General features: G+C 43.1%; 96 protein-coding genes, 10 tRNA genes, 1 other RNA gene and 1 other annotated feature. Of the genes, 48 read left to right on the top strand and 59 right to left on the bottom strand.

What is annotated here, in order from left to right:
- The coding region (locus CARFE_RS16285; RefSeq protein ID WP_028051892.1) for a hypothetical protein at positions 1–251 on the top strand (251 nt) is incomplete at its 5' end.
- Between the two features lie 44 nt (positions 252–295).
- Here CARFE_RS16285 and CARFE_RS0104480 read toward each other — a convergent pair.
- The 11 genes from CARFE_RS0104480 to dnaX all read right to left on the bottom strand — a co-directional run bounded on the left by CARFE_RS0104480 (position 296) and on the right by dnaX (position 7,454).
- A tRNA-Gly gene (locus CARFE_RS0104480) sits at positions 296–370 on the bottom strand.
- Positions 371–374: 4 nt separating this feature from the next.
- Positions 375–449: transfer RNA gene (locus CARFE_RS0104475), tRNA-Glu, on the bottom strand.
- Positions 450–458: 9 nt separating this feature from the next.
- Positions 459–534, bottom strand: a tRNA-Lys gene (locus tag CARFE_RS0104470).
- A gap of 76 nt (positions 535–610) precedes the next feature.
- The gene (locus CARFE_RS0104465) at positions 611–1,081 is read right to left on the bottom strand and encodes an HAD family hydrolase (protein WP_028051891.1); all 471 of its coding nucleotides are present in this window, start codon (positions 1,079–1,081) and stop codon (positions 611–613) included.
- Positions 1,081–1,938 (bottom strand): aminotransferase class IV, encoded by an 858-nt coding sequence (locus CARFE_RS0104460; protein WP_028051890.1) that lies wholly within the window; start codon positions 1,936–1,938, stop codon positions 1,081–1,083. The genes CARFE_RS0104465 and CARFE_RS0104460 overlap by 1 nt, the downstream gene beginning before the upstream one ends.
- Positions 1,939–1,940: 2 nt before the next feature.
- Positions 1,941–3,224 carry an adenylosuccinate synthase gene (locus CARFE_RS0104455; RefSeq protein ID WP_028051889.1) on the bottom strand — a complete coding sequence of 428 codons (1,284 nt, stop codon included), beginning with the start codon at positions 3,222–3,224 and terminating at the stop codon, positions 1,941–1,943.
- 14 nt (positions 3,225–3,238) lie between these two features.
- On the bottom strand, positions 3,239–4,624 hold the full coding sequence (locus tag CARFE_RS0104450) for an NAD(P)/FAD-dependent oxidoreductase (RefSeq protein WP_034541608.1): 1,386 nt from the start codon (positions 4,622–4,624) through the stop codon (positions 3,239–3,241).
- 102 nt (positions 4,625–4,726) lie between these two features.
- On the bottom strand, positions 4,727–4,930 hold the full coding sequence (locus tag CARFE_RS14260) for a pro-sigmaK processing inhibitor BofA family protein (protein WP_011345532.1): 204 nt from the start codon (positions 4,928–4,930) through the stop codon (positions 4,727–4,729).
- Between the two features lie 41 nt (positions 4,931–4,971).
- Positions 4,972–5,571, bottom strand: a complete 600-nt coding sequence (gene recR / locus CARFE_RS0104440) for a recombination mediator RecR (RefSeq protein WP_028051887.1) — start codon at positions 5,569–5,571, stop codon at positions 4,972–4,974.
- Between the two features lie 15 nt (positions 5,572–5,586).
- The gene (locus CARFE_RS0104435) at positions 5,587–5,916 is read right to left on the bottom strand and encodes a YbaB/EbfC family nucleoid-associated protein (RefSeq protein ID WP_028051886.1); all 330 of its coding nucleotides are present in this window, start codon (positions 5,914–5,916) and stop codon (positions 5,587–5,589) included.
- Between the two features lie 2 nt (positions 5,917–5,918).
- Complete coding sequence (dnaX, locus tag CARFE_RS14255; protein WP_051250150.1) at positions 5,919–7,454, bottom strand: DNA polymerase III subunit gamma/tau; 1,536 nt, start codon at positions 7,452–7,454, stop codon at positions 5,919–5,921.
- A 94-nt stretch (positions 7,455–7,548) separates the two neighbouring features.
- Between dnaX and CARFE_RS0104425 the strand changes: the two genes are divergently transcribed.
- Positions 7,549–7,830 (top strand): DUF503 domain-containing protein, encoded by a 282-nt coding sequence (locus tag CARFE_RS0104425; RefSeq protein WP_028051885.1) that lies wholly within the window; start codon positions 7,549–7,551, stop codon positions 7,828–7,830.
- Here CARFE_RS0104425 and CARFE_RS0104420 read toward each other — a convergent pair.
- The 4 genes from CARFE_RS0104420 to CARFE_RS0104410 form a co-directional block, all read right to left on the bottom strand.
- On the bottom strand, positions 7,823–8,020 hold the full coding sequence (locus CARFE_RS0104420; protein ID WP_028051884.1) for a hypothetical protein: 198 nt from the start codon (positions 8,018–8,020) through the stop codon (positions 7,823–7,825). The genes CARFE_RS0104425 and CARFE_RS0104420 overlap by 8 nt on opposite strands.
- Before the next feature lie 18 nt (positions 8,021–8,038).
- Positions 8,039–8,581 carry a gamma carbonic anhydrase family protein gene (locus CARFE_RS0104415; RefSeq protein ID WP_028051883.1) on the bottom strand — a complete coding sequence of 181 codons (543 nt, stop codon included), beginning with the start codon at positions 8,579–8,581 and terminating at the stop codon, positions 8,039–8,041.
- A gap of 118 nt (positions 8,582–8,699) precedes the next feature.
- An RNA gene (gene ffs / locus CARFE_RS15890) (signal recognition particle sRNA large type) lies at positions 8,700–8,963 on the bottom strand.
- A gap of 28 nt (positions 8,964–8,991) precedes the next feature.
- A tRNA-Ser gene (locus CARFE_RS0104410) sits at positions 8,992–9,085 on the bottom strand.
- Between the two features lie 71 nt (positions 9,086–9,156).
- Here CARFE_RS0104410 and CARFE_RS16160 point away from each other — a divergent pair.
- Positions 9,157–9,258, top strand: a tRNA-Gln gene (locus CARFE_RS16160).
- Here CARFE_RS16160 and CARFE_RS0104405 read toward each other — a convergent pair.
- From CARFE_RS0104405 to dnaA, 30 genes are all read right to left on the bottom strand, one after another.
- A tRNA-Ser gene (locus CARFE_RS0104405) sits at positions 9,172–9,265 on the bottom strand. The genes CARFE_RS16160 and CARFE_RS0104405 overlap by 87 nt on opposite strands.
- A gap of 51 nt (positions 9,266–9,316) precedes the next feature.
- Positions 9,317–9,778: a tRNA adenosine(34) deaminase TadA gene (gene tadA / locus CARFE_RS0104400; RefSeq protein ID WP_028051882.1), complete on the bottom strand. Its 462-nt coding sequence runs from the start codon at positions 9,776–9,778 to the stop codon at positions 9,317–9,319.
- A gap of 22 nt (positions 9,779–9,800) precedes the next feature.
- Positions 9,801–9,877, bottom strand: a tRNA-Arg gene (locus CARFE_RS0104395).
- 42 nt (positions 9,878–9,919) lie between these two features.
- Entirely contained in the window at positions 9,920–11,122 is a 1,203-nt protein-coding gene (locus CARFE_RS14250; RefSeq protein WP_034541606.1) for an aminotransferase class I/II-fold pyridoxal phosphate-dependent enzyme, read from the bottom strand.
- A 12-nt stretch (positions 11,123–11,134) separates the two neighbouring features.
- Positions 11,135–11,365, bottom strand: a complete 231-nt coding sequence (locus CARFE_RS14245; protein WP_034541605.1) for a sulfurtransferase TusA family protein — start codon at positions 11,363–11,365, stop codon at positions 11,135–11,137.
- The gene (locus tag CARFE_RS0104380; protein WP_084138766.1) at positions 11,352–12,626 is read right to left on the bottom strand and encodes a Mov34/MPN/PAD-1 family protein; all 1,275 of its coding nucleotides are present in this window, start codon (positions 12,624–12,626) and stop codon (positions 11,352–11,354) included. The genes CARFE_RS14245 and CARFE_RS0104380 overlap by 14 nt, the downstream gene beginning before the upstream one ends.
- Position 12,627: 1 nt before the next feature.
- Positions 12,628–13,434, bottom strand: coding sequence for a HesA/MoeB/ThiF family protein (locus CARFE_RS0104375; protein WP_028051880.1), 807 nt, complete (start codon positions 13,432–13,434; stop codon positions 12,628–12,630).
- Positions 13,421–13,639, bottom strand: coding sequence for a sulfur carrier protein ThiS (thiS, locus tag CARFE_RS0104370; protein WP_028051879.1), 219 nt, complete (start codon positions 13,637–13,639; stop codon positions 13,421–13,423). The genes CARFE_RS0104375 and thiS overlap by 14 nt, the downstream gene beginning before the upstream one ends.
- 19 nt (positions 13,640–13,658) lie before the next feature.
- A complete protein-coding gene (gene sat, locus CARFE_RS0104365; RefSeq protein ID WP_028051878.1) occupies positions 13,659–14,804 on the bottom strand; it encodes a sulfate adenylyltransferase in 1,146 nt (381 codons plus the stop codon).
- A gap of 2 nt (positions 14,805–14,806) precedes the next feature.
- The gene (locus CARFE_RS14240) at positions 14,807–15,076 is read right to left on the bottom strand and encodes a 4Fe-4S dicluster domain-containing protein (protein WP_051250149.1); all 270 of its coding nucleotides are present in this window, start codon (positions 15,074–15,076) and stop codon (positions 14,807–14,809) included.
- Positions 15,045–16,643, bottom strand: coding sequence for an adenylyl-sulfate reductase subunit alpha (locus CARFE_RS14235; protein ID WP_051250148.1), 1,599 nt, complete (start codon positions 16,641–16,643; stop codon positions 15,045–15,047). Before CARFE_RS14235 ends, CARFE_RS14240 begins: the two co-directional genes overlap by 32 nt.
- A 15-nt stretch (positions 16,644–16,658) precedes the next feature.
- Positions 16,659–17,405: a sulfite exporter TauE/SafE family protein gene (locus CARFE_RS0104350; RefSeq protein ID WP_028051877.1), complete on the bottom strand. Its 747-nt coding sequence runs from the start codon at positions 17,403–17,405 to the stop codon at positions 16,659–16,661.
- A 49-nt stretch (positions 17,406–17,454) separates the two neighbouring features.
- Positions 17,455–18,057, bottom strand: a complete 603-nt coding sequence (cysC, locus tag CARFE_RS0104345) for an adenylyl-sulfate kinase (protein ID WP_281170177.1) — start codon at positions 18,055–18,057, stop codon at positions 17,455–17,457.
- 169 nt (positions 18,058–18,226) lie between these two features.
- Positions 18,227–18,303: transfer RNA gene (locus tag CARFE_RS0104335), tRNA-Arg, on the bottom strand.
- 15 nt (positions 18,304–18,318) lie between these two features.
- Positions 18,319–18,414 (bottom strand) — tRNA-Ser (locus CARFE_RS0104330).
- A 15-nt stretch (positions 18,415–18,429) separates the two neighbouring features.
- A tRNA-Ser gene (locus CARFE_RS0104325) sits at positions 18,430–18,519 on the bottom strand.
- 79 nt (positions 18,520–18,598) lie between these two features.
- A complete protein-coding gene (hepT, locus tag CARFE_RS0104320; protein ID WP_028051875.1) occupies positions 18,599–19,027 on the bottom strand; it encodes a type VII toxin-antitoxin system HepT family RNase toxin in 429 nt (142 codons plus the stop codon).
- Positions 19,017–19,454 carry a nucleotidyltransferase domain-containing protein gene (locus tag CARFE_RS0104315; RefSeq protein ID WP_034541604.1) on the bottom strand — a complete coding sequence of 146 codons (438 nt, stop codon included), beginning with the start codon at positions 19,452–19,454 and terminating at the stop codon, positions 19,017–19,019. The genes hepT and CARFE_RS0104315 overlap by 11 nt, the downstream gene beginning before the upstream one ends.
- Before the next feature lie 12 nt (positions 19,455–19,466).
- Positions 19,467–20,741, bottom strand: coding sequence for a serine--tRNA ligase (gene serS / locus CARFE_RS0104310; RefSeq protein WP_028051873.1), 1,275 nt, complete (start codon positions 20,739–20,741; stop codon positions 19,467–19,469).
- A gap of 89 nt (positions 20,742–20,830) precedes the next feature.
- Complete coding sequence (gene serA / locus CARFE_RS0104305; protein WP_028051872.1) at positions 20,831–22,408, bottom strand: phosphoglycerate dehydrogenase; 1,578 nt, start codon at positions 22,406–22,408, stop codon at positions 20,831–20,833.
- Entirely contained in the window at positions 22,408–23,556 is a 1,149-nt protein-coding gene (locus CARFE_RS0104300) for a pyridoxal-phosphate-dependent aminotransferase family protein (protein WP_011345552.1), read from the bottom strand. The genes serA and CARFE_RS0104300 overlap by 1 nt, the downstream gene beginning before the upstream one ends.
- A gap of 141 nt (positions 23,557–23,697) precedes the next feature.
- Positions 23,698–23,910, bottom strand: a binding site (T-box leader).
- Between the two features lie 134 nt (positions 23,911–24,044).
- Positions 24,045–24,620, bottom strand: a complete 576-nt coding sequence (gene pdxT, locus CARFE_RS0104290; protein WP_028051871.1) for a pyridoxal 5'-phosphate synthase glutaminase subunit PdxT — start codon at positions 24,618–24,620, stop codon at positions 24,045–24,047.
- A 51-nt stretch (positions 24,621–24,671) separates the two neighbouring features.
- A complete protein-coding gene (gene pdxS, locus CARFE_RS0104285; protein ID WP_011345556.1) occupies positions 24,672–25,556 on the bottom strand; it encodes a pyridoxal 5'-phosphate synthase lyase subunit PdxS in 885 nt (294 codons plus the stop codon).
- Between the two features lie 74 nt (positions 25,557–25,630).
- On the bottom strand, positions 25,631–28,069 hold the full coding sequence (gene gyrA / locus CARFE_RS0104280) for a DNA gyrase subunit A (RefSeq protein WP_028051870.1): 2,439 nt from the start codon (positions 28,067–28,069) through the stop codon (positions 25,631–25,633).
- A 24-nt stretch (positions 28,070–28,093) separates the two neighbouring features.
- The gene (gyrB, locus tag CARFE_RS0104275) at positions 28,094–30,001 is read right to left on the bottom strand and encodes a DNA topoisomerase (ATP-hydrolyzing) subunit B (RefSeq protein WP_028051869.1); all 1,908 of its coding nucleotides are present in this window, start codon (positions 29,999–30,001) and stop codon (positions 28,094–28,096) included.
- A 90-nt stretch (positions 30,002–30,091) separates the two neighbouring features.
- On the bottom strand, positions 30,092–30,358 hold the full coding sequence (remB, locus tag CARFE_RS0104270; RefSeq protein ID WP_028051868.1) for an extracellular matrix regulator RemB: 267 nt from the start codon (positions 30,356–30,358) through the stop codon (positions 30,092–30,094).
- A 10-nt stretch (positions 30,359–30,368) separates the two neighbouring features.
- Entirely contained in the window at positions 30,369–31,430 is a 1,062-nt protein-coding gene (recF, locus tag CARFE_RS0104265) for a DNA replication/repair protein RecF (protein ID WP_028051867.1), read from the bottom strand.
- Position 31,431: 1 nt separating this feature from the next.
- Positions 31,432–31,653, bottom strand: coding sequence for a S4 domain-containing protein YaaA (gene yaaA / locus CARFE_RS0104260; protein ID WP_011345561.1), 222 nt, complete (start codon positions 31,651–31,653; stop codon positions 31,432–31,434).
- Positions 31,654–31,661: 8 nt separating this feature from the next.
- Positions 31,662–32,777, bottom strand: coding sequence for a DNA polymerase III subunit beta (gene dnaN / locus CARFE_RS0104255; protein ID WP_028051866.1), 1,116 nt, complete (start codon positions 32,775–32,777; stop codon positions 31,662–31,664).
- Positions 32,778–32,980: 203 nt separating this feature from the next.
- The gene (gene dnaA, locus CARFE_RS0104250) at positions 32,981–34,342 is read right to left on the bottom strand and encodes a chromosomal replication initiator protein DnaA (protein ID WP_028051865.1); all 1,362 of its coding nucleotides are present in this window, start codon (positions 34,340–34,342) and stop codon (positions 32,981–32,983) included.
- A gap of 446 nt (positions 34,343–34,788) precedes the next feature.
- Here dnaA and rpmH point away from each other — a divergent pair, with 446 nt between their 5' ends.
- The 13 genes from rpmH (at position 34,789) to CARFE_RS0104190 (ending at position 46,008) form a co-directional block, all read left to right on the top strand.
- Entirely contained in the window at positions 34,789–34,923 is a 135-nt protein-coding gene (rpmH, locus tag CARFE_RS0104245) for a 50S ribosomal protein L34 (RefSeq protein ID WP_011342949.1), read from the top strand.
- 66 nt (positions 34,924–34,989) lie between these two features.
- The gene (gene rnpA / locus CARFE_RS0104240; protein WP_028051864.1) at positions 34,990–35,340 is read left to right on the top strand and encodes a ribonuclease P protein component; all 351 of its coding nucleotides are present in this window, start codon (positions 34,990–34,992) and stop codon (positions 35,338–35,340) included.
- Positions 35,333–35,560: a membrane protein insertion efficiency factor YidD gene (yidD, locus tag CARFE_RS15885; RefSeq protein WP_084138759.1), complete on the top strand. Its 228-nt coding sequence runs from the start codon at positions 35,333–35,335 to the stop codon at positions 35,558–35,560. The genes rnpA and yidD overlap by 8 nt, the downstream gene beginning before the upstream one ends.
- A 7-nt stretch (positions 35,561–35,567) precedes the next feature.
- Positions 35,568–36,239 (top strand): YidC/Oxa1 family membrane protein insertase, encoded by a 672-nt coding sequence (locus CARFE_RS0104235; protein WP_011342952.1) that lies wholly within the window; start codon positions 35,568–35,570, stop codon positions 36,237–36,239.
- Positions 36,226–36,846, top strand: coding sequence for an RNA-binding cell elongation regulator Jag/EloR (gene jag, locus CARFE_RS0104230; RefSeq protein ID WP_028051863.1), 621 nt, complete (start codon positions 36,226–36,228; stop codon positions 36,844–36,846). Before CARFE_RS0104235 ends, jag begins: the two co-directional genes overlap by 14 nt.
- Before the next feature lie 76 nt (positions 36,847–36,922).
- A complete protein-coding gene (mnmE, locus tag CARFE_RS0104225; protein WP_028051862.1) occupies positions 36,923–38,308 on the top strand; it encodes a tRNA uridine-5-carboxymethylaminomethyl(34) synthesis GTPase MnmE in 1,386 nt (461 codons plus the stop codon).
- Positions 38,309–38,317: 9 nt separating this feature from the next.
- Complete coding sequence (mnmG, locus tag CARFE_RS0104220; protein WP_028051861.1) at positions 38,318–40,213, top strand: tRNA uridine-5-carboxymethylaminomethyl(34) synthesis enzyme MnmG; 1,896 nt, start codon at positions 38,318–38,320, stop codon at positions 40,211–40,213.
- Positions 40,197–40,904, top strand: coding sequence for a 16S rRNA (guanine(527)-N(7))-methyltransferase RsmG (rsmG, locus tag CARFE_RS0104215; protein WP_028051860.1), 708 nt, complete (start codon positions 40,197–40,199; stop codon positions 40,902–40,904). Before mnmG ends, rsmG begins: the two co-directional genes overlap by 17 nt.
- Positions 40,905–41,059: 155 nt before the next feature.
- Positions 41,060–41,824 carry a ParA family protein gene (locus CARFE_RS0104210; RefSeq protein WP_028051859.1) on the top strand — a complete coding sequence of 255 codons (765 nt, stop codon included), beginning with the start codon at positions 41,060–41,062 and terminating at the stop codon, positions 41,822–41,824.
- On the top strand, positions 41,814–42,674 hold the full coding sequence (locus CARFE_RS0104205; protein WP_028051858.1) for a ParB/RepB/Spo0J family partition protein: 861 nt from the start codon (positions 41,814–41,816) through the stop codon (positions 42,672–42,674). The genes CARFE_RS0104210 and CARFE_RS0104205 overlap by 11 nt, the downstream gene beginning before the upstream one ends.
- Positions 42,675–42,703: 29 nt before the next feature.
- Entirely contained in the window at positions 42,704–43,855 is a 1,152-nt protein-coding gene (locus CARFE_RS0104200; protein WP_011342959.1) for an aminotransferase class V-fold PLP-dependent enzyme, read from the top strand.
- 193 nt (positions 43,856–44,048) lie between these two features.
- Positions 44,049–45,080 carry a YeiH family protein gene (locus tag CARFE_RS0104195; protein ID WP_028051857.1) on the top strand — a complete coding sequence of 344 codons (1,032 nt, stop codon included), beginning with the start codon at positions 44,049–44,051 and terminating at the stop codon, positions 45,078–45,080.
- Positions 45,081–45,114: 34 nt separating this feature from the next.
- Positions 45,115–46,008 carry a selenium metabolism-associated LysR family transcriptional regulator gene (locus CARFE_RS0104190; protein ID WP_028051856.1) on the top strand — a complete coding sequence of 298 codons (894 nt, stop codon included), beginning with the start codon at positions 45,115–45,117 and terminating at the stop codon, positions 46,006–46,008.
- Positions 46,009–46,055: 47 nt separating this feature from the next.
- On the opposite strand, the gene larC is transcribed toward CARFE_RS0104190, so the two are convergent.
- The 3 genes from larC to larE are packed head-to-tail and all read right to left on the bottom strand — an operon-like array spanning position 46,056 to position 48,774.
- On the bottom strand, positions 46,056–47,222 hold the full coding sequence (larC, locus tag CARFE_RS0104185) for a nickel pincer cofactor biosynthesis protein LarC (protein ID WP_028051855.1): 1,167 nt from the start codon (positions 47,220–47,222) through the stop codon (positions 46,056–46,058).
- A 1-nt stretch (position 47,223) separates the two neighbouring features.
- On the bottom strand, positions 47,224–47,970 hold the full coding sequence (larB, locus tag CARFE_RS0104180) for a nickel pincer cofactor biosynthesis protein LarB (protein WP_028051854.1): 747 nt from the start codon (positions 47,968–47,970) through the stop codon (positions 47,224–47,226).
- Complete coding sequence (gene larE, locus CARFE_RS0104175) at positions 47,971–48,774, bottom strand: ATP-dependent sacrificial sulfur transferase LarE (RefSeq protein ID WP_028051853.1); 804 nt, start codon at positions 48,772–48,774, stop codon at positions 47,971–47,973. It abuts the gene before it with no gap.
- An 80-nt stretch (positions 48,775–48,854) separates the two neighbouring features.
- On the opposite strand from larE, the gene CARFE_RS0104170 reads away from it, so the two are divergent.
- Genes CARFE_RS0104170 through CARFE_RS15880 form a run of 3 tightly spaced genes read left to right on the top strand, consistent with a single transcriptional unit; the run spans position 48,855 to position 50,272 of the window.
- A complete protein-coding gene (locus CARFE_RS0104170) occupies positions 48,855–49,349 on the top strand; it encodes a DUF4446 family protein (RefSeq protein WP_034541600.1) in 495 nt (164 codons plus the stop codon).
- 1 nt (position 49,350) lies between these two features.
- On the top strand, positions 49,351–49,989 hold the full coding sequence (locus CARFE_RS0104165) for a phosphoribosyltransferase (RefSeq protein WP_028051851.1): 639 nt from the start codon (positions 49,351–49,353) through the stop codon (positions 49,987–49,989).
- 46 nt (positions 49,990–50,035) lie between these two features.
- Positions 50,036–50,272, top strand: a complete 237-nt coding sequence (locus CARFE_RS15880) for a YkuS family protein (protein WP_084138757.1) — start codon at positions 50,036–50,038, stop codon at positions 50,270–50,272.
- Here the strand turns inward: CARFE_RS15880 and yyaC are convergent.
- The gene (gene yyaC, locus CARFE_RS0104160; RefSeq protein ID WP_028051850.1) at positions 50,193–50,783 is read right to left on the bottom strand and encodes a spore protease YyaC; all 591 of its coding nucleotides are present in this window, start codon (positions 50,781–50,783) and stop codon (positions 50,193–50,195) included. The two genes, CARFE_RS15880 and yyaC, sit on opposite strands and share 80 nt — an antisense overlap.
- A 95-nt stretch (positions 50,784–50,878) precedes the next feature.
- Between yyaC and CARFE_RS0104155 the strand changes: the two genes are divergently transcribed.
- From CARFE_RS0104155 to CARFE_RS0104140, 4 genes are read left to right on the top strand one after another with little or no spacing between them, the layout of a single operon-like run.
- Complete coding sequence (locus tag CARFE_RS0104155) at positions 50,879–51,880, top strand: YkvI family membrane protein (RefSeq protein ID WP_028051849.1); 1,002 nt, start codon at positions 50,879–50,881, stop codon at positions 51,878–51,880.
- Positions 51,881–51,889: 9 nt separating this feature from the next.
- Positions 51,890–52,441: a CvpA family protein gene (locus CARFE_RS0104150; RefSeq protein ID WP_028051848.1), complete on the top strand. Its 552-nt coding sequence runs from the start codon at positions 51,890–51,892 to the stop codon at positions 52,439–52,441.
- Positions 52,432–53,823: an aminopeptidase gene (locus CARFE_RS0104145; protein ID WP_028051847.1), complete on the top strand. Its 1,392-nt coding sequence runs from the start codon at positions 52,432–52,434 to the stop codon at positions 53,821–53,823. Before CARFE_RS0104150 ends, CARFE_RS0104145 begins: the two co-directional genes overlap by 10 nt.
- A gap of 52 nt (positions 53,824–53,875) precedes the next feature.
- Positions 53,876–54,292 (top strand): secondary thiamine-phosphate synthase enzyme YjbQ, encoded by a 417-nt coding sequence (locus CARFE_RS0104140; protein ID WP_011342972.1) that lies wholly within the window; start codon positions 53,876–53,878, stop codon positions 54,290–54,292.
- A 2-nt stretch (positions 54,293–54,294) separates the two neighbouring features.
- On the opposite strand, the gene ligD is transcribed toward CARFE_RS0104140, so the two are convergent.
- Genes ligD through ku form a run of 3 tightly spaced genes read right to left on the bottom strand, consistent with a single transcriptional unit; the run spans position 54,295 to position 56,776 of the window.
- Positions 54,295–55,176, bottom strand: a complete 882-nt coding sequence (gene ligD / locus CARFE_RS0104135; RefSeq protein WP_034541598.1) for a non-homologous end-joining DNA ligase — start codon at positions 55,174–55,176, stop codon at positions 54,295–54,297.
- Positions 55,163–55,987: an ATP-dependent DNA ligase gene (locus CARFE_RS0104130; RefSeq protein WP_028051845.1), complete on the bottom strand. Its 825-nt coding sequence runs from the start codon at positions 55,985–55,987 to the stop codon at positions 55,163–55,165. The genes ligD and CARFE_RS0104130 overlap by 14 nt, the downstream gene beginning before the upstream one ends.
- A gap of 3 nt (positions 55,988–55,990) precedes the next feature.
- Positions 55,991–56,776: a non-homologous end joining protein Ku gene (gene ku / locus CARFE_RS0104125; RefSeq protein WP_028051844.1), complete on the bottom strand. Its 786-nt coding sequence runs from the start codon at positions 56,774–56,776 to the stop codon at positions 55,991–55,993.
- A gap of 157 nt (positions 56,777–56,933) precedes the next feature.
- Between ku and yedE the strand changes: the two genes are divergently transcribed.
- Positions 56,934–58,145, top strand: coding sequence for a selenium metabolism membrane protein YedE/FdhT (yedE, locus tag CARFE_RS0104120; protein ID WP_028051843.1), 1,212 nt, complete (start codon positions 56,934–56,936; stop codon positions 58,143–58,145).
- 1 nt (position 58,146) lies between these two features.
- Positions 58,147–58,380, top strand: a complete 234-nt coding sequence (gene yedF / locus CARFE_RS0104115; RefSeq protein ID WP_028051842.1) for a sulfurtransferase-like selenium metabolism protein YedF — start codon at positions 58,147–58,149, stop codon at positions 58,378–58,380.
- Between the two features lie 47 nt (positions 58,381–58,427).
- Here yedF and ychF read toward each other — a convergent pair whose 3' ends face one another.
- From ychF to cooS, 4 genes are all read right to left on the bottom strand, one after another.
- Positions 58,428–59,516: a redox-regulated ATPase YchF gene (ychF, locus tag CARFE_RS0104110; RefSeq protein WP_011342979.1), complete on the bottom strand. Its 1,089-nt coding sequence runs from the start codon at positions 59,514–59,516 to the stop codon at positions 58,428–58,430.
- Between the two features lie 69 nt (positions 59,517–59,585).
- Positions 59,586–59,786, bottom strand: coding sequence for a DUF951 domain-containing protein (locus CARFE_RS0104105; RefSeq protein WP_011342980.1), 201 nt, complete (start codon positions 59,784–59,786; stop codon positions 59,586–59,588).
- The gene (locus CARFE_RS0104100; protein ID WP_011342981.1) at positions 59,779–60,633 is read right to left on the bottom strand and encodes a mechanosensitive ion channel family protein; all 855 of its coding nucleotides are present in this window, start codon (positions 60,631–60,633) and stop codon (positions 59,779–59,781) included. The genes CARFE_RS0104105 and CARFE_RS0104100 overlap by 8 nt, the downstream gene beginning before the upstream one ends.
- Before the next feature lie 154 nt (positions 60,634–60,787).
- Positions 60,788–62,677 carry an anaerobic carbon-monoxide dehydrogenase catalytic subunit gene (gene cooS / locus CARFE_RS0104095; RefSeq protein ID WP_051250147.1) on the bottom strand — a complete coding sequence of 630 codons (1,890 nt, stop codon included), beginning with the start codon at positions 62,675–62,677 and terminating at the stop codon, positions 60,788–60,790.
- A gap of 171 nt (positions 62,678–62,848) precedes the next feature.
- Between cooS and rpsF the strand changes: the two genes are divergently transcribed.
- The 12 genes from rpsF (at position 62,849) to CARFE_RS0104035 (ending at position 72,139) form a co-directional block, all read left to right on the top strand.
- Positions 62,849–63,139: a 30S ribosomal protein S6 gene (rpsF, locus tag CARFE_RS0104090; protein ID WP_011342983.1), complete on the top strand. Its 291-nt coding sequence runs from the start codon at positions 62,849–62,851 to the stop codon at positions 63,137–63,139.
- A gap of 18 nt (positions 63,140–63,157) precedes the next feature.
- Entirely contained in the window at positions 63,158–63,589 is a 432-nt protein-coding gene (locus tag CARFE_RS0104085) for a single-stranded DNA-binding protein (protein ID WP_011342984.1), read from the top strand.
- 18 nt (positions 63,590–63,607) lie between these two features.
- Positions 63,608–63,838 (top strand): 30S ribosomal protein S18, encoded by a 231-nt coding sequence (gene rpsR, locus CARFE_RS0104080; protein WP_011342985.1) that lies wholly within the window; start codon positions 63,608–63,610, stop codon positions 63,836–63,838.
- A gap of 123 nt (positions 63,839–63,961) precedes the next feature.
- Positions 63,962–64,951, top strand: coding sequence for a YybS family protein (locus tag CARFE_RS0104075; RefSeq protein WP_028051839.1), 990 nt, complete (start codon positions 63,962–63,964; stop codon positions 64,949–64,951).
- Positions 64,923–65,378: a 50S ribosomal protein L9 gene (gene rplI, locus CARFE_RS0104070; RefSeq protein WP_028051838.1), complete on the top strand. Its 456-nt coding sequence runs from the start codon at positions 64,923–64,925 to the stop codon at positions 65,376–65,378. The genes CARFE_RS0104075 and rplI overlap by 29 nt, the downstream gene beginning before the upstream one ends.
- 2 nt (positions 65,379–65,380) lie before the next feature.
- On the top strand, positions 65,381–67,279 hold the full coding sequence (gene lonC, locus CARFE_RS0104065; RefSeq protein ID WP_011342988.1) for a Lon family ATP-dependent protease: 1,899 nt from the start codon (positions 65,381–65,383) through the stop codon (positions 67,277–67,279).
- Between the two features lie 12 nt (positions 67,280–67,291).
- Entirely contained in the window at positions 67,292–68,623 is a 1,332-nt protein-coding gene (gene dnaB / locus CARFE_RS0104060) for a replicative DNA helicase (protein WP_011342989.1), read from the top strand.
- A 168-nt stretch (positions 68,624–68,791) separates the two neighbouring features.
- Positions 68,792–69,454, top strand: a complete 663-nt coding sequence (locus CARFE_RS0104055) for a hypothetical protein (protein ID WP_028051837.1) — start codon at positions 68,792–68,794, stop codon at positions 69,452–69,454.
- 21 nt (positions 69,455–69,475) lie between these two features.
- A complete protein-coding gene (locus tag CARFE_RS0104050; RefSeq protein WP_028051836.1) occupies positions 69,476–70,564 on the top strand; it encodes a ferredoxin oxidoreductase in 1,089 nt (362 codons plus the stop codon).
- A 13-nt stretch (positions 70,565–70,577) separates the two neighbouring features.
- Positions 70,578–71,321 carry a thiamine pyrophosphate-dependent enzyme gene (locus tag CARFE_RS0104045; protein WP_154652717.1) on the top strand — a complete coding sequence of 248 codons (744 nt, stop codon included), beginning with the start codon at positions 70,578–70,580 and terminating at the stop codon, positions 71,319–71,321.
- Between the two features lie 2 nt (positions 71,322–71,323).
- Positions 71,324–71,887: a 2-oxoacid:acceptor oxidoreductase family protein gene (locus CARFE_RS0104040; RefSeq protein WP_028051834.1), complete on the top strand. Its 564-nt coding sequence runs from the start codon at positions 71,324–71,326 to the stop codon at positions 71,885–71,887.
- Between the two features lie 15 nt (positions 71,888–71,902).
- A complete protein-coding gene (locus CARFE_RS0104035; protein WP_011342994.1) occupies positions 71,903–72,139 on the top strand; it encodes a 4Fe-4S dicluster domain-containing protein in 237 nt (78 codons plus the stop codon).
- A gap of 81 nt (positions 72,140–72,220) precedes the next feature.
- On the opposite strand, the gene CARFE_RS0104030 is transcribed toward CARFE_RS0104035, so the two are convergent.
- Complete coding sequence (locus CARFE_RS0104030) at positions 72,221–73,735, bottom strand: S8 family peptidase (protein ID WP_028051833.1); 1,515 nt, start codon at positions 73,733–73,735, stop codon at positions 72,221–72,223.
- Positions 73,736–73,840: 105 nt separating this feature from the next.
- Between CARFE_RS0104030 and CARFE_RS15875 the strand changes: the two genes are divergently transcribed.
- The 11 genes from CARFE_RS15875 (at position 73,841) to rlmH (ending at position 82,309) form a co-directional block, all read left to right on the top strand.
- Positions 73,841–74,014, top strand: a complete 174-nt coding sequence (locus CARFE_RS15875; protein WP_083757213.1) for a sigma factor G inhibitor Gin — start codon at positions 73,841–73,843, stop codon at positions 74,012–74,014.
- Between the two features lie 35 nt (positions 74,015–74,049).
- The gene (locus CARFE_RS0104020) at positions 74,050–75,378 is read left to right on the top strand and encodes an aminotransferase class I/II-fold pyridoxal phosphate-dependent enzyme (RefSeq protein ID WP_028051832.1); all 1,329 of its coding nucleotides are present in this window, start codon (positions 74,050–74,052) and stop codon (positions 75,376–75,378) included.
- Positions 75,378–75,989 (top strand): dTMP kinase, encoded by a 612-nt coding sequence (tmk, locus tag CARFE_RS0104015; RefSeq protein WP_028051831.1) that lies wholly within the window; start codon positions 75,378–75,380, stop codon positions 75,987–75,989. The genes CARFE_RS0104020 and tmk overlap by 1 nt, the downstream gene beginning before the upstream one ends.
- Positions 75,982–76,785 (top strand): hypothetical protein, encoded by an 804-nt coding sequence (locus CARFE_RS15495; protein WP_028051830.1) that lies wholly within the window; start codon positions 75,982–75,984, stop codon positions 76,783–76,785. Before tmk ends, CARFE_RS15495 begins: the two co-directional genes overlap by 8 nt.
- A 54-nt stretch (positions 76,786–76,839) precedes the next feature.
- Positions 76,840–77,688 (top strand): PSP1 domain-containing protein, encoded by an 849-nt coding sequence (locus CARFE_RS0104005; protein WP_028051829.1) that lies wholly within the window; start codon positions 76,840–76,842, stop codon positions 77,686–77,688.
- Positions 77,663–78,019 carry an initiation-control protein YabA gene (locus CARFE_RS14225; RefSeq protein ID WP_051250146.1) on the top strand — a complete coding sequence of 119 codons (357 nt, stop codon included), beginning with the start codon at positions 77,663–77,665 and terminating at the stop codon, positions 78,017–78,019. Before CARFE_RS0104005 ends, CARFE_RS14225 begins: the two co-directional genes overlap by 26 nt.
- The gene (locus CARFE_RS0103995) at positions 77,988–78,737 is read left to right on the top strand and encodes a tRNA1(Val) (adenine(37)-N6)-methyltransferase (protein WP_028051828.1); all 750 of its coding nucleotides are present in this window, start codon (positions 77,988–77,990) and stop codon (positions 78,735–78,737) included. Before CARFE_RS14225 ends, CARFE_RS0103995 begins: the two co-directional genes overlap by 32 nt.
- The gene (rsmI, locus tag CARFE_RS0103990) at positions 78,737–79,546 is read left to right on the top strand and encodes a 16S rRNA (cytidine(1402)-2'-O)-methyltransferase (protein WP_028051827.1); all 810 of its coding nucleotides are present in this window, start codon (positions 78,737–78,739) and stop codon (positions 79,544–79,546) included. Before CARFE_RS0103995 ends, rsmI begins: the two co-directional genes overlap by 1 nt.
- A gap of 118 nt (positions 79,547–79,664) precedes the next feature.
- Positions 79,665–80,540 (top strand): BON domain-containing protein, encoded by an 876-nt coding sequence (locus CARFE_RS0103985; RefSeq protein WP_028051826.1) that lies wholly within the window; start codon positions 79,665–79,667, stop codon positions 80,538–80,540.
- 116 nt (positions 80,541–80,656) lie between these two features.
- Positions 80,657–81,769: a S1C family serine protease gene (locus CARFE_RS0103980; protein ID WP_051250145.1), complete on the top strand. Its 1,113-nt coding sequence runs from the start codon at positions 80,657–80,659 to the stop codon at positions 81,767–81,769.
- A 60-nt stretch (positions 81,770–81,829) separates the two neighbouring features.
- A complete protein-coding gene (rlmH, locus tag CARFE_RS0103975; RefSeq protein WP_028051824.1) occupies positions 81,830–82,309 on the top strand; it encodes a 23S rRNA (pseudouridine(1915)-N(3))-methyltransferase RlmH in 480 nt (159 codons plus the stop codon).
- 464 nt (positions 82,310–82,773) lie between these two features.
- Here the strand turns inward: rlmH and CARFE_RS14220 are convergent, their stop codons facing one another.
- The gene (locus tag CARFE_RS14220; RefSeq protein ID WP_210432929.1) at positions 82,774–83,385 is read right to left on the bottom strand and encodes a LysR family transcriptional regulator substrate-binding protein; all 612 of its coding nucleotides are present in this window, start codon (positions 83,383–83,385) and stop codon (positions 82,774–82,776) included.
- Positions 83,382–83,681 (bottom strand): LysR family transcriptional regulator, encoded by a 300-nt coding sequence (locus CARFE_RS16425; RefSeq protein ID WP_210432928.1) that lies wholly within the window; start codon positions 83,679–83,681, stop codon positions 83,382–83,384. The genes CARFE_RS14220 and CARFE_RS16425 overlap by 4 nt, the downstream gene beginning before the upstream one ends.
- Between the last annotated feature and the right edge of the window lie 269 nt (positions 83,682–83,950).

Here is an 83,950-nt window from a genome sequence, read left to right as displayed (position 1 = left end):
TGGAAGAAGGACAGGCCCAGCTCTTCTCGAAAGTTTCTTCCCTGGAAGAAGGACAGTCACAAATTACCTCTCGTCTTGATAAACTTGAAACTCGTTTAGAAAATGAAGTTATTGATAAAATCCGTATCTTGTTTGATGCCCGCGAAGTCCAGAATGACATCAATGAGAAAATTTTAGCAACATTAAATCGCATTGAAGCAAAAGTGGATGTCCTCCAGCTGGAAACGGCAAACATCAGGAGAATAAAATAAGGGTTCCGGCACCAACTAAAAGCTCCGGAACCCTTTCCTTCTTCTGGAGCGGGAAACGGGATTCGAACCCGCGACCCTCGGCTTGGGAAGCCGATGCTCTACCCCTGAGCTACTCCCGCAGGATGGTGACCCCACCGGGATTCGAACCCGGGTTACCGCCTTGAAAGGGCGGTGTCTTAACCACTTGACCATGGGGCCAAAATAAAATGGTGAGCCATGGAGGACTCGAACCTCCGACACCCTGATTAAAAGTCAGGTGCTCTACCAACTGAGCTAATGGCTCATCCATGCAAAAATTATATTACAATAAATCATTCACACTGTCAACAACTTTTATCAAGAATTTATACTGTTAATTATTAACAACGAAGAGTAGCCACCATTCGGCCTTTATTGGTTAATAATTTGAGTGCATCCAAAGGTGATTTTACGACAATATCAGCGTTTAGTAAGGCTTCAATACTGGCCCCTTCTTCTTCGATAACTAAAATCCCTAAAGCCGCTTCCTTTAACATTAGTCGGTCATTGTAACCATTACCAATAGCCACCGTCTTTTCCGCCCCAAGTTTTTTTATAAACTCAAGTTTTTCTGGGGCACCGGGATCCCCCACTATCACCACTTCCACATAAGGAAGAAGAGATAGCTCTTCCTTTACCTTACCAAAGGTATCGCGGGTTAAAACGTAAATTTTTAAATTCTTACTTAGCTCTTCCAAAAGTTCTTTCACCCCGGGCAATAGCTTTCCGTCAACGGCAACTGTACCATTATAGTCCATTACCAAATACGATAAATTTAAAGTAAATCTTCCCGGAATCTCGATGGTTAACATTATCCTTCTCTCCTGTTTTCCAGTATATATTTTTCTAAATAAGATTCATAAAGAGTCCATAATCGATTGGTTACCGAATAGTCATGGAATTCCCGCTGGTCGAGCTGACCTACGGGAATAATCCCCCGCACCGAATTGGTAAAAAATATTTCCGTTGCCCCTAATATTTCTTCGGCGGGATATTTACCTTCCGATACCGGAATACCGGCTACTCGGGCCAGTTCTAAAATAAGCTCCCGGGCAATTCCGGGTAAAACCAGATTTTTCTCCGGGGTTTTCAATACCCCATTTTTAACCCAGAAAAGATTCGCCATACTGCCTTCAGCCAAATAACCTTCCAAAGTAAGCCGGATACCTTCCATAATACCTTTTTTCTGACATTCTTTAGCCGCTAACACCTGGGGAAGCTGGTTTAAAGTTTTAATCTGTCCTATAACCAGTTTAGGCGGTAATACCGGAACCGAAAGAAAAGAGGTTTTTATTGGCTTAAATTCCCTTGAAGGCAGGGAAGACAAACTCATTAAAACCGTTGGCTCTAAATCCTTAGCGGGCAAAAGCCCCCGCTCTCCTACTCCGCGGCTTACGATAATTTTTAAAACCCCGTTAACCACATTATTTTCTTTAAGATACTCCCTTATCTTCGCTATCAATTGTTCCTTACTATAAGGTAACTTTATTTCTAATAATTGCAACCCCAAAAATAGCCTTTGGAGATGCTTTTCCAGTAAAAACGGTACTCCGGAAAAAACGCCAATTGTCTCAAAAACTCCATCACCATAGGAAAATCCCCGGTCAAAAGGGGATATTGCCGCCTTTTCCCGGGGAAGAATTTTGCCGCAAATAAACACCTTATCCATTTTTAAAAAACCTGATCTAAAATAATAGTTTGATCCCGGCGGGTTCCCACCGAAATAATTTTAATGGGAACACCGGTAATCTCCTCAATTTTTCTTAAGTAGTTTCTGGCGTTTTCCGGAAGATCGGTAAGCTTCCTGGCTCCGGTAATATCTTCACTCCACCCCGGAAGCTCCTCATAAACCGGTTCACACTGGGACAACTCTTTTAAACTGGCAGGAAATTCATTTATTATCTTTCCATTGAACCGGTACCCTACCGCTATTTTTATGGTTTTTAGCCCGGTTAAAACATCAAGCTTGGTAACCGCAAGTCCGGATAAACCGTTTACCCTGGCGGCATAGCGTGCAATTACCCCGTCAAACCAGCCGCAGCGGCGGGGTCGTCCGGTGGTAGTGCCAAATTCGTACCCCTGTTTTCTTAAAAACTCGCCGGTTTCATCTAACAGCTCGGTAGGAAAGGGACCACTTCCTACCCGCGTGGTGTAGGCCTTTACCACACCAATTACTTCATGAATTTTTGTTGGTCCAATACCTGCACCAATACACGCAGCCCCCGCCACCGGATGGCTGGAAGTAACATAGGGATAGGTTCCATGGTCTAAATCTAAAAGGGTCCCCTGAGCTCCTTCAAAGAGAACTTTTTGACCGCTTTCAATAGCATCGTTAATCAACCGGGAAGTATCGGTAGCGTAAGGCCTAATAATTTCCGCATATTCTAAATACTCGTGGTAGAGTTCATCATAGGAAAACCCTTCTACCCCATAAATTTTTTCCAAAAGATTATTTTTTTCTTTTAAATTTAAAGCCAGTTTCTCCGCAAATAGTTCCTTATCTAAAAGGTCACATACCCTGATCCCTGTCCTTGCCGCTTTATCCCGGTAAGCGGGACCAATACCCCGTTTGGTTGTACCTATTTTGTTTTCCCCTTTATCTTCCTCTTCCAGCTCATCGAGTTTCTTGTGGTAGGGCATAATAAGATGAGCCCGCAAGCTTATCTTTAAGTTAGCGGTTGTAACCCCCCGCTGTCTAAGGTATTCCAATTCTTCTTTTAAAACTTTAGGATCAATTACCACTCCGTTACCGATAACACAAATTTTTTCAGGGTATAAAATCCCCGAGGGAATGAGATGAAGCTTAAAGGAATTTTCCCCTACCACAACGGTATGTCCGGCATTATTTCCTCCCTGGTAACGAACCACCAGGTCAGCTTTTTCTGCCAGAAAGTCAGTAATCTTTCCTTTCCCTTCGTCCCCCCACTGGGTTCCAATTAAAACTACAGTTGTCAACTATAAACTCCCCCTTAAAGGCGTCTTGCCAGCTCACGGCCAATAAGTACTCCCGAAGCAGAAGCCTGAATAAGTCCCCGGGTTACCCCTGCACCGTCGCCGGCAGCAAAAAGATTTTGAATTTTAGTTTCCAAAACTGGACTCAATTCTAAGCGTGAAGAGTAAAACTTTACTTCTACTCCGTAAAGCAAGGTATTTCTATTAAATACTCCAGGAGCAATTTTGTCCAAAGCTTGAAGCATTTCTACCAAAGCCATTAAATGGCGGTAGGGAAAGACCAAACTTAAGTCTCCCGGAGTAGCATCTTCCAGGGTCGGCCGCACCAAACCTTTTTTGAGCCGTTCCTCGGTAGTCCGGCGACCGTCCATTAAATCCCCCAGCCGCTGTACTAATACCCCACCTCCTAATAGGTTAGCAAGCCGGGCAATGTACTTGCCGTAGGCAATAGGTTCTTTAAAGGGATGGGTGAAAGTTTTGCTGACAAGCAGGGCAAAGTTGGTGTTTTCCGTTTTCTTGTGGGCATGAGAATGACCGTTAACGGTAATAATCCCATCGTTGTTTTCCTGTACTACTTCGCCGTAGGGATTCATGCAAAAGGTTCTTACTTTATCTTCAAAAGTTTTCGAGTAGTAAATAAACTTTGATTCATACACCACTTTGGTAATTGGCTCCAGTACTACCGCGGGCAGCTCAACCCGCACCCCGATATCTACGGGGTTAACGGCCGTTTTAAGCCCAAGCTTTAAAGACTCTTTTAAAAGCCATTCAGCCCCTTCCCGGCCAGGAGCAACAATCACAGCCTCACCTTCATAATATTCGCCGGAAGTGGTCTGAACTCCTTTTACTTTCCCGTGATCAGCTATAATTTCTGCTACCGGAGTATTGGTAGCAATATCCACCCCCCGCCGCAAAAGCTCTTCTTTCATTGCGGCAACTATTTCTAAAGCACGACCGGTTCCCAGGTGGCGAATAGGCGCCGGAACCAACCTTAAATCGGCTAAGATCGCTCTCTTTTGGATTTCCCGTATTTCCTCTTCCCGGTCTATACCATAAACCTCGTTCGGAGCGCCAAATTTAAGATATATATTATCAACGTATTTTATGAGCTTGTTTAATTCCTTTTCGCCAATGTACTCACCCAGATGTCCCCCCACTTCGGTGGACAGGGTAAGCTTTCCATCGGAAACCGCTCCAGCCCCGCCCCAACCGGTTACAATCGCGCAGGGCTTGCAATTAATACACGGTATGCCCCTTTCTTTTGAGGGACAAATCCTTTTATTAACGTCAGGGCCTTTTTCCAAAATAAGCACTTTCGCTTCGGGTTTCAGCGAGGTAATCTCCAGGGCGGCAAAAATTCCCGCCGGACCTGCCCCGACAATTATCACATCATACTTTTTCATCAAAATTACACCTCCTTCAAAACCCAATTTATGATAGCAGTTAGGTATCAATGTGTCAAGAAAAAAGGGGCTTATAAAGCCCCTTTTTACATGTATACTTTATTAAAAAACAGCTACAAGATACTTAAGTGCTGTTAATAATATTATTCCTGGTAAATCCAAAACACCTGCAATCACCACAGTTACCGGATTTATCGGTAAATGCCAGCCAATTTTATCACCGATTAAATTAAATACCCCAAGTAAAATAAAGCCAATAACAAGCCAAAAAAAGATTTTTTTAAGCACCAAACCCAAAAGCTCCACCGGATATCCCCCCGGTAATACTTATGAAGCTTTTGGACAACTTATTCCAAAACTCTTCGACCTTCTAAGGCTTTTCGGATAGTTAATTCATCGGCATACTCAATATCGCTTCCCACCGGTAAACCGTGGGCAATTCTCGTTACTTTAAAATTTAAGGGTTTTAAAAGGGATGCTAAATACATGGCCGTTGCTTCCCCTTCAACGGTGGGATTAGTGGCAATTATTATTTCCTCCACCGGCTCCCGGGAAAGCCTCAATAACAACTCCCTTACCTTTAAATCTTCCGGCCCTATCCCTTTAATTGGCGATAAAACTCCGTGAAGAACATGATATATCCCATTAAAGCTCCCGGTTCGCTCCATAGCTGCCACATCTTTGGCTTCTTCTACAACCATTAAAAGCCGGTTATTGCGACCGGGATTCCGGCAAATGGCACAGGGATCAGTATCGGTCAGGTTAAAACAGATGGAGCAGTATCTGGTATTTTTCCGGGCAGTTATTATTGCTTCTGCTAAAGCCCGTGCTTCTTCTTCAGGAATTTCTAAAAGATAGAGGGCTAATTTTTGCGCCGTTTTTGGACCAATCCCCGGAAGTTTGGCAAGATGTTCGATAAGTTTTGCTACCGGTTCTGCAAAATACAATTTCCCGCTTCCCCCTTAAAACAATCCGGGAAGGTTTAAATTAAGGCCGCCGGTAATCTTATTCATCTCTTCCGCTACCATATCTTTTGATTTTCTCAAAGCTTCGTTCACGGCAGCGGTAATCATATCCGCCAGCATTTCCACATCTTCCGGGTCTACCGCTTGGGGATTGATGGTTAAGGATACCAATTCCTGCTTGCCGTTCACCACGGCCTTAACCATCCCCCCACCGGAGGTAGCTTCAACGGTTTTTTCATTTAGTTCTTCCTGAAGCTTAGCCATATCCTGCTGCATTTTCTGTACCTGCTTTAACATTTTTTGCATATTACCCATGTTGCCAAACATCTTTATTCCTCCTCTTTATTGATAATGACAACTTTATCATCACCAAAAAGCTCTTTTGCTTTTTTTAGAGCTTTTGGTTCATCTGTTTTTTCTTCTAAAGAATGTTTTTTTACGTTAAAAGTAATTTTTAAACCTTCCCCCAGAGCTTCGGTAAAAACTTCCTTAATTATCGCTTTGACCTGAGAGCCTTTTTTGTAGTGAATAATCCAGTTTAGAGGCTCTTCATCGGTAAAAACTATTTTTATGCTATCGGCAGTTTTAAAGGGAATACCTTTACTTAAGTGAATCGCAAGAGGGGGAGAAATTTCCCGGGTTTTCTGTAAAACTTCCTGCCATTCGGGAGTTTTTAAAAGATTTATGGCACCTAAAGATTTTTCTTCATTTAACTTCTGCTTTTCCTTTTTACTTTCCTCTTTGCTATCCTCTACTGGTTTTAAAATGGTCGCTGGCTTTAACAATTTCCCCTCTAAATTCCTCGCCACTTTTAAAAGACCTACTTCCGCCCAGATCCGGGGAAAACTTGCATAACGGATTTCCCGCTCAAGACGAGCAACATCATCCCACAAAAGAAAAAGTTTATCTTCCTCCCAAAGGGCCGCTTCACTCCTTAATTTTTCCAGTACTTCAGGCATTAGTTCTTCAACTTCTATACCGTTTTTTATTAAATTTAAATAACGAACATACTGTAAAATTTGCTGAACAAAAAGCTTGACATCAAGCCCCCGCTCCACCACTTCCGCTATTTCGTTGATTATTTTTACTTGGTTATTTTCCCGGATAGCAGAAATAAGTTCTAATATTTTCCTCCAGCTGACAAACCCCAGGACTTTTAAGGTATCTTCTACCGTAATTTTGGGATTAAACACCAGTACCTGATCCATTAAACTTAAAGCATCTCTAAGTCCGCCTTCAGAAGCCTCGGCAATTAAATGTAGGGCTTCCGCTTCATACTGAAGCTTCTCTTTTTCCGCAATATTTTTTAAATGCTCCCAGATTGTTTTGGTGCTGATTCTTTTAAAATCAAAGCGCTGGCAACGGGAAACTATAGTAACCGGCACTTTGTTAAACTCGGTGGTTGCTAAAATAAAAATTACATGTTCCGGCGGCTCTTCCAGAGTTTTTAAGAGGGCGTTAAACGCTTCATTAGTCAGCATATGCACTTCGTCAATGATGTATACTTTGTATTTACCCTGGGCCGGAACCAGTTTGATAGATTCCCGCAATTCCCGGATTTCATCTATCCCCCGGTTGGATGCGGCATCTATTTCAAACACATTTAAAAGACTCTGGTTGTTAATCCCTATGCACGAAAGGCATTGGTTGCACGGCTCTCCATCTACAGGGTGTTCGCAGTTTACCGCTTTGGCCAGAACCTTGGCGGTAGTAGTTTTCCCCGTCCCCCGGGGGCCCGAAAAAAGGTAAGCATGGGCCACCTGCATTGTGGCCACCGCATTTTTTAAGATTTTCACAATGGTTTCCTGTCCGACAATCTCCGAAAAGGTTTTTGGCCGCCATTTGCGGTATAACGCCAGATACATAACTTTCACCCGAAAAATTTAATCTATAGCTAAAACCCTAATTCTTCAATATAATAATTATAAAGACTTTGGCCCTAACGCAAAGGAGACTACCATGATTATAGGCGTCCTTACTTTAGAGCTTTATATCCCTCAATCCCAATCGTTAAAAGAAAAGCGGATGGTCTTAAAAAGTATCACCGAAAAAATAAAACACAGTTACAACGTTTCCATCGCCGAAGTAGGAAATCAAAACCTCTGGCAAAGGTCTACCCTGGCTTTAGCAGCGGTATCTTTAAAAAAAGACGATATAGAAAAGGTTTTTGCCAAGATCGAAAACATCATCGAACAGAATGGTAACGTCTTAATTACCGAAAGGTTCAAAGAATTTATTTAAGTTTGGGCCGAACAAAAATAAGATAAACTATTATTCCCAGTGGAAAGGTAACAAATAAAAGAACAGTGGCAATTAATCCTAAAAGAAAGCCTTTTTTATTGCGTATCCCTAAACCAATGTAGAGAGCGGTAAAAAAGTTTAGCAGAATAATCCAGGGATTAGACCACAGAATAAGGTATTTCGTTAACATTTTTCCACCTTTACTCTCTTAGCGTGTTAAAGTTAAATACCCACTAGCCAAAAGGACGTTCATTTGCTGAACTTTTTTAATAAAGTCCTTTTGTTCTTCTGTTAATTCAGGTAAGGATAATTCTTTAGTTACAACCAAGCCAGCAGGAATAAATTTTTCCGCTTTAATTTCCATATCCTGAACAATCGCTCTATGGCCTACAAAAACCCATTCATTTAGTACCGCTTTAAATACCACCGCCCCAAAACCAATAAAGCAGTTTTCCCTGATATCTACCGGACCATGAATAATTGCACCGTGGGCTATTGATACGTTGCTGCTAATTTTTACTTCTGTTCCCGCCAAAGCATGGATTATTACCCCATCCTGAACATTTACATTATTACCAATCGTAATCGGGCTTACCTCTCCGTTTTCGGGCTCATCGGCCCGGATAACCGCGTTGGGACCGATAAAACAATTGTCCCCTATTATCACCTTACCAATTATTTGAGCCGAGGGATGAATATAAGTATTTTGCCCAATCACCGGAAAATCGCCAAATGGGTTAGGAGATAACATTTAACCCCTCCGTACCATTTTTATATATATTTTAATATTTTTCAGTGAAAAAAAATAGCCTTTAAGCTTAAAATTAAAAGGAGGTACCGCTATCCGATACCTCCTTTTAATCTTAATGCCGTGCAACTGCCGTCGAGTTTATCGTACGAGCGTTACCCCGGTAGTTGGCTCGATTCAGGCACCCTTGCGGCACCCGGAGGGATTTCCCTTAGTGCTGCTTCCTTCCGGACCTGACACGGTTCGGGAGTCTCCGCTGCGCAAGACCCAAATCTCATTGCTACTTGCCGGGGCCGGTCCTCACAAGGTAAACCCTCGGGCAGCCTTCAGCCCCGCTATAGCGGATTGCGGGTACAGGGCACCGCTACCTCCCCGCCTAGCACGGCAAATTTTAGCATCTTTAATTAAATTAATGGCGGAGAGGGCGGGATTTGAACCCGCGAGACAGGGATTGACCCGTCTACTCGCTCTCCAGGCGAGCGCCTTCAACCACTCAGCCACCTCTCCGCGTGCTTGAACACCAAATTAAATATTTAATTCCATGCAGATGATATTATACAACTATTTTAATGCTCAGGCAAGAGGAATTAAACTGGCGGAGAGAGTGGGATTTGAACCCACGAGGCGGGTTTTGGCCCGCCTACTCGATTTCGAGTCGAGCGCCTTCGACCACTCGGCCATCTCTCCGCACTTTTTATGCTTAATTATTTTAGCATAATTTTACCTGGTGGACAATAATTAAAATTTTCCTCTGTTCCTTTTTTTCCTGAAAAAATCTGTTATTATTTTACTCGCCTCAGCGGCAAGTACCCCGGATATCACCTCTACCCGGTGGTTTAGGCGGGGATTTCGCACTAAATCAAATAAGGTATCCACCGCTCCCGCTTTAAGGTCAGGAGCTCCGTATACCAGGGTTTTAATTCTGGCCTGATAAATCGCTCCAGCACACATGGGACACGGTTCTACGGTAACATAAAGGGTACAGTCCTTTAACTGCCAGTTTTTAAGTTTACTGGCAGCTTCTCTTAAAGCTACTATTTCCGCATGGGCCGTAGGGTCAGAAAGGGTCTCCCGGAGATTGTGCCCCCGCCCAATGATTTCTCCGTTATATACCACAACGGCGCCCACCGGGACTTCCCCTTGGAGCGCCGCTTTCTCTGCTTCCTTTAAAGCTTCAACCATAAACTTTTCATGGTCCATGGAATCACCTGAAGAAATAAAATGGTGCGCCCGGGAGGACTCGAACCACCGACTCGCGGTTTAGGAAACCGCTGCTCTATCCACCTGAGCTACGGGCGCACTTTTTTGCAACAAATATTTTATGCCAAAGATAAATACCTGTCAAGATAGTAATTTTTGTAAGGCTTTAACAAAATCTTCCTTTAAATCTTCAATATTCTCAATCCCCACGCTAACCCGTACCTGATTATCTGTTATGTTAAGAATTTTCTTTTCATCCGGCGGTATCTTTTGGTAAATGGTAGAATCCAGATGACAGACCAAGGTCCTGACATCGCCGATGTTGGTGGCAAGCCGCGCTATGTTAAGATTTTTTATAAAATTAAAAGCCGTCTCTTTATCTTTAAAACTTAATACAATTAAATTTCCGCCCTTGCCGCCAAGATATTTAACACAATTTTGCCACTCCACGCTATCCCCAAGACCCGGGTAATTAACTCTTATTTCCTGAAAGCACTGCAAGAACTCGGAAAGCTCCCGGGCATTTTCCACCATACGTTCCATTCTTAAAGCCAAAGTTTCACTTCCAATTAATACCTGCCAGGCAGCGAAAGGAGATAAACACATACCCATATCGGTTGCTAATTCCTTTTTTACATAAGCCGAAAAGGCAAGGGGTCCCGCTTCCCGCACTAAAGGATAAAGATTCTGGAAGCGTTCGTCCCATTCAAAGTTTCCGCCATCGACAATACACCCGCCAATAACCGTTCCCTGACCGGATATATATTTCGATAAGGAATGAATAACAATATTGGCCCCCAAAGAAAGGGGTTTCACCAAAAGAGGGGCTACAGTATTGTCCACCACCAGAGGTATTTTGTGCGCCTTTAAAAGAGAAACCAATCCCGCAAAGTCAGGTATTTTCAGTGAAGGATTGCCTATTGATTCCACCAATACCAGGCGAGTATTGGGGGTTAAATGCTTTTCTACTAATTCGGGGGCAGGGGACGGCAACAGTTTATAGGTTATCCCACAGGTTTTAGCTAAGCTTTTTAATAAATTTAATGTCCCGCCAAATAAACCAGCACACACCAAAAATTCAGCACCGGGCTGGGCAAAAGCCATAAAGGTTAAGTTAATAGCCGCCATCCCGGATGAAGTAGCCGTCGCCATTACTCCCCCCTCAAGCTGTGCAACTTTCTCCTCTAAAGCTGCCACGGTAGGATTGGCTACCCGGCTATAAAAATAGCCGGGAGCTTTTCCTTTAAATATTTGCTCAAGCTTTTCCGGCTCTTTGTAAAAATAAGCGGTCTGTAAGCTTGGACCTTCTACCGCCCGGCTTACCAAAAAAGTTTCAACGCGCACCCCCACACCCCCTTATTTCAATGCTATAACGATTTTATAAATTTCTTCCCCTTCTTCCTCAATCTTCTCTACCCTATGGCCATCCATTTTAAGGCTTTTCGTAACATCCGCTAAGGTATTTTTTCCTGCTAAAATTGCGGCAATTTTATCCCCTGAATTTAAGTTAACAATTTCCGCCTGAAGAATTACGTAAGTCATCGGGCAAACATATTCCCTTAAATCAATAGTTTTAATTACCTCCATTTTCCCCTTCCCCTTCGTTCAAATATTGTTCTAATTTAGCAAAACCTACCCTCTCCAAAGTTTTATAAAACCGTTCGCCTGTTTTTCCTTCCTTCCGGTAAAACTCCAGAGTTTTATCAAAAATAGCAAACATTTTTTCTTTTGAACTTATAAAAGGAATTAATTTTTTCCCAATATTAATTTTCCGGCCAAAGCTTCCGCCAAAGCTTAAACTGTAACCGTATTCTCCTTTATAAGCTTCAAAGGGACAGGCTTTAACGCAATCGCCACAACCGATACACACCTCATAATCAACAATTATTTCCTGCTGGTTTAAGGTAATGGCATTAACCGGGCAAATTTTAGTACACAACCCGCAAGCGGTACAATTTTCTTTTATCCAGTTTGGGCGGCATACTCCTTTTATCCCCAGGTCGTTTTCCTCGGCCTTTAAACAGTTGTTGGCACAGCCGGTAATGCCAAATTTAAATTTATGGGGAAGAGTTTGGCCGTAATAGCGGGCAGCAATTTCCCGGGCCAATTCCTGGGTTTCAATGCAGCCGTTGGGGCAAATACTCCGTCCCTGGCAGGCGGTAACCGTCCTGACCCTTGGCCCGCAGGCCCCTAAGTCTAAGCCGCAGCTTTTAAGTTTCTCAATCACTTCGTCTAAATCGGCAATATGGATATACGGTATCTCAACCCCCTGCCGGGCGGTTAAATGGAGAGTACCGTTTCCGTACCGGGAAGCCACTTCCTCTAAACCCCTTAGCTGCTCTAAGGTTAAACTACCGCCGGTCACTTTTAGGCGCACGGCAAAATACCCATCTTCCGTCTGCCGCATGATGCCGCCGCTTTTTAACGCTTTATAATCGACTTTTTTTACCGTAATCTCTTCTTCGCAGACCTCTCCGTGCAAAACTTTAAACCCTTTGAAAGTTGGGGGATTGTCTTTCAAAGAAAAAATTACATAAACCAAATTAGGGTCTAACATCAACTCCCGGTCTTCGGTAGAAGGTCTTGCCGGAGTCTTAGGATGACTGTGAAAATTCCCTAAAAGCACCTCGTTTTTCGCCCGCATTTTTTTGATAATTTCGTACTGTTCTTTGGCCTCAATGTCAAAACGGCTTTCCGATTGGGCAATATTTCTGGCAAAATAAACCGACTTTACAATCTTAACTCCGTTTTCAATCTTTCCCCCAAGTAAACCGCAGGCTTCAATGGGATACTGTTCCCGGCAGTATTTTAAAATATTTTCGATTTGATATTCAAAAAATACCAGCACTTTAATTTTCCCCCTTTAAATCACAAACCGGCTGACTGTAATCTACTAAAATAATCTGTTCGGGGTCTTTAGAACAAAGACAGCTTTGTCTTTTCTTTAACGGAATTTTGTTAAATTCCATTAATTTTAAATCAACAAACAATAAATTGCCGGCCAAGGTATCCATTCCCAAAAGATACTTGATACACTCCGTTACCTGCAGCGAGCCTATAACTCCAGCTACCGCGCCAATAACCCCCGCTTCTTTACAGCTGGGAACGCTTCCGGGCGGTGGTGGTTCTTTAAAAGCACAGCGGTAGCAGGGTGTTTCCCCATCGGGCCGATAGGTCAAAGTCTGGCCCCAGAACCGCAAAATTCCGCCGTGGGAAAAAGGTTTTCTGGCTTTAACACAGGCATCGTTAATTAAAAACTTGGCGGGAAAATTATCGGTGCCGTCGATAATAAAATCATACTGCTCGATAATATTTAAAATATTTACGGAAGTTATCGGTTCATTATAGGTAATCACCTGCACCTCCGGGTTTAGGGCTTCAATTTTACTTTTTGCCGATAAAACTTTTTCGGTCCCCACATCCCGGGTAAAGTGAATTATCTGGCGCTGCAGATTGGTTAAATCCACCACGTCATAGTCGGCAATACCGATGGTCCCTATCCCGGCCGCTGCCAGATACAGGGCCACCGGTGCCCCGAGTCCTCCGGCACCTATCACCAGAACCTTGGAATTTAAAAGCTTCTCCTGGCCTTTCACCCCTACTTCCGGCAAAAGAATATTGCGGGAATAGCGGAACAGCTGTTCACGCGAAAGCATACCCGCCACCTCCCATGAAATACATCCATTCTATTTCGTCTCCTTCGGAAACTTTTACGTTATTAAACTCTTCACGCCTTACAAACTCTCCATTTAACACTACCGAAACATAATTGGGCATCTCCACCTGAAAATACTCTAAAAGTTCCGCAATTGTAAGGCTTCGGGGAATCTCTTTTTCCGCTCCATTTACCACTATCCTCACAGCTTACCTCTCCTTTCCTTTAAAGACTTTGATAATAACGGCTTAAAACTTCCGCTACCTCCGGACGGGTAAACTCTTCGGGCAACGGTTTTCCTTCCCTAAGCATTTCCCGGACTTTAGTACCGCTTAAGTTTAAATGATGTTCCGGACCGTGAGGGCAGGTTTTTTTCGTAGCCATTTGTCCGCATTTATAGCAGTAAAAAGCGTTATCAAATTTTACAATCTTAATTTCCAAAGCATTTTCTGGTAAAGTGTTAAAAATCTCCTGTGCTTCAAAGGGACCGTAAAAATTCCCCACCCCGGCATGGTCCCGGCCGACAATAAAATGGGTGCAGCCGTAATTTTGCCGGATAATCGCGTGGTGAACCGCTTCCCTGGGTCCCGCATAACGCATAGGTGCAGGTAACGTAGCAAAGACAAACCGGTCTTTAGGATAATAGTTGTTCAGTAAAGCTTCATAACACTTAAGCCGAACATCGGCAGGAATATCATCCCCCTTGGTTTCACCAACGAGAGGATTAACAAAAAGCCCGTCAAAAATCTCCAGAGCGATTTTTTGCAAATATTCATGTGCCCGGTGGATGGGGTTTCTTGTTTGAAAGCCAACTACCGTCTTGTAATTTCTGCTTTTAAATATTTCCCGGGTTTTCTGGGGGAAAAGAGAGAGATTTAAATCAATTTCCCTGAAAGCCGGCGGATAAATTTTAACCTTGCCGGCAACTGCCCATTCGTCCTCTCCGAGAATTTTTTGCACCCCCGGATGCTCAGGGGAAGATGTTTTAAATACTTTTTCCACTTCTAAAATTTTATTTAACTTAAACGCCCGGGGGCTTTCCAAAAGACCTAAAAGCTCACCGTTTGCAGCCGTTAGTAAAACTTTTTCTTTGCCGTCGTAAAGCCGGGCTTCTTCTTCACTGACCCTTAAGACTATGGGAATCGACCATAAAACCCCGGAGCTTAAGGTAAACTGTTCTAAAGTTGAATAATAATCGTCTTCATCCATAAACCCTTCTAAGGGAGCGTAAAGCCCAACTCCCAAAAGAAATAAATCAAAATATTCGGTTTTTGAAACCGATAGCTTTAAAAAGTTTTGCCCTTTTAGCTCCTCATATTCTTCTGACGTTAAAATATTACTAACTTCTTTTCGCCCGTGATAATTAACCATAGTTACTCCTCCTCCAGATCTTTAAATTTAAACCCGTTATCGTAAATTAACTCTCCCTTAACCAGGGCTACCGAAGGATGCAAAGCAAGGGATATAGCTTTTTGAGGGCACTTTTTGACGCAAGCCGCACAGTCGTAGCAATAAGCTTCATGGTAAATAAATACTTCACCCCTATCCCGATAAAGTAAGTTTAAAGGACAAATCGCTTCGCAGGGAGCAACTCTTGCTTTAGGACAACCGTTACACCGCTCCTTCGAAAAGCGCGGAGGCATTTAACTTCCTCCTTTCCACAACAGGCCTGCCCTCTTTTAATTGGGAGATAAGAAGGTAGTCTTCCGGCGCTTTACCGGGGTAGTCCACCCGCTCCTGATAACAGGGCAAACGGCTTTCGGTCCGTAAAGCCATATGTTTAATAAGAAAAGTCGCCAGCAATATTTGATTTTTTACCTCAAAAAATTGCAGTACATCAAAAGGATTAGTAATTTTTGCAAGTCCTAATTTTTCCTTTAACGAATAAAGCTTTTCTTCGCCAATTTCTAAACTTCGAGCGGTATACCGGTAATTAGTTTTCTTACCGCCGGCATACTCTTCCATGATTACGTTTAAGCCGTACTTTAAAGATAACGGAGAAACCAAACCTTTAAGGTTACTGGTAAGGTTAAAGACAATTTCCTGAATTTCAAGTCGACCTCCACCTTCTTTCCCCGCTACGTCCTCCGCCGCAATTAACCCTTCAGCCATAGCCCCGTTAACGTATTTCTTGGGTGAACCGGCGGCAATATCCCCGCAAGCCCAGAGGTTTTCCACCGCGGTTTTCCGGTTTTTATCTACCATGACTCCTGACAGCCCATGTCCACCGTTAATCAGGGGTTCAAAACCATCTACTTCCAGGTAAATTTTTTCTCCTTTATCTTCCCGTAAAAGTAAAGCTGCACCGGGACGCATATCAAAATAAGCCCTTATGAGTTCATCCCGATAAACACCCTCAACCACAAAAGCCGGAACTTCCCCGGCCCGCCTTTCCTCTATAACAGCTTTAAGCCGTTCGGCGGTATTGGCCGGTTGATATTTTGTTTTTAACTCTTCACCTTTTTGATTAACAAGCTTGCCTTTAACATTCATAGCCAAAGTTCCGGTTGGAGCGGCCACTCCTTTAACCCTTAGAGGAATAAAACGAATTTCTAATGATTTTAAATAAGCACCGGCCTTTACCGCCAGTACATGCCCAACTCCGCTGTTAGATAGGGGATACCAGGTACTCCCGGGATGATAGGGATTTGCCCCCTGGTAAAGTCCAGCAGCGCCCCCGGTTGCCAGGATGTATTTATCTCCGGCTATTCTTAAAAACTTCCGGGAAGTTAAGTCATAGGCCAGTACTGCAACTATTTGATTTTGCTCCGTTTCGACATCAAAAACAAACGTGCGGTTAAAAATCTTTATTCCGGTTTTTAGAGCTTTTTGGGCAATGACTTCTTTTAAGTTTTCCCCGTAAACGATAATGCTCCGTTTTCCCCGGCGTAAAAATTTCCCATTGTCTTTGGGAATATTTGCCCCCCAGCTTTCTAAAAGCTCCACCGTTTCGTTTAACCTTTTGGCTAAACTTAACGGTAGTTCATCCTCAATTAAACCGGGAAATTCCTTTTTTAAAAAATCTACATAACTTTCCGGAGTGTCATCGAGTAAAACGTTGTTTAAAGCATTAACCCCGGCAGCTAAGCAACCGCTTCTCAGCACATGAGCACGCTCCACTACTATCACTTCTTCCAGGGGTAAAAGCTCTTTTAGTCTTATCGCAGCGGTTAACCCTGCAACGCCACCACCTATTATTACCGTTGCCACCTCACCCACCCCCGATCAGATAAGAATTTTCAACGAAAGAGCCGTTGTCAGGGAAAGAAAAATTACCCGTACCACTTTCGGGGAGAGGTAAAAATTTAATTTTCCGCCAAGTAAAGCACCAGGAATAGACCCTAAAATTAGGTAAATTAGAATTTTCGGATTAAGATTACCGAATTTAAAATGGAGAAAACCAAGAACCAGAGCCAGTATTAGGCCGTGAAAAATATCGGTACCCACTAATTCCCGGCTATCAAACTTTCCGGTCATATAAAGGTATAAACCCACCAAAATACCAGCACCTATGGAAGTTAGGCCAACAATTATGCCGGTAACAAATCCCGTTAAAATAACTCCCCAGTCTTCCTGCGGTAAACTAAGTAAACTCCCTTTAAAATTCAAAAACTCTTTTAACAAAGAAATAATACTTACGGCAATTATTAACCCTGCTAAAACATGGGTAAGCAAAGCGGAACTACCAGCGGTTTTTTTTAAGTGTTCTAATATTAAAACCCCAGTAATTCCTCCGGGAATGCTCCCACATAAAAGTTTTTTAGCGGTAGAAAAATTGATTTTATTTTCTTTTTTATAAGGATAAAGGGCCATACCCTTGGTGATCGAGGCAAAAACCAGATCATTTCCCACCACTTGCCCCGGGGCCACTCCTAATAGCAATAAAAGCGGTGCTAAGATAGACCCTCCCCCTACTCCCGTCAGCCCAATAGATAAACCGGTAATAAATCCGGCTAAAATAAATCCGACCATGAAAAATTCCCCCAGAGATATTTATTAATTCTTATCGGAATACTTATATTTAAAGGTATAAATTTTTGCGTAAATAAGTAAGAATTATATCTACACACTCTTCTAAGGATTGCTCGGCGGTTTTCAGCGTAATTTCCGGTTTTACCGGCGGCTCATAAGGAGAGGTGATCCCGGTAAATTCGGGTATCTTCCCTTCCCGGGCTTTTTGGTAAAGACCTTTAACATCCCTTGCTTCACACACTTCCAGTGGACAGTCTACAAACACTTCAATAAATTTCCCCTCCGGTAATAAAGACCGGACCTTATCCCTGTCAGCCCGGAAAGGTGAGATAAAAGCAGTGATGACAATAATCCCAGCGTCTACAAAAAGTTTGGCTACTTCCCCGATCCGGCGAATATTTTCCTGGCGATCTTTTTCGGAAAAGCCCAGGTCTTTATTTAAGCCCATGCGGATATTATCGCCATCTAAAACGTAAGCAAGCTTACCTTCCCGGTACAATACCGCTTCCAGTTCCCGGGCTATCGTTGATTTTCCCGAACCCGAAAGCCCGGTAAGCCAAATAACCACTCCTTTTTGCCCCAGTAATTTTTCGCGATCTTCCGCCGTTATTTTACCTTCGTGCCAGAAGAGATTATTTGCCAAATCAATCACCCCTATTTCCGATATATTTATATGTATTTACTTTCATTTTATTACTTTTTGTAGTATTGTCAAGTATTTTTACCGGTTTTTATGGAATTAAAAAAATAAAAGCGGGTTGTAAACCCGTTCCGAAAAAAATAAAAAACCGGGGATTTTTACCCCGGCTTTATTTACCACATGGCGCGCCCGGCAGGACTCGAACCTGCAACCTCCAGATTCGTAGTCTGTTACTCTATCCAGTTGAGCTACGGGCGCCTTTATAAAATTAAATGGCGGAGAGAGCGGGATTCGAACCCGCGGTACAGGTTTTTAGCCTGTACAATCGCTTAGCAGGCGACCGCCTTCGACCAACTCGGCCATCTCTCCGCAACCAAATCGCCATGGCGGAGGGGGTGGGATTCGAACCCACGGCTCGCAGGGCGAGTCACCGGTTTTCAAGACCGGCTCCTTAAACCACTCGGACACCCCTCCCTGCCCGCCACTTTCTGCGATAGCATAAATAATATATCACAGCTCAAACAAAAGTGTCAAGTAAAGGATTTTTGTTAATTTATTGTAATTTAGCAAGATATTCCTTTATTGAATTAACAAAATTTAGAAAATCCTTTAAATCATTTTGGATTATTTCATAAAGTTCCTCATCAGTAACCAATGAATAAAGATGTACCATACGATTGCGATAACCTGCCATTTGCATTAATTTCTGGCCAAGATTTTCATCAACAATACCAAGTTCCCTTAAACCCCGGGCTATCCCCTTGTATTCTAAGCTTAAATCCCTGCCTCGACTTTTCGCCAATATATGCCTACCAATATCAAATACCGCCTCCAGGGCTCTTCTAAGATAACTTTCTGCAGTTGCCGGGTTTCGGTAATCTTCTAAAAATTCTTTTAGCGGCAGAGATTTTAGCTCCTTTAAACGGTTTACATATTCGATTATTAAGTTTAACTTTCCTTCAATTAATACTTTATTTACCACCCTGAATTTCCTCCAGCATTTCTTCGTAAAATTTATCAAGATGGTATTTAAAATCAAAGGCCCGGGCTAAGATTCGTTCTTCATATTCTTCTTTTTCTTTTTCATCGGCAAAATAAATAACTTCCCCCTGTAAAATGGCCTGGCTTTGAAAAACCGAATGGTTTTCTTCCAAAAACACCAGGTCCAAGGTGAAGGGTAAGAAAATATCTTCTAATTCATTATAAATATCCGCATATAAAATAGTCCTATTTCGTCCCTCAGGAAGGTCTCGCAAAAAAACTGCCCCGATATCAAGGTCGCTACTATTATAAATTACCGTTTCTCCCTGTAATATTTTTTTGGCCTTATCGCAATTAGAACCAAAGGAATATAAAATTTTTATGCCGAAATTCTCACAAACCTCTTTTAAGCGTAAAAATTTTTCCATAAAACCCACGCCTTATTTTTTATAAATCCGGTCCACTCCCATATAAGGCCGTAAAACTTCCGGTACCGTAACCGAACCATCTTCATTCTGATAATTTTCTAAAATAGCCGCCACCGTCCGGCCCACCGCCAGGCCCGAGCCGTTTAGTGTATGGACAAACTCCGGCTTGGCCTTGGGATGCTCTTTGTAGCGGATCTTAGCCCGCCGGGCCTGGAAATCTTCAAAATTACTGCAGGAAGATATTTCTTTATAATCATTGTAACTGGGAAGCCATACTTCTATGTCGTAAGTTTTGGCAGCACTAAAGCCCAGGTCCCCGGTGCAAAGCACCACCACCCGGTAAGGTAGTCCCAAAAGTTGCAGGACCCTTTCCGCATCCCGGGTGAGTTTTTCCAGCTCCTCATACGAGTTTTCCGGTTTAACGAACTTAACTAATTCTACTTTATTAAACTGGTGCTGGCGGATTAAGCCCCGGGTATCCCGTCCGGCCGCTCCCGCTTCCGCTCTAAAGCATGCGCTGTAAGCACAGTGGTATATGGGAAGCTTATCCCCGTCTAAAATTTCTTCCCGGTAAAGGTTAGTTACCGGTACTTCCGCCGTGGGAATAAGGTAATAATTTAACCCTTCAAGTTTAAACATATCTTCAGCAAACTTTGGCAGCTGCCCGGTACCCACCATCGAATCGGCATTGACGATAAACGGTGGAAATACCTCGACGTAGCCGTGTTCCCGGGTGTGGAGGTCAAGCATAAAGTTAATAACCGCCCGCTCCAACATCGCCCCTAAACCTTTGTAGAAAGTAAAGCGGGCCCCCGTTACCTTACTCCCCCGGGCAAAATCCAGGATATCTAACTCTTCCCCTATTTCCCAGTGGGCCTTGGGAGTAAAGGTAAACTTTCGCGGTTCACCCCACCGCCGCACTTCTACATTTTCGCTGCTGTCTTTACCAACCGGCACCGACTCGTGGGGGATATTGGGAATAGTAAGAAGGATGGCATGTAACTTTTCTTCAATTTGAGCCACTTCATCATCAAGTTTCTTAATTTCATCGGATAACGCCCGCATTTCTAAGATTAAATCATCCGCCGGGAGCCCCTGTTTTTTAAGCCTGCCAATTTCTTCGGAAACGGTGTTTCTCTTATATTTTTTTTGTTCCACATCAACTAAAAGCTTTCTTCGCTCTTCATCCAAGCGCAAAAACTCATCGAGGTTTAAGTTTGCCCCCCGCTTTTTTAATGCTTCCACTACCAGTTCCGGGTTTTGCCGTACTTTTTTAATATCGAGCATTTACAAATCCCCCTATTACTTCCGTTTTGGTAAATTTTTCACGTTCATTATAACATTTTTTACGGCATTTGAAAATTTTAAAGGTAAGCTTATAAACTCACCGCCTTTACTTCATAAATTCCCGGAATTGCCGCAATCGCTTTAATGCTGTCACCATCCGCCGGATGATCCAGCGATAAAACCATGACCGCATCTCCGCCGGGAGTTATTCGGCCAAGCTGCATTCCGGCAATATTTATTCCCTTTTCCCCCAAGATTATGCCAACTTTCCCAATCATTAAAGGCTGGTCTTTATGCGGAACAAAAAGTTTATACCCTTCGGGTACCACATCAACCCTGTACTGGTCTATTTGGACAATTCGCGGCTCATTATTTCTAAACAAAGTTCCGGCAATAATTCGTTCACCCTTTTCGGTAGTTACTTTTAAGGTAATGAGGTTGGTGTAATCCGCACCGTTTTCCATTACCGTTTCCCTGACTTTAATTCCTCTTTCTTTGGCAACTACCGGCGCATTAACATAATTTACCCTTTCCATCAAAAGCGGATCTAATAATCCTTTTAAGGCTGCTAAGGTTAAAGGACGGGTTTCTTCTTTAAAAGCCGAACCATTGTAAACTATTTCCGCGGCCAGAAGCCCTCCCGATAAAATCTGGGCCAGGAAGTTTCCGAGTTTTTCTGCAAGGTTGATGTAAGGCTTTAGCCGTTGATAGCTTTCTTTGTCCATCGCCGGGAAGTTAACGGCATTCTGGGCAAGCCCGCCCTTTAATACGCTGGCAATTTCCCGGGCCACATCGATAGCGACGTTAATCTGTGCTTCTTTAGTAGAAGCCCCCAGGTGAGGAGTTACAATCACGTTTGGGAGCTCAAATAAAGGAGACTCGGTAAGCGGCTCCTTGCTAAAAACATCCAGTGCCGCTCCGGCAATTTCTCCGGCTTTTAACGCTTCGTACAGCGCTTCTTCATCAATAATTCCTCCCCGGGCACAATTGATGATAAACGCTGATTTTTTCATGAGCTTTAACCGCTCCCGGTTGATTAAATTCCGGGTTTCGTTATTTAAAGGAAGATGCATGGTAACAATATCGGAATTTTGTAAAAGTTCTTCTAATGACATTAACGTAATACCAAGCATCTGAGCCCGTTCTTCAGATATAAAGGGGTCATAACCGATTACCCGGGTTTCAAAGGCTTTAACTCTTTTGGCTACCGCCGTTCCTATCCGGCCAAGGCCGATAATCCCCACCGTCTTGCCCCGGAGCTCATAGCCGGTAAACTCTTTTCTCATCCATTTTCCTTCTTTTAAGGCAGCGTGGGCCTGGGGAATATTTCTTAGTAAGGCCATCATCAGGGCAAAGGTATGCTCCGCCGCCGCAATTGTATTACCTTCCGGAGAATTAACCACAATAATTCCTTTTTTGGAAGCAGCAGCCAAGTCAATGTTATCTACCCCTACCCCGGCCCGTCCAATTATCTTTAAGTTTTCTGCGGCTTCAATAATTCTTGCGGTAACCTTTGTTTCGCTCCGAACAATTAACGCATCGTACTGGGGAATAATTTTAATTAATTCTTCTTCCGAAAGCTTTGTTTTTTCGTCAACTATAAATCCTTCTTCCCGTAAAATATTTAAACCTTTTTCCGCTATCGGGTCGGAAGCCAGAATTCGCACTACGCCTCACCTCCGGTAATTACTTCCATTGCCTTTTTAACACCAGCACCCAGCTCCACCGGATAGCCAATTTCTTTTAAAGCCATTTCTAATGCTCCTATTGCCACAATAATATCGAGCTTATCAACATAACCCATATGACCAATTCTAAAAATCTTACCTTTCAGGTCTTTTTGACCACCGGCAAAGGTAACACCGTATTTGGTTCTTAACACTTTTCTTAACTGTTCCGGATCATAACGGTCATCCCCGGCTACTGCCGTTACCGTATCGGAAGCATTTTCCTCCGCCGGGAAAAGCTTTAAACCTAAAGCTTTTACTCCTTCCCGGCAGGCTTTTGCCAGTAATTTATGCCTCTTAATTACCTTGTCCAATCCTTCCTCTAAGATTAAATCAAGAGCCGCTTCCAGCCCGAAAAACAGCGATACTGCCGGAGTATAAGCGGTATTCCATTCAGCCAAAGCTTTCTTAGCCGCCGGTAAGCTAAAATAAAATTTCGGGTTTTTGTTATCCTGGGCTGCCTCTAATGCTTTTTGACTGAAGGAAATAAACGCCAAGCCCGGAGGCAGCATAAGCGCTTTTTGGGAGCCAGTAACTACCACATCCACTCCCCAGCCATCGGTATCAAACTCCATGCCTCCTAAACTTGAAACCGCATCAACTATAAGTACCGCCCGGTGGTTTTTGGTTAATGCCGCAATCCCGGCGATATCGTTTTTAACCCCGGTTGATGTTTCATTGTGGGTAGCCAAAACCGCCTTGTAATTGGGATTCTGCCTTAACTTTTCCTCGACCACCGCTAAATCCACCGCATTACCCCAGCCAAAATCTACCATATCGACTTTGGCACCGTATTCCTTGGCAATCTTGGCAAATCGTTCACCAAAATTACCGGTGGATAAAGCCAAGACCTCATCTCCCGGATTTACAACGTTGGCTACGGCCATTTCCATGCCTCCGGTACCGGAGTTGGTGAGAATAAAAATGTCATTTTGGGTTTTAAAAACCTGTTTTAACTTTGCTACCACCCGCTCATGCAGCTTGGCAAAATCACCGCTCCGGTGGCCAATCATCGGCCGGCTCATGGCCAAGGTAACCTCCGGCGGAATAGGTGTAGGTCCGGGAATCATAAGATATTTTTTTTGCACGAAAAACCCTCCCTTTAAAATGTAAAATTTTTAAAATTTATGCTTTAATGAAAAATATTTACTTTTGATGTTTAAAAATTTTCCTTTTCTAATCTCCTGCCCCAAACCCCAAACCACTAAACAAAAAACTCCTTTCATCCCTTAAGGGACGAAAGGAGTCCTTTCGCGGTGCCACCCTTCTTGGCAGAATAACTCTGCCCACCTCGTTTGGTTAACGGCTCGGCCGTTACCGGCTACTTTACTTTCGCCGGTACCTCTTGGGGGCGGATTCGCAAAGCATTCCCACCGGTTTCCACCAGCCACCGGCTCTCTTCAGGGAAGAGGCTTGCTACTACTCCCCGGCATTGAGTTTACAATTTATTTTGCTTATTAATCTAAAAGATTGCAAACAGTTTTGTCAAGGGGGTAATTGTGTATACATTTTATTTTTTTTAAAGATTGGTCTTTGGAAAAAATTAAGCGCACCAAATTGTGCGCTTTACCATTAACTATAAGCCTTTACAAACTTTTTCAATGAAATAACGGTGAATCCGCAAGTCATCGGTTAACTCCGGATGGAATGCCGAAACCAACATGTTATCCTGCCGGGCCATAACTATTTTATCATCTACTTTAGCCAGTACCTGAACGTTGGGCTTCACCTCTAATATATACGGCGCCCGGATGAAGACCGCCCGCACCGGCTCCTGACCCACTTCAGGTATTTCCAGATCTACCTCAAAACTATCCACCTGCCGGCCAAAAGCGTTTCTGGCAACTTTTATATCCATCGTTCCTATTCTCGGCTGGTTGCTGTTTTCTATTTCCTTGGCCAAAAGGATCATTCCGGCACAGGTTCCAAACACCGGAAGACCACTTAAAATTCTTTCCCGAAGGGGTTCCATTAAATTAAAGTCCCCTAAAAGCTTGCCAATGGTGGTGCTTTCGCCCCCGGGAATAATTATCCCATCAATCTGAGATAGCTGTTCGGGGCGTCTAATTCTTAACGTTTCAACCCCCAACCGGGCCAGGGTTTGTTCATGTTCACGAAAAGCCCCCTGCATTGCTACTACTCCGATTTTCATCCGCCTATCCTCCTTCTACTGCTTAGCATGCTGACGGAACCGTAAATGCGGTTACCAGCCCCGTTCGCTCATTCTTTCGGTTTGGGAAATGGTCTTAATATCGATACCGGGCATAGCTTCCCCTAAACCTTTAGAAACTTCAGCCAATACTTTGGGGTCGTCATAATAAGTAGTAGCAGCTACGATGGCTTTTGCTCTGCCCACCGGATCTTTGGATTTAAAAATTCCCGAACCCACAAAAATACCGTCAGCACCAAGCTGCATCATTAATGCCGCATCGGCAGGAGTTGCAATACCGCCGGCAGCAAAATTTACCACCGGTAGCCGACCGTGTTCATGGACGTATAACACCAAATCATACGGAGCGCCCATTTCTTTGGCAGCAGTCATTAGCTCTTCCCTGGGCATGTTCTGAATCCGCCGGATTTCTCCCATTACCTGCCGCATATGGCGAACCGCCTCCACTACGTTGCCCGTTCCCGGTTCACCTTTGGTCCGGATCATCGCAGCCCCTTCGCCAATCCGCCGCAAAGCTTCACCTAAGTTCCGGGCTCCGCAAACAAAAGGCACTTTAAAGGCATGCTTATCGATATGGAAAAGTTCATCGGCAGGAGTTAAAACCTCACTTTCGTCAATGTAATCAACCCCGAGAGCTTCCAAAATCTGCGCTTCGACAAAATGCCCAATACGCACCTTGGCCATTACCGGTATGGTTACTGCATCCATGATTCGCAAAATCACGTTAGGATCAGCCATCCGAGCAACTCCTCCCGCCGCCCGGATATCCGCCGGTACCCTTTCTAAAGCCATAACCGCACAGGCCCCGGCTTCTTCGGCAATTTTAGCCTGTTCGGGAGTGGTGACATCCATTATGACGCCGCCTTTTAACATTTCCGCAAGGCCCTTTTTAACCACCCATGTCCCTTTTTCACCCATTTTGTGACTCCTCCTAAACACGGTATTAATTTTTATCTTAACTTAATTTTGGTTTTTTCTGCAAGCCTCAAACTTTAATCATTTTCTTCGTCTTCCTGGGCAGCAATCTTAGCTACGGCCGTCAATTGATCATCTTTATTGAGTTTCATTAAAGTAACCCCCTGAGTTGCCCTGCCCTGGGTCGATATTTCCGCAGCTTTTACCCGAATCATTATCCCTTCCCCGGAAATAGCCATTACCTCATCTTCCGGACGTACGGCAACAATACCAACTACTTCCCCATTTTTCTGGGTTACTTTCATATTAATAATACCCTTACCACCCCGGCCCTGGACCCGGTACTCGCTAAAAGGAGTCTTTTTTCCAAAGCCCTTAGAAGTTACCGTTAGAAGTTCCGCCTGCTCGTCCACCACTTCAAGACCAATTACCTCATCCCCGGGGCTTAAAGATATTCCTTTTACTCCGCGGGCAGTACGGCCCATAGGACGAACATCGGTTTCCGAAAATCTTATGGCTATACCCTTTTTGGTACCTATAATAACTTCTTCCTGGCCAGTAGAAAGTTTAACATCAATTAACTTATCCCCTTCTTCTAACGATAAAGCAATAATTCCGTCTCTTCTGGAACTATCGTATTCGGATAAAACGGTCTTTTTCACAATACCGTTTTTCGTCACCATAAAGAGATAATGGTCATCGGTAAACTCTTTTACCGGAATAATGGCGGTAATCCTTTCGTCCTGGTCAACATAAAGTAAATTTACGATAGGAGTTCCCTTGGCCTGTCTTCCGGCTTCGGGTATCTCATGGACCTTTAAACGATACACCTTCCCTTTATTGGTAAAGAACAGTAAGTAATTATGGGTAGAAGTTACAAACAAATGCCGCACAAAGTCTTCTTCTTTGGTAGCCATGGCGGTAACCCCGCGGCCACCCCGGCGCTGGTTTTTATAGGTATCCACCGGAAGTCTCTTGATGTAACCCTGGTGGGTAATGGTAATTACCATGTCCTCTTCGGCAATTAAATCTTCCTCATCAAAGATAGATTCTTCATTGGTGATTTGCGTCCGCCGGGCATCACCGTATTTTTCCTTAATTTCTAAAAGTTCCTGACGGATTACCCCTAAAAGTACCCTCTCATCGGCTAAAATTGAGTTAAAATATTCTATCTTCTTAATTAATTCCCGGTACTCTTCATTAATTTTTTCCCGCTCTAAGGCAGTTAGTCTTTGAAGCCGCATATCGAGGATGGCCTGAGCCTGTTTTTCGGTAAGTCCAAAACGGCTCATTAATCCATCCCGAGCGGTATCCACATCTTTGGAGCCGCGGATGATTTTTATAACCTCATCCAAGTTAGCAAGGGCAATTTTCAACCCTTCCAAAATGTGTGCCCGCTCTTCGGCTTTATTTAAGTCATACCGGGTTCGTCGCGTTACAACATCTTTTTGATGCTCCAAGTAATAAAAAAGAATTTCCTTTAAATTTAAAATCCTGGGCTGATTGTCTACCAGCGCTAACATGATAATACCAAAGGTATCCTGAAGCTGAGTATGTTTAAAGAGCTGATTTAAAACAACCTGGGGGTTAGCATCCCGCTTTAATTCAATAACAATGCGCATACCCTTTCTGTCCGATTCATCCCGTAAATCCGCAATTCCATCGATTTTCTTATCCCGGACCAGTTCGGCAATCTTTTCAATAAGCTTGGCTTTATTAACCTGGTAAGGAAGCTCGGTAACAATGATCGCTGTTTTTCCCCCGCTTAATTTTTCAAAAGTGGTTACCGCCCGAACTTTAATCGTTCCCCTACCGGTAGTATAAGCCTGCCGAATCCCCTGCCGGCCCATAATCTTACCGCCCGTAGGAAAATCGGGACCTTTGATGATTTTCATAAGCTCCCCGATTTCCACTTCCGGGTCATCAATCATTTTCACAACCCCGTCGATTACTTCCCTTAAATTATGGGGTGGGATGTTGGTGGCCATACCCACTGCAATTCCGGAAGAACCATTGACCAAAAGATTGGGAATCCTGGACGGCAGTACTACCGGTTCCTTGGTCGAATTATCGTAGTTCGGCATAAAGTCAACGGTTTCCTTGTCAATATCCCGCAGCATCTCCACCGTTATTTTTGCCATGCGGGCCTCGGTGTAACGCATTGCCGCAGCACTATCACCGTCTACCGAACCAAAGTTACCGTGTCCATCAATTAAGGGATAGCGGGTGGAAAAATCCTGGGCCATTCGTACCATGGCATCGTAAACCGCGACGTCACCGTGAGGGTGGAATTTTCCCAAAACCTCCCCCACGATGTGCGCCGATTTACGGTGGGGTTTGTCGGGAGTCATCCCCAAAATATGCATGGCATATAAAATACGCCGGTGAACGGGCTTTAACCCATCGCGGACATCGGGTAAAGCCCGACCGACAATTACACTCATGGCATAATCCAAATAACTTGACTTCATTTCCTCTTCCAATTTAACCGGCAAGACCTTCCCAATACTAAACAAAATAAATCACCTCAAAGTTAAGAATTAAATATCCAGATTCCGGACAAGTTTGGCGTTCTTTTCAATAAATTCCCGCCGCGGTTCAACTTTATCGCCCATTAAAATGGTGAAAATCTCATCAGCTTTTGCTGCATCTTCCAGGGTAACTTTTAAAATAGTCCTTGTCTCGGGATTCATCGTAGTTTCCCAGAGCTGTTCCGGGTCCATTTCTCCAAGACCTTTGTATCTTTGAATGGTAACGCCTTCCCGGCCTATCTCGTTTAAATATCTTTCCAGTTCATCGTCACTGTACAGGTACTTTTCTAACTTTCCTTTTTTTACCTTATAAAGGGGAGGTTGGGCAATATAAACGTAACCGTTTTCTATTAACGGTCTTAAGTACCGGTAAAAAAAGGTTAAAAGAAGGGTTCTAATATGCGCCCCGTCGACATCGGCATCGGTCATGATAATTAACCGGTGGTAACGGGCTTTTTCAATATCAAAATCTTTATCAACCCCAGTACCTAAAGCGGTAATCATCGCCCTTATTTCTTCATTGGCCAAAATTTTATCAAGCCTCGATTTTTCCACATTTAAAATCTTACCTCTAAGCGGCAAGATTGCCTGAAATCTTCGGTCCCTTCCCTGCTTGGCCGAACCTCCCGCTGAATCCCCCTCTACCAAATAAAGCTCGCAGAGGGAAGGATCCTTTTCCGAGCAGTCGGCGAGTTTCCCGGGAAGGGTGTTGGATTCTAAAGCAGTTTTCCTGCGGGCAAGCTCCCGGGCTTTTCTTGCCGCTTCCCGGGCCCGGGCTGCCCGGACTGCATTTTCAATTAACTTCCTTCCTACAGCAGGATTTTCTTCCAGGTAGGTGGAAAGGTAATCGGAAACAATACTATCGACAATGCTGCGAACTTCCGTATTTACCAGCTTTGTTTTTGTCTGACCTTCAAATTGCGGATCCGGTACTTTTACGCTGATAATCGCCGTTAATCCTTCCCTGATGTCTTCCCCCTGGAGGGAGAGGTTGTTTTCTTTAATTAAGTTGTATTTTTTCGCATAATCGTTTATCACCCGGGTAAGGGCTGTTTTAAAGCCAATTTCGTGGGTTCCACCTTCGGTAGTGTTGATGTTGTTGGTAAAGGACAGGATATTTTCCGAAAAAGAGTTGCAGTATTGCAGGGCCACTTCCACAACTACTTCGTCTTTTTCTTTTTCAAAATAGATAATTTTGTGAAGAGGCTCTTTATTTTTATTTAAATATTTTAAGTAATCCTTTATACCGCCCGAATGCTCAAAAATTTCTTCTTTATTAATCCTCTCATCTTTTAAAATTATTTTGACGTTTTTATTTAAATAAGAAAGTTCCAAAAGCCTTTTCGCTAACGTATCGTAGTTAAATTCCACCGTTTCAAAGATTTCGGCATCGGGTTTAAAAGTAATAATTGTTCCGGTAGACTTACTTTTGCCAATAATTTTCAATTCCGTAATCGGCTCGCCTCTGGAAAATTTTTGGTAATAGAGGTTACCATCTCTCTTTATCCTAACTTCAAGCCATTCGGAAAGGGCGTTTACTACCGATACCCCAACGCCGTGCAATCCTCCGGATACTTTGTATCCTCCACCACCAAATTTTCCGCCAGCGTGAAGCATGGTTAAGACAACTTCTACCGCCGGTCTCCCCACTTCCGGATGGATATCAACGGGGATGCCTCTACCGTTATCAGCTACGGTAATACTCCCGTCTTTATGAATAATAACTTCTATACGATTGCAAAACCCGGCCAAAGCTTCATCGATTGAGTTATCTACTACTTCATAAACCAAGTGGTGTAAGCCCTTTTCGTTGGTGCTACCGATATACATCGCCGGTCTTTTTCTTACACCTTCTAAACCCTTTAAAACCTGAATTTCCTCGGCACCGTATTTAATTCCGTTTTTTTCTAATTCCATATAAAACCTCCATTTTTAAATATCCTCATCTTATTTATTATAACATAAAAATTAAAACTGCAGCAAAGCTGCAGTCCGGACGAAATAATGTTAACGGCAATCTTCTTCTTCGTAAAACAATTCCAGGTTTTCCCACCGTTTTTTTAAGGTAAGGGAGGAAATTTGCGTAAGAAAAATTTTACCGTTGGTTAAAACCAACGACTTAAATGGTTCTTCACCAATTTTTTCTACCGGAAGTTTAAACGAAAAATGGCTTAAAAGTCTACCATAATCCTTGGCGGAAAAGGTTTCAATATCGAAAATTCCAATAACCTCTTTTCCCGGTACCACAACATCGCTTCCCAAGTGTAAAAACATCTTATTCCTCCTAAGATACTTTTCCATTTTCGATAAAAACTACCTGATGGTAATTTTTTAAATCAATGGGTTCGGTAGCAGTTATAAATACCTGATCACTGTACTTTAAGAAAAAACCTTCAAGGGCCTCTCTTTTTTCTTTATCAAATTCACTATAAAGGTCATCTAAAAGTACTACCGGTTTTTCTCCCGAAACCTTTGCCATATATACCGCCTGAGAAAGTTTAAATAACAAAAGTGCGCCTTTTTTTTGGCCTTGAGAGCCAAATATTTTTAAATCTCTTCCGTTTACGTAAAAATTTAAATCATCCCGATGGGGTCCAAACAAAGCCTGCTTTTTGTCTTTTTCTTCGGTATATTTTTGCTTTAAAAGCTCAAAAATTTTTTCTTTATCATCTGCCCCGGAGGTTTTATAAGAAGCCTCGATTTTCCCGGGTAAAAACCTTAATTGAGCGTTTAGTTCATTTATTATATCATTTAAAATCTTTAAACACTTTTCCCTTTCCTTGATAATTTCTGCACCAAACTCCGCTAACTTATAATTCCAAGCCTCAATTAAATTATCCACATTCCATACCTGTTTTAAAAGAGCATTTTTATTGGTTAAAACTTTTTGGTAATAAATTAAATTTAAAAGATAAGTTTTACTGGTTTGCGCTAAAAATAAATCTAAAGCTTTTCTTCGATTTGCCGGAAAACCAAAAAAAATCACCGGCTCATCCGGGGTAAATAACACTCCCTTAAGATTTCCCAAAATACTGCTAAAGCTTTTTTGTTTTTGGCCGTTTTTTAAAAAAAACTTACCTTTTACCGAATATTCCACCCCTAAAGTTGTTTTTTGGTCGTTTTTACTGATTTTTGCTCCTATTTGAAAGCTTTCCGCTCCAAAACGGATCAAAGAATTATCTTTTCCGCGAAAAGACTTACCGATTACCAAATAATAAATCGCTTCAATCAAGTTTGTCTTACCCTGACCGTTGGCCCCATAAATTAATATCTTCCCCGGAGAAAAATCTATTAAAAGTTCCTCGTAATTGCGAAAATTTAAAAGCTGGAGTCGGTCGACAAACACGTTACCGCTCCTCTGCTTCCACAATCAATACAGGGCCTCCGGCTATTTCCACCCGGTCACCGGGATATATTTTTTTCTTTCGCCGGGTTTCAACCACGCCATTTACCAAAACCATGCCACTTTTTATCATTTGTTTGGCTTGGCCACCGGTCATGGCGATATTTGCCCATTTTAATAAAGAGTCTAACTCAATATATTCCGTGTGGATGTAAACTTTTTCCATAACACCACCTATGAAGGTCTAACCGGGAGTACCAAACAGAGATAGTTCTCATCGTTAACCGGTTTTACCACTCCTGGATTTAGTGGCCCGGTGAGACTTAAATAAATTTCCTCCGTTTCTAAAACTTTTAAAACATCAATTAAGTACCGCGTATTAAAAGCTACGGTAAACTCTTCCCCCTCTAACGATATCGGTAATTCTTCCCGGATAGAACCGGACTCGGACTGGCTTGTAATAATCATGTTTTCCCTTTCCAAATAAAACTTGGCAACGGGAGTTTTGTCTTTATCCCGCGGAAGTAACGCTGCCCTTTCCAGCGAGTCCAAAAAATATTTTTTATTTACGAGAATGTTAGATTTAAAAGCGGTGGGTATTACCTGTTGATAATTGGGAAACTGTCCTTCAATTAAGCGTGATGTAAGTTTAACACCGTTTCCAGAAAATTCTACCTGCCCTTCGCTTATTTTTATTAACAATTCGTCAACGGTACCAAAGATTCTTACTGCCTCGTGTAAGGTTTTACTGGGAATAATTACATTAATATTTTTGCCGGTGTCTTCTCTTTTAATAAACGTTTTTCTAAAGGCAAGCCGGTGAGTATCACTGGCTACCAACCTAAGTTCCTGACCGACTATTTCAAATAAAACTCCGGTAAATACCGGTCTTGATTCGTCGGTTCCCGTGGCAAACAGAACTTGTTTAATAAAGGTGGAAAATTCTTCCCCGCTTATATAAAAGCTTTCACCATCAATAACTTCTTCGTTTTTAGGAAACTCCTCCGGCCGGTAAGTGGCAACCGATACTTCCGATGCACCGTATTTTATTACACATTTTCCTTCATTTGGCAGGTATTCAAACATTAACTCCGTTTCCGGAAGTTTTTTAATTATATCTCCAAGGAACTTTGAAGCAAGGACCACACTGCCTCCCTCAATTATCTTTGCCGGGAAGGAAGTCTCAACGGACATTTGCAAATCGGTAGCCGTCAGGGTAATGGTACTGTTTTGTTCGTTGGCTTCAAAAAGAATACCGGTTAAAACAGGAAATGGGCTTTTGGTGGAAACTGCTTTTTGCGCTAAAGAGATATTTTCGGAAAGAATGGAAGTTGGGCAGGTAAACTTCATTCCTTATCCTCCTTTTAAAACTGATTGTAAAGTCGTAGTAATAATCAGGTTTGTGGATATTGTGGAAAACTTAAAAAAACATCTTTAAAAATTAAACTATCCACTTGTGAATAAGCTGTTTAAAAACAAAAATTTTATACACAAAATTAAAAAAGAGAAGACGTTTTGGGCTAAAGTTTAAATTTTATGTTAAAAATTATTCATCAGGCTTTGTGGATTTGTTCGGTAAGCTGCCTTATTACGGTTTTTAAGTTTGGATCTGATTGGAGGTCTTGTTGAATTTTTTCGTGCGCATGAATGACGGTGGTGTGGTCACGGCCGCCGAATTCCTCACCGATCTTTGGCAGGGAGGCGTCCGTAAGCTCCCGGCATAAGTACATAGCAACCTGACGGGGAAATGCCACCGACTTGGTTCGTTTTTTGGCTTTTAAGTCGTCTACGGTCAAGCCATAAAAGTTGGCTACCACCTGTTGAATTAAGGGAATAGTTATGGGTTTAACGTGATTTGATGGAAGTAAGTCTTTTAATGCTTTTGCTGCCAAATCGACGGTAATTGGCTCGCCGTGCAGGCCGGCATAGGCCACAACCCGAATTAAGGCTCCTTCTAATTCCCGAATATTAGAAACAATCTCATTGGCGATGAAATTTAAAACCGCATCATCTACATGAAGATTATCCAGCTGGGCTTTTTTTCGAAGAATAGCAATTCTCGTTTCCAAATCCGGAGGTTGAATATCGGTAATAAGACCCCACTCAAACCTTGATCTTAAACGATCCTCTAATGTTGAAAGTTCTTTGGGAGTACGGTCACTGGATATGACGATTTGTTTATTAGCTTCGTATAAAGCGTTGAAGGTATGGAAAAACTCTTCCTGAGTTCGTTCTTTTTTCTCTAAAAACTGTATATCATCTATTAGTAAAACGTCTATGCTCCGATATTTGTTTCTGAATTCTTCGGTTGTGTCATCCTTGATTGAGTTTATCAAATCATTGGTGAACTTTTCGGTGGTGACGTACGCTACTTTCATTTCCGGCTTATTTTTCAAAATGTAATGGCCGATAGCATGCATGAGGTGGGTTTTACCCAGGCCAACGCCACCGTAGATAAAAAGTGGATTATACGCTTCAGCGGGAGACTCGGCTACTGCAAGACAGGCGGCGTGGGCAAAACGGTTGGAGTTACCCACCACAAACGTTTCAAAGGTATACTTGGGATTTAAGGTAAAAAAGATTCCTTCCTCCAGAAATTTGCTTGGTTTTTTGGGTGAATTTTTCTTGCTTTTTGTTTTTCCTTCGCTATCCTCTATTGCCGATTCATTGGGGACGACCAGTTTAAAGTTAATGTCTTCATTGGTAATTAAGTTTAAAATATGTTTAATTAAACTGGCGTAGTGCTCTTCTAACCAATCTTTGGCAAATTTATTGGGAACCTCTACTAAAATGGTGTTTTCTAAGAATCCAAGGGGCCTGATACTTTTAATCCACATGTCCCAGCTTGGTTTGTTGACGTGATTTTTAAGTACTTCCATTACCTGTTCCCAAAGCTCTTCAACCGGATTTTTCAACATCATTACCCTCCCGAAATAAAAACGTCTATAAGGCATTAAAAACCAGGAAGGAAAAAATCCTACCTGGTTGATGTAAACATTATCCTAACAGTTTTTCCACAACTTATTCACAATTTGTGCATATCTTATTACAAAAAGTTATCCACAGGATGATTAATTCATTAAAATAATAGCATAACTAACGATAAACCTGCAATAATTATTTAAAAAGTTATTCACAACCTGAAAAAAGTGTGAAAAAAATTTTGTGGATTTGTGGATAAAACAAGGTTTTTGCTAATTTTTGCTAATAAAAAAAATTTATAAAGAGATTCGTGAAAGCAAAGATTGTGGATAACGAAAAACTCAAGAAAAATTTCTTGACGGGTCTTATCCCATCTTCTATAATTTAGGTGTATCTATAGGGGATATAGGCTTTTTTAGATAGATTAGGAGGTGTGAAAATGAAAAGAACCTACCAACCAAAAAACCGGCGGCGTAAAAGAGTACACGGTTTCTTAAAGCGGATGCGGACCCCAGGCGGGCGAAATGTAATTAAAAGACGGCGGCTTAAAGGTAGAAAAAGACTTACTGCATAAAGGCCCAACGGGCCTTTATTCTGTATAAGCTTCTCGAATTTGGGAAATCCTTTTAAAAGATGTGCTATGAATAAATGCCGGTTTCTTTCTAAAAACGAAGAATACCGTAAAATTTATCAAAATGGCCGTTCCATCGCATCCCGCTACTTTGTTGTTTATTACCTAAAAAATGAGGATGAGAAAAAACTGCCCTCTTTTGGTATTTCGGTAAGTAAAAAAATTGGTAAAGCAGTTGTTCGAAACCGTTTGCGGAGAAGATTAAAAGAAGCTTTAAAAAGACTTTGCTTTGAATTTTTGCCCGGCTATGATTATGTAATTATACCTCGGTTGTCCTTTAAAAATGATGAATTTTCTGTGATTTTAGAACAGCTGTTATATATAATTAAATTAATGAAGCGGTCGATCGATAATGCGTAAAATTATCTTACTTCTTATTCGCTTTTATCAGAAATTTGTATCTCCTATATTAGGCAGAAATTGTCGTTTTTACCCTTCTTGTTCCCAGTATACATATGAAGCTATCGAGCGGTATGGAGTTATCTACGGAAGTTACCTGGGAATTAAAAGAATCCTACGCTGTCATCCTTTTACTCCCGGAGGCTACGATCCGGTACCCGAGAAAAAGCTAAGGAGGTAAAAATGTTTTGCAGCCATTAATTGATGCTATAACCTGGATTTTAAATAACCTTTATTTGTTTACCAAAAGCATAGGAATACCGAGTTATGCCCTGGCTATTATCATGCTTACTATTTTGATAAAAATTATCTTATATCCTTTAAATCATGCTCAGATGAAGTCAATGAAAGTCATGCAGGAACTGCAGCCCAAAATGCAGGAAATTCAAAAAAAATATAAAAATGATCCGCAAAAACAGCAGCAGGCTTTAATGGAACTTTATAAAGAATACGGGGTTAACCCGATGTCCGGTTGTTTACCGATGTTAATTCAATTACCTATTTTAATTGCATTATACCGTGCTCTTTACAATTTTAAGTATTTAAATCCGGCTCATGCTAAATTTTTCTGGATTGCCAATATAAGTCACAAAGACCCATATTTTATTTTGCCGATACTGGCTGCTCTTACCACTTACATCCAGAGTAGAATGACTATGACATCGGGCAATGACCCCAACCAAAAAGTTATGCTTTATGTTATGCCGCTAATGATTGGCTGGATTGCTATGTCGTTGCCGGCGGGATTGGGTATTTACTGGGTGGTATTAAATATCATGGGCATTATTCAGCAGTATTTCGTCAATCAAAGCACCCACAAGATTGTTGAAAGGGGTACCAAAGAAAATGCGGGAGATTGAGGTTACCGGCAAGACTGTTGAGGAAGCGGTAAGTTTGGGTTTAGAGCAGCTCGGGGTAGATCGATCGCTTGTTGAGATTGAAATTTTGGAGCAACCTTCCAAAGGTATTCTGGGTCTTTTTGGACAGAAACCGGCTAAGGTAAAGCTTACTATTAAAAGTAGGGTTATGGAAAAGGCCAGAAAATTTTTGGATGATGTTATTTCGGCCATGGGTGTTAACGTTAGTTACGAAATATTAGAGAGGGACGATCATCTTTTAATTAACCTCTATGGCAGTGATGTTGGTATATTAATTGGGTACCGGGGAGAAACTTTGGATGCGTTGCAATATATAACTAATTTAGCTGCCAATAAAAATGAAATAACTCCCCGGCGGATTATTTTAGATGCCCAGGGTTATCGCGAACGACGGGAAAAAACTTTAATCCGCCTTGCTGAAAAAGTGGCGGAAAAGGTTCGGCAAAAAGGACGTCCTTTTGCTTTAGAACCTATGACCCCGCAGGAGAGACGAATCATCCACACCGCTTTGCAAAATTTTGAAGGGGTTTATACCTACAGTGAAGGCGAAGACCCAAATCGTAAAGTAATAATAGCACCTAAAAGATAGGCAGGTTTAACACCTGCCTTTTTTCATCGATTAAATATTGTTATAATTTTTTAAAAAGCTTTTAGGAGTGAAAGTAATGATGGAAGATACCATCGCTGCCATTTCCACCCCTTTGGGGGAAGGAGGCATTGGAATCGTAAGGGTTAGCGGTCCGGGCGCGATTGAAGCTGTAAAAAATGTTTTTGTACCTCGACAAAGCAAAGATTTGGCTAAAGTTCCAAGCTTTACTCTCCATTATGGAAAAATCGTTGACCCTGCTGACGGCAAAATCGTTGATGAGGTTTTGGTATCGGTTATGCGGGCCCCTAAAAGCTATACCGGTGAAGACGTGGTAGAAATTAACTGTCACGGCGGTATTGTGGCGGTGGAAAAAGTTTTAGAACTTATTTTAAAACAAGGGATACGTTTAGCCGAACCCGGTGAATTTACCAAAAGGGCTTTTTTAAATGGACGTATCGATTTATCCCAGGCCGAAGCGGTTATAGATATTATCCGGGCCAAGACTGAAGCAAGTTTGAAGCTTGCGGGACGACAACTTTCTGGCGAACTTCGGGAAAAAATAAATGCTGTACGGCAAAAAATAATCAACATCTTGGCTTTCGTTGAAGTAAGCATTGACTATCCGGAATACGAATTTGATGAAGTTACTCCCGAAACCGCCCTTAAAAACATCGATGAAATAATAAATGATGTCCGAAGACTTCTTTCCTCCTATGAACGGGGACGGATTTTAAGAGAAGGTATTACCGCCGTTATAGCCGGAAAACCCAATGTGGGTAAATCGTCTTTATTAAATGCTTTATTACGGAAAAAAAGGGCAATAGTTACCGATATACCCGGCACTACCCGGGACGTGATTGAAGATTATTTAAATTTAAAAGGCATTCCGGTTAAAATCGTCGATACCGCGGGTATCCGGGAGACTGAAGATTTAGTGGAAAAACTTGGAGTAGAAAAGACCAGGGAGTATTTAAATCAAGCGGATGTGACGTTATTTGTTGTCGACGTTAGTATGGGGATTGATGAAGATGATGAGAAGATTTTAAGTTTAATAAATAAAGATAAAAGCTTGTTGGTCATCAATAAAATTGACTTGCTGCAGGGTAAGGTAAATTTTGAGCAATATGCAGTAAAAACAGGTATTAAAAATTTCGTTCCTTTTTCAGCCAGGAACTTTGATGGTCTGGAAATTTTGGAAAATAAGCTTTACGAACTTCTCCTTCCCGAGCAGGAAGGAGGCGGTGAGTCCGCCTTAATTTCCAACCATCGCCACAAAAATTACCTGGAAAAAGCTTTAAATTCGTTATTAAGTGCCAAGGAAAGTATAGCTTCTGGCGAGCCGGTAGATCTTGTGGCCATTGATTTAAACGAAGCCTTAAGGGAATTAGGGGCAATTACCGGCGATGCTCTCGGTGATGAGATCATAAACGAAATATTTTCCCAATTTTGTGTTGGAAAGTAGGGGTGTGAAATGGAATATCATGCTGGCGATTATGATGTTATTGTAGTGGGAGCCGGTCATGCTGGGGTGGAAGCGGCACTGGCCTCTGCACGTATGGGACTTAAAACATTGCTTTTAACTTTATCCCTGGATAACGTGGCTTTAATGCCCTGCAATCCTGCCGTTGGTGGTCCCGCAAAAGGTGTGGTGGTTCGGGAAGTGGATGCTTTAGGCGGAGAAATGGGAATTAACACCGACAAAACTTATATTCAAATTCGGATGCTTAATACCGGAAAAGGACCGGCGGTTCGTACTTTGCGGGCGCAAGCGGATAAAAGACGTTACCAGGAGGAAATGAAAAAAACCATTGAACGTCAGGAAAACCTTTACTTAAAACAGGCAGAAACCATCAAAATCTTGGTCGAAGGGGAAAAAGTTCGGGGCGTCCTCACTCGAACCGGGGCTGTTTTTACTTCGCGAGCGGTTGTCGTTACCTCCGGGACTTATTTAAATTCCCGGATTATTATTGGAGATATCCACTATCCTTCCGGACCGGCGGGATTTCCTTACGCAAGTCTCCTGTCAAAGAGTCTCGCCGACTTAGGATTTAAACTTGGGCGTTTTAAAACCGGAACTCCTGCCCGGGTTGATAAAAGAACCGTTGATTTTTCAAAAATGATTGAACAACCGGGAGATGACCGGCCTCTTTATTTTTCTTATATGAGCGAAGGAATAAAGCGGCCCAATGTATCCTGCTGGCTTACCTACACCAATTTAGAAACTCATACGATTATCTTAGAAAATTTGCACCGGTCCCCTCTTTATTCGGGGGAAATTAAAGGAGTTGGCCCCCGGTATTGTCCTTCAATTGAAGATAAGGTTGTACGTTTTTCCGATAAACCAAGACATCAGGTGTTTTTAGAGCCGGAAGGCCTTGATACCTATGAAATGTATGTCCAGGGCATGTCTACAAGCCTCCCCGAAGACTTGCAGATAAAAATGCTGAGAACCCTTCCCGGCCTTGAACGGGTGGAAATAATGCGCCCTGCTTATGCGATCGAGTATGACTATATTGATCCGACTCAGTTAAAGCTAACCTTAGAAGCAAAACACATTCAGGGACTTTTCTTTGCCGGGCAAATTAACGGGACTTCTGGTTACGAAGAAGCAGCCGGTCAGGGGATAATCGCCGGAATTAATGCTGCTTTATACGTTAAAGAAAAAGAACCGTTTATTTTAAAAAGATCTGAAGCTTACATCGGGGTCATGATTGATGATCTTGTAACCAAGGGTGTTACCGATCCCTACCGGCTTTTAACTTCCCGGGCGGAATATCGGCTACTTTTGCGCCATGATAATGCTGATCTCCGCCTCACCGAAAAAGGTTATAAAATTGGCCTTGTTACCGAAGAGCGGTGGCGAAAGTTCAACGAGCGGGTCGAGAAAATCAATAAATTGATGGAGTTTTTGGAAGAGAACCAGGTAACTCCTACAAAAAGAAATCTTGAAATCATGGAGGAATACGGTACCTCTCCGCCCAAACACGGGATTTCCGGTAAAGAGTTTTTGAGGCGTCCGGAAATTAACATAGAAGCAATCGAAAAAATTTTTGCCATCGAAGGGCAGTTTCCCGATGATGTAAAGGAACAGGTAGAAATCTTAGTAAAATATGAAGGTTACATCGAAAAACAACTGAAGGAAATCGAGCGCTTTAATAAATACGAAGGTAAAAAATTACCTCCCGATTTTGATTACAGCAAGGTAAAAGGTTTATCTGCGGAGGCGGTCCAAAAACTTAATGCTATAAAACCGGAAAATATTGGGCAGGCTTCGCGGGTTTCCGGGGTAACTCCTGCCGATATTTCGGTGCTATTAATTTATTTAGAGAGTAGAAAAAGTGAGGATAGCAATGGAAGCGAGGCTTAAAACTTTTTTTGCCGAGTTTGGACTGTCAATTGAAAGGGAAAAAATCCAGCTCTTCGAGCGGTATTATCGCTTATTGATATCTGAAAATGAAAAATACAACTTAACAGCGGTAACCGGTGAAGATGAGGTTATTGTAAAGCATTTTCTTGATAGTACTGCTGTTCTACTTTACCGTGATCTAACGGATTTAAACGCGGTGGATATTGGAACCGGTGCCGGTTTTCCCGGAATTCCCTTAAAAATTATGGTTCCGGGTTTAAAACTACTGCTTTTGGATTCTTTAAAAAAACGGTGTCAGTTCCTTGAAAGGGTTGTGCGGGAATTAAACTTTAAGAACGTAACGGTTGTAAACGAGCGCGCGGAAAACATTGGACGGCAAAAACCGTATCGGGAAATTTTTGATGTAACCTTTTCCCGGGCTGTTGCTGAGGTTAGAGTCTTACTGGAATTTCATGCTCCCCTTTTACGCCTGGGGGGAGAAACTATACTGTTCAAAGGTCCCGGGGTCGATGATGAATTAAAAAAGGCAGAAAAGGCAGCAAAACAACTGGGCATGGAGTTAAAAGATGTATATTACTACCGCCTTCCGGGTAACTTTGGAGAGCGCTCCCTGGTGGTTTATAAAAAATTGCAAACTACTCCGGAAAATTATCCCCGGCGTCCGGGTATTCCGGAAAAGAGACCTTTATAATTCTAAATGTTTCACGTGAAACTTCCGATTGGTCTCAAGATGTAAACGAAACCGTATTTTTTAAGAAAAATTTAATGTTTCACGTGAAACATCAAGAAACATTCCCAAAATTATGTTAAAATATGTTTAGTTAAGTTTTACAGCGGGAGGATAATATGGGAAAGATTATTGCCGTTGCCAACCAAAAAGGTGGCGTTGCTAAAACTACTACAGCAATAAATTTAGGGGCAGCCCTGGCATTAGCAGGGAAAAAAGTCCTTCTGGTGGATACCGACCCCCAGGCAAACATGACCAGTGGTCTGGGTTTTCCCAAGGAAGGATTGCCGGTAACAATTTATGACATGCTGGTGGATGGCTTTAAGGAAGAAGGGGTATTAGAAACGGAAATTTCCGGGCTATATCTTATTCCGTCTACGGTGGAATTGGCCGGTGCTGAAATTGAACTGGTTATGCTTGAAGAAAGGGAGCTTCGCCTAAAAAAAGTGTTGCATCCCTTAAAAGATAAATACGATTACATTTTAATTGATAGCCCGCCATCTTTAGGCCTTATTACCTTAAACGGTCTGGCAGCGGCAGATACCATCCTCATTCCTATTCAGTGCGAGTATTATGCTTTAGAGGGAGTAACCCAGTTAATAAATACAATTGACCTCGTAAAAAAACGGTTAAACCCTGATTTAAAAATTGAAGGGGTATTACTTACAATGTTTGACGGTCGGACCAACCTGTCGATTCAGGTAGTAGAAGAGGTAAAGGGATTTTTCAAGGGTTTGGTTTACGGTACGGTAATCCCGCGCAATGTCCGTTTATCGGAGGCGCCGAGCTACGGCAAGCCCATTTTCTTATATGATCCAAAGTGCCGCGGAGCGGAAGTATATCATGAACTTGCCAAGGAAGTGATGGAAAGAAATGAAAAATAAAAAAGGTTTGGGCCGGGGGTTAAATGCATTGATTCCCGAGGGAAAAATAAATTTAGAGCGGGAAAATGGTCTTGTGGAAATTAATGTTGAAAAAATAGTACCCAATCCCAAGCAGCCCCGCACGATTTTTAGCGAGGAAGCGTTAAAGGAGCTGGCCGAGTCAATTCAAAAGCACGGGGTTTTACAGCCAATCGTTGTCCGAAAAATCGCCGAAGATAAATATGAATTGGTGGCGGGGGAACGTCGCTGGCGGGCAGCGCAGTTAGCCGGCTTAAAACAAATTCCAGCGGTGGTAAAAGATTTTAGCGATGAAGAAGCAACGGTGGTTGCCCTGATGGAAAATCTCCAAAGGGAAGATTTAAATCCTCTGGAACAGGCCAGAGCATTAAAGCGTCTTATCGAGGAGTTTGGTTTAACCCAGGAAGAGGTCGCTGAAAACCTGGCTAAATCCCGCACGTACGTTACGAATCTTTTGCGCCTGTTAAATCTCCCCCCGGTAATTCAGGAAATGGTGGAGAAAGGGGAATTGACATACGGCCATGCCCGCACGTTATTGGCTTTAGACGATCCCCTTAAAATGAGTGAAGTTGCCCGGAAAATTATCAAGGAGGGACTTTCGGTACGGGCAACGGAAGAATTGGTGAAAAAAATAAAAAATAGTCCTGAGGTAAAAGTAAGAACCAAACGACAGGTAGCTCCTGAAATCCAGGAAATTGAGGACAAATTGCGAGCCTTTTTTGCAACCAAGGTTGAAATAAAAAGTACAGCTAAAGGGCGGGGAAAAATCACCATAGAATACTATTCGCCGGAGGAGTTGCAGCGGATTCTTGATTTATTGTATATCGAATAAACTCCAGTAAGTTAAAAGAGGTGGAAGAAGTGCCCACGATTTATTTTGACAACAGTGCCACAACCTACCCCAAACCCCCGGAAGTACTGGAAGCAATGATTTATTTTGCCGAAAAAGTAGGGGCAAATCCCGGAAGAGGAAGTCACCAAAGGGCTTTAAAAGCCTCCCAAATAATCCTCGAAGCCCGAGAAGCGGTAAAAAAACTAATCAATGGAGTTTCGGCGGACCGGGTAATTTTTACCGCCAATGCTACGGAAAGCTTAAACCTAGCCTTAAAAGGCCTTCTTCAAGCGGGAGATCATGTCATAGCGTCGCCCTTTGAGCATAATGCGGTTCAGCGACCTTTAAACCGCTTACGCCGGGAAGGCGTTGAGGTGAGTTACTTATCATCGTCACCTGCAGGAGAAATCGACCCGGACGAAATAAAAAAGCTTTTAAAGCCCAATACCCGGGCTGTGGTCGTAACCCATGCCTCAAATGTTTTGGGGTGCATCACACCGGTGGCGGAAGTGGGAAAGATCTGCAGGGAAGCGGGAGTTGCGTTAATTGTGGATGCGGCGCAATCCCTGGGTACGATTCCGGTGGATGTCCAGAGCTATAACATTTCCCTGCTGGCTTTTACCGGTCATAAAGGATTATACGGTCCTCAGGGGACCGGCGGGCTTTACATTGCTCCGGAATGGGAAAAAGTTTTAAAAACCTTGAAGGAAGGCGGAACCGGCGGGCATTCGGAGGAAGAGCTACCGCCGGAAATTTTGCCTGATAAATACGAAAGTGGTACCCTCAATACGATTGGTATTGCAGGACTAAAAGCCGGGGTGGAGTTTGTTTTAAAGATAGGTGTGGAGAAAATTTTTCAACATGAAAAGAAACTTACCCGGAAACTTTATCAGGGGTTAAAGGAGCTGGGAGCGGAAATTTTGGGTCCGGATCCGGAAAACGACCGGGCACCGCTTGTATCTTTTAATTTTCCCGGGGCCGATGCGGCAACGGTAAGCTTTATGTTAGATAAGCTTTACGATATAGCTACCCGGCCCGGACTTCATTGTGCTCCAAAAGCCCATGAAGTTGCCGGCACTTTAGACCGGGGGGCAGTGCGGGCAAGCTTTTCGTATTTTAATACCGAAGAAGAAGTAGAGGAATTTTTAGAGGCAATAAAGGAGATAAAAGATGAATTATAAATTGAGCCAAATTTTTTGGCTCTTTTTTTTATTTGCCCCTTAATTTAATGCACAGAAAATCGAAAACGGGATACTTATAAGTTTTACTTATAAAATTCATTGTTACTTAATATTTCTGCTGGCGCCATTAATATGATATTCTAATGGCTGTAAACTCAATTCCCCGGGGAAAAATTTTAAGAGGGGGTAGCGTATGTCTCAGGAAGCCATAGTATTGACAAATAAAAAAAATAAATCTTTTAATATGGTACGTGGCTTAACATTAACCCTAACTTTAACCCTACTGGCCCGGCAGTTAAGCAGCCTTCCCCTTTTTTCCGTTATGGGAACCATGGTAATCGCCATCCTTTTAGGCATTTCCTGGCGTGCCGTGTTGGGGGTGCCCCGAATAGCCAACGAAGGTATCGATTTTGCGGCCAAAAAGTTGTTAAGACTTGGTGTGATTCTAATGGGCATCCGCCTGGATTTCAATATGATAATTGCCTCCGGACCTCGAATTATTTTAATTGATGCATTGGTCATAGTTTTTACGATTACCCTGTTCTGGTGGCTTGGTAAACGTTTTTCCCTTACCAAACGCTTGACCGCTCTTCTCGGGGTAGGTACCGCTGTATGCGGGGCAGCGGCTATTGCTGCGGTAGCGCCCCTGGTGCATGCCGATGATAATGAGACAGCTATATCGGTAGGTATTGTTGCTTTGCTTGGTACCCTGGGTGCCTTGGTTTATACCCTGCTCCAACCCTTTTTACCCTTAAGCCCCTATGCGTACGGGGTGCTTACCGGTTCCACCTTGCATGAAGTAGCTCATGTGGTAGCGGCTTCTATGGCGGGAGGAAAGGAAAGTTCCGAAATTGCAATCCTGGTAAAATTAGGTCGGGTAGCACTGCTAATTCCCGTGGCCATGGTTATGGGTTATCTTTTTAACAAAAAACACCGAGGCTCTACACAGCAACATTCCAGGCAATTACCCATTCCCTGGTTTGTCTTCGGTTTCTTCGGTTTTAGTTTGGTAAATACCTTTAACCTCCTGACACCTGCGATGGAACAGTTTATCCTGCAGGTAAGCATTTTTCTCCTGACGATGGCTATGGCTGGACTTGGCCTGCACGTGAGGCTACAAACTTTCAGGCGGGTAGGGGGTGGCTCGCTGCTGGTAGGTGTGATCGGATCTCTGGCATTAGCCCTGTTTGGCTGGGGATTGCTGATATTATTTTCAATTACTTAAGCCTTAAAAAATAATGCAAAAAGGAGGTTCCTTTTTGAACCGAAATCAGCTGGAAATTTTCCGGGTGGTGGCGGAAAAGAAAAGTTTTTCTGAAGCTGCTCGCCTACTGCATATTTCTCAGCCTGCCATTAGTATGCATATCCAAGCTTTAGAAGAATATTATGGGACAAAGCTTCTTGACAGGACCACTAAGCGGGTTACCCTCACCCCGGCAGGAGAAATTCTCTATAAGTACACCCTGCACCTGTTATCCCTAATGGACAAAGCTCAACGGGATATTAGCCAGGCAGCTGGTATCATTAAAGGCAAGCTGGTTTTGGGGGCGAGTTTAACCATCGGGGGTCATGTTTTACCCCCGCTGCTTAGCTCCTTTTACCGAAAATACCCGGATGTAAATATTACCATGGAAATAATGAATACCGAAAAGGTGCTGGAACGGGTAAGCGATCTTACCTTAGATCTGGGTTTTGTAGAGGGAGAGGTAACCGCCGGAGAACTTCACGTGGAAGCCTTAGCCCGGGATGAACTGGTAGTCGTGGTAGCGGCCAACCATCCTCTTGCCGGACGCGGGCGGATTTCCTGGGAGGAATTAGCAGCATTACCTCTGGTAATGCGGGAACCCGGTTCCGGTACCCGGAAGGTAATAGAAGAGCGACTGCAGGCAGCTGGTTTTAAACTGCCGGAACTAAAAATAGTAATGGAACTGGGCAGCACCGAGGCAATAAAGGGAGCAGTCGAAGCGGGATTAGGAGCGGCTATCCTTTCAAAGTGGACGGTAAGGCGGGAGATTAAGTGGGGGATATTTAAGCAGCTGATTATAGAAAATTTACCGATTTACCGTGAATTTTATGTAGTTTTAAACAATAATAAGTTTCACTCGCCGGCTACCCAGGCCCTGATTCAATTCTGCCGGGAGCATCTATCGTAAGTTTAAAGCTACCAAAAAGGAGCCGGAATACGGCTCCTTTTTAGCAATTAACTTTTAAACTGCTTCTGCCAAACGGCCAGAGCTTCCTCATAAACTTCCCGAAAGGAAACTTTAAAATCCTTAGCAGCTTTTTGGCATACCTCAAATTCCGGATGAACGGAAATAACCCTGCCTTGATAGCGACCAATTTTTACCGGAATCAAACCGTAGCGGGTATTTAGCTGAATTATTTCTCTTTCGGCTTCATAGCGTTCTATCGTTTGTCTTCTTATCCCCAGACTTCCCGTTTCGGAAAAGATAATTTCGGCAAATTTTTCTTCGTCAGCTTCCGAACAAAGTACCGAAAGGATTACCCCCGGGCGGTTTTTCTTCATTTGAATTGGAGTAATAAAAACATCCAAAGCGCCTTCGCGCAAGAGCCGGTTAAAAATAAATCCTAAAGCTTCGGGGGAGAGATGGTCAATATTGGTTTCCAAAAGGACTACTGTTTTTGCTTTTACCGGACTTCCGGCGAATAAAATTCCACGCAGTAAATTAGGATAAAGGAAATCCCTGCTTCCGGCACCATAGCCGGTTTTTAAAATACTTCCCGAAGGCGGAACCTGTTCCGTTTTTTGTACCAGGGCCCGGTAAAGGGCAGCTCCGGTAGGGGTTACCAGCTCCCCTTCTACCGGTGCGGGAGTTACCGGAATACCGGTCAAAAGTTCCAAGGTGGCCGGCGCCGGCAGGGGGATGGGACCGTGAGCGGAGTTTACAAACCCCCGGGAAAGGGGTAACGGTGAGGCGATGACCGTATCTACCCCTAAAAGATAAACTCCAAGAATACTACCACAAATATCAACAATGGCATCGACCGCCCCTACTTCATGAAAATGAACTTTATCAATTGTGGTACCGTGAATTTTTGCTTCTGCTTCTGCTAAAAGTTTAAAAGCGTACTTGCTTTTATCCTTTACCTCAGAAGGAAGGGAACTTTTTTCAATAATTTCGTATATATCGTTTAAATGACGGTGTTGATGGGGCTCTGGATATAACACCGAAACTTTTTTTCCGGAAATACCGTTTTTTTGAACGGTTTTAACGTCTATAGAAAACTCCAGGGGCAATGTATTTAAAAGATTGAAAAACTTTTCCACATTAACTCCCAGGTCCAAAAGAAGGCCCAACATCATATCTCCGGAAATTCCCATAAAACAATCGAGATACAGCAACATTTTACTTCTCCTTTAAGCCCAAAATTGAAATTGCTAAAGCGGCTGCTCCAAAGCCGTTATCGATGTTAACTACTCCGATTCCCGGAGCACAACTGTTTAACATCGTTAAAAGAGCGGAAAGCCCCTGAAAGTTGGCACCGTAGCCAACCGAAGTAGGGACGGCAATAACCGGACAGGAGACAAGCCCGGCAACTACCGAAGGCAACGCTCCTTCCATACCTGCTACCGCTATAATAACCTCGGCCTTTCGTATTAAGTCAATACTGGCAAATAAGCGGTGAATGCCAGCTACGCCTGCATCAAAAAGAGTTAGCGGTTTAAATCCGGCAAACTTAAGGGTTTCCTCTGCTTCCAAAGCTACCGGAAGATCCGAAGTACCGGCGGTGATGATAAGTGGATTACCGGGCCGAGGCTTTCCCTCCTGGTAGTAGGCAGCGGTTTTAGCCCGTTCATTGTAAGTAGCCGCGGGAATAAGTTTTTTAATTGCTTCATAATGGTCTTTACTTACCCTCGTGGCTAAAAAGCGACCGTGACGCTCATAAAGTTTTTGGGCAATGAGGGCCGTTTCCTCCGGCGTTTTATTTTGAGCAAAAATTACTTCGGCAAACTCCGTCCGCTTTTCCCGGTGAAAATCAACCCGGGCAAAACCCAGGTCTTCAAAAAACTCGTTCCGCAAAATTTCTAAAGCTTTAGCGGCAGTAATTTTTCCCGTTTCGACCTCTTTTAAAACATTATAAAGATCTTGCATTTACCGCGCCTCCAAAACTTCATTCATACTGCCGGTACGGTATCCCTGGAGATCAAGGCAAACATATTTAAAGCCCAGCTCGTGAAAATGATTAAGAATTTCCGTACGCTTTTCGACAGCCAAAGACAGCTCTTCAGGGGCCAACTCGATTCGGGCAACGGGGTCGTGAAAGCGAACCCTGACGATATTAAAGCCCAGATCCTTTAAATGTTTTTCCCCTGAATAAATTTTTCGCAAACTTTCCTTCGTAATTTTCGTATGGTAAGGAAAACGGGAGGCAAGGCAGGCTTCTGCCGGCTTATTCCAGTTGGGAAGCCCCATTTCCCGGGCAAAACGGCGGATTTCTTCTTTGGTAAACCCGGCTTCCCGTAAAGGGGAACGGACCCCAAGTTCGGCAATTGCCCGGTGCCCGGGGCGATAGTCGTTGTTATCGTCTAAATTGGCGCCATCAACGACATAGTTAAAATTTAATTGTTCTTTTAACTCAATTAGTTTGGTAAAAAGGCTTTTCTTGCAGTAATAACACCGGTCCGGGGGATTATTGACAAAGTTGGGATCCGAAAATTCATCGGTATAAACTTTTATTAACTTAACTCCAAGCATCTTTGCTATATTTTCCGCTTCTAAAAGTTCGTCGGGCTTATAAGTATCGGAAATGCCCACAGCGGCTACCACTTTATCTCCCAGGACATCTCTGGCAACTTTTAAAAGAAAACTGCTGTCAACTCCTCCGGAAAACGCTACCACAACCGACTCCATTTCGGTTAAAATAGAAGTAAGTTTTGTGAGCTTCTGCTGCGCCATACCGCACCTCCGGTTTGTTATTAATTAATTGTAGCAAATTTTCAAGACAAAAAAAACCAAGAATTACGGAGGGATTTAAAATGCTAAATTTTACAGCTGTAATGCGGCCGGAAGTAATTTTAGGCGCATTTGGTTTAAATTTAATATTTTTTCTTTTGCTGCTTAACTTATATATAAAAACGGTTAAACTAAGACGGGAACTAAAGGATTTACTTAAAGGAAACTCCGGACAAAATCTGGAAAATATTTTACTGGATTTAGCGCGGGATAATGAGGTACTAAAAGGGGAAGTTACAAACTTAAAAAAGTACACCGAAGACTTAAACCAAAGGCTTTTATTGGCAGTGCAAAAAGTAGGAATGGTACGTTATAAAGCTTTACCGGACCTGGGCTCAGAGTTAAGCTTTTCGGTGGCGTTTTTAGATGCCAACAATAATGGGGTTGTAATTACCAGTCTTTACGGGCGGGAGCAGTGTCTGGTGTATGGAAAACCGGTGGAACGGGGTATTTCTACCTATCCGTTAACGGAAGAGGAACAAAAGGCAATTCGCAAAGCGATGGAAGAAGGGAGATAATATGTATTTTAAAAACCGGGAGGATGCAGGTCGGGTTTGCGCTGCAAAATTATGGCAGGAAGGTATTAACGGAGATGTTATTGCCGCAATACCCCGGGGGGGAGTGGTAGTAGCTGCACCAATAGCTGAAAAATTAAAGATCCCCTTAAAACTTATCTTACCCAAAAAGATTGGGGCTCCGCATAATGAAGAGGTAGCAATTGGGGCAGTTACTGCGGATGGTTCGCTGGCTTTAAATGAAGAATACATAAGCTTACTGGGTCTTTCACCGGAAGTTGTCGGGAAACAAATAAAAAAGGCCCAGCAAAAAATCAAAGAAATGCAAAATATATACAATATAGATAATATAAACTACGACTATACAAATAAAAGTGTCCTTTTGGTGGATGATGGTTTAGCTACTGGTTTTACCGTCTTAGCGGCGGGCTTGTCTTTAAAAAAGAAAGGTGCAAAATCAATTACTGTGGTGGTACCGGTGGCAAGTGCTGAAGCGATTTCGTTACTGAGAAATCACGGCTTTATGGTATTTTCCTTAATAGTACCGGAAGATTTTTACGCTGTGGGGCAGTTTTACGAAGATTTCCGGCCGGTGGAAACCGAGGAAGTTTTAGCGCTTCTTGCTAAGAATTATTCAGGATAAGCAGAGAAAAAATTGAAAAAAATAAACTCACCGGGAGGTGAGTTTAATGAAAAAGGTTGCGGTGGAGCAAGGACTCAGTAACTTACATGAAATACTCAGAGAATCAGGTTATCAAGTGGTGGACCCAAAGCAGGAGCAACGGGTGGATGCCTTTGTGGTTTCGGGAGTTAAAAATAACCTTATGGGTATGCAAGATACCGACACTAAAGCTCCGGTAATAAACGCCAGCGGCCGTTCCCCTGAAGAAATTGTAAATGTTCTGCGGGAGAAAATTGGTGACTGAGCTCGATTAAGACCTCGCTTAAAAAGCGAGCCATGGCCATTACCGTTGAGAGACGGGTGTTTTGCAGCACCATGAATTCCATAAAACCACCAACATTAACCACCCCGGTGAGACTTAAATCTCCTACCGGGGGTAATTTTTTATTTAAGGCAGCTCCTGGGTTTAGAGGACCGTCTTTTAAAACTATTTGTCCAACGCTGTTTAATGACCCCAAGGAAGCGTCCACAGCAATGAGAAAGGGATTTTTATATTGAAGATAAATATTTTTTAAAGTTTCTTCTAAGTTTACCGCATGAACCGGTTCTTCTAAACAACCGTAAACATGAAAAAAATTTATCCGGGCGTTTTTTAAAAAGCTGCCCACTAAAGGGCCAAAAGCGTCGCCGGTGGAACGGTCGGTACCTATACACAAAATTACCACCGGTCGATTTAAAGCTTTTCGCAGAATTGCCCGACTTATTGCTGTTTTTAAAAGTTTTTTATCTTCCGGGTTTTGAAAATAAAACTTCAACTTCCTGCCCTCCCTCCGTCTTGTTACTATAATATCCAGATAAAGGAAAAATTATACTGTTTTTGCATAAAATTTAGTAGTACACGGGGAGGGTGATGGTTATTTGGTTAAAACTTGGAATGATTATTATAGGTAGTTTGGTAGGGGCAGGTTTTGCATCAGGTCAGGAGATCATGTTATTTTTTAATCGTTACGGAGAAAAAGGTTTTTTGGGAATAGTTTTAACCGGGGGGTTATTGAGTTTTTTTTCCTGGGGAACATTAAAGGTGAGCCATAATTTAAAACTAAAAAATTACCGGGAATTAATTGAGTTAAGCTTAAGTTCCCGTTATCAGTTTTTAGCGGATTTCGCTTTTACCGCGGTATTATTTGGAGGTTTAGGAGTAATGCTTTCCGCCAGCGGGGCAATTTTTCACGAATATTTTAACCTTCCGGGTCTCTTTGGTATTGGCTTTTTGCTTTTAATTGTTCTCTTAACGGGTCAAAAACAACTGCTTGGTTTATATTATATAAACATAATCTTAACTCCCCTCTTGGTGATTTTTTTGATAGTAATTTCCTGTAAAGAATTAAGTGCGTTTAAGTATGTTGCGGCAGAAAACCATTGGCTGCAAAACTGGCTATCGGCAGCAATTATCTATGCTTCGTATAATATTTTGCTTTTGGGGTCGGTTTTGGTGCCGCTGGGGCGGGAAATGAAAGCTGCTGATATTATCGGAGGAGTAATTTTTGGTACAATACTTTTTTGGTTGTTAGCGGGGTTAATCTATTTTGCCTTGGCCGCTAACTATCCCGAGGTCCTTAAATATCAGGTACCATTGTTGTATTTAGCTGGTAAAAAGCATTTTGTTTCTTATTGGCTCTTTGGAATTTGTATTTGGCTTGCAGTGGCCACCACCGCAGTTTCCGATGGAGTGGCTTTGGCCCTTCGACTACCCAAAAGCCGAAGATTACTTTTTTTTGTATATTTTTTGAGTTTTTTAGTTGCCTTAATACCCTTTCAGTACCTGGTGAAATATCTTTATCCCCTTTTTGGCTATGCCGGTTTTTTATTTTTATATTGTTTGTTAAAATTATTAATAGGAATAAAATGGTAGGTGGTTAGGATGAGCTTCAATACCCTTGATTATTTACTGCTGGGATTGTTTTTATTTTTATTATTTAAAGGAAGCCGGGAAGGAATTTTGGGACTTCCGGTAAAAATTACTGCCCTTGCAGGTGGGGTCATAGTTTCATTTTTATGGGGGGACATGCTGTTTCCCAAAGTTATTCCTGCTTTTTTACCCTATCTTCCGCAAAGCCTGAAAAATCAGTACTTACCGGTGTTTTTTAAAGGGGTTTTATTTTTAGTAACGGCATTCTTAATCTGGAAAGCCGGGGGAAGTTTTCGCCGGGGTCTTAGAAAAACTCCATTAGGAATTATAGATTCTCTTCTGGGAATTTTTTATAATGGAGTGAAAGGGGTTATTTTTTTAGTGGTGTTATCTCTTATTTTAATACCGTTGGCAGGGGTTTTAACTAAGACTTCTCTTGGGGGGGAGATTAAAGGCTTTTTAAGCTTGGTTCAAAATTCTCTGGTTTTAAATTACTTCTTTACCTTAGTTAAAGATGGCATTTCAACCTTTACAGGAATAAAGGAGGCTAAGTTATGGATTTAATGTTAAAACGGGAAAATATTTTTTCCAACACAAAAGACCAAAATCCAATCTACCAGTTTAACAGGGAGTATCTTGATTTTTTAAGCGGTTGTAAAACCGAACGGAAAGTAGCAAGTTACATAGTGGAAGAGGCTCAAAAACGCGGGTTTACGAATCTTGAAGAGGCTTTAAAAGAGGAAAAAACATTAAAACCCGGAGATAAAGTTTATCTTTTCTTTAAAAACAAAGCGGTGCTTTTAGCGGTAATCGGGGAAAAGCCTTTAAGAGAAGGTTTTAATTTAGTTGCATCTCATTTAGACGTACCGAGGCTTGATTTAAAACCGCAGCCTCTCTATGAAAAAGATGGCTTTGTTCTATTAAAAACTCACTACTACGGTGGAATTAAAAAATACCAGTGGGTAACAAGGCCTTTAGCTCTTTGGGGTACGGTAGTTTTGAAGGGCGGAAAAGTTTTAGATATAAAATACGGAGAAGACGAAAACGAGGGAGTTTTAACGATTACCGATCTACTACCTCACCTTGCTAAAGACCAGATGGAGAAAAAAATAAGAGAAGCCATTACCGGGGAAGATTTAAATGCGCTCACCGGAAATATTCCGGACCAGGAGGCCAAGGAAAATAAAATTAAAACTTATATCTTAAAACTTCTCCATGACCGCTTTGGTATAACTGAAGAAGATTTAATTACTGCGGAACTATCACTGGTACCGGCAGGTCCAGCCCGGGAAGTGGGTTTGGACCGGAGCATGGTTGGTGGTTTTGGCCAGGACGACCGGGTGTGCGTATTTACTTCCTTTAAAGCTCTCCTTGAAGCAGGCATTCCCGAAAAAACCGCGGTAGCGTTGTTTATGGACCGGGAAGAAATCGGCTCCATGGGTAACACCGGCATGCAAAGTAAGTTTTTAGAAAATGCAGTATTAAAGCTTTTGGCAGCATTGGGAAACAAAGATGAATTAGCATTAAGACTTTCTTTAGAAAATGCCCGGGCGCTATCGGCGGATGTGACTGCTGCGGTAGACCCGACCTTTGAAGGGGTTTTAGAAAAAAATAACGCAGCCCAGATTAATTACGGCATTGTTTTGACCAAATATACCGGCTCCGGCGGCAAGTACGGTACCAGCGAAGCATCGGCCGAGTTTATGCGGGAGATAATAGATTTATTTAATCAGGAAGGAATTCGCTGGCAAACCGGGGAACTGGGCAAAGTGGACCAGGGCGGTGGCGGTACCGTAGCTCAGTTTTTAGCAAATCTCGGGATGGAAGTATTGGATGCGGGAGTTGCTTTATTATCGATGCACTCTCCCTTTGAAGTAGCCGGTAAAGCGGATATTTATGAAGCTTACCGGGCGTATAAAGCATTTTTGAGTGGAGGTAAGTCGTAGGTGTTAAGTGGTCGGTAAAAGATAAAAACAAGAAGGAGGGTTTAGATAGAAATTGAAAAGCTATAGAAAGGAACTCTGGTTTAACCTTCCTACCCGCCGGGGTTTTGTCAACATTACCCCGGACGTAGAAAAATGCGTAAAGGAATCGGGAATTAAAGAAGGCCTTTGCCTGGTGAACGCCATGCACATTACCGCTTCGGTCTTTATCAACGACGATGAACCGGGGCTTCACCACGATTTTGAAGTATGGTTAGAACAGCTTGCACCGGAAAAACCTTATGAACGCTACCGGCATAACGGTTTTGAGGATAACGCCGATGCCCATTTGAAAAGAACTATTATGGGCCGGGAAGTCGTGGTAGCGGTTACCGAAGGTAAGCTTGACCTTGGGCCCTGGGAGCAAATTTTTTACGGGGAGTTTGACGGGAAACGGAAAAAAAGGGTTTTGGTGAAAATTATCGGGGAATAACCCTATATAAGCTCCAATAACGGCTTAATATCATAGCGGCGGCGGTGGAAATTACTCCACAGGTCGCCGTATTTTTTTACCCGCTCCCAGATAGTTTTGATAGTAAACTCGGCAGGGGAGATCTCCCCTTTCGTTACCTCTTCCCACAAAAGAGGGGTGGATACCGGAGCTTTTGGCAGGGGCCGAAGACTGTAAGGAAAAACCATAGTGCGTCCCCGGGTATTTTGAAGATAGTCAAGGTATACTTTGCCTGTTCGCTTTTTAATTACCCGCTCCAAAGTTACCTTTTCGGGATAAGCTTTTAAAATTAACCGGCAAAGATTAAAAGCTGCCCGGGTGGTGTCTTTAAAACCGTACTTTGGCTCTATGGGGACAAAAAGGTGCAAACCTTCTTTTCCGGAGGTTTTGGGCCAGGCCTCAAGGCCAAGTTTCAAAAGGACCTCCCGTAAAAGAAGGGCCACAGGAAGGCAATCCTGAAAAGTCAACGGTGGTTCGGGATCTAAATCAAAAACCAAAATATCCGGATTTTCTATCCGGGGTACTTCTGAAAGCCAGCAGTGAAGCTCGATTACGCCCTGATTTACAAGCCATAAAAGGGCCTCTTTATTTGCTACAGAGGGATAGTTTACCCATTTCTTTTCTTTTTCGTGCCAGATAGCTACTTTATTTAAAAAATTAGGAGCATAGGCGGGAATTTCTTTTTGGTAAAAGCTTTTTCCGGCAATTCCGTCAGGAAAGCGGTTCATCACAAAGGGGCGGTTACTGATATAGGGAAGGATGTGGTCAGCCATTAAGTAGTAATAAGCAATAACATCTTTTTTATAAATTAGATCCGCAGGATAAAAAATTTTATCGGGATTGGTAATGATTTTACTTAAATCCATGGTTACCTCCCTTGGCCGGAGAAAACCCCACAATTTTGGGATGGCGAAGTCCGCCAGGGGTTTTTTCAAGATATTGAATCCTAACTTCTAAAAGAGGATAAAGAGTGATTTCCCGGGGATTTTTTTCTTTAACTATGGGGGTAAGTAAATTTAAAAGGTCGTTTTGTCCCCAAAAAGGGATTTTATAGCTTTTATTAGTCTTCTGGTCAAAAACCATTAAGCTTTCCACATTCCCCTGCTTTAAGAAAACTTTTGTTAAAAGAAAATTTTCTTTGGTATAATTTTTTATTTTAAGCCAGAGGGCGGTACGTTTTCCCGGGTAATAAAAAGAAGAAATTTTTTTGGCAACTATCCCTTCGTAATTTTCAAAAGCTGCCCTGTCAAAAAAATCCCTTCCCTTTTCGAGGACGTACGGAGCAATTTTAAAAGGCGGTGGTAGGTCTTTTAAAAAGCTTTTGCGCTCAAGAAGAGGTGTAGTTAAAAGATTTTTCCCGGAAAATCTTAAAACATCAAAAATTACTAAAAAAATATTTTCTTCCTTTTTGGAGAACCCCAGAAGCTTGGAAAAACTTCCCTTCTTACCCTCCCCCCAGATAATTTCTCCATCCAAAACGGTATCTTTCGGAAAAAATGTTTTAACTTCGGTCAATTGAGGAAAAGAAAGGGCTAAATTTTTACCGTTTCGGGAAATTAATTTAACCTCTTTTTCAATAAAAACAAGGCAGCGAAAACCATCCCATTTATATTCAAAAAGCCAGGAACTATCATCAAAGGGAGCTTCCCTTTCTTCTAAAAGCATGGGTTTAAACAAAGCTTATGCACCAACTTTTTCTCCGGTAATTTTTTCTAAAGACAAACGCAGAGCTTCGGTTAAATCAATAACTTTTGCCGGAACTTTTTCTTCGGGAATGACAATGGCTTCGTGCTGGATTTTCTTTTCAATTACCTCCATTAAAGCTTCCCGGTAAGTATCTTTATATTTTTCGGGAGTAAAAGGAGTGGTTAAAGAATCGATTAACATTTTGGCCATAGAAAGCTCCCGTTCCTCCACCGGGATTTCCTCAGGTATTTCCAATATTTCAAACTTACGAATTTCGTCGGGATAGAAAATGGTGGAAACGGTTAAAACCTGTTCTTTAAAAACCCGCACCATAGCGATATTTTCCTTAGTTCTTAAAACCATCTTTGCGATGGCAATTTTCTTGCTGTCCTTTAAAGCCTGCATTAACAAGGCATAAGGTTTTTCTCCGCCTTCGGAAGGTGTTAAGTAATAGCTTTTTTGCAAGTAAATAGGGTCCACTTCGGCTAAATTTACAAAATCCAAAATTTCAATTTTTCGCCCTTTTAACTTCGGTAAAGCTTCAAGCTCTTCTTCGGTAAAAGTGACAAACTGTCCTTTAGAAAATTCATAGCCTTTGGTAATTTCCTCCGGGCTAACTTCGCGGTTGCATACGGCACAGAACTTTTTATAATGAATTGGCCCGCCGCAGTTTTGGTGAATAAGGGAAAAAGAGATGCTTTTAGATTCGGTTGCAGGATAAAGTTTTACCGGAATGGATACCAGACCAAAGGCGATAAAACCCTTCCAGATTGGCCGCATAAAATCCGCTCCTTTTTAATTTAGTATGGCGGGAAGAAAAATTTTTAAACTTATAACGAATAGTAATTATATTGAAAAGAAAAATGACAAAAATTTATTTGAAATATAAATATTCATTATGTTATTATCTTGAAGGAAAGAAAGGAGGAAATTGATAATGGGCGAAATTATCAAAAGCTATTACCGGAAAGTAATTGCGGAATTTTGGGACCAAAAGACTGCGGTCGTACTTCTGGGCATTTTAAGCGGCCTTTACTTTGGAACAGTTGGCGTGGTATGGGCGGTAACCGGAGAGTTTACCCGCTGGGGGGCAAGCTTTCTTAAATTAATCGGAGTGGACTTATCTCCTTATACTTATTTAAAAATCATCAAATATAAAGGTACCGTTTTAACCCGGATAGACGGGGTAATGGTGCTGGGAATGTTTGCGGGAGCCTTGATTGCAGCTCTTTTCGGGCAAAATTTTAAACTTAGAATCCCTACCGCTAAAAGGGTGCTACAGGCTTTAATTGGCGGTATAATTGCCGGCTTTGGCACCCGCCTTGCCATGGGGTGTAATTTAGCGGCCCTTTTTACCGGAATACCTCAGTTTTCGCTTCATACCTGGTTTTTTACCCTGGGAACAATTTTTGGTACCTATATTGGAATAAAAATTACCCTCTCTCCTTATTTTCGGGGAGAGCCCAAACTGGTCAAAGCTTCGGAATTTAATGCGGAAAATTTAAAGGCAAATACCCAGATCCAACCCTTTTTGGGCTGGCTTGGACTTATTATTTTTGCCGGAATTTTATTGTCCCGGCCGGAAATGCCGAATAATTTAAAACTTGCTACCGTTTTTGGCTTTGCCTTTGGCTTTTTAATTCAAAAGGGGCAGGTCTGCTTTACCTCAGCCTTCCGGGATTTATGGTTGGTTGGACGCACGACTACGCTAAAGGCTCTGGTCTGGGGTATGGCGGTGCAGATGCTTCTGACAGCGGTATTTATCGCCAAGGGAACGCCTGCCAAAGTTCTCTGGGCCGGTCCCAATGCGTTAATTGGTGGCCTTTTATTTGGTATTGGGATTGTTATTGCCGGAGGATGTGAGACCGGCTGGATGTACCGGTCAATGGAAGGCCAGGTTCACTTCTGGTTTGTAGGGTTGGGCAATGTGATTGGGGCAACAATCTTGTTCCTGGTGTGGGATAAGGGGGTTTATAAATACTTAGCCGAGCCGTTTCCGAAGTTTAGCTTGATAGAACATTTTGGTTACTTACCGGCCTTTATATTGACTGGATTATTCCTTTTAGGGCTGTACTTATGGGCGGATTTACGGGAAGCAAGCGGCAGGTCTATGATAAAAAATAAGACCATGCCGGTGAGGAGGGTGTAATATGGAAGAGAAACGGTATGTCTTGGATTTACGGGGTGAACCCTGTCCTTATCCGGTGGTGTATTCCCTGCAGGTTCTGGCAGAACTGGAAAGCGGAGCGCTTTTGGAAATTTTAGCCGATTGTCCGCAATCGTTTAAATCGGTCCCGGAAGAAGTGGTAAAAGCCGGGTACGAAATGGCTGAACCTCCGCAAAAAATCGGGCCAACGTTAAGGTTTCTGGTAAGAAAACCTTAAAATTTGATAAATTAAAAAGGCCGAGAAGCTTTTAGCTTTTCGGCCTTTTAAACATTAAACCTGAAGTAAATGACATCGCCATCCTGTACCACGTAATCTTTTCCTTCCAAGCGGATTAAGCCTTTTTCCCGGGCGGCGGTCATCGAGCCAACTTCTATTAATTCTTCCCAGGGAATAACTTCTGCCCGGATAAAGCCTCGCTCGATGTCCGAGTGGATTTTGCCGGCGGCCTGAGGAGCTTTGGTACCTCTTTTTATGGTCCAGGCTTTAACCTCCTGGGGCCCGGCAGTAAAGAAGGTAATCAGGCCAAGTAAAGCATAACCGGTTCTAATAAGTTTATTTAACCCCGGCTCTTCAATACCAAGGTCTTCCAAAAACAACGCCCGTTCATCTTCGGGAAGTTCCTGTAATTCGCTTTCGATTTTAGCCGACAGTACAACAACTTCGGCATTTTCCTTTGCGGCAATTTCCCGCACTATATCGACTTCTTTGGGCGGCGAGAGAAGATCTTTTTCTCCCACATTGGCCACGTAAACTACGGGCTTGGCGGTGATAAAACCGATTTCCCGTAAAATCTCCTTTTCCTCATCGGAAAATTCGTGGGCCCGTACCGGAAGACCCCGGTCAAAGCCGTCAATTATTCTTTTAAGCATTTCTGCCTCAATTTTGCCCCGTTTTTCCCCGCTTTTGGCAACTTTTTCCGCCCGCTCTAAACGTCTTTGGGCGGTTTCTAAGTCCGCTAAGATAAGCTCGGTATTTATGGTATCAATATCCCGGGCGGGGTCTACCGAACCTTCGACGTGGGTAACGTTAGGGTCGGTAAAACAGCGTACCACATGGGCAATACCGTCAACCTGCCGGATGTGGGATAAAAATTTATTGCCCAAGCCCTCTCCCCGGCTTGCTCCCCGAACAAGACCGGCAATATCCACAAAACGGGTAACGGCCCGTACCACCCGTTCGGGTTTTACTACTTCCGCAATTTTATCCACCCGGGGGTCGGGGACTTCTACCACTCCCACGTTGGGTTCAATGGTGCAAAAAGGATAATTGGCCGCTTCGGCTTTAGCCTTGGTTATCGCATTAAATAAAGTAGACTTTCCCACATTGGGCAGTCCCACAATTCCTATTTCCATCTACTTCCTCCTCTTTATAATTAATGTTTTTTAATTGTTTTTAGTTTCCAACATCCAACCTTCCAATTTCTAACTTCCAGTAGTTTTGCGTACCGCCCGAATTTTTCTAATAATTTTTTCCCGGGGAACTAAAATAATATGGCCGCAGCCGGTGCATTTTAAGCGAAAATCAATACCTATTTTTAGCACTTCCCACTCGTAATTTCCACAGGGGTGTGGCTTTTTTAGTTTAATTATATCGCCTATTTGAATTTCACGCGGATCAACCATTATCCATCTCCCTTTCCTCCCGGGTAATGTAGACCCGTCGGGGATATGGAATTTCAATACCTTCGGCGTCAAAAGCTTCTTTAATGGCTTTTCTAAGCTCCCACTCGATATTCCACTGTTCCATGGGCTTTACCTTGGCAATTACCCGAAAAACCATTTCCGAGGGTCCGAAATTAACAATCCCCAAAACCTTGGGGCCTTCATAGATAAGTTCTCCGTATTTTTCTTTTATTTGCTGGCAAACCCTTTCTAAAACCCGGTTTACCTTTTCCACATCTTCTTCGTACGCTACCCCTACGTCCACTAAAGCCCGTTGCGGTCCCCGGGTTTTGTTGGTGACCATCGTTATACTGCCGTTGGGGATGATATGAAGCTCACCGGTAAAATCCCGGAGTTTGGTAACTCTAAGCCCTAATTCTTCGACAATGCCGGAGGTTTGCCCGATGGTAACGTAATCCCCCACCGCAAACTGGTCTTCCATTAAAATAAAAAAACCGCTTATCACATCTTTAACCAAGTTCTGGGCGCCAAAGCTTACGGCTAAACCTAAAATACCAGCTCCGGTTAGAAGGGTTTTGGCAAAACCGGTATTTTCAAAGACCTGGGCAATAATAGTAAGAAATGCGGTAATGTAAATAAAGTAACTCCAGAGACTTTTTAAGATGGTACGCAGGGTTTCAACCCGGTTTTCCTTAAGGCTTAATTTTTTGCCGTAGGGAACGATAAAACGGTTGATAAAGGAGTGGCCAAGCTTAAGTAGTACCACCGAGCTTACCAGAATAATCAAAAGAATTAAGGATTTATCGAGAATTTTATCCCAGTTTAAGTTTAAAAGGCCAAAATTCATCAGTATCCCTCCGGCAATTAATCTATTACAATATTATATTTAATCTTTTCCAAAAAAACAAATGGTACCGGAAGGGACGGTTCTTACAGTGACCATTTTCCGTTATAAAAGACAAAAAAATTGCCAGCGATAAGCTCGCTGGCAGAACCGTCCCTTAAATACCCAGTTTGGCGCGGCGGTCGTTGATGTGGGCAAGGATATCATCGGCAACTTTAACCGGGTCGCTCCCCACGGCTATTCTTCCGCCGGTGATACTGGGGAGGTCCCGGGTTAAAAGTTTTACCAGGTTTGGTGCACCCATCACCGGAGGATCCGGAGCCACATGGGTATATAAGCCATAGGCTAAAGCAAAGAGGGCGTCAATGGTAGCTTTTTGTTCCATGTACATGGGAGCGGTCACGGCTACCGGCAAATCGGCGGTGTCAACGTTTAAGGCGTTGGCTAAAGCTGTTACCACTAAAGAAATTCGGCCGGTGTCGGTACAGGTCCCAAAAGAAAGTACCGGTGGAATGTTTAAGCTCCGGCATACTTCGGAAAGTCCGGTTCCGGCTAAGCTTATCGCATCCAAATTACAGAGTCCGGCAACTTCAAGGGCATGGTTGCCGCAGCCACCGGATAAGATCAGGATATCCCGCTTAATTAACTCTTTTGCCAGGTTTACGGTGACGTAATCCTGGGGTCCGTTTTTTAGAGTGGTGCAATTAACAAGTCCCACTGCTCCTTTAATCTTTCCGGCTTTAATCACTTCAATTAAAGGATTTATGCTACCGCCCAAAGCTTTTAAAATAGCTTCCGGGGTGAAACCGGTGATGGCTTTTTGGATGTTGGCGGGAATTTTGGGGGTAATTTTTCCGTGGCGTTTGTTTTTAAAGCTGTCAACGGCGATATCAATGATTTTTTGCGCAATTTCCCGAACTTCACTGGGCTTATAGTCAAGGAAATGGTGAATACCCGGAAAACGTACCAGCCGGGATACCGAGACTAATGTTGCTCCGTATTTTTCTGCTAAAGGTCCTAAATTGGGCGGTGAGCAGTTCATATCCATCGCCAAGACATCAACGGCTCCAGTGGCCAACATCGGCTCAATAGTTAGCCAGTTGCCGGTTAGACCCCGGAAAACTTCATCCTTTTGGAAGCGCTGGACTACTTCCTGACCACTTTCAATACTGCCGTAAATTCTAAGGCCTTTTGCTCCGGCGGCTTTGGCTTTATCCTGGTTTACCGCTTCTTTAGCCGCTAAGATTAAAGCCACCCCGACAAACGGTTCGTGACCGTTAAAGACGATGTTGACGTAATCCGCATCAAAGATGCCCAGGTCCACATCCATTTCATGGGGCATACCGGTACCAAATAAAATATCCTGCACCAGCTCAAGGCCTATCTGGGCACCGTAAATACAAGAAAGTCCGAGCCTAAGTCCTTTAGTTGCTAAGGAGACATAATCCCCGTCGACGTTTGTAAGGCAGCTGGCGGCGGCATCTTTTAGCTCGTGCAGGGGACCGGCCGGATAAATTCCAAGCTTACGCCAGACTTCTTTTCGTTTTAAAGGAGCGTAGACCTCAATCATTTTCCCCGGTTCGTCATAGTCCCGGTATAACTCCCAGATTAAAAAGTCGGAAAGACGTACTGCCACATCTTCCGGTTTGCCTTCGGTGTTTAGCTCTAAATCCTTGGCCATCTGGTAAAGTTTATCTTTATCGGTAATGGTAAAGGGGGTGTTACCGAGAGCGGTCATTTTTAAAGTTTTATAAGCTTCATAGGCATGGTAAGTATAGGTTGAAGTACCCATTACGTTTCTTAATAGCATGTAGCGCATTGCCATGCCATCGGCGTTAATTCCGCAGACCCCTAAGATTGCTCCAACCTTTTCGTTTATCCGGCAAGGACCGTTACTGCAGAGCTGACAGGAAACCCCCAGTTCACAGTAATTGCAGCGGATCTTTTCCTGGGGGTCAAAACGGTCAAAACAGTTGGAAAGCTGGTCTTCGGCTAATCGCTGATATAGCTCGTTAACCGATGGGTGAATGGACGTCTTTGTAGCCATTTTACCTACCTCCTCCAAAAAATTTTCTTTTTTAGATTGGTATTTAAAAGAAAAAAATATACATAAGGTTGCCAAAATAGCTTGGGAGTGTTATAATTTTTGCGGCAAACTGTACTACCCTGCTCTATCCAGCGAGATAGGGCCATAGTCCAGAGGGAGGAGGTGTAAGTAATGCTGCGGCAGTACGAAGTAATGTACATTTTGCATCCGGAGCTTGATGCGGAAAAAACCGAAAGCATTATTGAGAGATTTAAAGGGATGATTGAACAGGAAGGCGGCGAAGTAACCAAAATCGACCGCTGGGGGAAACGGCGTTTTGCCTATGAAATTAAAAAGCTCCGGGAAGGCTATTATGTGGTAATGAACTTTAAAGCCAAAGCGGAAACTGCACAAGAGCTTGACCGGCTTTTAAGAATTTCCGATGATGTTGTGCGGCATATTGTAATTCGGGAAGACAAGTAACCTTTTGGGGTGAATTTTATGTTTAATAAAGTTATTTTAATAGGGAGGCTGACCCGGGACCCGGAGCTTAGACATACACCCCAGGGAACGCCGGTAGCATCGATCACCGTTGCGGTAGACCGTCCTTTTACCACCAAAGAAGGGCAACGGGAAACCGACTTTATTGATGTGGTGGTTTGGCAGAAGCTTGCCGAAACCGTCGCCCGCGTCTTAACCAAAGGACGGCTTGTTATGGTGGAAGGAAGACTGCAAATTCGAAGCTATACCGATAAAGAAGGCCAGAAACGGCGGGTTTATGAAGTAGTGGGGGAAAACGTGAGGTTTTTAGATAAACCCAAGAATGCTGGATTGGCTCCTGGCAACTTACCTGACGAGTTTCCTGCGGTGGACTTTGACCCGTCGGATTTTGGTACGGAAATCGAGATTAGCGATGAAGATATCCCATTTTAACGTAAGGGAGGTTGGACCGTGAAAAAAGAAAAAGGTAGCCGCCGCAAAAAGCGGGTATGTGCTTTTTGCGTGGATAAAATAGTAGATGTAGATTACAAAGACGTAAACCGTCTGAAAAAATATATTACCGAACGGGGTAAAATTCTTCCCCGGCGGATTTCCGGTAATTGTGCCCGGCACCAGCGGCGTCTTACTACCGCCATCAAGCGGGCTCGAATTATGGCTTTACTGCCGTTTACCGTAGAATAAGCGCTGAAAAAGGAGCTTTTTATGGCTCCTTTTTTTAGTTTATTGCAAGTTCCAGCGTTTTACTCTATAATAATTGGCAACTTACGATTATAATTAAAGTTGAATAAAAAATGAGGTGATTTTTTGAACAGCACCCGGCAGTTAGTAGAAAGTGCTTTTTTAGCGGCGATTACAGCGGTTTTGGTCATATTAAGTGTGTATTTTCCGCCCTTGGCGATAGTTGTAGATTTTCTTACCCCCATACCTATTGCCGTGTTAGTGGTAAGGCATTCGACCAAAGCAGGTATTTTGGCAATTGGGGTGGCGGCTATTCTTCCCCTTTTGACTATGGCTGACCCTATAACGGTTTTTACGGTTTTATTTAAGACGGGACCTCTTGGGCTTGTTTATGGCTATTTTATCAAAAGAAACTTAAAACCAACCTTAACCGTTGCCGCTGGAATGGTAGCAGGAACTTTAGGAACGGTAATTACGTGGGGGATTACGTTTTTCCTGACAAAAATTAATCCCTTTGCCATCGGGCGGGATATGGAGGAAGCGGGAAAACAGGTATTGGAGTTTTACTATAAAACGGGACTTATAAAGCCCGGTACCGAACAGGCGAAAATGTTAGCCGATACTTTTGCCCAGATGCCTAAAATAGCCGAGCTATTACTTCCCGGGGCAATTCTAATTTCTTCGCTAATTTTTGCCTATCTTACCTTTATTCTTACGAAAAAGCTTTTGGGCCGCTTAGGATATAGTTATCCCGACCTGCTTCCTTTTCGGCTCTGGCGGATGCCCTTATGGCTTTTATTGGTGATGGCGGTGGGGGTACTAATGTTTTCGGGCTTTCAAAAATACCCGGTAATAAGTAAAATTGGCTTTAATCTTATATATATAACCGGCTTTTTGTTTTTTATAAGTGGACTGAGCATTACCGTCTTTGCCTTTAAAAACCAGGTTTTGCCGCCATTGTGGCGAACATTTTTAATAGTTTTTGGGATATTATATCCCCCTATGGCCATGTGGTTTATCCTGGTTTTGGGCATGACCGATACATTGTTTGATTTTCGCAAAAAGTGGGAATCCGGGAGGGTAAATGATGAAGGTAATACTTCTAACGGAAGTTAAAAAACTTGGGAAAAAGGGAGATGTAGTGGAGGTTGCCGAAGGTTACGGGCGTAACTACCTGATTGCCAAAGGTCTTGCGGTAGAAGCTACCGAAGGTAAATTAAAGGAATTACAACAACAGAAAGAAGCGGCTAACCGGAGGAAAGAAAAAGAATTGCAAGAGGCAAGAAGCTTGGCGGAAAAGCTTAAAAATATTGAATTAGTCTTATACGGAAAATGCGGGGAAAATGGCAAGCTTTTTGGAGCGATAACCAGTAAAGATATTGCCGAAGCTTTAGAAAAAGATCACCAAATTAAAATTGATAAAAGAAAATTGGATTTAAAAGAAAACATTAAAGCCCTTGGAATGTATACGGTAGAAGTAAAGCTTCATCCGGAGGTAACAGCAAAACTCAAGGTAGCGGTTAAAGAAGAAGGAAGGGGTTAAAGGTGAAATTTTTTCTACTGCCTAACGAGCGGCGCGAATTGGAAAAAAAAGTCGAACTAATCGGAAATGTATTAACCAATTTATACGGTCCGGATAAACTTATTTTAAAAGCTGCCAAGGTGGAAGCCTTAAATCTCATTCAATCGGAGAAGTTAGAAGAAAAGGTTTTGGGCTATCAGAAAATCGTCTTGGAGGATCCCTCCCTGACCCGGGTACCGGCGGCAGGTGAACTTGCCGAAATTTTAGCAACCATTGAAGACCATATAGCGGATATTTTAGCCCGCCGGACGGTAGAGGAAGACCTGGAGCGCAAAGTAGAGCGGAAGATGCAGGAACGGCATGAGGAGTATTTAGAGGAAATCCGGCGGCAGGTTTTAAAAGAATCCGGCAACGTGGAAAACGCTCAAACCTTAAAAAAACTTGCCCGCCTGGAAAAATTAGAAGAAACCAAAATTGCTGCCACGGCTATGTCTTTTCTCCGTCCCCGGAGTTTTTCCGAAATCGTCGGGCAGGAGCGGGCCATTCGGGCACTTTTAGCAAAACTTTCGTCACCTTTTCCCCAGCACATCCTCTTATATGGACCGCCGGGGGTGGGGAAGACCACCGCTGCCCGTTTGTGTTTGGAAGAGGCCAAAAAGCGTAAAGGTTCACCCTTTGCTCCGGATGCTCCCTTTGTGGAAGTGGATGGTACTACATTGCGCTGGGACCCCAGGGAAGTTACCAATCCCCTTTTGGGTTCGGTGCATGATCCCATTTATCAGGGAGCCCGCCGGGACTTAGCGGAAACGGGAGTGCCGGAACCAAAACTCGGACTTGTTACCGAAGCCCACGGTGGGATATTGTTTATCGATGAAATTGGGGAGTTGGACCCTTTATTACAAAATAAGCTTTTAAAAGTTTTGGAAGATAAACGGGTATATTTTGATTCGGCCTATTACGACCCCGATGACCCCAATGTACCGCAGTACATTAAAAAAATCTTTGAAGAAGGGGCGCCGGCGGACTTTATTTTAATCGGTGCTACCACCCGCTCGCCGGAAGAAATAAATCCGGCCTTAAGGTCACGCTGCGCGGAAATCTTTTTTGAGCCGTTGGGGCCTGCGGAAATAAAGGAGATAGTTTTAAAAGCGGCGCAAAAGTTAAATGTCAAACTTGCTCCGGATGTACCGGAGCTAATTGCCGGTTATACGGTGGAAGGACGGAAGGCAGTAAATATTTTAGCCGATGGATATGCAATAGCCCGGTTTAAAAATCCCGAAGGGGATGCTTTAACCATTACCGCCGATGATATTTTAGAGGTGGTTAATGTCAGCCGGATTTCTCCCAATAACCTGGTTAGAGGTAGCGATACTTATGAAATTGGCAAAGTCTTTGGCTTAGGGGTTTATCAGTATTTGGGGTCGGTATTAGAAATTGAGGGAATAGCCTTTGATGCTAAAACTCCCGGTCAGGGAACGGTTCGTTTTAACGATACTGCCGGTTCTATGGCAAAAGATTCGGTGTTTAATGCTTTGTCGTCTATCCGAAAAATTACCGGCATCGATCCCCATAACTATGACCTGCATGTAAACGTAGTAGGCGGAGGTAATATTGACGGTCCTTCTGCCGGGGCAGCGCTGTTTTTGGTGATGTACTCGGCAATTACCAGGACTCCTTTGCGCCAGGACATTGCTATTACCGGTGAGATTTCCGTGCACGGAAGGATTAAGCCCGTAGGCGGAATTCCGGAAAAAATTTACGGCGCTAAACAGGCGGGGATTTCTACGGTACTGATTCCCTTTGATAATTTAAAAGACGTACCCCGGGGTCATTTGGGGATAAAGGTTGTGCCGGTAAAGACGGTAGAAGAAGTAGTGGAAATTGCCACCCAAAAACCCCTTTTAACCACCAGGGCGGTGTAGGAGGATTTCTTTATGAACGAGCTTTTAATGCTACCTCCGCATAATATTGATGCCGAACAGGCGGTTCTTGGGACCATATTAAGTAATGGTGAAAGCCTTTATAAAGTCATTGAAATCTTAAAACCCGAGGATTTTTACCGGGAATCCCATAAACTTCTTTACCAGGTAATGCTTGAATTAAATGAAAAGGGCGAACCGATTACCATTTTAACGGTAACCGAGGCCTTAAAACAAAAAGGTGACCTGGAGCGGGCGGGGGGAGTTTCGTATATTGCTTCCCTTTTAGCCATGGCAGTGCCGGAAGCTACCCTGGAAAGCCATGCCGAGATAATTGAAGAAAAAGCAGTTTTGCGGCATTTAATCGACCTTTCGGAGAAAATAAAAAGGCTTAGTTATACTGAAAAAGATGCGGAAAGCATTTTAGAAGAGGCGGAACGACTGGTTTTAGAAGTAGGAATGAAACGGAATCAGCAGTCGTATACCGCGGTTCGAGAAATTGTTTACGACGCCATCGAACGAATTGAGTTTTTATACCAGAACCGGGGCAATATTACCGGGATTCCGACTCATTTTTACGATTTAGACCGGATGTTAAACGGCTTGCAAAAAAGCGACCTGATTATTGTGGCCGCCCGGCCGGCGATGGGAAAAACCAGTTTTTGTCTTAATGTCGCCCAAAATGCTGCGATTAAAAGCGGAGTGCCGGTGGCGGTTTTTAGCCTGGAAATGTCCAAAGAGCAGCTGGTGACCAGGATGCTGACCTCCGAAGCCATGGTAGACCAGCACCGGGTAAGGGCCGGGGAGCTTTCCGATGAAGATTGGCTGCGGCTTACGGAAGTGGCGGGAATATTAGCTAAAGCTCCGATTTACATTGACGATACGCCCGGTTTAACGATCCGCGAGCTCCGGGCCAGAGCAAGGAGGCTTAAGCAGGAAAAAAACATCGGATTAATTATAATTGACTACCTGCAACTTTTAAACGGCAGTCGCCGGGCCGAAAGCCGGCAGCAGGAAATTTCCGAAATCTCCCGGGCCTTAAAAGGGTTGGCGAAAGAGTTAGACTTGCCGGTGGTGGCGTTATCCCAGCTTTCCCGGGCGGTGGAGGCGCGGCAGGATAAAAGGCCTATTATGTCGGATTTAAGGGAATCCGGTTCGTTAGAGCAGGATGCCGATATTGTCATGTTTATCTACCGGGAAGAGTATTACAAGCCCGATACGGAAAAGAAAAGCATAGCGGAAATTATCATTGCCAAGCAAAGAAACGGCCCAACGGGGATTGTGGAGCTGGGATTTTTAAAAGAATTCACCAAATTTGTTAATTTAGCCAAAAAGTATACGGAATAATTTTTTTGGCAAAACTTGACGATGGAAAGATAATAGCGGTATACTAAATTTAAAACGCAGCATTAGACGGGACAAAGTAACTTTGTCCCGCTTTTGCGTTTTTAGGGGAATATTATACAAAAAAAAGTTTTTTTAAGAAAAATTATATAACAGCTTAGGATGGTAAAAATGCGCATAGTAGAAGCCTTTATTGGCGAATATGCCAGCGGAAAGAGTGAAAATGCAGTAAACCGGGCATTAGAACTAAAAAATCAAGGCCGAACGGTAAACCTGGTGGACTTGGATACGGTAGAACCATTTTATACCCTGACTCCCATTAAAAAAGAGTTGGAAGCTTTGGGACTTAAAGTATTGGCCTGGGAGCGGGATGAGGCTCTTGGCTTTGGGGAGACAGGGGTACTTTTAAAGCCGGAAATTCGCTGGGCTCTTAGATATCCTGGAGACGTAATTTTTGATGTGGGCTACGGTGTGCATGGTTCAAGAAGTTTAAACTTAATTGAAGGAATCTGGCAGGAACCAAATTTAAAAGTTTATGCGGTTATCAATGCTTCCCGTCCCATGACCCGGGAAGTTGATGATATTGTCGAGCATGTAAAAAGCCTTGGCCGGGTGGATGGATTAATCAACAATACCCACCTGGGGGATGAAACCACCTGGGATGTAATTTGTGACGGCGAGGAAAAAGTGTTAAGGGCTGCAAAAATTTTGGGCTTACCGGTATTATGGACCGCCGTTGACCAAAAACTAATTAATGGTAATGGGGAAATGCTTCAAAAGCTTAAAACCCCGGTTAAGGGGTTAATAAGATACATGCCAAAAACTTTTTGGTAATACTACGAGGAGGTGCGAAAAATGGCAAATAAGCCAATTACCGGGGAGCAAAGAGTGTTTATGACCGGGAACGAAGTTATCGCTTATGCGGCGGTGATGGCCGAAGCGGATATTATGTACGGTTACCCGATTACTCCCCAAAACGAAATTATGCACTACTGGACCAGGCTTGCGCCAAAATACGGCAAAAAGTTTTTACAAACCGAGGACGAGCTCTCGGCTGGTTTTACTACCATAGGAGGGGTCCTGGCCGGAAGAAAGGCTTTTACCGCCACTGCCGGTCCTGGCAACACCTTGATGCAGGAGCCGATGTCCATGGCGGAAATGATGCGGATTCCCACCCTCTTGATAGTACAACAGCGGGGTGGTCCATCAACGGCTACCGTTATCTATTCCCAGCAGGAAGTGACGATGACCACCTTTGGTGGCAACGGTGAAGGCTTTAGAATTGTCTACTCTACCGCAAGCCACCAGGACCTTTATGATTATGTAATTAAAGGTTTTAATACCGCGTGGAAATACCGTTTCCCCACCTTTATCTTGGGCGATGGTTATCAAGCCAAAATGCGGGAAGCCTGTGTTATGTACGATCCTGCCGAAAGAGGGATCGAACTTGTGAAACCTACTCCTTACATGGGTGCTCCCGGCACTCCCGGGGTAGACCGCAAACCAAGTCATATGCGGAACACCTACAATACCGAGGAAGAGCTGTATGAAGTGGTCATGAACCTTGCCAAAGCGTACGAAGCCATAATACCGGAAGTGGTAGAATTTGAGGAACTAAATGCCTTTGAAGCGGATACCGTTATCATTGCCCACGGTGTCGTTTCCCGGGCGGCCAAAGGAGCGGTAAAAGAGCTTCTTGCCGAAGGTGAGAAAAAAGTTGGTTATTTCCGGCCAATTACCTTGAGACCTCTTGCGGTAAACGAACTACGGGAAATTGCTCAAAGAGCCAAGAAACTGATTATAGCTGAATCTTCCTATGGTCAGCTTTTAAAGCAAATTAAAGAAGCAATTTACGGAACCGATGTTGAAATACACACCATCTTAAAGCCGGGTGTGGGCATTACCCAGGAAGAAATCGTGGCCAAGTACCACGAGGTTAAATAAGGGAGGGATAAAGGTGAACTATCCGCAAATACCAAAAAGCTGGAATATAGAATCAAAACCCCATAAGTTTTGCCCCGGCTGTGGCCACGGGATAGCTTTGAAAGCTTTAGGTATGGTCATTGATGAGCTTGGCATTCAGGATAAAACGGTTTTTGGTGTAGATATTGGTTGTTCCCTTTTGGCCTGGGACTTTTTCAATGTGGATACCATCCAAACCCACCACGGTCGTACCACACCGGTCATAACCGGGATAAAGAGGGCTAACCCGGAATTAATAACCATTGCTTACATGGGGGACGGTGGCGGTTACGCTATTGGTTCGCAGCACCTGGTTAATGCTGCAGCAAGAAATGAAAAAATCACCGTTATCCTGATTAACAACACCAACTACGGAATGACCGGTGGGCAAATGGCACCAACGACCCTGCCCGGACAAAAAACTGAAACCACCCCTTATGGCCGGGATGTCGATGAAACCGGTTATCCGACCTTAGGTCCGGAAATGGTAGCGGCAATTGCCCGGGAAGGGGCTTATGTGGCTCGGGGAACGGTGGCCAATCTCCGCCAGTTAAAAGGATTTATCAAGAAAGCCATTGAAAACCAGATGGCCGGCAACGGTTTTTCCTTTGTGGAAGTGCTTTCCGGCTGTCCTACCAACTGGAGGACCAATGCCAAAGAAACCTGGGACTTCATTGAAAACACCATGACCCAATACTTTAAAGTAGGGGAATTAAAAGTACCCGGGAAGGGGGAATAAAGATGGCGAAGGTCGTTAAAATTGCTCTGGCCGGCGAAGGTGGACAGGGAGTTCAGTCGGTAGCGGAAATAATTGCTGAAGCGGCCAACGAAGAGGGAAAAGAGGCAATTTACATCCCTAACTTTGGTGTGGAGCAGCGGGGCGGAGTGTCCATTGCCTTTATCCAAATTAGCGATGAGCCTATCGGCAGTCCCAAGTTTGAAAAAGGCGATATCGTGGTAGCCCTTTCCGACCGGGCGATACGGCGGACCCGGCAGTATGTAGGGGAAAACACGATTTTTGTTTACGACAGCAGTATTGAAGGGGTAGAAAAGGACCTGCCTACCAACGCTAAAAAAATCCTGGCAATTCCGGCGTTGGAAATAGCCAAAAAAGAACTCCACCCCCGGGTATTTAATGTTGTGATCATGGGAGCAGTGCTGGAAGCTACGGGTGTAGTTACAATGGAACAGGCTAAAAAAGCTATTGAGAAGAAATTAGGATATAAATTTGAAAAGGATCCGAAATTACGGGAATTAAACTATAAAGCCATTGACCGGGGTGCTTCCCTGGTCCGGGAACAGTAGAAGGGGGGAAGACCGGTGGAATTTAAAGCAAGAGTATTGGAGCACACCAAAGGTACCTGGACGATTTATCCGGGCCTTTGCAAAGGTTGCGGCCTCTGCATGGCAAAATGCCCCAAAGGAGCGATTAGCTGGTCGGAAGTCTTGGGGGTCTACGGCACCCCGGCCGTGGAATCCGATGATAAATGTATCGCCTGCGGCATCTGCCAGATGGTCTGCCCCGACTGTGCTATCTACGTCGAAAAGAAAAAGTAGCAATTTCGGGACGGTTCTTTTCTTTATACTTAAAGTATAAAGATAGGGACTGTCCCTATTTTTATACTTAAAACCTACGACCTAAATTACTACTTCTTTGGTGGTGGTAGAGGCTGGAGTGGTGAGTTCAACGGTTTTTACCTTGCCCTGGGGTTGGGTTACTGTTAGTTTTACCGCGGTGTTGGCTGGCACCGGCAGGGTTAACCTACCGGTTACCGGGTGGAGGTAGCCCACATCTATAAAGTCCTGGCCTCTGGCATTATAGGATATCATTCCTTCGAACGGTTTCTTCTGAGGATTTTGACTTATGATTTTTAAATAAGAAGCTTCAGCAAGGTATTTTAATAATTTTCCGGCATCGGGAATTCCCCAGCCGTAGCCAAAGTTTGGCTTATCGGCAAAACTTCCGGAAATTTTTAAAAGACTGAAAAGGGTGTCGGGGTCTAACTTATATTTTTCCAGGATTGCTGCAAGCATTCCCGAAATTATAGGAGCGGCAGCGGAACTTCCGCTTTGCGAAGCATATCCTTTGCTCCAGGTAGATACAACACCCACTCCCGGGGCTAAAAGGTCTGGCTTTAAATAATAGGGAAAGCGAAAGGTAGCAGTTTGAGGTGTGACAAAATCAGTGTTGCTAAAGGGGGCCGGGTAAAGAAATTTATAATTTACGGTTTTTGGATAAAAATCCAAAGCGCCAACTCCCAACACCCCGGGGATATTTCCGGGGCTTGAGGATGTTTCGGGGCCATCATTGCCAATGGCTGCTACCGGCAAGATGCCTAAAAGCAGAAGATTGACCATGGGTTGAACGAGGAGAGATAAAAATCCTTCTACTCCCCACGACATATTAACTATGCTAATGTTTTTTTGCAGAGCTATAAACTGAAGGCCGGCGATAATTTGCTCTAAGCTACCGGAACCATCACGGTCTAAAACTTTTACCGAAAAAAGTTTTGCTGCGGGGGCAATTCCCAGCGGGTTATCTTTTGTACCGGCGACAATTAAGCCCCCGGTAAAAGTACCGTGCCCATTATCATCAAAAGCTTCACCTGGTTTACCCGGAGTCACCTTACCGTCTTGCTCCACCTTTGCCCAGCCTACGATTTTCCCCAAAAGATTGGGATGCCTGGGATTTATTCCGGTATCCAAATGGCCTACTACAATTCCTTCCCCAAACAATCCCTTATCCCAGAGGGCAGTGGCGTTTACCGGTTTATACTGCCAGAGGCTTTCCTTAAAAGGAGCCCGGGCAGGGTGGTAGATTTTCCGGCGGGTAACGGGGATTTTCACTCTTTGCTCCGCTAAATCAATGCTTCTTACTTCGGGATTTTCTAAAAGCCTTTGAATAGTATCCGCATCAAGTTCGGCAATAAACCCTGGCAAAAGCCAGTAACTTCTTGCGTTATCAGCTCTACCCCCTAAGAGCTTTTTAACCTTCTCTTCAAGATGTTTTTCCAGGGTTGTGATTACTTCTTCCCGGTCAAGTCCCCGGTAAAAGGGTTGCTCGAAAATTACCGCAACCTTAACCGTTTCTCCTATCTTTAAGGTAAAAAGCTTTTCTTTTAAAGCTTTTCCCATTTTATTCTTACCTGCCATTTTTGTCACCTCTTTCCGGTTCTCTTAATAAAATATGAAATTACCAATGCCAGGGTAACTTTTATTTTTTGCGTGTTTGGTAACAATACCATTGGGGTGAATTTTATGTACTGTGCCTTTTGTAACTCGTTTAAGGAAAAGGGTATTTGGCTTTTGGGCCGTTTTTTATGCCGGGAATGTGAAAAGGAGTTAACCAAAATCCTGCCGGTTAATCCTGCCTATCCGTTCATCGTCAAAAGGTTTCGAAACTTTTTCTTAAAACAAAAGCAGTTATGGTAAAATTATTGTAAAAGGTTAAATCTTAAGGAGAAGCTATGTCAGGTTTAATAGATAAAATCCAAAAACATATCCAAAAAAAACCTATCTCTTTCCACATGCCCGGTCATAAAAATGGCCGTTTTATACCGAAAAAAGTAAAAAATCTTTTAGGAGAAAAATATTTCAAAGCAGATTTAACCGAGCTTCCGGGGCTTGATAACCTTTATGCGCCGGAAGAGGCCATACTTAAATTAGAGGAGAAACTTTCCCGCTACTTTGGTTTACCCCGGGCGCATCTATCGGTTAACGGCTCTACGGCGGCGGTAATAGCCTTAATGCTTTCATTTTTTCGGCCGGGTGAAAAAATAGCGGTTGATCGGATGTCCCACGTATCTCTGTACCATGGTATGGTTTTAGGGGACTTAACTCCGGAATTTATCTATCCTCATTGGGACGAGGAGTACGGACTTCCGGTAAATAAGACTCCTAAAGCTCACTACAAAAATTATTTTCTGACCAACCCCGACTACCAGGGGCTAATTCGGGATTTAACGGAGCTTAAAACCGACCGGCTCCTTCTGGATGCGGCTCACGGGGGTTTAATCCCCCTGTGGCGACCGGATTTTTTTAAAAACATTGCAGGATTTGCGGTAAGCCTGCATAAAACCGGTCCCTTTCCCAACCCTCTGGCGGCGGTGGTTTTTCGGGATAAAGGGATAGAAGTGAAACGGGCGCTAAACTTAATCCAAACCACCAGCCCTTCGTACCCTTTAATGGCTGCGGCCGAGGGCGGGGTGGACATGCTATTAAAGGTGGGTGCACGAGCCTTTCAAAAAGCCAAGGAGCTTTCAGAACATTTTAAGGAGTACTTGAAAAAACGGGGAATCGGGTTTCTTCAGGATAAATACCCGGCGGACCCTTTAAAAGTTACCATAAAAGCGGCGGATTTGGGTGTTTCCGGAGAAAAAATTGCCGCAAAGTTAAGGAAAAAGGGAATTTACCCGGAGGCTTACGGCCCGGGTTATGTGCTTTTTATGTTTTCCCCGGGTAATACCGAAAAAGATGTCAAAAAGCTTATAAACATTATTGAAACGATAAAAGGTAGAGATAAAAAAATCTTTATCCCGAAAAATCCTTTTAGTTTTTGGCCAGAACTAAAATTAACCCCGCGGGAAGTGTATTATGCCCAAGAAAAGCTTGTGGATTTAAAAGCTTCAGTGGGTTATACTGCCCGGGATGGGGTTACGGTCTACCCTCCGGGAGCACCGGTACTCTATCCGGGGGAAGAAATTACTAAAGAAGCAGTGGAGTATTTAGAGTATCATTTAAACTTGGGAGTAAAGGTAACCGGGATATATGATGGCAGGATAAAGGTGGTAAGGTAATGCGCGGTAAATTTATTACCATTGAAGGGGTGGAAGGGTCAGGAAAAACCACCCAGATCCAATATATTGCTCGGTATCTTACAGAAAAAAATATACCCCACATTATCACCCGGGAGCCCGGTGGTACTGCTTTGGGTAAAAAAATACGGGAACTTTTGTTAAACCCCACCTACCCGGTGGTACCGGAGGCAGAAATTCTTTTATACCTTGCTGACCGGGCCCAGCATGTGGGGGAAAAGATAATTCCCCATTTGGACAAAGGGGTATGGGTAATTTCCGACCGGTATTTTGATTCAACGTTGGCTTATCAGGGTTACGGTCGGGGATTTGACCTAACCCTTCTAAAAAGTTTCATAGCTTTTGCTACCAAAGGTTTAATTCCTGATTTAACAGTATTAATTGACCTTCCTCCGGAAGTAGGATTATCCCGTGTTAAAGACCGGGGAGAATATGACCGTTTGGAGCGGGAGACTTTGGAATTTCACCAAAGGGTAAGGGAAGGCTTTTTACAACTTGCCAGAGATCAGCGTTTTCGAGTGGTGGATGGCCGGAAAAAGCCCGAGGAAATTTTTTGGGAAATCAAAGGGTTTTTGGAGGGGCTAAATGGATAATCTAATTATAGAAGCTTTAAATCAGGATAAGCTAAGTCATGCGTATTTATTAACTTCACCGGTTCTTGAGGTGGTAGTGGATTTTGCCCGAAGGACCGCCCGGGAAATCTTAATAAAATCGGCCAATGACCCCGTGGAGGCAGCAAACCTTTTTGAGGCGGGAACTCATCCGGATTTTCTCTGGCTTGCACCCGATGGGAGCTCCTTTAAAATCTGGCAGGTCAATGAAGTGTTGATTCCCAAAGTTTACCTTACTCCCCAAAAGGGCAGCCGCAAGGTAATTGTTTTAGAAGAAGTGGATAAAATGACCCTTGATGCCGCCAATGCTTTTTTAAAGACTTTAGAGGAGCCGCCGGCAGGGGTTACTTACCTTTTAATTGCTACCATGCCGGAAAAAGTGCTTCCGACAATTCATTCCCGCTGCCAAAAAGTTAAAGTTTCAGCCGAAGATTTTACAGGCCAGTATAAAGGGTATGCGGAAAAGTTTTATGAGCTTTTAACTTTGCCCTGGGAGGAGTTTTATAAAAAGACGGAAAAGATTACCCGGGAAGAGCTAAATAATCTTTTGCTGGCAGGAGAATTAATTCTCCGGGATGCGCTGATTGTTGATAAGGGCTCGGAAAAATTGTTTTATCCGGATCTTTTCGATAAAGCACAGGAATTAAACCGTTTAGGTGAAGGGGAAATTTACCGTTTACTTAATCGTTTGGAAGAGTTTTTAGCCAAAACCCGTTTAAATTTAAATCCCAGGCTTGTGTTAGAAAACCTTTACCTGAACTTTAGCTTTTACAAGTAGTAAACTTTGAAAAAATAATTTATAATAAAAACAATTATAAATTGGAGGAGTAATATGCCAAAAGTAGTTGGGATTCGCTTTAAAAAAGCGGGGAAGATTTATTATTTTGACCCGTTGGACATAGATTTTCAATACGGTGATGGTGCTATAGTAGAAACCATCCGGGGGGTAGAATACGGCGAAGTAATGATTCCACCCAAAGAGGTTCCTGAAGAGGAATTGGTTTTACCGCTAAAGCCGGTGATAAGGAAAGCTACCCCTGAAGATTTGGAAATTGTGCGGGAAAATAAAAAAAGGGAAAAAAAAGCCTTTGCTATTTGCCTGGAGAAAATTGCCCAGCACGGACTTCCCATGAAACTCGTGGGGGTAGAATATACCTTTGACCGCAATAAAGTAATTTTTTATTTTACCGCTGATGGGCGGATTGATTTCAGGGAACTGGTGCGGGATTTAGCAGCGGTGTTTAAAACCCGGATCGAACTTCGGCAAATCGGAGTCCGGGATGAAGCGAAAATGATCGGCGGACTTGGCTGTTGCGGGCGGGAGCTTTGCTGTGCTTCCTGGCTTTCGGAATTTGCGCCGGTTTCGATTAAAATGGCCAAAGAGCAAAACCTCACTTTAAACCCTACCAAGATTTCCGGCATCTGCGGCCGCCTGATGTGCTGTCTCAAATTCGAAAGCGATACTTACGAACAGGTCAAAGACGATTATCCGGAAGTTGGCGAAGCGGTGCTTACTCCGATGGGAGAAGGTAAGGTTACCGGAGTTAATATTTTCAGGAAAACCGTCTATGTGGAGTTAAAGGAACAAAAGCATGTCAAGGAGTTCCCGGCCGAAGAGGTAGTGGCTAAAGAGGAAGTAGAGGAGGGTGAGGTATTTGAACAATCTTTCGACCCTTCTTAGCCAGTTTGAGGAAAATATAAAAAAGCTTTTGGAAGAGTATTTGGAAATCAAATCCTATGTTTCCCAGCTTGAAGAGGAGAATCAAAAGCTACGCCAGGAGGTTATCAAGTTTTACAAGCCACTGCAGGAAGAGGTCAAAAAAGAAAAAAAGCCCGGGCCTGGATTTCAAAATTTAGCCCGCCTTTACCAGGAGGGGTTTCACGTCTGCCATGCGCATTTTGGCGAAGCCCGGGGTGATGAAGACTGCCTCTGGTGTATAACTTTTATCAAAGGAAGAAACAACGAGCGAGGGGAAGGAATTGACGAAGAAATACGCCGAACTGCCCCCTGATCGGGTGGACGATTTAAAAAGAGCCGGGCTGAAGATTTACCAGAACCCGGCGCTTTTTTGTTTTGCGATTGATAGTGTCCTCCTGGCCTGGTTTACCAAAACAGCTCCCAACGACCGGGTAGTGGACCTGGGAACCGGCAACGGGGTTGTTCCCCTGCTTTTATATGGAAGAAACCGGGAGATTGGGAAAATATACGGCATTGAAATTCAGGAAAAGCTGTACCAGTTGGCGGTGAAGTCTGTTGCTTTAAACAATCTTGAAGAAAAAATCGAAATAATCCTTGGTGATTTAAAAGATGCACCCGCTATCCTCGGGAAGGGTTTTGATGTAGTAACCGCCAACCCTCCTTATCGCAAAAAGGGGGAGGGGCGTTTAAATCCCGTGCCGGAAGTGGCGGCAGCCCGCCATGAGCTTTTAACTACTTTGGAAGACGTGGTGGCGACAGCGGCAAAACTTTTAAAGCCCCGGGGGAGTTTTTATTTAGTGCATCTGCCCGAAAGGCTTCCGGAAATCTTTACCCATTTTACCCGGTATAAACTAAATCCCGAAGTGTTACTGCCGGTGCAGCCCAAGCCCGGAGAGAACGTAAACCTTGTTTTAATAAAAGCGGTTAAGGGGAGCCGGCGCAAATTAGAGTTTTTAGCTCCTCTGTGGGTTTATGAAAAAGACGGTCAATATTCCGAACAGGTGCGCCGGATTTTTGAGGGGGAAGAGTAATGGGAACCTTATATTTGGTACCAACACCCCTTGGCAACTTAAAAGATATTACCTTAAGGGCGTTAGATACATTAAAAGAAGTAGATATCATAGCCGCCGAAGACACCCGGCATACTTTGAAGCTTCTAAACCATTATGAAATAAAAAAACCCCTTCTATCCTACCACGAACACAACCGCCGGGAAGCGGGGAAAAAAATTCTTGAACTTTTAGCCCAGGGGAAACATGTGGCTTTAGTAACCGATGCCGGAACTCCAGGCATTTCCGACCCGGGAGAGGATATCGTGCGGGAAGCACTAAAGGAAGGGTATAAAGTCGAAGCTCTTCCGGGAGCTTCGGCATTAATTGTGGCCCTGGCGGCCAGCGGCCTTACTACTTCCCGCTTTTGCTTTGAAGGATTTTTACCCCGAAAAGCCGGGGAGCGGGAGAAAGTGTTACGGGAACTTTCCCGGGAAAGACGAACCATGATTTTTTACGAAGCCCCCCACCGGCTTCTTAAGACTTTGGAAGATTTAGCAAAACATTTTGGAGAAAAGCGCCAGATGGTGGTAGCTCGGGAGCTTACCAAAATCCATGAAGAGTATATCCGGGGAAGCATTGCCGAGGTTCTCTCCCATTTTAAAGAAAAAGAGCCCAAAGGCGAGTTTGTGTTGGTGGTAGAAGGAGCACCACCGGAAGAAAAAAACGTGGAGGAATTTGTGCGGGAATGTATCGAAAGAGGTTTATCCCAGAAAGAGGCAGTTTTACTTGGCCGCGAACTTGGCTTTAAGAAAAAAGAAATTTATAAATTGTATCTTCAATTGAAGTAGCAGTTTCGGGACAGTCCCTAAAATTATACTTAAAGATAAATAGCGGGACTGTCCCTTTTTTTATCTAATAAAATCGGCCTTTTTGGTAAACGCTAATAAAAATGAAAGGGGGCCGATTATGCGGGATGTGGATTTTGACCGGGGACTTCGGGAACGAATTGAAGAAGCGCTTTTAAGTAAATTAAAAGAAAGCGCCATTGGCATGAATATTGATGTGAAAGATGGGGTGGTCAAGCTTCACGGGACGGTCGATGTGCTTTCTGAGAAAAAAGCGGCGGAAGAAATTATCCACCGCATCCCCGGGGTCAAAAAGGTCGAAAACGAGCTTACGGTAGCGTTGGATAACGGAAGCTACAGCGACCGGGAAATAGAAGAAGAATTAAACGATAAGCTTGCCAATGACCCGCGGATTGAAGGGGAAATCGGAGCTAAAGTTTTTAGTGGCATAGTCACTTTACAGGGCAGAGTAGATGCTGCAATTAAAGAATTCTGGGCCCGGCAGGTAGCGGAAAGGACCCGGGGAGTGGTGGAAGTACGAAGCCAGGTAGAAGTATTGCCGGAAATGGAGATAGATGACAGCAAAATTGCCAATGAAATCTCGCGGCAGCTCAATAATTCCCTGCATGTTAACCGCCGGGATATAATTGTAGAAGTGGTAAACGGCGAGGTAACGTTAAAAGGAGTGGTGGATACCCCCGAACAGGCTCTTCAGGCGGAGCTGATTGCCTTAGGAGTCAAAGGTGTAAAACGGGTGGAAAAAGAGTTAGAGTTTCGCCACGGAGAAGATGAAGGCGATAAAAAGCTAACCAACGAGTTAAGAGAAGCTTTAGGTAAAGCCGGCCTTGCCATGGTACGGGCAGTGGTGGTTGATGGAATTGCGTTTTTACACGGTAAGGTTGGTACCCCCGACCAACGCCACCGGGCCGAAGAAGTGGCAGCAAAAATTGAAGGAATCCGGGAAGTGCATAATGCCATTTACATAACGGTTCATTAATCAAAACCCAAAAAATCTTAAAAACTTCTCCACAAATCCTTAACAAATTTAAGCAGGAAATACCCCGCTTGAAGGCGAATTTATACCTCAAAATAAAAAAAGCGGGGTTGTGTGGTATGTACTATTATTACAGCAATCAGGATAAAAAACCGTCATTTTTAAGCTATGTCTTGGTTTCCCTAATTTCAGCTATTATCGGTGGCCTTTTAGTGGTAATGTTTGTACCAGGCCTGGTGAAAGGAAATGTATCAACTACCGGGACTATAGAGAAAAGGGTTATTTATGAGGATAAAAGCCCGGTAGTTACGGTAGCCGAAGAAGTAGGGCCAGCGGTGGTGGGAATTTCCAACAAAGTAACATTTCAGGCCGGAGATGTACCTCATAATAATGTAGAACAGGCTACCGGTTCAGGAGTTATCATTGATGCCAAAGGTTACATTGTCACCAATGAGCATGTTATTCGCAATGCTACTGATTTAACGGTAACGCTGGCAAACGGAAAACAATTCCCGGCCAAAATAGTGGGAAAGGATCCCCGAACGGACCTGGCGGTAATAAAAATTGACCCCGGCAGCGAAAAGCTCACGGTTGCCCGCTGGGGGGATTCGGATAAAATAAAAGTAGGGGAGCTGGCGGTAGCCATTGGAAACCCTTTAAGCCTTGACTTTGCGAGAACCGTTACTGCCGGTATAATTTCGGCGAAAAACCGCATTTTAAACATGGACGGCCAGCAGTACGAGCTGATCCAGACCGATGCGGCGATAAACCCCGGAAACTCCGGCGGAGCCTTAGTAAATGCTGCCGGTGAAGTAATAGGCATTAACTCCATTAAAATTTCCCTGTCGGGGGTCGAAGGTTTGGGCTTTGCCATTCCGAGCAATATCGCTAAGCCTATCGTTGAAGAGCTCATTAAAAACGGTAAAGTCATTCGCCCCTGGATGGGGATTGAAGGACAAACTATTGACGAAGAATTTGCTCAGTATAAGGGCTTAAAGCAGAAAAGCGGTGTGTATGTAGCCCGGGTAGTAAAAGACGGACCGTCGGCAAAAGCAGGCTTAAAAGATAATGACATTATCATCGAATTTGACGGGGTAAAAATCGAGAAGTTTGAAGATTTAAGGAATGCCGTTTTAAAACACAAAGTCGGTGACGAAGTAAAAGTGAAAGTATTGCGGGGCGATAAAGAGATGACCTTTAAAGTTAAACTTGGCGAAATGCCGGCGGAGTAAGGGATGGTACCGGCAACCTGTGACTTTTGCGACCTTATGCCCATATCTCTGGTGGTGTAAATGGAGATAACTATTGTTGCGGTAGGAAAAATCAAAGAAAAATATTTAAAAGAGGGGATAGCCGAGTATTTAAAACGGCTATCCCCTTATGCCCGTTTAGCGATAATTGAGGTGGACGACGAAAACGCTCCGGAAAACCTATCGCCTGCGGAAGCCGAAAAGGTAGTAAAAAAGGAAGGGGAGCGAATTTTAGCTAAAATCACCCCTTCTTCTTTTGTTGTTGCCCTTGATCTTAAAGGAAAAAATCTCTCATCTGAAGAGTTTGCCCATTTTATTTCGGAAAAGAACCTTTATGGCCAAAGTAAGCTTACTTTTATTATCGGCGGCTCCCTTGGCCTTTCCCGGGAGGTCTTGGAACGGGCGGATTTTAAGCTTTCTTTTGGCAGGATGACCTATCCCCACCAGCTGATGCGCTTAATCCTACTGGAACAAATTTACCGGGCGTTTAAGATAATCCGGGGGGAGCCTTATCATAAGTGATAAAGACAAAAATCTAGATAAAATAAAAAATATAACAAGATTTGGGTTTCTTCCAACTCCCCATGGTTTAACAGGGATAATTTTGAAAGGGGAGTTAACCCCTCGTATCCCTTATAAGAAATCGTAACAGTTACTCGGGTTGCTACTCGGCTTTGCCCTATCATCCTGAAATGTAAAAGATTTAAAGAATTGCCATTTTATTAAGTTGAAAATCATTTACAAAAATAAAGTTTAATTCCAAATCCCCTGCCGTTTTGGCAGGGGATTTTTTATGCCTTAATCGTTAGTATGTTTTGTAGGTTGTGAAGAAGCATTTTATTTTTATTGGTAATCTACAGGCAATGCTGTTCTTCAGCCCTTATCGGAAGAAGAAGAAACTTACTGGGTAATGTGTTGGCAAAGCTGATTTTGTACTTACATTGAAAAAAACTTGAGCGAACTGTAATATCGATAGAAGATTTAATTTAAGTTTCTAAATTAATGATTTCTGCAAATTCTTTTGACTTAGTGTAGTTTTGGACGAAACCAATGAAAGCTTGAGCAGCCCGTGATAGGCATCGATCTTTTTGCCAGGCTAAACCGATAGTTATGTTCATTGGTTCTTCTAATTGGATACTGACAATTTTATCCCATTTTTTTGTTATTCCATTCATTAAAAAAGTAATTCCCAAGCCATTACTAACCAATTCTTTTATCGTTTCAATTTGACATGAGGAAAGGAGAATATTTGGAGAAAACCCGTAATAGTTGCAGAGGGCGATAATTTTATGACGAGTGTAGGAATCCTCTTTTAATAAGATAAATTGTTCATCTTCTAATTGGCGCAAACTTATTCTTTTTTCCTGACTAAATCTATGATTTTCAGATACACAAAGAACAATTTGGTCTTTGGTTATGGGCAACATACAGAGATTTTCACTTTGCTCTGGAAGAATGATAAGACCCAAGTCAAGTTCTCCATTTTCAAGTAAAGATACCATAGCCCAGGAACCTTCTTCGCGTACATGCAATTCCAAGTGGGGGTAAGCGTTTTTAAAACCTTTGAAAATTTTAGGAAAAAGGTAAGCTCCGATCATTGGGGGATTCCAAGTTTAATAACACCTTTTTTATAATTTTTTAAATCTTCAAGCTCGGATTGGGCTTTTTTTACATCCTTTAGTATTTTTTCTACATGTTGAAGAAACAGCTTGCCCTCGTCGGTTAGAACAACTTTCCGTTTACTACGATCGAAAAGTTGGACTTTTAGTTCTTGTTCAAGATTATTTATTGCAATTGTGATGGATGGTTGAGCAACATGAAGTTGTTCAGCAGCTCGAGTAAAGCTGTTAAGTTTGCTAACAGCATAAAAATACTCTAATTGTCGGAATTCCATTTGTTTCACCTCTTTTAAGATGCCACTAAAAAAATCCAGTTAATAAGTGAAAAAAATAACAAATTATGTTAATCAATTTCACCATCTAATTATTTCGAATTTTAGTATACCAATTATGTTAAAAAAAATCAATCAAATAAGAGCAAGAGCTGTTTATATACTCGAATAAGCAGAAATAGATAATATAAATAAAGTTATTTAAAAAAAATATTAATTACTTAGGAAAGGCGAAATAATAAATAGAAAATATTAGAAATTTTCCCTTAAGA

Source organism: Carboxydothermus ferrireducens DSM 11255 (assembly GCF_000427565.1).
Classification (GTDB): Bacteria; Bacillota; Z-2901; order Carboxydothermales; family Carboxydothermaceae; genus Carboxydothermus; species Carboxydothermus hydrogenoformans.
The sequence above is the reverse complement of the archived record's forward strand: the minus strand, read 5'-3'. Positions and strand labels throughout refer to the sequence as shown.

Excerpts from the sequence above, each read along its gene's own strand:
- CARFE_RS16425 (WP_210432928.1), bottom strand. The coding sequence starts at position 83,681 with ATGGAATTCCGACAATTAGAGTATTTTTATGCTGTTAGCAAACTTAAC.
- CARFE_RS0104055 (WP_028051837.1), top strand. The coding sequence starts at position 68,792 with ATGCGCATAGTAGAAGCCTTTATTGGCGAATATGCCAGCGGAAAGAGT.
- pdxT (WP_028051871.1), bottom strand. The coding sequence starts at position 24,620 with ATGAAAATCGGAGTAGTAGCAATGCAGGGGGCTTTTCGTGAACATGAA.
- CARFE_RS0103980 (WP_051250145.1), top strand. The coding sequence starts at position 80,657 with ATGTACTATTATTACAGCAATCAGGATAAAAAACCGTCATTTTTAAGC.
- CARFE_RS0104030 (WP_028051833.1), bottom strand. The coding sequence starts at position 73,735 with ATGGCAGGTAAGAATAAAATGGGAAAAGCTTTAAAAGAAAAGCTTTTT.
- rsmG (WP_028051860.1), top strand. The coding sequence starts at position 40,197 with ATGGAAGCGAGGCTTAAAACTTTTTTTGCCGAGTTTGGACTGTCAATT.
- CARFE_RS0104150 (WP_028051848.1), top strand. The coding sequence starts at position 51,890 with ATGAGCTTCAATACCCTTGATTATTTACTGCTGGGATTGTTTTTATTT.
- ku (WP_028051844.1), bottom strand. The coding sequence starts at position 56,776 with ATGCGGCCAATCTGGAAGGGTTTTATCGCCTTTGGTCTGGTATCCATT.
- CARFE_RS0104450 (WP_034541608.1), bottom strand. The coding sequence starts at position 4,624 with ATGAAAAAGTATGATGTGATAATTGTCGGGGCAGGTCCGGCGGGAATT.
- gyrB (WP_028051869.1), bottom strand. The coding sequence starts at position 30,001 with ATGGAATTAGAAAAAAACGGAATTAAATACGGTGCCGAGGAAATTCAG.
- larE (WP_028051853.1), bottom strand. The coding sequence starts at position 48,774 with ATGGCGCAGCAGAAGCTCACAAAACTTACTTCTATTTTAACCGAAATG.
- yidD (WP_084138759.1), top strand. The coding sequence starts at position 35,333 with ATGCGTAAAATTATCTTACTTCTTATTCGCTTTTATCAGAAATTTGTA.
- yedE (WP_028051843.1), top strand. The coding sequence starts at position 56,934 with ATGGGCGAAATTATCAAAAGCTATTACCGGAAAGTAATTGCGGAATTT.
- CARFE_RS14220 (WP_210432929.1), bottom strand. The coding sequence starts at position 83,385 with ATGATCGGAGCTTACCTTTTTCCTAAAATTTTCAAAGGTTTTAAAAAC.
- CARFE_RS15875 (WP_083757213.1), top strand. The coding sequence starts at position 73,841 with ATGTACTGTGCCTTTTGTAACTCGTTTAAGGAAAAGGGTATTTGGCTT.
- CARFE_RS0104195 (WP_028051857.1), top strand. The coding sequence starts at position 44,049 with ATGTCTCAGGAAGCCATAGTATTGACAAATAAAAAAAATAAATCTTTT.
- larC (WP_028051855.1), bottom strand. The coding sequence starts at position 47,222 with ATGTTGCTGTATCTCGATTGTTTTATGGGAATTTCCGGAGATATGATG.
- rsmI (WP_028051827.1), top strand. The coding sequence starts at position 78,737 with ATGGGAACCTTATATTTGGTACCAACACCCCTTGGCAACTTAAAAGAT.
- serS (WP_028051873.1), bottom strand. The coding sequence starts at position 20,741 with ATGCTCGATATTAAAAAAGTACGGCAAAACCCGGAACTGGTAGTGGAA.
- CARFE_RS14240 (WP_051250149.1), bottom strand. The coding sequence starts at position 15,076 with ATGCCTCCGCGCTTTTCGAAGGAGCGGTGTAACGGTTGTCCTAAAGCA.
- CARFE_RS0104040 (WP_028051834.1), top strand. The coding sequence starts at position 71,324 with ATGGCGAAGGTCGTTAAAATTGCTCTGGCCGGCGAAGGTGGACAGGGA.
- CARFE_RS15495 (WP_028051830.1), top strand. The coding sequence starts at position 75,982 with ATGGATAATCTAATTATAGAAGCTTTAAATCAGGATAAGCTAAGTCAT.
- sat (WP_028051878.1), bottom strand. The coding sequence starts at position 14,804 with ATGGTTAATTATCACGGGCGAAAAGAAGTTAGTAATATTTTAACGTCA.
- rnpA (WP_028051864.1), top strand. The coding sequence starts at position 34,990 with ATGAATAAATGCCGGTTTCTTTCTAAAAACGAAGAATACCGTAAAATT.
- rpsF (WP_011342983.1), top strand. The coding sequence starts at position 62,849 with ATGCTGCGGCAGTACGAAGTAATGTACATTTTGCATCCGGAGCTTGAT.
- CARFE_RS0104315 (WP_034541604.1), bottom strand. The coding sequence starts at position 19,454 with ATGGAAAAATTTTTACGCTTAAAAGAGGTTTGTGAGAATTTCGGCATA.
- CARFE_RS0104100 (WP_011342981.1), bottom strand. The coding sequence starts at position 60,633 with ATGAATTTTGGCCTTTTAAACTTAAACTGGGATAAAATTCTCGATAAA.
- cooS (WP_051250147.1), bottom strand. The coding sequence starts at position 62,677 with ATGGCTACAAAGACGTCCATTCACCCATCGGTTAACGAGCTATATCAG.
- rpmH (WP_011342949.1), top strand. The coding sequence starts at position 34,789 with ATGAAAAGAACCTACCAACCAAAAAACCGGCGGCGTAAAAGAGTACAC.
- CARFE_RS0104165 (WP_028051851.1), top strand. The coding sequence starts at position 49,351 with ATGTATTTTAAAAACCGGGAGGATGCAGGTCGGGTTTGCGCTGCAAAA.
- CARFE_RS0104050 (WP_028051836.1), top strand. The coding sequence starts at position 69,476 with ATGGCAAATAAGCCAATTACCGGGGAGCAAAGAGTGTTTATGACCGGG.
- CARFE_RS0104105 (WP_011342980.1), bottom strand. The coding sequence starts at position 59,786 with ATGGTTGATCCGCGTGAAATTCAAATAGGCGATATAATTAAACTAAAA.
- CARFE_RS0104435 (WP_028051886.1), bottom strand. The coding sequence starts at position 5,916 with ATGTTTGGCAACATGGGTAATATGCAAAAAATGTTAAAGCAGGTACAG.
- rplI (WP_028051838.1), top strand. The coding sequence starts at position 64,923 with ATGAAGGTAATACTTCTAACGGAAGTTAAAAAACTTGGGAAAAAGGGA.
- CARFE_RS0104420 (WP_028051884.1), bottom strand. The coding sequence starts at position 8,020 with ATGTTAACGAAATACCTTATTCTGTGGTCTAATCCCTGGATTATTCTG.
- CARFE_RS0104205 (WP_028051858.1), top strand. The coding sequence starts at position 41,814 with ATGAAAAATAAAAAAGGTTTGGGCCGGGGGTTAAATGCATTGATTCCC.
- dnaX (WP_051250150.1), bottom strand. The coding sequence starts at position 7,454 with ATGTATCTGGCGTTATACCGCAAATGGCGGCCAAAAACCTTTTCGGAG.
- CARFE_RS0104415 (WP_028051883.1), bottom strand. The coding sequence starts at position 8,581 with ATGTTATCTCCTAACCCATTTGGCGATTTTCCGGTGATTGGGCAAAAT.
- CARFE_RS0104375 (WP_028051880.1), bottom strand. The coding sequence starts at position 13,434 with ATGCTTTCGCGTGAACAGCTGTTCCGCTATTCCCGCAATATTCTTTTG.
- mnmE (WP_028051862.1), top strand. The coding sequence starts at position 36,923 with ATGATGGAAGATACCATCGCTGCCATTTCCACCCCTTTGGGGGAAGGA.
- jag (WP_028051863.1), top strand. The coding sequence starts at position 36,226 with ATGCGGGAGATTGAGGTTACCGGCAAGACTGTTGAGGAAGCGGTAAGT.
- CARFE_RS0103985 (WP_028051826.1), top strand. The coding sequence starts at position 79,665 with ATGCGGGATGTGGATTTTGACCGGGGACTTCGGGAACGAATTGAAGAA.
- CARFE_RS14245 (WP_034541605.1), bottom strand. The coding sequence starts at position 11,365 with ATGGAGGTAATTAAAACTATTGATTTAAGGGAATATGTTTGCCCGATG.
- CARFE_RS15880 (WP_084138757.1), top strand. The coding sequence starts at position 50,036 with ATGAAAAAGGTTGCGGTGGAGCAAGGACTCAGTAACTTACATGAAATA.
- ligD (WP_034541598.1), bottom strand. The coding sequence starts at position 55,176 with ATGGATTTAAGTAAAATCATTACCAATCCCGATAAAATTTTTTATCCT.
- tadA (WP_028051882.1), bottom strand. The coding sequence starts at position 9,778 with ATGGACCATGAAAAGTTTATGGTTGAAGCTTTAAAGGAAGCAGAGAAA.
- yaaA (WP_011345561.1), bottom strand. The coding sequence starts at position 31,653 with ATGGAAAAAGTTTACATCCACACGGAATATATTGAGTTAGACTCTTTA.
- pdxS (WP_011345556.1), bottom strand. The coding sequence starts at position 25,556 with ATGGGTGAAAAAGGGACATGGGTGGTTAAAAAGGGCCTTGCGGAAATG.
- CARFE_RS0104210 (WP_028051859.1), top strand. The coding sequence starts at position 41,060 with ATGGGAAAGATTATTGCCGTTGCCAACCAAAAAGGTGGCGTTGCTAAA.
- tmk (WP_028051831.1), top strand. The coding sequence starts at position 75,378 with ATGCGCGGTAAATTTATTACCATTGAAGGGGTGGAAGGGTCAGGAAAA.
- CARFE_RS0104145 (WP_028051847.1), top strand. The coding sequence starts at position 52,432 with ATGGATTTAATGTTAAAACGGGAAAATATTTTTTCCAACACAAAAGAC.
- CARFE_RS0104020 (WP_028051832.1), top strand. The coding sequence starts at position 74,050 with ATGTCAGGTTTAATAGATAAAATCCAAAAACATATCCAAAAAAAACCT.
- yedF (WP_028051842.1), top strand. The coding sequence starts at position 58,147 with ATGGAAGAGAAACGGTATGTCTTGGATTTACGGGGTGAACCCTGTCCT.
- dnaN (WP_028051866.1), bottom strand. The coding sequence starts at position 32,777 with ATGAAGTTTACCTGCCCAACTTCCATTCTTTCCGAAAATATCTCTTTA.
- larB (WP_028051854.1), bottom strand. The coding sequence starts at position 47,970 with ATGCAAGATCTTTATAATGTTTTAAAAGAGGTCGAAACGGGAAAAATT.
- CARFE_RS0104005 (WP_028051829.1), top strand. The coding sequence starts at position 76,840 with ATGCCAAAAGTAGTTGGGATTCGCTTTAAAAAAGCGGGGAAGATTTAT.
- rlmH (WP_028051824.1), top strand. The coding sequence starts at position 81,830 with ATGGAGATAACTATTGTTGCGGTAGGAAAAATCAAAGAAAAATATTTA.
- CARFE_RS0104425 (WP_028051885.1), top strand. The coding sequence starts at position 7,549 with ATGATTATAGGCGTCCTTACTTTAGAGCTTTATATCCCTCAATCCCAA.
- CARFE_RS0104460 (WP_028051890.1), bottom strand. The coding sequence starts at position 1,938 with ATGGATAAGGTGTTTATTTGCGGCAAAATTCTTCCCCGGGAAAAGGCG.
- CARFE_RS0104170 (WP_034541600.1), top strand. The coding sequence starts at position 48,855 with ATGCTAAATTTTACAGCTGTAATGCGGCCGGAAGTAATTTTAGGCGCA.
- CARFE_RS0104350 (WP_028051877.1), bottom strand. The coding sequence starts at position 17,405 with ATGGTCGGATTTATTTTAGCCGGATTTATTACCGGTTTATCTATTGGG.
- ychF (WP_011342979.1), bottom strand. The coding sequence starts at position 59,516 with ATGGAAATAGGAATTGTGGGACTGCCCAATGTGGGAAAGTCTACTTTA.
- CARFE_RS0104155 (WP_028051849.1), top strand. The coding sequence starts at position 50,879 with ATGGTTATTTGGTTAAAACTTGGAATGATTATTATAGGTAGTTTGGTA.
- dnaB (WP_011342989.1), top strand. The coding sequence starts at position 67,292 with ATGAACGAGCTTTTAATGCTACCTCCGCATAATATTGATGCCGAACAG.
- remB (WP_028051868.1), bottom strand. The coding sequence starts at position 30,358 with ATGTTTTTACACTTGGGAAGCGATGTTGTGGTACCGGGAAAAGAGGTT.
- mnmG (WP_028051861.1), top strand. The coding sequence starts at position 38,318 with ATGGAATATCATGCTGGCGATTATGATGTTATTGTAGTGGGAGCCGGT.
- CARFE_RS0104085 (WP_011342984.1), top strand. The coding sequence starts at position 63,158 with ATGTTTAATAAAGTTATTTTAATAGGGAGGCTGACCCGGGACCCGGAG.
- CARFE_RS0104465 (WP_028051891.1), bottom strand. The coding sequence starts at position 1,081 with ATGTTAACCATCGAGATTCCGGGAAGATTTACTTTAAATTTATCGTAT.